We start from the raw sequence: 82,528 nt of genomic DNA on the forward strand, positions 1-82,528 counted from the left end.
TCGGCCCCCCCGGCCCCCCGGCCTCCGCCGCCCCCGGCGGATTCACCGGGCCCGCGGGGCACCGGGTGACCCGGGTCGGGGCGGTCGGGGTGCCGCCGCGACCGCCGCGCTCCGCACGCAGGCAACGACGTACCGATTCCGGATCGAGACCCTCGTTGCACGCCTGGTGCAGGAGGCGGGCGAAGAGGTAGTGGGGGTCGGCGCCCAAGGCCATGGCCAGCGCCTCCCGGGCCTCCAGTTCGTCACCGGCGGACCAGGCGACCCAGCCCGCCAGGGTGAGGGGCGGGGCGGCGTGCTCGCGGTACGCCCCGACGCAGCGCCGGGCCAGCGCCCGCCACAACCGGAGGGCGGGTCCCGCCTCGTCGCCCTCCATCCACTCGGCCGCGCGGTCACGAGTCGTGCGGTCCTGCAGCCCGAGGATCAGCCGCGCGGCCTCGTCGTACCGGACCAGTTCGTCGTCGCGGGCATCCGCCGCGAGCGTTCCGGTCACGGGCGGGGCGGCCGCCAGACGGCTCATGATCCGCGCGGCCAGTGCCAGCGTCTCCTCGGCCACGTCCGCACGGCTCGTCTCGTCGAGCATCCTCGGGACCAGCGCCAGGCCGGCCGCGTCCAGGGCGGCCTCCTGGTCGAGGGCGGCGGAGTTCTCCCAGGGCAGCAGCCTGGCACGCAGCTCGCTCAGCGATCCGCGGACCTGGATCCCGGCGTAAGTGGCGGCGGCGGCCAGCACGGACGTGCCCGGCAGGCCCATGGGGGTACCCTCGGCCGGACAGCAGGCCGCGTCCGGGCAGCAGTAGGACCAGAAACGGCCGTCGGAGATGCACAGCGCCTCGATCACCGGGACATCGAGGGCGCCGCACTCGACGCGCAGCTTCTGCACCAGCGGCCGCAGGCGTTCCATCACCTCCCGCCCCGACTGGCCCCGGTGCGGTTCCTGGCAGACGTAGGCGACCATCTGCTCGGGCCGGGCGCCCCTGCGCTCGCCGCCGGTGATCAGCCCGTGGACCAGCTGCCGGGCCGCGGACGGCCAGTCGTCCGGCTGCGCGGGAATGCCGAGCCGCGCCCTGCCGCCGAAGCGGCCGCGGCCGTCCCGGTCGTGCAGGGCGACCAGGACGATGCTGTCCTCGGGGCGGTGCCCGAGCAGGTAGGGCAGGGCATCCGCCAGTTCGGCCGGGGTGCGCAGGGTGACCTGGTGCTCGGCAGCGTGTCCGTCGTACGCGGTGCAGGCGACCTGGTCCGCCCGGTGCCGTCCGGTGACGCCTCCGTTGTCCGAGGGGCCCGTCGTTTCGCTGTGGTTCGTCATGCGTCGACGATCTCGCGGAACATAATGTTCCGCTTTGACCTGTGGATAACTACGACCAGGAACATGCCAGGCTGTCGGTCCTCGTACTCACCGGCCACCGCTCACCAGGGCCCATCCCGTGTCACAGGCCCCATCCCGTGACCGCCGCCCCGCGGACACCACCCGGCCCCGCCGCCCCGGCTCGGTGACCAAGCCCTCGTCTCCTCGGTCTCTCCCGCTCCCCCGGTTGTCAGTCCCGTCCTGTTGTATGGAAGGCATGGAGCACACGAGCAACGCGGACCTCCGGACCGCCGCCGACGCCGTCCTCGCCCGTCTCGTCAAAGACCCCTCGGGCAGCGCCCGGCTGCGCGAGGACCAGTGGAAGGCGATCGAGGCACTGGTCGCCGACCGGCGCCGGGCCCTGGTCGTGCAGCGCACGGGCTGGGGCAAGTCCGCGGTCTACTTCGTGGCGACGGCGCTGCTGCGCGCCCGGGGCGGCGGTCCGACCGTGATCGTCTCCCCGCTGCTCGCGCTGATGCGCAACCAGGTGGAGGCCGCGGCCCGCGCCGGCATCCACGCCCGGACCATCAACTCCTCCAACACCGAGGAGTGGGACACCGTCCAGAGCGAGATCGCCGCGGGCGAGGTCGACGTCCTCCTGGTGAGCCCGGAGCGCCTGAACAACCCGGACTTCCGCGACCAGGTGCTGCCCAAGCTGGCCGCCGCGACCGGTCTCCTCGTGGTGGACGAGGCGCACTGCATCTCCGACTGGGGCCACGACTTCCGCCCGGACTACCGGCGGCTGCGCACGATGCTCGCCGACCTCCCGCCCGGCGTACCCGTGCTCGCGACGACCGCCACCGCCAACGCGCGCGTGACGGCGGACGTCGCGGAGCAGCTCGGCACCGGGGGCGCCTCGGACGCCCTGGTGCTGCGCGGCCCGCTGGACCGGGAGAGCCTCAGCCTGGGCGTGCTGCGGCTGCCGGACGCCGCACACCGGCTGGCCTGGCTCGCCGACCACCTTCACGAGTTGCCGGGTTCCGGAATCGTGTACACGCTCACCGTGGCCGCCGCCGAGGAGGTGACGGCCTTTCTGCGGCAGCGCGGTCACACCGTCGCCTCCTACACCGGCAAGACGGAGAACGCCGACCGGCAGCAGGCCGAGGACGATCTGCTCGCCAACCGGGTCAAGGCCCTGGTCGCCACCTCCGCGCTCGGCATGGGTTTCGACAAGCCCGATCTGGGCTTCGTCGTGCACCTCGGCTCGCCCTCCTCCCCCATCGCCTACTACCAGCAGGTCGGGCGCGCCGGGCGCGGCGTCGAGCATGCCGAGGTGCTTCTCCTCCCCGGCCGGGAGGACGAGGCGATCTGGGAGTACTTCGCCTCCCTGGCCTTTCCGCCGGAAGAGCTGGTGCGCCGCACGCTGGACGTCCTCGCGCGCGCGGAGGGCCCCATGTCGCTGCCCGCCCTGGAACCTCTGGTGGAGCTGCGCCGCTCCCGTCTGGAGGCCATGCTCAAGGTGCTCGACGTGGACGGGGCGGTCAAGCGGGTCAAGGGCGGCTGGATCGCGACCGGTCAGCCGTGGACCTACGACACCGAGCGGTACGACTGGGTCGCGCGGCAGCGGAAGGCGGAGCAGCAGGCGATGCGCGAGTACGCGTCCACGACGGGCTGCCGCATGGAGTTCCTGCAACGCCAGCTCGACGACACGGCCGCCAGGCCCTGCGGTCGCTGCGACAACTGCGCGGGCCCCCGCTTCACCGCGGACACGTCCGCCGAGGCGCTCGACGCCGCGCGCGGTGATCTGGGCCGGGCCGGGGTCGAGGTGGAGCCCCGCCGGATGTGGCCGACCGGGCTCCCCGCGGTCGGCGTCGATCTCAAGGGACGTATTCCCGCCGGTGAGCAGGCCGCGCCGGGCCGGGCTCTGGGGCGGCTGTCGGACATCGGCTGGGGCAACCGGCTGCGGCCGATGCTGGCGCCCCACGCTCCGGACGGGCCCGTGCCCGACGACGTGGCGAAGGCTGTCGTGGAAGTCCTGGCCGACTGGGCGAAGGGGCCCGGCGGCTGGGCCTCGGGCGCGCCGGACGCCCCGCCGCGCCCCGTCGGCGTGGTGTCCATGGCCTCACGGGCCCGGCCGCAGCTGGTCGGCTCTCTGGGAGCCCACATCGCCGCGGTCGGCCGCCTGCCGCTGCTGGGCTGCGTCGAGTACACCGGGGAAGCGCCCCGCGTGTTCCGCAGCAACAGCGCCCAGCGTCTCAAGGCCCTCACGGGAGCACTGACCGTGCCGCCCGCTCTCGCCTCCGCGCTCGCCGATCTGCGGGGGCCGGTTCTCCTCGTGGACGACTACACCGAGACCGGCTGGACTCTCGCGGTGGCGGCACGGATGCTCCGTCGCGCCGGCGCGCCGGGGGTGCTGCCCCTGGTCCTGGCCGTTCAGGGGTGACCCCGTGACGGCCGCTGCAGGGACGCCCCTCGCGCCGACGGGCCGGGCTCGCACCGGGCGGCGCGGTCTGCCCGCCGAGGCGCGGCCGTACGGCAGTCCAGCGCCTCGGCACTCCCGGCGGTCCGCCGTTCCCGGGGCTCCCGGTGCCCGGCGGTTTCTCCCCCGGCGGATGTCGCCCTTCAGCACGCGCGTACCCGTCGGCCGCGGCCCGGCGGGCCGCCCGGCGTCCGGCACACACGTCCGGCGCACCCCCGTGGACGACCGGGAGGTACGCGGCCCCGCCCACCGAGGGGCATCGTGCCCCGAACACCCCATGCTTCACCCGGCGATGACCTGGGTAGGGATATAAGACCTGCATCGTCCGTTATCGGTCGGCGGTCCCAATTGCTCGTTGCCGCATCCAAGTTCGGCAGGAAGAATCGAAGTCCGCCCCCGCACGGCTCGTCCGTGATCCGGCAGAGCTTCGCTGCGGTGCGCGCTCCCCAGGAACCCGACCTCGCCCGCAGTACGGGCGCGTAGCCGAAGGGAGGAACGTGTCCTTCGGATTCGCTTCGACCTCGACGGCATCGTTGTCACCACCCGCCGCTTCCGCCAACCGCGTGCTGGAACCCGCGGAGTGGGCCGCTGCCGGAATCCCGCTGCTGCGCAACCCCCGGGAAGTCGTCGGCGGGCTGCACTCCCGGCATCACCCGAAGCCGGGCACCGCGATCGTGGCCGTGCTCGATCCGGACGAACGGCTGCGCGCGAGCGCCTCGTTCGCCGGCCGCCCGGCCCCGGCCGACGGATGGATGCTCCGCAACGTGCTGCTCTCCCAGCTCCGCCGGATCGTCCCGCACGACCTGCGGCGCCGCACGCCCGTGCGCACCGCCGTACTGCTGTACTGCCGCGAGGGCGACGCGCGGTGGACGGAGGAGGACGGCGCCTGGATGTGGGGGCTGCGCGACGCGTGCACGCTGCACGGGCTGCGCTGCGGGGCCTACATCACGCTCACCCGGGACGGCTGGCAGGTCCTCGGCGAGGGCCGTGGCGGCCGTCGCCCCAACGCGGCGTCCGCACCGGAGCCGTTCACCATGCCGGTGGCACCGCCCCCGCCTCCGCGCACCGGCGGCACCACCTCGGAGGTACTGCGCCGCGCCACGGCCCGCTGAGCCGTTCCGGCCCTCGTTCCCCGAGGGCACACCGCGCCGGACACCACAGGGGACACACCCGCACGACGGACCGGACTCCAGGGGCGGAACAGCCACACTGCACGGCTGCCGGAAACCCGGTGCCCCGGCCCGCCTCCGGAGAACTCCGGTCCGGAGCGCTCCGGCCGGCCGGCCGGACGAACGGAGACCATCCACCACACGGGAACCGGCCCGGCACACACCAGGCCGGCCCCTCCGGGTACACCCCGGGCATCACGCCGGTGTGCAGCCGGATGCGGCCGGTCGGCTCAGACGCCCGCGCCCAGCACCGAGTTGATCCGCTGCGGGTCACCGCAGACGATCAGCAGGGCTCCGGCCCGGGAATGGGCCAGGGACAGGGCGGTGGCGGCAGCGGCCTCGGAACCGCCGTTGACCGCGACCACGACCACGGGCCGCGCGGCGGCACGGTCCGCGACGGCGGCGTCGGCGTAGAAGACGTCGTCGCCCGCGTCGTGCTGCGCCCAGTAGGCGGTCTCGCCGAAGGACAGCTCGTGGGCGGCCCACGGATGTGGCTCACCGGTGGTGATCACCAGCACGTCACCGGGGGCGCGGCCGGAGTCCAGGAGCAGGTCCACGGCCTCCTCGGCCGCGTCGAGCGCGCCTTCGGCCGTGGCCGGGACCAGCTGGATCTGCGGAGTGGTGGAGGCGGCGGGCGCGGCCGGACCGGACGGTCCGGGCTTGGCGGCCACGTCGCGCGGCGTACGTTGGGCCGGCGGCGTGGGCCGGAGGGGCCCGGGACGACCGGGACGCGACGGAGCCGCGGGACGGGGGCCGGGAACGGGGCGGGGGGTCGGCGCGGTGCGGCCGCTGGCCGGAGTGGCGCGGGGACCCTGGGCACTCTCGTGAATCTGAGGCTCCTCGGGAATGAGAGGCATAAGCTGATGTTTATCAAACGCTGGTGCGGCTCGCGTCGGCGGGTGGCACATGCGTACGAGCGGAACCGTCAGAAATCGAAGCCGAGCTGGCCCTCGATTTCCGGAACGCTTCCCTCCGCCCAGCTGCGGGCCCTCTTGAGGTGCCGCCACTGGGGCAGCCCATCAAGATACGCCCACGACAACCGGTGGTACGGGGTGGGGCCCCGCTCCTCCAGTGCGGCCTTGTGCACGGGCGACGGATACCCGGCGTTGTCCGCGAAACCGAAGTCTGCATGGTCGGCACCCAGTTCGGCCATCATTTTGTCGCGCTGAACCTTGGCGATCACCGAGGCCGCCGCGACCGCCACACACGACCGGTCACCCTTGATGACCGTACGGACCTTCCAGGGTGCTCCGAGATAGTCGTGCTTGCCGTCGAGGATCACCGCGTCGGGACGGACAGGCAGGGCCTCCAGGGCCCGCACGGCCGCCAGGCGCAGCGCGGCCGTCATCCCCAGGTCGTCGATCTCCTCCGGGGAGGCGTGTCCCAGCGCATAGGACGTCACCCACTTCTGCAGTTCCTCGGCGAGCGCGGTGCGCCGCTTGACGGTGAGGAGCTTGGAGTCGGTGAGCCCTTCCGGGGGCCGGCGCAGTCCGGTGACCGCCGCGCAGACGGTGACGGGACCGGCCCACGCGCCGCGCCCCACCTCGTCGACACCGGCAATGACCTTCGCTCCGGTCGTGGCGCGCAGGGAGCGCTCGACGGTGTGAGTAGGTGGTTCGTACGGCATGGCGCCCCTAGGTTACGCCGCCCCGCACCCCGTTCGACACCCCGGCCCCCCAGCACCGCCACACCGCCGCGGCCCCGCCTCCAGGCGCCGCCGCGCCACAGCAGCAAAACCATCAGCCGGCCGATCACTTCTTCGGAAACACAGCCAGAATGTTCGCAGTCGCGAACTCCCGAGGGAGAGCATCACATCGAATCGGGGCAGGACATCCGCCTCGGAAGCCCTCAGGGCGGTCCCCCCTCCCTCGTCAGGCCGTTCCAGCCGGCCGTGCCCAGCCGGTCCGGGGACGCGGGGTGCGGCCTGGTCCCCCGCCTCGCACAGCCGATGCCACGACAACGCGCAACCGGTCACGGAGAGTTCCCGACGCGTACGCGGAGGTCCGTCCAGGGGTCAGGCCGGCCCCGGCACCCAGCCCGGCAGGACCTCCGTCCGTTCCACCCACGCGGCGGGCGGTGCCCCGGCCTTCCCGGAGGAGAGCACCCCGCCGACGATGGCGCAGGTGGTGTCCATGTCCCCGCCGACCCGGGCGGTCGTCCAGAAGGCCTGCTCGTAGTCGCCGAGGGCCCGCGCGGCCGACCACAGGGCGAAGGGGACCGTGTCGTGGGCGGTCGTACGCCGCCCGCAGCCCAGTACGGCCGCGACCGTGGCCGCGTCTCCGTAGTCGAGCATGTCACGGGCGCGCCTGAGCCCCGCGCCCACCGCGCTCTTCTTCGGCACCAGCGCGATCACGCCGTCCAGGAGCGCCTCGGGGCGGGGCGGAACGCCGGGCGCGGCGGCCAGGGCGGCGGCCGCGGCGACGGCCATCGCGCCGACCACGGCCTCGCGGTGCTGGTGGGTGGGGTAGGCGGAGATCTCCGCCTGGTGGGTCGCCTGCTCGGGATCGTCTGCGTACCAGGCACCCAGCGGCGCGATGCGCATCGCGGCGCCGTTGCCCCAGGAGCCCTGGCCGTTGAAGAGCGCCGCGGAGAGCTCCCGCCAGTCGCCGCCCTCCCGGACCAGCCGGAGCAGGCGGTCGACCGCGGGGCCGTACCCCCGGCCGGCGTCCTGGTGGGCGGCGAAGGAGTGGGCCAGCGCGTCCTGGTCGATGCGGTGGTGGGCGGCCAGCACGGCGACGACGGAGCAGGCCATCTCCGTGTCGTCCGTCCACGGCCAGGGGCCCGGCGGCAGCTCACGGCGCTGCAGCAGCGGATAGTTCACCGGCACGGAGAACCGGGAGCCGAGCGCGTCCCCCACCGACAGTCCGCGCAGGCTCGCCAGGGCGCGCTCCAGGCGCCCGTCGGAAGAGGAGTCAGCGGTCATCGCCCTGCCACTCTATCCGGTGATCCCGTACGGGTTCCGGATCTCGCCACCGCTCGAAGGGCCGGTCGAGGGTGTACTTGCCGTCCTCCCCGAGAACGAGCACCCGCATCTCGCCGTTCCCCGGGTTCACGAGCGACTCGAATTCCGCGACCGTCCAGTGGAACCAGCGCATGCAGAACAGCCGCATGGCCAGCCCGTGCGTCACCAGCAGGACGTTCGGCGGGTGGTCGGGGGCCTCGAAGCTGCGCCACAGGCTCTCCAGGAAGCCGCCCACCCGGTCGTACACGTCGGCACCGGACTCGCCCTGCGCGAAGCGGTAGAAGAAATGGCCGTAGGCGTCCCGGTAGGCCCTCTGCCGGCGCACGTTCTCGGGGTCCTGCCAGTTGCCCCAGTCCTGCTCGCGCAGCCGGGGCTCCTCACGGACCCGTACGCGCTCGGGGTCGAGGCGGAAGGCGCGCAGTGTCTCGTGCGTGCGGCGGTACGGGGAGACGTACACGCTGACCCGCTCGCGGCCGAACAGCTCGCGCAGCGTCCTGCCCGCCTCCTCGGCCTGCCGCCGGCCCCGTTCGGTCAGCGCCAGCGCGTGGTCGGGTTCGCGTTCGTACACGGAGTCGTCGACGTTGCCCGTCGACTCGCCGTGCCGGACGAGGACGATGCGCCGTGGTCGTGCCATGCCGAAACCCTAGAGCGGGCCGGGAGCGGACGGGCACCCGGACGGGCCCCGTACGACGCGGGTCACACGGTTGCCGGGCCGCGGCCCCCGGTGCGCACGTCCCGGAGGTCAGACCGTCCAGGAGGGCTCCAGTTCCACGATGTCCCCGGTCAGGGCGGCGATGTCGGCCTCCGTCTGGGCCCGCAGGGCGAGCCGCTCCACGCGTTCGGCGCGGTACTTGCCGTGCTCGGCGGCCGACCGCCACATCGACAGCACCAGGTACTCGTTGCCCGGCGCCTCGCCGAACAGGCCGCGGACCATGCCGGGCGAGCCGGCCATCGCCGGGTTCCAGACCTTCTCCTGCATCAGCACGAAGTGCTCGGCCCGCGCCTCGTGCACGCGGCACAGCGCCACCCGCAGCAGGTCGGCGTCGGAGAAGCGCGGCTCGAAGCCGGTCTTCACGTCGAACCGGTGGTCGAACAGCCTGACCTGGGCGTCCTTGAAGGTGCCCGACTGGGCCGCCGCCAGCCGGTCGTGGGAGCGCGCCATGAAGGAGTCGTAGAAGGCGCGGCTCTCCCAGAAGGTGAAGATGTGCGCCACACCGGGCCGCGCCCGGCTCCACCCTCCGCCCTGCCCCCGGAACCCCGGCTCCCCCAGAAGCCCCGCCCACTTCCGCTGCCCCCGCTCGAAGCCGCGGCGGTCCACCACGGTGCAGCGAATCCACTTGACCAGCACCGCGCCATGGTAAGGCCCCGGAGGGTGGCGCAGGTCACGCTCGGATGGACCATCCGCCCGTATACGCCGTGCGCGCGTGGCAGGATGGGCAATCGGCCGCGGCTGTCCGGCCGTTGGGGTGGACCGGCAGGGCGGCACCGGGGAAGGGGAAAGGTCTGTGAACGGCCTCAGCAAGGGCATCCGCAAGGTCGAAGTCGCACTGAGGTGGGACCCGTCTCCCGCGGGGCAGCCGCCCGCGGATCTGGACATCGTCGCCGCGACCTATCCGGCGGACGATCCGTACGGTGATCCCTCTTACGTGGTGCACTTCGACAGTCGCTCCCCCGACGGCACCATCTACCTCAACCGGGACAGCCAGGACGGCAAGGGCTTCGGTTTCGACGAGGTCATGACGCTGGAGCTGGACCGGCTCGACGCCCGCTACGCGCGCGTGGTGGCCGGTGTCGTCATCCAGCAGCGCCCCGGACGCCGTACGTTCGCCGACGTCACCAACCCCGGCCTCCGTATCCGTGAGGGCTACACCGATCTGGCCCAGGACGACTTCGGCGGCGTCCTCGGGGCGACGGCGGCGTCGGTCGCGGAGTTCGTGCGGGACGAGACCGGCGCGTGGGAGTTCCGCGCCGGCGTCCACGGCTTCGAGGGCGACCCCACGACGTTCACCGGCACCATGGGCGCCATGCGGCGGCCCTGACCGCCGTCAGGACATGCAGGACATGAGAACGGGCGAGGGGCGCCGGCCATGGACCGGCGCCCCTCGCTCACGGGGTTCTACGCGTCAGCTCAGCTGCAGCCGCTGGTCGAACCGCAGCCCTCGCAGATGTAGCAGGAACCGGCCCGCTGCATCTTCGTACCGCAGGAGAAGCAGAGCGGGGCGTCGGCCTGGATGCCCAGCTGCATCTCCACCAGCTCGGCGCTGGTGTGGGCCTGCTTCGGGGCGGGCTTGGCCACCTCGGACTCGGCCTTCGGCGTGGCGACGGCCTTCAGCTCCTGGGCGCGCGGCGCCGACTGGGCCAGGCCCTCGACGTCGACCTCGTCCTCCGCCGGCTCGTACGAACCGGTCTCCAGGTGACGCTGGCGCTCCTCGGCGGAGTGGATGCCGAGCGCGGAGCGCGTCTCGAAGGGCAGGAAGTCCAGCGCCAGACGGCGGAAGATGTAGTCGACGATCGACTGCGCCATCCGCACGTCCGGGTCGTCCGTCATACCGGCCGGCTCGAAGCGCATGTTGGTGAACTTCGAGACGTACGTCTCCAGCGGCACACCGTACTGGAGGCCGACGGAGACCGCGATGGAGAAGGCGTCCATCATGCCCGCGAGGGTCGAGCCCTGCTTGGACATCTTCAGGAAGACCTCGCCCAGGCCGTCGTCCGGGTAGGAGTTGGCCGTCATGTAACCCTCGGCGCCGCCGACGGTGAAGGACGTGGTGATGCCGGGACGTCCCTTCGGGAGGCGCTTGCGGACCGGGCGGTACTCGACGACCTTCTCGACCTTGGGCTCGGCCGCGGCGGGCTGCTCCTCGGTCTTCTTGTCGTCGTCCTTCTTCTTGGCCGACAGCGGCTGGCCGACCTTGCAGTTGTCGCGGTAGATGGCGAGCGCCTTGACGCCCAGCTTCCACGCCTCGAAGTAGATCTCCTCGACCTCCTCGACGGTCGCCGTCTCCGGCATGTTGACCGTCTTGGAGATGGCGCCGGAGATCCACGGCTGGATCGCGGCCATCATGCGGACGTGGCCCATCGGGGAGATGGCCCGCTCGCCCATGGCGCAGTCGAACACCTCGTAGTGCTCCTGCTTGAGACCGGGGGCGTCGATCACGTTGCCGTGCTCGGCGATGTGGGCGACGATCGCCTCGATCTGCTCCTCCTGGTAGCCCAGGCGGCGCAGGGCCTGCGGGACGGTGCCGTTGACGATCTGCATCGAGCCGCCGCCGACCAGCTTCTTGAACTTGACCAGCGCGAGGTCGGGCTCGACACCGGTGGTGTCGCAGGACATCGCCAGGCCGATGGTGCCGGTCGGGGCGAGGACGGACGCCTGGGAGTTACGGAAACCGTTCTTCTCACCCAGGTGCAGCACGTCCTGCCAGGCCTCGGTGGCGGCGGCCCACACCGGGGTGTCCAGGTCGTCCATGCGGACGGCCTTGCCGTTGGCGTCGGCGTGCTGCTTCATGACGCGCTTGTGGGCGTCGGCGTTGCGGGCGTAGCCGTCGTACGGGCCGACGACCGCGGCGAGCTCGGCGGAGCGGCGGTAGGCCGTGCCGGTCATCAGGGAGGTGATGGCGCCGGCGAGGGCGCGGCCGCCGTCGGAGTCGTAGGCGTGGCCGGTGGCCATCAGCAGGGCGCCGAGGTTGGCGTAGCCGATGCCGAGCTGGCGGAAGGCGCGGGTGTTCTCGCCGATCTTCTGGGTCGGGAAGTCCGCGAAGCAGATCGAGATGTCCATCGCGGTGATGACCAGCTCGACGACCTTCTGGAAGCGCTCGGTCTCGAAGGACTGGTTGCCCTTGCCGTCGTCCTTCAGGAACTTCATCAGGTTCAGCGAGGCCAGGTTGCAGGACGTGTTGTCCAGGTGCATGTACTCGCTGCACGGGTTCGACGCGGTGATCCGGCCGGACTCGGGGCAGGTGTGCCAGTTGTTGATGGTGTCGTCGTACTGGATGCCCGGGTCGGCGCAGGCCCAGGCAGCCTCCGCGATCTTGCGGAAGAGCTGCTTGGCGTCGACCTCCTCGATGACCTCGCCGGTCATGCGGGCACGCAGGCCGAACTTGCCGCCCTCCTCGACCGCCTTCATGAACTCGTCGTTCACGCGGACCGAGTTGTTGGCGTTCTGGTACTGGACGGACGTGATGTCGTCGCCGCCCAGGTCCATGTCGAAGCCCGCGTCGCGCAGGACGCGGATCTTCTCCTCTTCCTTGACCTTGGTCTCGATGAAGTCCTCGATGTCCGGGTGGTCCACGTCGAGGACGACCATCTTGGCGGCACGGCGGGTGGCGCCACCGGACTTGATCGTTCCGGCGGAGGCGTCGGCGCCCCGCATGAAGGAGACCGGGCCGGAGGCGTTGCCGCCGGAGGACAGCAGCTCCTTGGAAGAGCGGATCCGGGAGAGGTTCAGGCCGGCGCCGGAGCCGCCCTTGAAGATCATGCCCTCTTCCTTGTACCAGTCGAGGATCGACTCCATGGAGTCGTCGACGGACAGGATGAAGCAGGCGGAGACCTGCTGGGGCTGCTTGGTGCCGACGTTGAACCAGACCGGGCTGTTGAAGCTGAAGATCTGGTGCAGGAGGGCGTAGGCCAGCTCGTGCTCGAAGATCTCGGCGTCGGCGGGCGAGGCGAAGTACTTGTGGTCCTCACCGGCCTTCCGGTACGTCTTCACGATGCGGTCGATCAGCTGCTTGAGGCTGGTCTCGCGCTGCGGGGTGCCGACGGCGCCCCGGAAGTACTTGCTGGTGACGATGTTGACCGCGTTCACCGACCAGAAGTCGGGGAACTCCACGCCGCGCTGCTCGAAGTTGACCGAGCCGTCGCGCCAGTTGGTCATGACGACGTCACGGCGCTCCCAGGCCACCTCGTCGTAGGGGTGGACCCCAGGGGTGGTGTGGATGCGCTCGATACGCAGTCCCTTGCCCGCCTTGGGGCTCTTGGCGCGGGAACTCCGTGCCGGACCGCTCGCCGTCTCTGTCATGCCGCCTCCCATGTACGGGCGAAAACGCCCTGAAGTGCCCCGTTTGTTCCGTGGCACGGTGTTCTGTCTGGTGCCGCGGGCACCTCACTCCGCCCGCGACAGGTCTTTCGATTCGCCGCCGCCCGGCCGGGTCCGCCTCCTGCGAGCGGTCCCGGCCCGCCGGTCAGTCGGCGGCGCCTGCGGGCTCGGGGACCTGTCCGGTCTCCGCCGGCCCGCGGCCGTCTTCCTGGCTCCCCGCGCCGGCGCCCTTGCCGTCCCCGCCGGGGTGTTCCGCCTGTTCCCTGAGTTCCGCGATCGCGGCCTCGAAGTCCTCCAGCGAGTCGAACGCCCGGTAGACGGACGCGAACCGCAGGTAGGCGACGAGGTCCAGCTCCTTCAGCGGGCCGAGTATCGCCAGCCCCACGTCGTGGGTGGTCAGTTCGGCACTGCCGGTCGCCCGCACCGCCTCCTCGACCCGCTGGCCGAGCTGGGCGAGCGCGTCCTCGGTGACGGGCCGCCCCTGGCACGCCTTGCGCACGCCGTTGATGATCTTCGTACGGCTGAAGGGCTCGGTGACCCCGGACCGCTTGATCACCATGAGCGAGCACGTCTCCACGGTCGTGAAACGACGGGAGCAGTCAGGGCACTGACGGCGCCTGCGGATCGACGTGCCGTCGTCGGTCGTACGGCTGTCGACGACGCGGCTGTCGGGGTGCCTGCAGAAGGGGCAGTGCATGAACTCCAACCCTCCTCACAGCAGACTCAATAGCCCCAAAGGGCCTCACGGGCCCCTCGAAGCAGCCCCAAGCATAGGCGATCCCCGAGGGCCCGAAGACCAGGGGCACCACAACTTCTGGGCTGCTGCCGCAATCCAACCACTAGATGTGGGGATTGGCTCATACATGCACGTCATGCGCGCGTGTCGCATCCGCGCGCATCCGCACGGTCACGCACCGCCGTCGCTCCCGCCCTCGCGGACCCGTCCACTCCGCTCGCGTACGCGCGTGCGCGGACACGCGGACGCGCACATCGGCGCCGGCACCGCCGGGCGGCGGCCGGGCGCCGCCCGCGCATGCGAAGGCGACGTGGGCGTCGCGAGGAGGGGGCGTGGGACTCCCGCAGAGATGAAGACCGGCGCCTGCCGGGCGGGACGCCGAATGGCAGACTGAGGCGAGCGGCGAAGCGATCGCCCCGGCGGTGAAGCGTACAACAATGGGTCTTTTCGCCCGTCGGCCACCCGCGGCAGCCATACACCCGGAAACGCGATCACGTCACGCAATCCGCGGATTTTCACTCGAACGTGTGTTTGGCGCAACCTTTCGAAAGCAACTACCGTTGTGCAGCAGGGAGACCATCGAGAGGGGCCGCCGTGACCACCACCGCAGACAGCGCCACCATCACCGCCCAGGACCGCTCCCAGGGCCGCCTGGAGCCGGTGCACGCGATGAACGAAGCCACGCATCCCGAGGGGCACAAGCGCTCCCTGCCGGGCCGACCTCCAGGCATCCGGGCGGACAGTTCCGGACTCACCGACCGCCAGCGCCGGGTGATCGAAGTCATCCGGGACTCGGTGCAGCGGCGCGGTTACCCGCCGTCGATGCGGGAGATCGGTCAGGCCGTCGGCCTCTCCAGCACCTCCTCGGTCGCGCACCAGCTGATGGCCCTGGAACGCAAGGGCTTCCTGCGCCGCGACCCGCACCGCCCGCGCGCGTACGAGGTGCGGGGCTCCGACCAGGCCGCCACCGTGCAGCCCGCCGACACCGCGGGCAAGCCCGCCGCGTCGTACGTGCCGCTGGTCGGCCGCATCGCCGCCGGTGGCCCGATCCTCGCGGAGGAGTCCGTCGAGGACGTCTTCCCCCTGCCCCGGCAGCTGGTCGGCGACGGTGAGCTGTTCGTCCTGAAGGTGGTCGGTGACTCGATGATCGAGGCCGCCATCTGCGACGGCGACTGGGTCACGGTCCGCCGCCAGCCGGTCGCCGAGAACGGCGACATCGTGGCCGCGATGCTCGACGGCGAGGCCACCGTCAAGCGCTTCAAGCGCGAGGACGGGCACGTCTGGCTGCTGCCGCACAACTCCGCGTACGAGCCGATCCCCGGTGACGACGCGACGATCCTCGGCAAGGTGGTGGCCGTTCTGCGCCGCGTCTGAGCACCGCGGCGGGCAGGCCGCACCACGTCCGCCTCCCTGACCGGGCCCCGGAACCTCTGCGCCGGTTCCGGGGCCCTGTGCTGTCCGGACCCGAGGTCAGGGGCGCCCCGGGGCACGCCTACCGGAGCGTCCCTGACTCCGGGATGTCCTGGGGACTCCGGAGTGCCCCGGGCCCCGAGTCGTCCGGGATCGCGCGGCTTCCGGCCATCGGCCTTCGGCTCAGGAAGACTCGGCCTGCTGCGCCACCGCGTCGATCGCGGCCAGCGACTTGCGGACCTGGTTGCGGTCCGTGGTGTACCAGAAGTCGGGCAGTGACGCCTTCAGAAAACCTCCGTACCGGGCCGTCGCCAGCCGCGGATCCAGTACGGCGACCACGCCGCGGTCCCCCGACGCCCGGACGAGACGGCCGGCGCCCTGCGCCATGAGCAGCGCCGCGTGCGTGGCGGCGACCGCCATGAAGCCGTTGCCGCCGGCCTCCTCCACCGCCTTCTGCCGGGCGCTCATCAGCGGATCGTCCGGACGCGGGAACGGGATCTTGTCCATGACCACCAGCTGGCAGCTGGGGCCGGGGACGTCGACGCCCTGCCACAGGGAGAGCGTGCCGAAGAGGCAGGTCCTCGCATCGGCCGCGAAGTTCTTGATCAGTTCGCCGAGCGTCTCCTCGCCCTGGAGGAGGATCGGGAACTCGGGGATGCGGGAACGCAGTTCCTCCGCGGCCAGCTGGGCCGCCCGCATGGAGGAGAACAGGCCCAGTGTGCGGCCGCCGGCCGCCTGGATCAGCTCCGTCAGCTCGTCCAGCATGTCCGCCCGGTCACCGTCCCGCGCGGGCCGCGCCAGATGCTTGGCGACGTACAGGATGCCCTGCTTGCGGTAGTCGAAGGGCGAGCCGACGTCGACACCCTTCCACTGCGGGACGTCGTCGCCCTCGGTGCCCTCGGGAGCGAGGCCCAGCGAGGCGCCCACCCCGTTGAAGTCGCCGCCCAGCTTCAGGGTCGCGGAGGTCAGGACGACGGAACGGTCCGCGAACAGCTTCTCGCGCAGCAGGCCCGAGACGGACATGGGGGCGACGCGCAGGGAGGCGCCGAAGCGGTCGTGCCGCTCGTACCAGACGACGTCCCACTCGGAGCCGTTCACGATCCGCTCCGCCACGTCGTGCACGTTCTCCACGGAGGCCAGGGCCTGCTTGCGGACCGCGTCCTCGTCCTGGACGGACTTGTCCCGCGTCGCACCGATCGCGGAGATGACCGTACGGCAGGCGTCGCGCAGCGCCATCAGGGCGTAGCCGAGGTCCTCCGGGATCTCCTCCAGGCGGCCGGGCAGGGCCAGCTCCATCAGCCGCTCGAAGCCCTCGGCGGCGGTCTGGAGCTGGTCGGCGGCCTTCTCGTCGACGAGCTTGGCGGCGCGGCGCACGGCGCGGTTCACCTGGCCGGGGGTGAGCTCGCCGGTGGCGACTCCGGTGACGCGGGAGACCAGCTCGTGCGCCTCGTCGACGATCAGCACCTCGTGCTGCGGCAGGACCGGGGCGCCCTCGATGGCGTCGATCGCGAGCAGCGCGTGGTTGGTGACGACGACCTCGGCGAGCTTGGCGCGCTCGCGGGCCGTCTCGGCGAAGCACTCGGCGCCGTACGCGCACTTCGAGGCGCCCAGGCACTCCCGCGACGACACCGACACCTGCGACCAGGCCCGGTCCGAGACGCCCGGGGTGAGATCGTCGCGGTCACCGGTCTCCGTCTCGTCCGCCCAGTCGCGCAGCCGCAGCAGGTCCTGGCCGAGCTTGCTGGAGGGGGCGGCGGCCTCGAACTGGTCGAAGAGGCCCTCCTCCTCGTCCTGCGGGACGCCCTCGTGCAGGCGGTGCAGGCACAGGTAGTTCGACCGGCCCTTGAGCATGGCGAACTCCGGGCGGCGGCGCAGCAGCGGGTGCAGCGCCTCCACCGTGCGCGGCAGGTCCCGCTCCACCAGCTGGCGCTGGAGGGCGAGGGTGGCGGTCGCCACGACGACCCGGTCCCCGTGGGCCAGCGCGGGCACGAGGTAGCCCAGCGACTTTCCGGTGCCGGTGCCGGCCTGGACCAGCAGATGAGAGCCGTCGTCGATCGCCGCGGCGACGGCTTCGGCCATGGCCACCTGGCCGGGGCGCTCCGTGCCGCCGACGGCGGCGACGGCAGCGTGCAGGAGTTCGGGGAGAGAGGGCTTCGTCATAGCGCGACCACCCTACGGCCCGGGACTGACAAACGTGGGGCCGAGGCGGAGGTGGGGGGCGGGATCACGACGGGGACTCCTGTGGGCTTTGAGGACTCTGAGGGCTCCGGCGTGGCCTTGGGGAGCCTCCGGAGGCTTCCGAAGGTGCGGGTGGCCCTGCGGAAAGCCGATCGGTGAAAGAGGGAAGCGGTGTAGAGAGAAGCGGAAAGAGAGAAGCGGAAAGAGGAAACCGGAAAGAGGGAACCGGGACGGCGCGAGCGGTGTACCAGAAGTGATGGCACCGCGGCACAGCACTACAGCAGGTGGCGCAGATGACGGTCCCGGACCATGAGGGCGGCCCGCTTGGCCGGCAGGTCGACCTCGGTGGAGAACCGGAAACCGGCGTGGAGGAAAGCGGCGAGAGAGGGGGTGTTGCGCAGGTCGGGTTCCGCGACGACGCGCGCACAGGCGGGCCGACGGTCGAGGACGAGGTCGGCGACGGCCCTGAGCAGGAGGCTGCCGAGCCCTCGCCCGCGGTCGGCGGCGTCACCGATGAGGAGGTGGATCCCCGTGTCGTGAGGCCGGGCGGGATAGTGCCGGGCCAGCGGGTCGAGGTCGGCCCGGTAGATCTCCCAGTAACTCATCGGTGTGCCCTTCAGCACGCCTACGCAGGGGACGCTGCGCCCGTCGCCGTCCAGCTGGGCCCGCAGGTGGGCCTCGGTCACGTCCGGCACCCCGTCCAGCTGCCAGAACGCGGCGACGGCGGGGTCGTTCATCCAGCGGCTGATGAGCGGAAGGTCCCGTTCGATGCAGACGGGAACGAGGTGGAACACGCCCGCGGTCGTGACGGCCGGGCCCCAGGCGGCCACCCGGTCGAGCAGGTCGTCGCCGGTCGCCGGCCGTGTGGCGGTGGGGGCCTCGTCCCGCGCGCAGGACTCCAGGAAGGCGTCGGGCAGGCGCAGGTCCAGGGTGTCCTCGTTGTCCGTGCCCTGGCAGGGGCGCGTCTCGGTGCCGGGGTCCGTGGCCGGGGCGGTTCCGGCGTCGGCGCTCGCGTCGGTGGGAAGCACGGCGTCGCTCCTCTCGGGAGACGGGGTCGGGCCTGGTCCTCGGAAGAGTCGGAAGAGTCAGCGGTGAAGGGGGTTGGGGAGAGTGACGTAGACGGACTGGGTGTCGACCGGACCGACGAGCTCGTCGAGGCCGTGCACCCGGGTCAGCAGGTTGGCCTTGCAGCGCAGGACGGGTGAGTCCAGGAGCCGGGCGGGCAGCGTGCTGCGCAGCGGACGCGGCCCCGAGGCGGCGTCGGCGAGGAAACGGCGGAAGGCGGCGAGCAGCAGCCGTTCGTCGGCGAGGTGCTGGAAGCCGAAAGCGCCGATCAGCCCGAACACGTTGTTGAGGGCGAGGTAGTACGTGAAGCGTTCGTCGGCGACCTCGTCGGAGACGAACGTGTCGCTGCGGGCGCCGATGCCGGGCAGCCGGGCGTCGAGTTCCGCGCGCCGGGACTCGCGGAAGTAGTAGCCCTGGTTGTCGCGGTAGCGGCCGCCCGCGGGCCAGCCGTCGGCGTCCAGCAGGAGCAGCGTGTTCTGCTGGTGCGCCTCCAGCGCGATCCCCGCCTCGCCGTCCAGCCACAGCACGGGACGTACGGCCTGTTCGAGGTAGCGCAGGAACCACTCGGTGGCCACGGCCCCGCGCGGGCGGCCGGTCCGCCGGGAAAGACGCGTCACCACCTCGGCCAGCCGGGACCGCGGCGTGGTGTCGTGTGCCCGCCCGTCGTCCGCCGGGCCGCCCGCCCGGGGCAGGGGCCGGGGCGCGACCAGGGCGGCGACGCAGGACACGTCGTCCGCGGGACCGAAGGGGTTGTGCCGGATCACGACGTCGAGTCCCGGCACGGGCTCCCCGTCCCGGTCGTCGACCCCGATCCAGGCCGGGTCACGGACGATGTCGAACCCCGGATGCGCGGACCGCCACTGCGGGGACAGGCCGGAGCGCAGCAGGCGGTGCACTTCGACACCGCGGTGGAGTTCCTTGCGGAGGTTCTCACGGCGGGAGTTGGTGATGTGCACCCCCAGCGACAGCTTGAGCATGGCGGGGGAGCCGGTCCGGTGGACGGTCCGTACGGAGGAGGTGGGACACCAGGGGGCGCCCCGGACACCGAGGTCCCGGAGCAGCCCGGCGTCCAGCAGCGCCGCCGTCCGCGGCCGGTGGCGGATCTCGTGGAGCTGCCAGGGATGCAGGGGCAGGGCCGTGTACCCCTCGGGAAGCGCCGGGCCGGGACCGGCGAGGCGGGCGGTGAGCCGGGGCGCGCGGACCGGGCGGCCGCGCTCGGTCCAGGCGGAGTCGGAGGCGAGGACGGAAGGGGCGACAGCCAGCCAGTGCAAGGGAAAGGAGCCGCGCGTCTCGGGCGAGTACCGCCGTGCCTCGTCCTCGGAGAACCCTTCACGGCTCTTCGGCGCCGGGTGCAGCGGGTGCCCGAGGACGAGGGACTGTTCGGCGGCGAGGAAGCGGTCGGGCGGGCCGGCGGGGTTCTTCCGGCGGTCGCGGATGAAGACGGTGGTACGGCGGACCGAGTCGGCGACGCGCGCGACGAAGTCGGCCCCGCCCACACCGGTGGGGCCCTCACCGGTGGTCCCGGCGGCCTCCCTGGCCAGCAGGGCCGCGACCGTGACCGCGTCGGCGGGCGGGGCCGGGGCGGGAAGGTCGGCCAGACGCGGAAGGCCGAAGCGGTGCCAGCCCGTCGGCGACCAGTAGCGGACGGGGACGAGGAGCGCGGTGCCGCTGGCGGGCAGCGGGACGCGGAGGACGCCGTCACCGGGCGCGGGAAGGCCGGTTTCGCGCACCCAGCACCGCAGCAGGTTCTCGACGGCAGCCGCCTGGGCGGCTACGGACGGGTCCGGATGCTCCAGGAGATCTCCGAAGGCCACGCTCGGCCGCTCGGCGTCCGCCGCGCCGCCCTGCCGGGGAACCCGCTCGGCCTCGGGCGGGCCCGGTGGCCGTTCACCGGAGGAGCCGGCGCATGGAGAGCCTGCCTGCGGAGACGATCCTGCGTCCGGGCGGGCCGGTGGCTGAGGAAAGGGGTGGTCTACGGGTGCGGTGGTGTTCACGACGGTCCTCGGGGCGGGCTGTGGAGCGTGGCGGGAGAGCGTGGGGCGGACGCGGGTGGGCACGGCGCGGGTGCCGGCCGGGCAGGGCGCCGGGGGCGGCCCGTCCGGACGGGCGGACGCCCGTGTCGGCGCCCGGTCCCGTCCGGGGAGCGTGTTCCGCCGGACCGCCGGACGTCTCAGCTCCGGCGGCATGGCAGGTGCCCGGGTACGCGGCCGGGGTGGTGGCGGGCCACCGCCTCCACCGCGTCGGCCAGCCGGTCCAGGACCGCCACTGCCTGCTCCTCGGTGATCGTCAGTGGCGGGAGCAGCCGTACGACGCCGGGGTGCCGGGCGCCGAGGCCCACGATCAGGCCGCGCCGCAGGCACTCCCGCCGGAGGGCGGCCGCGAGTACGGCCGCGGCGGGGCGGGGGCGGCGCGCGCAGCCGTCCGGTACAGAGGCCGGCCTCCCCGTGGTGGTCGTGGCGGCCTTCGTGTCCGGGTCCGGGTCCGCGTCCGGGTCCGTCATCTCGATCCCGATCATCAGCCCTCGTCCCCGGACGTCGCCGACGCAGGGGAACCGTGCCACGAGCTCGCGGAGCCGGGCCAGCATCCGCGCCCCCAGGACGGCCGCGTGCTGGGCGAGCCGGTTCTCTCGGACGTGGGCGAGGGTGGCGGCGCCCGCGGCCATGGCGAGCTGGTTGCCGCGGAAGGCGTCGCGGTCGGTGCCGGGTGGCAGGACGTCCAGGTCGGCGCGGTGGACCACGACGGCCAGGGGCAGGCTGCCGCCGATGGCCTGGGAGAGGACCATCACGTCCGGGGTGATGCCGCTGTGCTCCACGGCCCAGAAGGCGCCGGTCCGCCCGACCCCGGTGTGGCTCTCGTCGGCGATCAGCGGGATGGACCGGTCGGCCGTGATCTGCCGCATGCGCCGTGCCCAGGCGTCGGGGTCGGGAACCACTCCGTCCTCCGCCTGCACGGGTTCCAGGATCACCCCGGCGGGCAGCGGCACGCCCGGCTCCCGGCCGTCGAGGACGGACTCGGCCCGCTCCGCCGCGCGCCCGGCCCCTCGCTCACCGCCGGTACCGAACGGGCAGCGGTGGTGTCGCGGGCACGGCAGGCACGTGACCGGCACGCCGCAGGCACCGCCGGGCGCGCCGGGCAGGCCGTCAGGCGCCTGGTGGCAGCCGGCGGTGAAGGCCACCACGCCGGTCCGCCCGGTCGCGGCGCGGACCAGTCCGGCGGCGGCCGTCAACGCCTCCGCGCCGGTGGGTCCGCAGAACCGCACACGCGCGTGGCCGGCGAGCCCGGGGGGCAGGGTGCGCAGGAGTTCGGTGACGAAGGCGTCCTTGACGGGGGTCGCCAGGTCGAGGACCTGCAGTGGGGCGCCGGAGTCGAGGGCGTCGCGGATCGCCCTCAGGACGACCGGATGGTTGTGGCCCAGCGCGAGGGCTCCGGCGCCGGACAGGCAGTCGAGATAGCGGCGGCCGTCCGCGCCCTCGACGGTGAGCCCCCGTGCGCGGACCGGCACGACGGGGAGGGCGCGGGCATAGGTGCGCGCCGTCGGCTCACACACCGGCCGACGCCTCACGCGCCCGTCGAACGCACCGCGCGTCCCGGCCCACGTGCCCGGCCCCGTGCCCGTTCCAAAGGGAGCCGCACCCCGGGCGCTCTTCGCGACGGCACCCACCGGCGGCCGCCCGGCACCGCCCTCACCGGGGCTCCGCCCGCCCCCGGCCTCCCCGGACCCGGACGTACGCCCCCCGCCGTCCCCGTCGGATACGAACCCCCCATACGCGGATTCCGCCACGGCTCCCTGTCCTCCCGCTGTCCACAGGCGCGTCGGCGCATCACGTCACCCTCGGCACCGGGGACCGCACCCGGGCATCCGGCCCCCCACCGCTTCCAACCCCGGGGAGTCCACCGGGTTACGGGCTGCTTCAAGATCCATTCCGTGACGGAACCGCCGCCGTACCGCCGGAACTCCCCCACGGCGACCGCATAGGGTGTGGTGCCGTTCCCGGGTGCCGTGGACGTCGGCGTGGCCCCGGCCCGTCCCGGCAGGTCCAACCTGGTGTGGACGGCGGGCCACTGCGTGCACGCGGGCAGGAAGGGCGGCTGGTACCGCAACATCGCCTTCGTGCCGTCGTACAACGACGCGGCCGTGCCGACCGAGGAGCTGCCGGACGCCACCGCGCAGGAGGTCACTTCCTACGGCGTCTGGTGGGGTGCTGGGCGCAGTCCTCGGACCGGTGGATCGAGCAGGGCGGCACGAGGGGCGGGGAGGGCGCCCCGTACGACTTCGCCGTCCTCCACGTGACCCCGGAGAAGAGATCGGGCGGCAAGTCGCTGGAGGAGACGGTCGGTTCGGCTCTGCCGGTGGACTTCGACGCGCCGGCCGTACCGCAGGTGGACAGGGTGACGGCGATCGGCTACCCGGAGGCGGCGCCGTACGACGGGCAGAAGATGTTCCGGTGCCAGGACAGGCCGGGCCGGCTGTCGGTCGACGCCTCGGATCCGGCGATGTACCGCATCGGCTGCACCATGACCGGCGGTTCGTCGGGCGGTGGCTGGGTGGCGACCGGGTCCGACGGCCGGCCCGCGCTGGTCTCCAACACCTCGATCGGACCGGTGACGGCGGGCTGGCCGGCCGGTCCGCGGCTGGGCGAGGAGGCCCGGAGCGTGTACGACGCGGTCAGCGAGAAGTTCGTCGGCCGGTGAGCCGGCGGCGCGGCGCGGGCGGGACGTACGGCGGCCGGTGACGCGCGCATGGCGGAGGGCCCGTCCCCGGTGAAAAAGGGGACGGGCCCTCGGACATTGCCGCGACCCCCGGTCGCGGGCGGTCACGAACCTCAGGCAGCCGGCGCCGGAACGTACGGCGTGAGTTCCGCCGCCAGTTCCTCGTGCACCCGCACCTTGAGCAGGGTGCCCTCCGGGGTGTGCTCCTCGGAGATCACCTCGCCCTCGTCGTGGGCGCGCGCCACCAGCTTGCCGTGCGTGTACGGCACCAGAGCCTCGATCTCGACCGACGGCCGCGGCAGCTCGTCGTCGATCAGCGCGAGCAGCTGGTCGATGTTCCGGCCGGTGCGGGCCGAGACGGCGATGGAGCGCTTCTCGATCCGCAGCAGCCGCTGGAGCACCAGCGGGTCGGCCAGGTCGGCCTTGTTGATCACGACGATCTCGGGTACGTCGGTGGCGCCGACGTCCCTGATCACCTCGCGCACGGCGGCCAGCTGCTCCTCCGGGTTGGGGTGCGAACCGTCCACCACGTGCAGGATCAGGTCGGAGTCGCCGACCTCCTCCATCGTGGAGCGGAACGCCTCGACCAGGTGGTGCGGCAGGTGCCGGACGAATCCGACGGTGTCGGCGAGCGTGTACAGCCGTCCGCTCGGGGTCTCGGCCCGGCGCACGGTCGGGTCGAGGGTCGCGAACAGGGCGTTCTCGACCAGCACACCCGCGCCGGTGAGGCGGTTGAGCAGCGAGGACTTGCCGGCGTTGGTGTAGCCCGCGATGGCGACGGACGGCACCTTGTGGCGCTTGCGCTCCTGGCGCTTGATCTCGCGGCCGGTCTTCATCTCCGCGATCTCCCGGCGCATCTTCGCCATCTTCTCGCGGATCCGGCGCCGGTCCGTCTCGATCTTGGTCTCACCGGGACCACGGGTGGCGAGGCCGCCGCCCTTGCCGCCGCCCATCTGCCGGGACAGCGACTGACCCCAGCCGCGGAGCCTGGGCAGCATGTACTGCATCTGCGCGAGCGCGACCTGCGCCTTGCCCTCTCGGGACTTGGCGTGCTGGGCGAAGATGTCCAGGATCAGGGCCGTACGGTCGATGACCTTGACCTTGACGACGTCCTCGAGGTGGATCAGCTGGCCCGGGCTGAGCTCACCGTCGCAGATGACGGTGTCCGCGCCCGTCTCCAGCACGATCTCCCGCAGCTCACCGGCCTTGCCGGAGCCGATGTAGGTGGCCGCGTCGGGCTTGTCGCGGCGCTGGATCACGCCGTCGAGCACGAGCGCGCCCGCGGTCTCCGCGAGGGCGGCGAGCTCCGCGAGGGAGTTCTCCGCGTCCTGCGCGGTCCCCGAGGTCCACACGCCGACGAGGACGACACGCTCCAGGCGAAGCTGGCGGTACTCGACCTCGGTGACGTCCTCGAGCTCGGTGGAGAGGCCCGCCACACGGCGCAGAGCCGCGCGCTCGGAGCGGTCGAACTGGTCGCCGTCCCACTCGGAGTCGATCTCGTGGCTCCAGGCGACGTCCTCTTCCATCAGGGCATCGGCCCGAAGACCCTCGGGGTAGGCGTGCGCGAGGCGCTTGGTGTCCTGGGAAGGGGAAGAAGAGGAGGTCATTGGATCCTTACGTAGCTGGGAAACCGTCTGCGGCGACGGAACGGGACCCGAGCGTCGGAGCGGGTCCGTCACCAGGAACAACGCACGAGTACCCCGGGGGATTCCCGTATCCCCCGCGCGGCCCGTGCCGTGCCGTCCTGAAGATGGTCGCACGGCACGGGGCGTCTCGTCACCGGCTTATCGACCTGCCGTTTCCGTCGCGGACTCCGGCTTACCGACCTGCTGTTTCCGTCGCGGGCGCCGGGTCGGCGGCCACCGGCTTCCAGTCCGGGTGACCGGGCATCGGCGGGGTCTTCTCGCCGTACAGCCAGGCGTGGAAGAAGCCGCTCAGGTCGCGCCCGGCGGTCTCGGAGGCGAACCGGACGAAGTCCGCGGTGGAGGCCGTGCCGTCCCGGTGGCGCGTCACCCAGGCCCGCTCCAGGCGCTCGAAGGCCGGGCGGCCGATCTCCTGGCGCAGCGCGTAGAGCACGAGTGCGGAGCCGTCGTAGACGCTGGGCCGGAAGATGCCCGTCTTCTGGCCGGGCTCGGGCACCTTGGGCGCGGCCGGCGGCCCGCCCGCGGCGCGCCAGCCGTCGGAGGCGCCGTAGGCTGCCTTCATCCGCTCCTGGAGCGACTTGCCCGCTTTCTCCTCCGCGTACAGGGCCTCGTACCAGGTGGCGTGTCCCTCGCTGAGCCACAGGTCGGACCAGGTGCGCGGGCTGACGCTGTTGCCGAACCACTGGTGGGCCAGCTCGTGCACCATGACCGACTCGACGTACCACCGGGGGTAGGCGGGTTCGGTGAAGAGCCCCGTGCCGAAGAGGGAGAGCGTCTGGGTCTCCAGTGCGAAGCCCAGGGGGGCGTCGGCCATGAGCAGCCCGTACGACTCGAAGGGGTAGCGTCCGATCTTGCTCTCCATCCAGGAGATCTGCGCCGGGGTCCTGGCCGCCCACGGTTCGAGCGCGGCGCGGTACCGCGTGGGCACGACGTCCCGTACGGGCAGCCCGTGCGGGCCGGTGCGGCGCAGCACCGTGGAGCGGCCGATGGAGACCTGGGCGAGCTCGGTGGCCATGGGGTGCCGGGTCCGGTACGTCCAGGTCGCCGATCCGCCCGTCCGCTGCACTCCGGCGGCCAGGCCGTTGGCGACGGCGGTGTGGCCGTCGGGCGCGGTGACGCGGATGGTGAACCGGGCCTTGTCGGAGGGGTGGTCGTTGCAGGGGAAGACCAGGTGGGCGGCGTCGGCCTGATTGGCCAGGGCGAGGCCGTCCGCGGTGCGCACCCAGCCGCCCTGCCGGTCCTTCGGGGAGGCGGGGACGCTGGTGTGGCGCACGGTGATCCGTGTCCGTCCGCCCTTGGCGAGGGGGGTCTTGGGCGTGATGACGAGGTCCTCACCGGCGCTGGTGAACGCCGCGGGTTTCCCGTCGACCTCGACCGAGCCGACCGTGCCGTGGGCGAAGTCGAGGTTGATCCGGTCCAGGTCGGCCGTGGTCCGGGTGTCGAGGGTGGTGACGGCCCGCAGCGGCTCGTCGTTCTTGCCGGAGTAGGTGAAGGACAGGTCGTACGACGTCACGTCGTACCCGGGGTTGCCCAAGTGGGGGAAGAGGCGGTCGCCGACGCCCAGCGGGACCGCGGGGGCGCTCGCGGCGACGAGGCAGACGGAGACGGAGGAGGCGAGCAGCGCCGTCGCCCGGAGCCGGCGGAATCCTCGCGCGTGCGGGCTTCGCGCGCCGGGGCGGGCGGTGGGGGTGTGAGGGGTGTGGGGCATGCCCCACGGCTATCAGCGGGGGCGCGCGGTACGACGGCGGCGCGCGCCCGGCGCACTCGAACGGGTAGGGGCGTGCCGTGCGCCCGGCGCACACCGGCAGAGGTGCCGCGCGGCGTGGCCTTCCCCTGTTCAGGCGCCCGGCGGCTGCGTCCGGCTCACGTCGAACACACCGGCCACCTTGCGCATCGCGCGCATCAGGGCGGGCAGGTGGGCGGCGTCCGGCAGCTGGACGGTGTACGTGTGGCGGACGCGCTGCCGGTCCGGGGGCTCCACGGTGGCGGAGACGATCTCGGCGCCCTCCAGGGCCATGGCTTCCGTCAGGTCCGCCAGGAGGTGCGGGCGGACGAACGATTCCGCGAGCAGGGTGACCCGGCACTCGGTGGTGTCGCCCCAGCGCACGCCGACCTCCGGGCGCCCCGCGCTCTTCATGCGCGCGACCGCGGCGCACCCCACGCGGTGCACGGTGACCACTCCCCCGCGGACGGCGAACCCGGTGACCTCGTCGGGCGGCACGGGCGTACAGCAGCCGGCCAGCCGGACCACGGCGCCCGGCCGGTCGACGAGGACGTCGGCACCGGGGCGGGCGGCGCTCGCGGCGGCGTGCGCGTCGGCGGAGGCGGGCCGTGGCAGGGCCCCGGCCCGTTCCGCTGCGGGCGCCGCCTCGGAGTCGCCGTGGTCCGGGTGGGCCGCCAGCCACCGCTGGATGGCGATGCGGGCGGCGGGCGTGTGCGCGTGCTCCAGCCAGGCGCGGGAGGGCTCGGAGGCCGGGTCCTGTCCCATGAGCAGCTGCACGGTGTCGCCGTCCCTGAGGACCGTGCTCAGTGTGGCCAGCCGCCCGTTGACGCGGGCGCCGATGCAGGCGTGCGCGTCCTCGCCGTACTGCGCGTACGCCGCGTCCACGCAGCTCGCGCCCTCGGGCAGGCTCAGCGCGCCGCCATCGGGCCGGAAGACGGTGATCTCGCGGTCCTGGGCGAGGTCCTCGCGCAGGGTGGACCAGAAGGTGTCGGGGTCGGGTGCGGCGCGCTGCCAGTCGAGGAGGCGGGAGAGCCAGCCGGGGCGGGTGGGGTCGGCGCGCTCGCCGTCGGCCGGGTCGTCGGAGGCGGGCGCGTCGGACGCCGGGGCGTAGGGGTTGCCGAGGGCGACGACCCCGGCCTCGGCGACCTTGTGCATCTGGTGGGTGCGGATGAGGACTTCGACGACCTGGCCGTCCTCGGCGGTGACCGCGGTGTGCAGCGACTGGTACAGGTTGAACTTGGGTACGGCGATGAAGTCCTTGAACTCCGAGACGACGGGCGTCATGCAGGTGTGGAGCTCGCCGAGGACGGCGTAGCAGTCGGCGTCCTCGTTCACCAGTACCAGCAGACGGCCGAAGTCGGCGCCGCGGAGCGGGCCGCGTGTGCGGGACACGCGGTGCACGGAGACGAAGTGGCGGGGCCGGATGAGGACGTCGGCCGGGATGTCGGCCTCGCGCAGGACGGCGCGGACGGCGTCGGCGGTCGTGGCGAGCGGGTCCTCGGCGCGGGCGGCGTTCTCGGCGATCAGCTCGCGCGTGTGCGCGTACTCGGCGGGATGCAGGACCGCGAAGACGAGGTCCTCCAGTTCGGTCTTGAGCGCCTGGACGCCGAGCCGTTCGGCGAGCGGGATGAGGACGTCCCGGGTCACCTTGGCGATGCGTTCCTGTTTCTCCCGGCGCATGACGCCGAGGGTGCGCATGTTGTGCAGCCGGTCGGCGAGTTTGATCGACATCACGCGGACGTCGTTGCCGGTGGCGACGAGCATCTTGCGGAAGGTCTCGGGCTCGGCGGCGGCACCGTAGTCGACCTTCTCCAGTTTGGTGACGCCGTCGACGAGGTAGCGGACCTCCTCGCCGAACTGCTCGCCGACCTGATCGAGTGTCACCTCCGTGTCCTCGACGGTGTCGTGGAGGAGGGAGGCGGTCAGGGTCGTGGTCTCCGCGCCGAGTTCGGCGAGGATGAGGGTCACGGCGAGCGGGTGGGTGATGTAGGGCTCGCCGCTCTTGCGCATCTGGCCGCGGTGCGAGGACTCGGCCAGCAGGTAGGCACGGCGCAGCGGTTCGAGGTCGGCGTCGGGGTGGTGGGCGCGGTGGGCCTCGGCGACATGGCCGATGGCGTCGGGCAGCCGGTCGCGGGCGGTGGGGCCGAGGAGCGCGGCGCGGCCGAGGCGGCGCAGGTCGAGCCGGGGGCGGGCCTTTCTGCGGGGCACGGTCGCGGCGCCGGTGACCGTGGGCATCACCGGGCCTGGGGTCGCAGGATTCGTGGCCTCCGCGTTCATGGGCACCTCCGGCTGCGTGAACCGGCGGACGGGGCGCCCCAGGGCGGACACGGCTCAGGGGACGGCATCGGTCCCCCGTCCGGGCCGGTGCTTGATGCTATCGAGCCCATCACGTGCGGCCGACCGCCTCTCGCCGAGCGTGAAACGGATCACCCATTCGAGCGATGCGCAGGGGGTTTACGTTTTCGTTCCGCGTACCCGGTACCGGGGTGCGGGCGCCGGGCACCCGGTCATCCCCTGCGGCGGACGGCTTCGTCCAGCCACTCGGGGTCGATCTCGCCCTCCGCGACGATCACCGCGGGGCCGGTCATCTCGATCTCGCCGTCGGGCCGCTCGGTGATCACGAGGGTGCCGCCGGGCACGTCGACGGTGTACGTCGCGGGGGTTCCGGTGACGGCGGGGTCGGCGCCGTCCCGGCGGGCGGTGGCGACGGCGACGGCGCACGCGCCGGTGCCGCAGGAGCGGGTCTCGCCGGAGCCGCGCTCGTGCACGCGCATCGCCACGTGGCCGGGGCCGCGGTCGACGACGAACTCCACGTTCACCCCGTCCGGGTAGGCGTCGGCCGGCGTGTACGGCGGCGGGGAGAGGAGATCGCCGGCGTGGGCGAGGTCGTCCACGAAGGCGACCGCGTGCGGGTTGCCCATGTTCACGTTCCGGGCGGGCCAGCTGCGCTCGCCCACGCTCACGGTCACGTCTCCCTCGGGCAGGACCGCCCGGCCCATGCCGACGGTGACGTCCCCGTCCTTGGCGATGTGCACGGTCTTCACGCCCCCGCGCGTGGCGACCGCGAGGTCGCCCTCGGCCGTGTGTCCGGCGCGCTGGAGGTAGCGGGCGAAGACGCGTACGCCGTTGCCGCACATCTCCGCGACGGAGCCGTCGCCGTTGCGGTAGTCCATGAACCATTCCGCCTCGGCCGCCAGGTGGGCGGCCTCGGGGTGCGCGGCGGACCGCACCACGTGCAGCAGCCCGTCACCGCCGATGCCCGCACGGCGGTCGCACAGGGCGGCGACGGCGGCCGGGGACAGGTCGACGGCGTTCTCCGGGTCGGGGACGATCACGAAGTCGTTCTCGGTGCCGTGACCCTTGAGGAAGGCGATCCGCGTGCTCATCCCTCGATCGTACGGGGTGGGGACGACAGCCCGGGCACGGCGTCGGCCTCGCGCGGACCGGACGCCGGGCGCGGTGCCGGACCGGGATGCGGTGCGCGGTGCCTGTCGGGGACGCCGGGCGCGGTGTCAGCCGCGGAGCCGGGCCACCCGCCACACGGCCAGGACGACGACGGCGGCGACCACCACGACGTACGCGAGGATCACCCGCCAGTCGGGGCGGCGTCCCGAGCCCCGCTGCGGCAGGCCGGGCCAGGCGTAGCCGACGCGGCGGGCGGCCATCATGCCCCAGCCGGCCGCGCAGGAGCAGATCAGCAGGCCCAGCATCGCGATCACGGCCCCGCTGTCGCCGAAGTCGAACGCCAGCGGGAAGGCGAACATCAGGGAGCCGAGCGCGCCCAGGCCCACGATGGGCGCGAGCTGCCAGATGCGCAGTTTGCGCTGGGGGCGCAGCTCGACCTCGACCTCTTCGCCGCCCGCGTACATCTCGTCGGGCTCGGGACCGTCGGCCGTGACGCCGCCCTGCGGTTCCTCGGGGCCGTCGGGGCTCAGCCGGGCCGCCCCGGCCTGCCCGGCCGTCCCGGTCTGCTCCGGTTCGCCGCGGTCGGCGGTGACGTGTTCGGTGCTTCGTGCGGTGTCGCGAGGGCCGGCCTCCATCGCCACGCGCCCTCCCAACTCGGACTCCACTTGGTCGATCGAAGCTTGATGATGGCACGGCGCCGGAGGCCGCGCTGACGGCCGGGGCCTCCCGATGCCATGACGTGATCAGGCTGTAACCGGTCGTTCGACCAACGACAGAGCGAGCCGCGGAAGTTCCGCGAGATCCTCCGCGGCCCCACTCAGCCAATGCACCCGCGGGTCCCGCCTGAACCACGAATCCTGACGGCGCGCGAAGCGTTTGGTGGCACGCACGGTCTCGGCCCGGGCCTCCTCCAGCGTGCACTCCCCGGCGAACGCCGCGAGGACCTGCTGGTAGCCGAGCGCGCGCGACGCCGTACGCCCCTCGCGCAGTCCCTGCGCCTCCAGTGCGCGCACCTCGTCGACGAGGCCCGCCGCCCACATCCGGTCGACCCGGCGCGCGATGCGGTCGTCCAGCTCGGGGCGGGGGACGTCGACGCCGATCTGCAGGGTGTCGTAGACGGAGTCGTGGCCGGGGAGGTTGGCGGTGAAGGGCTGCCCGGTGATCTCGATCACTTCCAGCGCCCGGACGATGCGGCGGCCGTTGCCGGGCAGGATCGCCCGCGCGGCCTCCGGGTCGACGGCGGCCAGGCGGGCGTGCAGCGCGCCCGGGCCGCGCAGCGCGAGCTCCTCCTCCAGCCGGGCCCTGACCTGCGGGTCGGTGCCCGGGAACTCCAGGTTGTCGACGGCCCCGCGGACGTAGAGGCCGGAGCCGCCGACCAGGATGGGCCAGCGTCCGGCGGCGAGCAGCGCGTCGATCCGCTCGCGGGCCAGGCGCTGGTACTCGGCGACGGAAGCCGTGACCGTCACGTCCCAGACGTCCAGCAGGTGGTGCGGGACGCCGCCGCGCTCCTCGGGCGTCAGCTTGGCGGTGCCGATGTCCATCCCTCGGTAGAGCTGCATGGAGTCGGCGTTGACGACCTCACCGCCGAGCCGTTGGGCCAGGAAGACACCCAGATCGGACTTTCCGGCCGCGGTGGGACCGACGACGGCGATGACGCGGGGGGCGGGGGATGCACTGCTCACCGCCCCAGTCTCCCAAACCTCTGAACTCCCTCTCGAACGAGTTACGTGACGGCGCGCTCTCGGGGTCGTTGCCTCGTTGCGAGGTTCCCGCCACCGGATCGCAAAGGCGGTGGCCCGGGGAGCGCAAACGGACGCACCGGGCAACGCGGGATTTCGCCCGCACGAGTAACGTATGGAGTTGATATGGGCGTTTTTGCACGGCTTCTTCGGAGGTCGAAGGCCACGGAGGAGGTGCCGGCCGCCGAGGCTCAGGCCGACGCGCCGGTCCCCGCGCAGCCGGAGGAGGCGGCGGAGAAGGCATCCGGCGACGCCGGGCCGGAACCGACGGCGCGGCCGGCGGGGACGGAGGCCGCCGGGGACGCCGGCTCCGAGGGCGTCGACATCCCCCAGCAGCAGTCCGCCGGGAAGGCCGCCGACAACGAGGCCGGCGAGGGCGCCCGCACGTAACCGCCCCGCCGGGGAAGGTGAGCCATGGGTCTGCTGGACAAGGCGAAGGGCAAGGTCGCGGACCTCGCGCAGCAGCACGGGGACCGGATCCAGCACGGTCTGGACAGGGCGGCCAAGGCCGTCGACGAGAAGACCAAGGGCAAGTACAGCGACCGGATCAGGACCGGTACGGGCAAGGCCAAGGGCGCCGTGGACCGCCTCGCGCACAAGGACGGCACCGCGGCGGGAACGGGCGGCGGCACGCCGGACACCACGCCGCCGGCCGGGCCACCGCCGGCTTCCTGACCGGCGTACCGGCGTCATCGGCGTACCGGCGTCATCGGCGGACGGCCGGGGGCACGACAGCCCCCGGCCGTCCGCCGTTCTGCGCGCTCGCGGGCCGGACGGCGCCGGGCCCTGCCACGACGCCCCGCCACGACCCCCGCTACGACCAGGCGGCCACGGCATACCCCACGCCGTAGGGCGCGTCCTCGTACAGGAGTGCGCCGCCGAGGGCCGTCCCCTCGGCGGCGCCCGCCAGGACCTGCCAGGGGGCCCGCCCGGACGCCTTCAGCTCCTGGGCGAGTCCCGTGTCCAGTGCGGCGAGGGCCGCCCCGTCCGCGGCCCCCAGCGCACGCGCGACCTCCGCGTCGAAGGGCGCCGCCCGCTCGTCGAGATACCCGGGCGCCTTGAGGGTGCGGCACGCGCTGGCGTCCCCCATCACCAGCAGCGCCACCCGCCCGGCCCGCGCCGCGACGTCCCGTCCGACGGCGAGGCACCGCTCGGCCGGGAGCGCGTCCCCGACCGTCAGCGCGTCGATCGGCGCGTCGGACCACCGGGTGCGCTCCAGCAGCCAGGCGGCCACGGCGAGCCCGTACGGCAGTCCGGTCCCGGCCGCCGCTTCCCCGCCGGACGCCGGGCGCTTGACCGGAGCCGCGCCGGATCCCAGCCGTACGTCCAGGTCCACGCCGAAGCCGCGGAACGTCCCCGGCGTGCCCTCGGGGTACGCCGTCACGTCGTCGTGCTCGCCGGGTGCGACGACCACGAGCCGGTCGGGCCGGGCGGCGGCCAGCACGCCCAGCGCGTCCGTGCACGCGGCGCGCGCGGGGTCCAGCTCGGGTGCGGCGCCCGCGGCGACCTCGGGCACGAGGAGGGGCGGGCAGGGGCAGACTGCGGCGGCGACAAGCATGATCGGCAGCGTAACGCCGTACGGCTGCCGGCGGGCACCGGGCACCCGCCGGGCCGACCGTCGGGCGCGGTCGGCGCGCCGCCCTCACTCCTCGATCAGCACGTCCGTCAGATCGATCACCGTCAGGACGAGCACCACCAGCTTGCCGTCGCTGATGACGTACTCGACGAACAGGTTCCGCGACAGGGCGATCTCGCGGGTCGACTCGTCGTCGCCGACCGGGTGCGAGAACTTGTGGCGCGGGTCGGCGAGCAGGATGGCGAGCCCTCGCTCCAGCACCTCGCGCCGGTCGGCGGGAAGGCTGTCCCTCACGCGTGCCGCGCGCTCGGTGAACTCCACGCTGTACGGCATGAGGCCCTCCTTCCCGCCGCGCCCGCCGGTCAGTCGCAGCCGCAGCCGCTCGCGGCGACCGGCAGCGGCTCGGGCGCGCCGATCTTCGGCAGGCCCAGCATGACGCCGGCCGGCCTGGCCTGCTCCGCCGCGTTCCGCTTCTCCCAGGCGTCGCCCGCGCGCGTGCGGCGCACGTCCAGCACCGGGCCCTCGGCGAGGAGGTGGTGCGGGGCCGCGTAGGTGACCTCCACGGTGACCACGTCGCCGGGGCGGACCTCCTGCTCGGGCTTGGCGAAGTGCACCAGCCGGTTGTCGGGGGCGCGGCCCGAGAGGCGGTGGGTGGTGCCGTCCTTGCGGCCCTCGCCCTCGGCGACCATCAGCTCCAGGGTGCGGCCGACCTGCTTCTTGTTCTCCTCCCAGGAGATCTCCTCCTGGAGGGCGACCAGCCGCTCGTAGCGCGCCTGGACGACCTCCTTGGGGATCTGGTCCTCCATCTCGGCGGCCGGGGTGCCGGGCCGCTTGGAGTACTGGAAGGTGAACGCCTGCGCGAAGCGGGCCTCGCGCACCACGTGCAGCGTCTGCTCGAAGTCCTCCTCGGTCTCGCCGGGGAAGCCCACGATGATGTCGGTGGTGATCGCGGCGTGCGGGATGGCCTCGCGGACCTTGCGGATGATGTTCAGGTACCGCTCCTGGCGGTAGGAGCGGCGCATCGCCTTCAGGACCGTGTCGGAGCCGGACTGGAGCGGCATGTGCAGCTGCGGCATCACGTTCGGCGTCTCGGCCATCGCGGCGATGACGTCGTCGGTGAAGTCGCGCGGATGCGGGGAGGTGAAGCGGACGCGCTCCAGGCCCTCGATCCTCCCGCAGGCGCGCAGCAGCTTGCTGAACGCCTCGCGGTCGCCGATGTCGGAGCCGTAGGCGTTGACGTTCTGCCCGAGGAGGGTGATCTCGGACACGCCCTCGGCGACCAGAGCCTCGATCTCGGCGAGGATGTCGCCGGGCCGGCGGTCCTTCTCCTTGCCGCGCAGGGCGGGGACGATGCAGAAGGTGCAGGTGTTGTTGCAGCCGACGGAGATGGAGACCCAGGCCGCGTACGCGCTCTCGCGCCGCGTCGGCAGCGTGGAGGGGAAGGCTTCGAGCGACTCGGCGATCTCGACCTGGGCCTCTTCCTGCACGCGGGCGCGCTCCAGCAGCACCGGCAGCTTGCCGATGTTGTGCGTGCCGAAGACGACGTCCACCCAGGGGGCCCGCTTGACGATGGTGTCGCGGTCCTTCTGCGCCAGGCAGCCGCCGACCGCGATCTGCATGCCGGGGCGCTTCGCCTTCTTCGGGGCGAGGTGACCGAGGTTGCCGTACAGCTTGTTGTCGGCGTTCTCACGGACCGCGCAGGTGTTGAAGACGACGACGTCCGCGTCGCCGTCGGAGCCCTCGGGGGCGCGGACGTACCCCGCGTCCTCCAGCAGCCCGGCCAATCGCTCGGAGTCGTGGACGTTCATCTGGCACCCGTAGGTGCGTACCTCGTATGTGCGTGTGCCGCCCACTGACTGGCTCCGGTCGATGCTGCTCATGGGGACAAGGGTAGGCGGTCGGCGGCAGTGGCTCGGCCGCCTGGGGACAACCGGGCTCAGGGCTCGATCAGGCCGGCGCGGATCGCGTAGCGGGTGAGTTCCAGGCGGTCGCGCATGCCGAGCTTCTGGAGGAGGTTCGCGCGGTGGCGTTCGACGGTCTTGGCGCTGATGAAGAGCAGCTCGCCGATCTCCTTGGAGGTGTGCCCCTCGGCCACGAGTTTGAGGATCTCCTCCTCGCGCTCGGTGATCGGCCGCGCGGGCAGGCCGTCCCCGCGGTGCAGGCGCTCCAGGTAGGAGCGGACGAGGGCGCGTTCGGCGCCCGGGTAGATGAACGGTTCGTCGCGGACCGCCGACCGGCACGCCTCGACCAGGTCGCGGTCGGCGACGGACTTCAGGACGTAGCCGCACGCCCCGGCCTTGAGCGCCTCGAAGAAGTACTGCTCGTTGTCGTACATCGTCAGGATGAGGATGCGCAGGCCGGGCAGGCGGCGGGAGAGTTCGCGGGCGGCCTGGAGGCCGGTCGTGCGGGGCATGGCCACGTCGAGGACGGCCAGGTCCACCTCGGTGGTGCGGGCCGCGGCGACCGCCTCGGCGCCGTCGCCGGCCTCGGCGACGACCGTCAGATCGGGTTCGCCGTCCAGGATGAGGCGCACGCCGCGGCGGACGAGGGTGTGGTCGTCGGCGAGCAGGACGCGTATCGGGGGCTGTGCGGACATCCTCGGGGGCTGCGTCGGGGGTTGTATCGGGGGCTGTGCGGGCATCCTCGGGGGCTGCGTCGGGGGTTGTATCGGGGGTTGTGCGGGCATCCTCGGGGGCTGCATCGGGGGCTGTGCGGGCATCAGTGGTCTCCGGGGGCGGCCGGTGCGTGCGGGGCCGGGGGCGCGGCGCCGCCGGGGGCGGCCGGCAGGGGCGGACGGGCGGCGTCCGGGGTGGGGGCCGGTACCCGCAGGCGGATGTCCGTTCCCCGCCCGGGGGCAGGTTCCACGCGGAGCTCGGCTCCGGTCAGCAGGGCGCGTTCGCGCATGCCGCGGATGCCGGCGCCCTCCGTGGCGTCGCCGAGGCCGGTGCCGTTGTCGCGGACGAGGAGTTCGACGCCGTCGGGCAGCGGGCGCAGGCGGAGCTCGGCGCGGTCGGCGCGGGAATGGCGGGCGGTGTTGGTCAGGCCCTCCTGGGCGACCCGGTAGATCACCAGTTCGGCCTCCGCGGTGAGCGGGGGCAGGTCGGCGGCGACCTGGTGACGCACGGTCAGCCCGTCGTGGCTGAACTCGGCCGCCAGCGAGCGCAGGGCACTGGCCAGTCCGAGTTCCTCCAGGACTCCGGGCCGCAGCCGGCGGGCGATACGGCGGATCTCGTCCAGGCCGGCCCGGGTGGCCTCCTGCGCCTGGGTGACGTCCTCGCGCAGCTCCCCGGGCACCCGGTCGGCGACCCGTTTGAGCTGGAGGAGGACGGCGGTGAGGGTCTGCCCGACCTCGTCGTGCAGCTCGCGGGCGATGCGGTGGCGTTCGCGTTCCTGTGCCTGCAGCGCGCGGGCGGCGCCGGCGGTCCGCTCCGCCTGGAGCCGGTCCAGCATGGTGTTGTACGTCGCGATCAGCTCCGCCGCCTCGGCCGGTCCGGCGACCGCCGGGCGGGCTCCGGGACGCAGCAGGTCCGCGGTGGCCATGGCCCGGCTCAGCCGTTGCAGCGGGACGAGCCCGATCCGCAGGACGGCCGCGTTGCCCGCCAGCAGCGCGGCGAGGCCCGCGAGCAGGATCAGCGCCTCGCCCGGCAGGACGGGGGTGGACACGGTGACCGGGCCCAGCAGCAGTGCCGTGGCGACGACCAGGCCCGTGGCGTTGAGCGAGAAGATCCGCCAGAACAGCGACACGGCCTTCTTCCCACTCCTCCCCGTCTTCGCGCACGGCTCCACCGGAACCAGACTCCCCGCCCCGGTCCGGCGGCGTATATCCGTCACGACACCCATATCGCCACCGTACGTGCGGATGGCAGCATGGCGGCGCCGCGAGCACGTCACGCAGGTGCGGCGTGTGCGGCGAGAACGGCAAGAGGACGAAGGGGAAGAAACGTGTCCGCTCCACGCCTGAGGGCGACGCCGCTGCCGGGGATCGGGATGCAGTACGACCTGATGACCCGGGAACACCGCCATCTGTCGGTGGTGGCCCACCGCGACGGCGCCCGCACGGTGAGCGTGTACCGGGCCGACGACCCCGACTCCTGCGCCCAGTCGCTGCGGCTGACGGGTGCGGAGGCGGGCGCGCTGATCGACGCGCTGAAGCCGTCCCACCACAGCGCCAGCCTGCTGTACACCACGGACCTGGGGCTGGTCGCCGAGCGGATCGAGGTGTCGGCGATCTCCCGCTGGAACGGACGGGTGCTGGGCGACACGCGGATGCGGACCCAGACGGGCGCGTCGGTCGTCGCGGTGCTGCGGCGGGCCGAGGCGATCCCCTCGCCGGCGCCGGACTTCCGGCTGGCGGGCGGGGACACGCTCATCGTCATCGGCACGCGCGAGGGCGTCGACGCCGCCGCGGCCATACTCGGGCGGGAGTGAGCGAGCCGGTGCACTCCGCGGTCCTGCTGATCGAGTTCGGTTCCATCATTCTCGGCCTCGGCCTTCTCGGGCGGTTCGCCGCCCGCTTCCGGCTCTCCCCCATACCGCTGTACCTGCTCGCCGGTCTGGCCTTCGGCGAGGGCGGGCTGCTGCCGCTGGGCGCGAGCGAGGAGTTCGTGGCCACCGGCGCCGAGATCGGCGTCATCCTGCTGCTGCTCATGCTGGGCCTGGAGTACACGGCCGGCGACCTGGTCACCAACCTGAAATCCCACTATCCGGCGGGGCTGGTCGACGGGGCGCTGAACGCCCTGCCGGGCGCGGCGATGGCGCTGCTGCTGGGCTGGGGCCCGGTCGCCGCGGTCGTCCTGGCCGGGGTGACGTGGATCTCGTCGTCCGGCGTGATCGCGAAGGTCCTCGGCGACCTGGGCCGGGTCGGCAACCGTGAGACGCCCGTGATCCTCAGCGTCCTGGTCCTGGAGGACCTGGCGATGGCGGTGTACCTGCCCATCGTCACGGCCCTGGTGGCCGGGGTCGGGCTGCTGGCCGGGAGCGTGACACTGGCGATCGCGCTGGCGGCGGCGGGGCTGGTGCTGTTCGTGGCGGTGCGCTACGGCCGGGTGATCTCCCGGTTCGTCTCCAGCGACGACCCGGAGAAGCTGCTGCTGGTGGTATTGGGCCTGACCATCCTGGTCGCGGGCGTGGCGCAACAGCTCCAGGTGTCGGCGGCGGTGGGGGCGTTCCTGGTGGGCATCGCCCTGTCCGGTGAGGTGGCGGAGGGCGCGCACACGCTGCTGAGCCCGCTGCGGGACCTGTTCGCCGCGGTCTTCTTCGTCTTCTTCGGGCTGCACACCGATCCGGCCAGCATCCCGCCGGTGCTGCTGCCGGCCCTGGCGCTGGCCGTCGTCACCGCCCTGACCAAGATCGCGACCGGGTACTGGGCGGCACGGCGGGCCGGCATCTCCGTCAAGGGCCGCTGGCGCGCGGGCGGCGCGCTGGTGGCGCGAGGCGAGTTCTCCATCGTCATCGCGGGGCTCGCGGTCTCGGCGGGCATCGAGCCGTCGCTGGGGCCGCTGGCCACGGCGTACGTCCTGATCCTGGTCGTCCTCGGTCCGCTCACCGCCCGCTACACCGAGCCCCTGGCCACCCGTCTGACCCGCCGCCGTACCGCCGCCCGCCGGGACACCGGCGCCGAGCTGCCCGCGCCACGGACGGCGGAAGCGGAGGCGAAAGCGGAAGCGGGGACGGAAGCACCGGTGGGCGACTGAGGCGACGGGAAGGCTCCCGGCCGCCCGCGCGGGACCGGGACCGGAACAGGGCGGGCGGGCAGGGGCAGGGCGAGCCGGGCGGAGGAGCCCCGGTCAGTCCCCCTGCGGCACCCACCCCTGCCGCCGCAGCACACCCGCCACGTCCGGGGCCCGGTAGTGCTCCCCCTTGAGGACCTTGCCGTCGGCCCGGCGGACGACCTGGCCGTCGGGCCCGAGCTTGGTCATGTTGGAGCGGTGGATCTCGGCGATGACCTCGTCGAGGTCGATGCCGTGCACGAGGGCGGTGCCGTACGCGACGTACACGACGTCGGCCAGCTCGTGCGCGAGCCGGTCGAGCGGGCCGCGCACCGAGACCTCGGCCACCTCCGCGGCCTCCTCGGCGAGCAGTTCCCCCCGCTGGGCCGCCAGCTCGGCCGGGACCTCGCCGGGCGTGCTGCGGACGTCCAGCCCGAAGGCGAGGTGGAAGGCGCGGACCAGGTCGGCGGGCGAGGAAGAGCTGCTCATGCGCCGACTCTAACGGCCGCCTGTGACAGCCCCGCCCGACGGCTCCCGGTGCCGGACCCGCTCCACGGCTCCCGACGACGGTCCCACTCCACGGCTCCCGACGGCGGTCCCACTCCACGGCTCCCGACGACGGACCCCGCCGCGGCCCCTTCCCGCTCCGCTGTGCGCCCCGCCCTGTTCAGCGGCGGTACCGGCTGGCAGGATCACGCCCATGTCCACGCTGTTGCGCCGTATCGGCAGGCGCCGGGCCCTGCGAGGGGCGGTCGCCGGCGCCGTCGCCCTCGGGCTGCTGCTGTGGTGGCTGCTGCCCCTCGGTGAGGAGCCGCCGCGCGGGACGATCACGTTCAGCACCGGCACACGCGCGGGGGTGTACCAGAAGTACGGCGAGCTGTTGCGCACCGAGTTCGGCAAGGACATGCCGGACCTGAAGGTGCGGCTGCTGACCAGCGCGGGCTCCCAGGAGAACGTCGAGCGCGTGGCGACGGGGAAGGCCGACTTCACGATCGCCGCGGCCGACGCGGTGGAGACGTACAAGATCGCCGGCCGGCCCGGTGCCGACGGGCTGCGCGGGGTGGCGCGCCTGTACGACGACTACGTACAGCTCGTCGTGCCCGTCGGCTCGGACATCCGCTCCGTCGCCGACCTGCGGGGCAAGCGGGTGGCCGTCGGGCTGCCGCACTCGGGCGTGCGGCTGATCGCCACCCGGTTGCTGCGGGCCGCGGGCATCGACCCCGAGAAGGACATCACGCCCCGGTCGGACGGCATCGACACCGGGCCCAGGCGGCTCGGGGACCAGGTCGACGCGTTCTTCTGGTCGGGCGGGCTGCCCACGGACGGGCTGCGGCAGATCGCCGAGAAGGCCGCGTTCCGGTTCGTCCCCATCGAGAAGGATCTCGTCGCCCGGCTGCACACGTACAGCGGCGCGACCCGCTACTACCGCGCGTCCACCATTCCGGAGTCCGCCTATCCCACGGTCCAGAACGCCGTCCCCGTGCCGACGATGGCCGTGCCCAACCTGCTGATCACCCGCGAGGACGTCGACCCGCGGCTCACCGAGTGGCTGACCCGGACCGTGATCGAGAGCCGGGACGGCATCGGCGCGCACGTCCACTCCGCCCAGCTGGTCGACCTGCGCACGGCGATCTACACCGACCCCCTCCCCCTGCACGAGGGCGCCCGGCGCTACTACCGGTCGGTCAAACCGTAGGCACCGGGGAACCACCGGCGACGTCGGCGATGCGATCGACCAGCCCCTGGTCAAACCGTAGGCACCGGGGAACCACCCGCGCGCCCGGTCAGGCCGTGAAGCTGGTCGGCCGTGGCGATGAGGTGCTGGAAGGCCACCCGCGCGCCTGGTCAGGCCGCGGGCGCCGACCTCGGCACCGTCACCGTCACCGTCAGCCCGTGCGGCTCGTGGTGGCCGTACGAGACGGAGCCGCCGCCCGCCTCCAGCAGGGCCCGGCAGATGGACAGGCCCAGGCCGGACCCCTTGATGTTCTGGTGCCGTCCGCTGCGCCAGAAGCGGTCGCCGACGCGGGTGAGCTCCTCGTCGGTCAGGCCGGGGCCGGTGTCGGTGACGGTGACGGTGGCGGTGGCGCCGTCGGAGGCGACGGCCACCCGCACCGTCCCGTCCCGCGGCGTGAACTTCACCGCGTTGTCGACCACCGCGTCCAGCGCGCTGGACAGCGCCACCGGGTCGGCCCACGCCGTGGTCGCCGGGCACCGCCCCACCAGCCGTACACCCTTGGCCTCGGCGGTGGGCGCCCAGGCCGCCACCCGTTCGGCGGCCAGGGCGCCGATGTCGGTGAGCCGGAGGTCCGGCTCGGCGTGCTCGGCCAGGGCCAGGCCGAGCAGGTCGTCCAGGACGCGGGCCAGGCGTTTTCCCTCGGCCTGGACGGAGGCGATCTCCTCGTTGCCCTCGGGCAGTTCCAGGGCGAGCAGCTCGATGCGCAGCAGCAGCGCCGCCAGGGGGTTGCGCAGCTGGTGCGAGGCGTCGGCGACGAAGGCGCGCTGCTGCTCCAGCACGTCCTCGACGTGGTCGGCCATCTCGTTGAACGACTTGGCCAGCCGCCTGAGTTCCGGCGGTCCCCCGGCGGGCGCCACCCGGGACTTCAGCCGCCCGGTGGCGATGTCGTGGGTGGTGGCGTCGAGGACCCGTACGGGTCTGAGGACCCAGCCGGTCAGCCGCAGCGCGGCGCCGACGGCCAGCAGCATCGCGGCGACCTCGCCCGCGCCGATGACCAGCCAGCCGTGCAGGATGCGCGAACGCATCGGACCGGTGGGCGAGTCGGTGACCACGACCGCGACGACGTCGCCGTCCAGGATGACCGGCGAGGCGACCACCAGCCGGCCGCGTTCCCAGGGCCACACCTGCTGCGGGTCGTGGCTGCGGCGGCTGAGCAGCGCCTCGTCGAAGGCGGAGCGCACCTCGCCCGTCTGCGGGAGGAACCAGGTCGTCGGCGCGTTGGCCATGGGGATGTGATTGCGGTAGAAGACGCCCGCCCGAATGCCGTAGACGTCGTGGTAGCTGGTGAGTTCGCGCTGCAGGGTCGCCAGGCGCTCGTCGGTGACCGAGGGGCCGGCCCCGTAGGGCGCGTCGGTGACGAACTGGGCCAGCGCGGCGAAGCGGGCCGTGTCGTCGATGCGGTCGACGACGACCTCCTGCTGTTGGGCCGCGGCCACGCTGCCGGCGAGCGGGATGCCGAGCGCCAGCAGCACGGCCGCCATCAGGACGATCAGCAGGGGAAGGAGACGTGCGCGCACCCGGCCTCGCTAGGAGCCCGGGGCGACGAGGCGGTAGCCGACGCCGCGTACGGTCTCGATGAGCGCCGGCATGCGCAGCTTGGCGCGCAGGGAGGCGACGTGCACCTCCAGGGTGCGGCCGGTCCCCTCCCAGCTGGTGCGCCAGACCTCGCTGATGATCTGCTCCCGGCGGAACACCACTCCGGGGCGCTGCGCCAGCAGGGCGAGCAGGTCGAACTCCTTGCGGGTGAGCTGGACGGCCGTACCGTCCACGCTGACCCGGCGGGTCGGCAGTTCGATCCGGACGGGGCCGAACGCGAGAGCGCTGCCGCCGCCCGGGGCGGCCTCCTCGTGGGCGGTGCGCCGGCTGACGGCGTGGATCCGGGCGAGCAGTTCCCCGGTGTCGTACGGCTTGACCACGTAGTCGTCGGCGCCGAGGTTCAGGCCGTGGATGCGGGAGCGGACGTCGGAGCGGGCGGTGACCATGATCACCGGCGTGCTGGTGCGTTTGCGGATCTTGCCGCAGACCTCGTAGCCGTCCTGGTCGGGCAGGCCCAGGTCGAGCAGGACGACACCGAAGCCGCTGCCCTCGGGGACGAGCGCCTGGAGGGCCTCCTCGCCGCTGCGCGCGTGGGTGACCTCGAAACCGTGCCGGGCCAGGACCGCGGACAGGGCCGCGGCGACATGGTTGTCGTCCTCGACGAGCAGCAGTTTCATCCCGGCCCCCTTCGGTTCACCAGCCGTACGCTCGGTACGTGTACGAAAACGCGTGCACGCGCGCGTGTGTCCTGTGCAGTCACGCCGATGGAGACCGACGGCGTCAAGGGTGTTCCGGTTGCGGACCGCCTGAAGTTACCCGGACGATATGCGCCCAGGTGACAAGTGCTACGACACGTGTCCGATTGCTATCGGATCGTGATGCTCAGATTCCCCTCAGATGTAATGACGCAGGTCGTACGGGGTCACTAGTGTCCTCCGGAAACCGAGGAGGACGGAGCCTTAGAGCGATGACCGAAGTATCGGTGGCCAAGGAAGACGTGGCCGCGACCGACGAGCTGGTCGTCCTGAAGAGCGTCAACAAGCACTTCGGCGCGTTGCACGTACTCCAGGACATCGATCTGACGATCGCCCGCGGCGAGGTCGTCGTGGTCATCGGGCCCTCCGGGTCCGGCAAGTCCACGCTGTGCCGCACCATCAACCGCCTGGAGACGATCGACTCCGGCACGATCTCGATCGACGGCAAGCCGCTGCCCCAGGAGGGCAAGGCACTGGCCCGGCTGCGGGCCGACGTCGGCATGGTCTTCCAGTCCTTCAACCTCTTCGCGCACAAGACCGTGCTGGAGAACGTGACCCTGGGTCAGATCAAGGTCCGCAAGGCCGACAAGAGGCAGGCCGAGGAGAAGGCCCGCGCCCTGCTCGACCGGGTCGGGGTGGCCGCCCAGGCGGACAAGTACCCCGCGCAGCTCTCCGGCGGCCAGCAGCAGCGCGTCGCCATCGCGCGGGCGCTGGCGATGGACCCGAAGGTCATGCTCTTCGACGAGCCGACCTCGGCCCTCGACCCGGAGATGATCAACGAGGTGCTGGAGGTCATGCAGCAGCTCGCCCGCGACGGCATGACCATGATCGTCGTCACCCACGAGATGGGCTTCGCCCGTTCGGCCGCCAATCGCGTGGTGTTCATGGCGGACGGCCGGATCGTCGAAGAGGCCGCGCCGGACCGGTTCTTCAGCAATCCGCGCAGCGACCGCGCCAAGGACTTCCTGTCGAAGATCCTGCACCACTGACGCCACCGTCGGCGCCTCCGGCGACCGCGTCACCCGCTTCCGGTGATCACGTCACCCGCTTCCGGTGATCTCGTCACCGGCCGCGTGCCGTGCCGGCCGCTCCCGGCAACCGCGTCACCGGGGTCCGGCGACCGCGTCACCCGTCCCCGACGGCCCGCATCCGGTCTCCGTCCGGTCACAGCTCTGATCACAGCCAAAGGATGTTCACCATGAAGCTCCGCAAGGTCACCGCCGCCTCGGCCACCGTCTTCGCCCTCGCCCTGACCGCCACCGCGTGCGGCGGCGACGGCGACGACAACGGCTCCTCCGGCGGCGGCGACAAGAAGATCACCGTCGGCATCAAGTTCGACCAGCCGGGCCTGGGCCAGAAGACCCCGCAGGGTTACGACGGCTTCGACGTGGACGTCGCCACGTACGTCGCCAAGAAGCTCGGCTACAGCGAGGACCAGATCGAGTGGCGCGAGTCGAAGAGCGCCGACCGCGAGACCATGCTCCAGCGCGGCGACGTCGACTTCATCGTCGCGACCTACTCGATCACCCCGCAGCGCCAGGAGAAGGTCGACTTCGCCGGCCCGTACCTGCTCGCCCACCAGGACGTGCTGATCCGCGCCGACGACGACTCGATCAAGTCGCCGGAGGACCTCAACAACAAGAAGCTGTGTTCGGTGGTCGGCTCCACCTCGGCGCAGAACGTCAAGGAGAAGCTGGCGCCCAAGGCCCAGCTCCAGACGTACCAGACGTACTCGGCCTGCCTGAACGGCCTCCAGAACGGCGCCATCGACGCGCTGACCACGGACGACTCCATCCTCGCCGGTTACGCCGCCCAGTCCCAGTTCAAGGGCAAGTTCAAGCTCGGCGGCTTCAAGATGACCAACGAGAACTACGGCATCGGCGTCAAGAAGGGCAGCGACCTCAAGGACAAGATCAACAAGGCCCTCGAGGACATGGTCGCCGACAAGTCCTGGGACAAGGCCGTCCAGGACAACTTCGGGCCGGCGAACTACAAGCACGAGCCCGCGCCGAAGATCGGCGACATCAAGAGCTGAGGCAGCGCCTGACAGGGTGCGCCGCCCTGCGCGAGGGGCGGCGCACCGGGGCGGGCATCCCTACACGCGGAAGCGCGGGAGATCGTGTTCGACTTTCTTGAAGGTTACGACCTGCTGGGAGCCTTCTGGACGACGGTGCAGCTGACTGTGCTCTCCGCCGTCGGCTCCCTGATCTGGGGCACCCTGCTGGCCGCCATGCGCGTCGGCCCGGTGCCGCTGATGCGCGGTTTCGGGACCGCCTACGTGAACATCGTGCGGAACATCCCGCTGACCGTGATCATCCTGTTCACGTCACTGGGCCTGAACCAGACCCTGGGCGTCAGCCTCGGCGCGGACGACTTCGAGACGATCAACTTCCGGCTCGCCGTGCTGGGTCTGATCCTCTACACCTCGGCCTTCGTCTGCGAGGCGCTGCGGTCCGGCATCAACACCGTGCCCGTCGGGCAGGCCGAGGCGGCCCGCGCCATCGGCCTCAGCTTCAGCCAGGTGCTCGGCCTGGTGGTGCTGCCGCAGGCGTTCCGCTCGTCCGTCGGCCCGCTGGCGAACGTCCTGATCGCCCTGACGAAGAACACCACGGTGGCCGCCGCCATCGGTGTGGCCGAGGCGGCCCTGCTGATGAAGGAGATGATCGAGAACGAGGCGGCCCTGCTGCTGATCGCCGCGATCTTCGCGTTCGGTTTCGTGTGTCTGACGCTGCCGACCGGCCTGATCCTGGGCTGGGTGGGCAAGAAGGTGGCGGTGAAGCGATGAGCTCCGTTCTCTACGACGCCCAGGGCCCGCGCGCCAAGCGGCGCAACGTCCTGTTCACGGTCGTCTTCCTGGTCGCCCTGGCGGCCCTGCTGTGGTGGGTGTACCGCTCCCTCGACGAGAAGCAGCAGCTCGACTGGGAGAAGTGGAAGCCGTTCCTCTCCGGCACCGAGGCCTGGTCCACGTACATCTGGCCGGGTCTGGTGAACACCCTGAAGGCCGCGGCGCTGTCCATGGTCATCGCGCTGCCGCTCGGCGCGGTCCTCGGCATCTCCCGTCTGTCGGACCACGCCTGGATCCGCGTGCCGGCCGCGATCGTGGTGGAGTTCTTCCGGGCCATCCCCGTGCTGGTCCTGATGATCTTCGGTCTCGCCCTCTTCGCCGAGTACACCGACGTCAGCACGGACGTCCGTCCGCTCTACGCGGTCATCACCGGCCTGGTCCTCTACAACGCCTCCGTCCTGGCGGAGATCGTCCGGGCGGGCATCCTGGCCCTGCCCAAGGGGCAGTCCGAGGCGGCCCTGGCGATCGGTATGCGCAAGGGTCAGGTGATGCGGGTCATCCTGCTGCCGCAGGCGGTCACCGCGATGCTCCCGGCCATCGTCAGCCAGCTCGTGGTGATCGTGAAGGACACCGCCCTGGGCGGCGCCGTCCTCACCTTCTCCGAACTGCTCTCCGCGGCCAGCACGATGAGCGCCTACTACGGCGCCAACACCATCGCCAGCTTCACGGTGGTGGCGGTGATCTTCATCGCGCTCAACTTCGCCCTCACGTCCTTCGCGAGCTGGCTGGAGCGGCGGCTGCGGCGGGCCAAGAAGTCGACCGGCGCGGTGCTCACGGCGGACGACAACCAGCCGAACGCCGGGGCGACCGCGGGTGGCGGCGTCTGACACCCGGTCACCTCACTTGACGCGACTGGGCGCACGGGGGGCAGTGGCATGATCGCCACTGCCCCCCGTCGCTTGACGCAAGCAGCGGCAATAGGTTGCATACGTTCTGTGACCGTGCACCCTGCTCCACCTCTGTGTTCACCTGCGTCCCTCACGTCACCACCACGGGCAGGGGGCGTCGCGCCGTGGACCCGGTGATCATCGCCGGAGCGGGGCCCGTCGGGCTCACGCTCGCCCTGGCGCTGGCGCGTCAGGAAGTGCCGTGCGTCGTCCTGGACGAGGGCCCGGGCAAGGACGAGCCGCGTCCCGCGCGCACCGCCGTCCTGCACGAGGACACCGCCGCCCTCCTGGAACGGCTCACCGGGCTGCCGCTCGCCGAGGCCGGGGCCCGCTGGGCCGGATGGCGGTCGATGCGGCGCAAGCAGGTGATGCGCGAGATCCGTTTCGGCGGCCCCGGCGATCCCGGCGACTTCGGCGACCACGACGGCACCGACGGCACCGATGGCTTCGGCGACGAGCCCGGGGGCGAACAGGACGGCGCCGCCGCCCCCGCTCCACTGCACATCGCCCAGCACGTGCTGACCGGTGCCCTGCGCGCCGCCCTCGCCCGCGAACCACTCGTCAAGATGGCCGTGGACAGCCGCCTGGACACCCTCGAGCAGGAGTCCTCCGGCGTCACGGCCCACGCCCGCGGCCCCAAGGGCACCTGGTGGCGCGGCAGTTACCTGGTCGGCTGCGACGGCCCCCGCTCCACCGTGCGCAAACTCCAGGACATCCGCTTCCCCGGCCGTACGGCGGTGGAACGGCACGCCGTGGCCGCGCTGCGCACGGAACTGCCGTGGCCGGGCGAGGCGTTGCTGCACCGGATGCCGCCGTGGCGCATGTCCGGCCCGTCGGCCGGGGAGGTCACCGCCCGCCCGCTGCCGGACGGGGTGTGGCGCCTGGACTGGCTGCTGCCGCCGGGCAAGGACCTGGTCACGCCGGAGCTGCTGGTCACCCGCATCCGCGAGACGCTGGCCGGCTGGAGCGGCGGGTCCACACCGGCGTACGACCTGCTCGACACCGGCGTCCACATCGTCCACCACCGGCTGGCCCGCCGCTGGCGCGTCGGCCGGGTCTTCCTCGCCGGGGACGCGGCCCATCTGCTGGGCGCGCTCGGCACGCAGGGCCTCGACGAGGGGCTGCGGGACGCCGGCAACCTCGCCTGGAAACTGGCCCTGGCCTGGCACCACGGCCCGCACGAGGCCCTCCTCGACAGCTACCAGGCGGAACGGCGCGCGGCCGTCGCCGCCCGGCTGCGCGCCGCCGACCAGGCACTGCCCCTGCTGCGCGGCGGCGGAGGGCTGCGCGCCCGCATGCCCGGCGCCGCCCGCGGGCACGACGCGCTGCTCACCGACGGCCACCTGGGGCGCGGCACCCTGGGCGCGCCCGCGACGTACGCCGATTCGCCGCTGGCACCTCCTCGCCTCGACGGAGAGGTGCCCGTGGACACACCGCCGGGTGCGCAGGTCACCGATGTGCGGGTCACGGCGGAGGACGGCACCTTCGTACGGCTGCGGGACCGGCTCGGCCGGGGGGCGCTGCTGGTGGTGCTGATCGCGCCGGGCACGGGTGTGTGGGAACGCAAGCACTGGGTGACCGCCGGCGTCATGCCCCGGCTGGCGGCGGCGGTGACCGCGCTGCCGTGCCGTGCCGAGCTGCTGGTCGCCGAGAGCTATCCCGGCGCCGCCGCCCACACGGTGCTGCTGGTACGGCCCGACGGCCACCTGGTCACGGCGCTGAGCGGGGTGCGCCCGGCCGACCTGTACACGGCGGCCGAGGCCGCGGTGGGCGGTGGCGCGGCGAAGGCCGCGGCCGGTGCGGGAGCCTCGGCCGGGACGGGCGCGTAGGCCGGTCCGCACCGGGCGGGTCGCGGCGGCGCGCGGAGCGGCGACGGCGGCTGCTCGCCGGGCTCGTCCCGGAAGGCACTCACCGTCGCCGTCCCTCCTTGCGGTGACGGTGAGTTGACCGTTCCTCACCGGCGTGGTGTACTCCGGATCATGACCGACACGTGTGTGCGCCTGTGGCGGAGGGTCCATATGGACCTCGTCCGCTATGCGGGCTGCGTGTGTCGCCCCTCCTGCTGAATTCGCCTCATCTCCTCTTCGCGCGCCGCTTGTGCGCATGCGCGCTTCTCCGGGCCTCCACTCCGTCGCCCGTCCGCGCCCGCACGCCTGCACGCCTGCACGCCGCCGCGCGCGTCTCCCGCGAACTCTCACCAGGACGGTAACCCGTGTCTGCGACCACTCCCGCATCCCCTGTCGTCTCCCCTCCCACGCAGGCCGATCTCCTCGGCTTCGCCCAGCGCGCCGCCGCCGATCCCGGGCTGATCGCCTCCCTCCCTCTCGACCCGCACGGCCGCACCTGGGTACGGCTCGACGGGCCCGGCGGCAGCGAGGCGTGGCTGATCGGCTGGCCGCCCGGCGCGGGCACCGGCTGGCACGACCACGCCGACTCCGCGGGCGCCTTCGTCACCGCCTCCGGCGAGCTCGTGGAGCACTCGCTCGCCGCCCGGCTGCCCACCGAGGGCTGGACGACGCTGGAGCTCACCGCCGGCATCGACCGGGAACGCCGGCTGGCGGCCGGACAAGGGCGGGCCTTCGGCCGGCACCACGTCCACGAGGTGCTCAACGACTCCCCCGACCGGCACGCCGTCTCCGTCCACGCCTACTACCCGCCGCTGCCCCGCATCCGCCGCTACAGCCGCACCGGTCCGGTGCTGCGCCTGGAGCAGGTCGAGCGCCCGGAGGACTGGCAGTGAGCGGCGGCACGACGGGCCGGGCGGCGGACGGGGCGAGCGCGCGGCCCACCGGGATCGACGCGCTGCTGGAGCGTGTGCGCCAAAGCTACGAACGGGTCGGGCCCCGAGAGGCGTACGAGGCGTCCCGGGCCGGTGCGGCACTGCTGGTCGACATCCGGTACGCGGCCCTGCGCGAGCGGGACGGCCTGCTCCCCGGAGCCGTCGTCGTCGAACGCAACGAACTGGAGTGGCGTCTCGATCCGCTGGGCAGCCACCGTCTCCCGCAGGCCACCCGTCACGACCTGCGCATCGTCGTCGTCTGCAACGAGGGATACGCCTCCAGCCTGGCGGCGGAGTCCCTGCACCGCCTGGGGCTGCGCCGGGCGACGGACCTGGCCGGAGGGTTCCAGGCGTGGCGGGCGGCGGGGTTGCCGGTGCTGGCGCCGTAGGGGGCAGGAGGGCGGAAGCACGGCCGGCCGACGGTCAGGGCCCGCACATGTCCCGGCGGAACCCTTGTCTCCGTGCATCTCGGTCTCAGTACACCTCGCCGTCGAGGAAGTCCGTGTCCTCGCCCTCCTCCTCCAGCGCCTGCCGCACGATCCTGAGGGCCATGCCCTCGGGGTAGCCCTTGCGGGCCAGCATGCCGGCGAGACGGCGGAGCCGTTTGTCACGGTCGAGGCCCCGGGTGGAGCGCAGTTTGCGGTCGACGAGTTCCCGCGCGGTGGCCTCCTCCTGCTCGGAGTCGAGCTGGGAGACGGCCTCGTCGATGAGGGTGGGATCGACGCCCTTGGTCCGCAGTTCCCGGGCCAGAGCCCGCCGGCCCAGGCCGCGGCCGTGGTGCCGGGACTCCACCCAGGCGTCCGCGAAGGCGCTGTCGTCGATCAGTCCGACCTCCTCGAACCGGGACAGCACCTCCTCCGCGGCGTCGTCCGGGATCTGCCGCTTGCGCAGGGCGTCGGCGAGCTGCTTCCGCGTGCGCGGGGTCCCGGTGAGCAGGCGCAGGCAGATCGCCCGTGCCTGCTCGACCGGGTCCCCCGGAGGTTCCCCCTTCCCGGCCCTCGACGAGGCAGGGTCACCTCCGTCCTGGGTGGGCGGCTCTCCGCGGCCTTGTCGGCGACGTCCTCGAGAGGCGCCGCCCGCGCCACGTGCCCGGCCGCCACCGCGACGCGCTCCTCCCCCACCGGGCGAACCGTCGCCGTACGCGGCGTCACCGTACGCGGTGTCGTCGTCCGGCCCCGCTTCGTCGCCGTACCAGCCGTCCGCGGACACGCGTGCGCCCGCCCGGAACGGGCCCCCTTCCGCCCCGTACGCGCGGTCGCCGGCCCCGGCGGCGGAGTCCCCGCCGTATCCGCCGCCGTCCGCCCCGGCGAAGCTCCCGTTCGCTCCCCCCTGCTCACGCGTGGCGGCGTCCTGGGAGATGTACTCGGCCCAGTCGGTCCGTCGTGTCACAGGTCAGCTCTTGGCCGCCGCGGCCTTGGGCTTGGTGGCCTTGGCGGTCGTCGGCGCGGGCACCGTCGCGGCGTCGGCCGGGGCGGTGGACACCGCCGCGTCCGCGCCCGGTTCGGCGGCCGGCTCCTCGGGTCGCACGCCGACGCCCAGCTTCTCCTTGATCTTCTTCTCGATCTCGTTGGCCAGGTCGGGGTTGTCCTTGAGGAAGTTGCGCGCGTTCTCCTTGCCCTGGCCGAGCTGGTCGCCCTCGTACGTGTACCAGGCGCCGGCCTTGCGGACGAAGCCGTGCTCCACGCCCATGTCGATCAGGCCGCCCTCGCGGCTGATGCCCTGGCCGTAGAGGATGTCGAACTCGGCCTGCTTGAAGGGCGGCGCGACCTTGTTCTTGACGACCTTGCAGCGGGTGCGGTTGCCGACCGCCTCCGTGCCGTCCTTCAGCGTCTCGATGCGGCGGATGTCGATGCGCACCGAGGCGTAGAACTTCAGCGCCCGGCCACCGGTCGTGGTCTCCGGGGAGCCGAACATCACACCGATCTTCTCGCGGAGCTGGTTGATGAAAATCGCGGTGGTCTTGGACTGGTTGAGCGCGCTGGTGATCTTCCGCAGGGCCTGGCTCATCAGGCGGGCCTGCAGACCGACGTGGCTGTCGCCCATCTCGCCCTCGATCTCCGCGCGCGGGACGAGCGCGGCGACGGAGTCGATGACGATGAGGTCGAGGGCGCCGGAGCGGACCAGCATGTCCACGATCTCCAGGGCCTGCTCGCCGTTGTCGGGCTGGGAGAGGATGAGGTTGTCGATGTCGACGCCGAGCTTCTTGGCGTACTCGGGGTCGAGGGCGTGCTCCGCGTCCACGAAGGCGACCTGGCCGCCGGCCTTCTGCGCGTTGGCCACGGCGTGCAGGGTCAGCGTGGTCTTACCGGAGGACTCCGGTCCGTAGATCTCCACCACACGGCCGCGGGGCAGACCGCCCACGCCGAGGGCCACGTCGAGCGCGGTCGACCCGGTCGGGATGACCTCGATGGGCTCCTTCGACCGCTCGCCCATGCGCATGACCGCGCCCTTGCCGAATTGCCGTTCAATCTGCGCGAGGGCGGCGTCCAGAGCCTTCTCGCGGTCGGTTCCTGCCATGGGTTCCACCCGGTTTGCTTGAGTCGATCGCTTCACGTCAAAGACGCTAACGCCTGCCACTGACAATGCGCCTCGACGCGAGCCGGGCCTGTGGATAACCCGGGTGCTTACCAGTCCAAAATCGGACGAAACACCCTCTCTCGAACCCGGCCACGACCTCTATAAGAATGGATGTTCGATTTTTGTGTCAAGCGCCTCACACGGCGCTCCAGGACCCGCGGCCACGCCCCGGCAACGGCCGGCCGCCGAGCCGCCACGCCGTCACCGCCCCCCCTGTCCGGGCAGGGGGAAGGGGGGAGGCCGACGCCTCAGGAGGAACCCTTCCCGGAGCCGCCGCCGCCCTTCCTCGACCTCACCGCTCCCGCCCCCGTGCCCACAGCTCCCGCACGCGCGTCAGCGGTCCCGGACCCGATCCGCGGTCCCGGCGCCCGTGGACACGAGGATCGTCGGTGACCTCGTACCGCTTCACGTACGCCCCGAGGAACGCCTGCAGGGTGGCGACCGCCGGAATGGCTATCAGTGCGCCGACGGCACCGAGGAGAGCCGTGCCCACGATGACCGAGCCGAAGGCGACCGCGGGATGGATGTCGACGGTCTTCGACGTCAGCTTGGGCTGCAGCACATAGTTCTCGAACTGCTGGTAGACCACGACGAAGGTCAGCACCCACAGCGCGTACCAGGGGTCGACCGTGAAGGCGATCAGCATGGGCAGGGCACCCGCGAGGTAGGTGCCGATGGTGGGGATGAACTGCGACACCAGCCCCACCCACACCGCCAGCACGGGCGCGTAGGGCACTTCCAGGACCTGCAGCAGGACGTAGTGCGCGATGCCGGAGATCAGCGCCATCAGACCGCGCGAGTACAGGTAACCGCCGGTCTTGTCCACCGCGATCTCCCACGCGCGCAGCACCTCGGCCTGCCGGGCGGGTGGCAGGACGGAGCACAGCGCACGCCGCAGCCGGGGGCCGTCCGCGGCGAAGTAGAACGAGAACAGCGTGATCGTCAGCAGCTGGAAGAGCCCGCCGAGGACCTGAGCGGACACGTCCAGAACACCGGTGGCGCTGTCCTGCACGTAGTTGCGCAGCCAGTCGGAGCGGAGCAGGCCCTCCTGGATGTCCACCCGTCTCAGCTCCGTGTGGAAGTGGGTGTTGATCCAGTTGATGACGGAGTCGAGATACTCCGGGAAGTCCTCGACCATCCTGACGATCTGGCCCGCGAGCATGGACCCGAGCAGGGTGACGAAGCCCGCGGCGGCGACCATCACGGCGAGGAAGACCAGACCGGTGGCCGCCCCCCGGCGCATCCCGCGCGCGGCCATCCAGCTCACCGCGGGCTCGATGGCCAGGGCCAGGAAGAAGGAGATGAGGATGTTGATCAGCAGACTGGTGAGCTGGTGGAAGGCCCAGCTGCCGAGCTGGAACACGGCATAGAGCGCGAGAGCCAGCACCATGGCGCGCGGCAGCCACCGCGGCATGCGAGCGTCCGGCCCGGTGGTGCTCCGGGCGGGCGGCGTCGGGCCGGGCGGAGGTGCGCTCTCGTCAGTGGGTGCCACGGACCAAGTCTCGCTCACGCCACCGACAGCCGATCGCCCTTCCGCGATCTTTGTAACCGATCAGCGCTTCTCCTGTGGCACGTTCATGACGGTGCACACCACACGCCACACGTCCTTGGCGTCCCAGCCGGCGTCCAGGGCCTGCCGCACCGTACGCCCGCCGAGCTCCGTCATCACGTGGTCGCGCGCGAAGGTGTCGGCGTAGCCGGGACCGAAGTGGTCCGCCATCCGCTGCCAGAAGACCGTCAACCGCATACCCCCAGTATCCCGCCCCTGGGAGTGGGTCTGAGCCCGGTCCGCCTGCCGGAACCGCTTTCCCCCTTACGGTCTGACCCATGGCCGAAACCGGAGCTTCCCCTCTGTCCCCGCTCGCTCGCGCCGAACGTTTCGTCTGGCTCACCGCGCGCGTACTGGAGCAGCGCCTCTTCGCCTTCCACTTCCGAGGTGGCGACGCCGGCCCGGTGGAGACGGCGCTGGACGCCTACCGCAACGAGGACGGCGGATACGGCCACGCACTGGAGCCCGACCTGCGCGGCCCGGTCAGCCAGCCGCTGCACACCGCGCACGCCCTGCGCGTCCTGGACGCCCTGGGGCGATGCGGCGGACAGCGCGTGGACCGCACCTGCCGCTACCTGACCGCCGTTTCCACCCCGGACGGAGCGCTTCCGGCCATCCATCCCAGCCAACGCGGCTATCCGACCGCCCCCTTCGTCCCCCTCGTGGACGATCCGCCCAGCGATCTCCTGGCCACCGGCCCGGTGGTCGGCGTGCTGCACCGCAACGCGGTGTGGCATGCCTGGCTCTTCCGCGCCACCGACTTCTGCTGGCAGAGGATCGAGTCACTGCGGACGAGCCACCCCTACGAGGTGGAGGCGGCCGTGGCCTTCCTGGACTCCGTCCCCGACCGCCCCCGCGCGCAGGCCGCCGCCGACCGTCTGGGCCGCCTGGTCCGCGAACAGCGTCTCGCCGCCCTCGACCCGGACCGGCTCGACCGGTACCCCGTCTCCCCCGGCTACGCCCCCGGCGAGCACCACTTCCCTCACGACTACGCGAAGACTCCGCGCTCCCTGGCCCGCGCGTGGTTCACGGACGACGAGATGAGACGCTCCCTGGACTTCCTCGCGGCCGCCCAGCAGGAGGACGGCGGCTGGCCGATCCGCTGGCGGCAGTGGGCCCCGGCCCCGGCCTTGGAAGCACGCCCCCTGGTGACGCTGGAGGCCCTGCGCACCCTCACGGCATACGGCCGTCCACTCGACTGACCTCACCTGTCACGCTCCGGCCCCACAGGCGCCCGCGGCGGGAAGGGACGTGCCGGGGGTGTCCGCCCGCAGCGGTCGGCGCGTCAATACGAGCACCTCTCCAGGCGGCCGATTCCGCGCCGCTCCGAGGACGGACACCCCGGCGCGGCCCGACCCACCCACCGCACCCGGCGCTACGCGCACCCCCACCGCACCCGCACACGCGCCGCAGGCACCACGGCGCACCCCACCGCACCCGCACACGCGCCGCAGGCACCCCACCCAGCCGACTCAGCCACACCACAGGCGCCCCCGCCCAGCCGGCTCAGCACCCCGCAGGCCCCGCCCCACCGCCGGAGGCCCCGCAGGCACGGCCACCCCGCCAAGCCGCCCTCCCCCACCCTCACCAGCACGACATCCGCCCAGCTCAGCCCGATTGTCAGTCCCCCGGTGCACGATGGACGCATGGTCAGCTCCGCACACCGGGCCCTGGACGGCTTCTCCCCCGCGACCCGCGGCTGGTTCACGGGCGCGTTCTCCGCACCCACCGCCGCCCAGGCCGGCGCGTGGCAGGCCATCCGGGAGGGCTCGGACGTGCTGGTGGTCGCCCCCACCGGCTCCGGAAAGACCCTCGCCGCCTTCCTCGCCGCCCTGGACCAGCTGGCCTCCACGCCTCCGCCCGCCGACCCGAAGAAGCGCTGCCGCGTCCTGTACATCTCCCCCCTGAAGGCCCTCGCCGTCGACGTCGAGCGCAACCTCCGCAGCCCTCTCACCGGCATCCGTCAGGAATCCGTCCGCCTGGGCCTGCCCGAGCCCGAGGTCAAGGTCGGCATCCGTTCCGGCGACACCCCGGCCGCCGAGCGCCGCGCGCTGTCCACCCGCCCCCCGGACATCCTGATCACCACTCCGGAGTCCCTGTTCCTGATGCTGACGTCGGCCACGCGCGACGCGCTGACCGGCATCGAGACGGTCATCCTCGACGAGGTGCACGCGGTGGCCGGCACCAAGCGCGGCGCCCACCTCGCGCTCTCCCTGGAGCGCCTCGACGAGCTGCTCCCCCGCCCGGCCCGCCGCATCGGCCTGTCGGCGACCGTCCGTCCGGTCGACGAGGTCGCCCGTTTCCTCTCCCCGCGCCGCAAGGTGGAGATCGTCCAGCCGGAGTCGGGCAAGGAGTTCGACCTCTCCGTCGTCGTCCCGGTCGAGGACTTGGGCGAGCTGAGCGGCTCCCCGGCCGCCGACGCCGCCGAGGGCGCGGAACGCCCCTCGATCTGGCCCCATGTGGAGGAGCGGATCGCGGACCTGGTCCAGGCCCACCGTTCCACGATCGTCTTCGCGAACTCCCGCCGCCTCGCGGAGCGCCTCTGCAACCGGCTCAACGAGATCGCCTACGAACGCGCGACCGGCGAACCCCTCGACGAGCACCACGCCCCCGCCGCGCTGATGGGCGGCTCCGGAGCCGCCCAGGGCGCGCCCGCGGTCATCGCCCGCGCCCACCACGGCTCGGTCTCCAAGGAGCAGCGCGCCCTCGTCGAGGAGGACCTCAAAGCGGGCCGCCTGCCCGCCGTGGTCGCCACCTCCAGCCTGGAGCTCGGCATCGACATGGGCGCGGTCGACCTCGTCGTCCAGGTGGAGTCCCCGCCCTCGGTCGCCTCCGGCCTGCAGCGCGTCGGCCGCGCCGGTCACCAGGTCGGCGCCGTCTCCACGGGCGTGGTCTTCCCGAAGTACCGCGGCGATCTCGTCCAGGCGGCCGTGGTCACCGAGCGGATGCGCTCCGGTGCCATCGAGTCCCTGAAGATCCCCGCCAACCCCCTGGACGTCCTGGCGCAGCAGCTGGTCGCGATGGCGTCGATGGACACCTGGCAGGTCGACGACCTGCTCGCCACCGTCCGCCGCGCCGCCCCCTTCGCCTCGCTGCCCGAGTCGGCGTTCACCGCCGTCCTGGACATGCTCGCGGGCCGCTACCCGTCCGACGCCTTCGCCGAGCTGCGCCCGCGCGTGGTGTGGGACCGCGTCGCCGGCACGGTCACCGGCCGCCCGGGAGCGCAGCGCCTGGCGGTCACCTCCGGGGGCACGATCCCCGACCGGGGACTCTTCGGGGTCTTCCTCGCGGGGGCCGACCCGAAGAAGGGCGGCGGCCGGGTCGGCGAGCTCGACGAAGAGATGGTGTACGAGTCTCGCGTGGGGGACGTGTTCACGCTGGGCACCACCTCCTGGCGCATCGAGGACATCACCCGCGACCGGGTCCTGGTCTCCCCCGCTCCGGGCGTCCCGGGCCGGCTGCCGTTCTGGAAGGGCGACCAGCTGGGCCGCCCGCTGGAGCTGGGCCGTGCGCTGGGCGCGTTCCTGCGCGAGGTCGGCTCCCTGCCGAAGGAGGACGCCCGCCTGCGCCTCCTCGCGGCGGGCCTGGACGCCTGGGCGGCCGGCAACGTGCTGTCCTACCTCGACGAGCAGCGCGAGGCGTGCGGCCACGTCCCGGACGACCGGACGATCGTCGTGGAACGGTTCCGCGACGAGCTCGGCGACTGGCGGGTGGTCGTGCACTCCCCGTTCGGTGCCCAGGTCCACGCCCCCTGGGCCCTTGCCCTCGGCGCCCGGCTGTCCGAGCGGTACGGGATGGACGCGCAGGTCATGCACGCCGACGACGGCATCGTGCTGCGGCTGCCGGACGCCGATCTGATGGGTCTGGACCTGCTCGATCAGGACCTGCCGGCCCAGGAGCCGGCGAGGGCCGGCACGGAGTACGACGCGGACCAGGCGCCCGTGGGCGCGGCCGACGTCGTCTTCGACAAGGGCGAGGTCGACCGGATCGTCACCGACCAGGTGGGCGGCTCGGCCCTGTTCGCCGCCCGTTTCCGGGAGTGCGCCGCCCGCGCGCTGCTGCTGCCGCGCCGCAACCCCGGCAAGCGCACCCCGCTGTGGCAGCAGCGTCAGCGCGCCGCCCAGCTGCTGGAGGTGGCGAGCGAGTACGGATCGTTCCCGATCGTCCTGGAGGCGGTCCGCGAGTGCCTCCAGGACGTCTTCGACGTCCCCGGCCTGGTCGAGCTGATGGGTGACCTGGAGTCCCGCAAGGTGCGCCTGGTCGAGGTCACCACGCCGGAGCCGTCCCCCTTCGCCCGTTCCCTCCTCTTCGGTTACGTCGCCCAGTTCCTCTACGAGGGCGACTCCCCGCTCGCCGAGCGGCGCGCCGCCGCCCTCTCCCTCGACTCGCGGCTGCTGGCCGAGCTGCTCGGCCAGGCGGAGCTGCGCGAGCTGCTCGACGCGGACGTGCTGACGGAGCTGGAGCGCGAGCTGCAGTGGCTCACCGAGGACCGCCGTGTGAAGGACGTGGAGGGCGTGGCGGACGTGCTGCGGGTGCTCGGCCCGCTGACGGACGCCGAGCTGGCCGAGCGGGGCGCCGCACCGGGGTGGGCCGAGGAGCTGGCCGCCGCCCGCCGCGCGATCCGGGTCCGTATCGCCGGCGCGGAACACTGGGCGGCGGTCGAGGACGCGGGCCGGATGCGGGACGCGCTGGGCACGGCGCTTCCGGTCGGTGTCCCGGAAGCCTTCACCGAGCCGGTCAAGGACCCGCTCGGCGACCTGCTCGCCCGCTACGCCCGCACCCACGGCCCGTTCACCTCGGCCACGGCGGCGTCCCGCTTCGGCCTGGGCGTGGCCGTCACGGAAGGCGCCCTGCACCGGCTCGCGGCGACGGGCAGGATCGTCCAGGGCGAGTTCCACCCGGCCGGCATCGGCCAGGAGTGGTGCGACGCGGCCGTACTGCGCCGGCTGCGCCGCCGTTCCCTGGCCGCGCTGCGGCACGAGCTGGAGCCGGTGCCACCGGCCGCGCTCGCCCAGTTCCTGCCCCAGTGGCAGCACATCGGCAAGGGTCACGCGCTGCGCGGCATCGACGGTCTGGTGCGCGCAATCGAGCAGTTGCAGGGGGCCGCCGTGCCCGCTTCCGCTCTGGAGAAGCTGGTCCTTCCCTCCCGGGTGGCGCACTACACCCCCGCGATGCTCGACGAGCTGACCGCCGCCGGTGAGGTGGTGTGGGCCGGAGCCGGCTCGCTTCCCGGAAAGGACGGCTGGGTCTCCCTCTACCTGGCGGACGCGGCCCCGCTGCTCCTGCCGCCCCCGCACCCGCTGGAGCTCACCGCGCTCCACCAGTCGGTGCTCGACACCCTCTCCGGCGGCTACGGCCTGTTCTTCCGCCAGATCGCCGACCAGGTCCGCGCCACCACCCACCCCGACGTCACCGACCCCCAGCTCGCCGATGCCCTGTGGGACCTGGCCTGGTCGGGGCGGCTGACGAACGACACGCTCGCGCCCCTGCGCTCCCTGCTGGGCTCGGGCCGCACCGCGGGCTCCACGGCCCACCGTGCCCGGCGCACGGTGCCGCGGGGGCGCTATGGCTCCCTGACGGCCGCGGCCCGCCCAGCCTCCCGCAGCGGCCCGCCGACCGTCGCCGGCCGCTGGTCGCTCCTCCCCGCCCGGGAGGCCGACGCCACGGTGCGCGCCCATGCCCTGGCCCGCACGCTCCTGGACCGGCACGGCGTGGTGACCCGGGGCGCCGTCGCGGCCGAGGGTGTGGAGGGCGGCTTCTCGGCGGCGTACCGCGTCCTGTCGGTGTTCGAGGAGAGCGGTCAGGCGCGGCGCGGCTATGTGGTCGAGGGGCTCGGCGCCGCGCAGTTCGCCATGGACGGAGCCGTGGACCGCCTGCGTGCCGTGGCCAACGCCCGGGACCGCGGCGACACCCTGCCGGGCCCCGGCTTCACCGACGGCGCCCCGGGGAGCTACGGCCTGCCCGCCGGCTCCCCCGCCGAAGACTTCGGCGCCTTCGACGCCCCCCTCACCGACTCCCCGTACCCCCTCGACCGGCTCACCCCCGGCGACTACGTCTCCCCCCGCGACTACGACGCACCGGGTGCGGGCGGCCCCCGCGGTGGCGCTCCCCGGCACGCCATGGGCGCCCCGTGGGGCGCCCACGCACACGATCGCCCCGGCCACCGGCCCGGCGGCCGGCCCGCCCCCGCCTCCCGGGCGGTCGTCCTGGCCGCCGCCGACCCGGCCAACGCCTACGGCGCCGCACTCGCCTGGCCCGAGCCCCCGGCCGGCGCGGGGCACAAGCCCGGCCGCAAGGCGGGTTCCCTGGTCGTGCTCGTCGACGGCGAGCTGACGCTGTACATGGAACGCGGCGGCAAGACGCTGCTGGCGTGGCCCTCGGCCCCGGACGAGCACGCCGTTGACGACCTCCGCCTGCACGCGGCCGCACAGGCGCTCGCCGCGGCCGCCCGCGAGGGATCCCTCGGCACGGTCACGGTGGAGCGCGTCAACGGTGCCGCCGCGCTGACCTCCCCGTTCGGCGCCCTCCTGGAAGCGGCGGGTTTCATCGCCACGCCGCGCGGCCTGCGCCTGCGGGCCTGACCATGGCCAGAGCGACGTAGCGCTTGCGCGCCTGCCGCGCGGCCTGCGTCTGCGGGCCCGACGGCGCGGTCCTCACACCGGCCGGCGCGGCCCGCCGTCGCGCTCTTCCGCCGTGTCACCCTGGATCCATGCCCGAAGGAGACACGGTCTGGCAGACCGCGCGACGGCTGCACGACGCCCTCGCGGGCAAGGTGCTGACCCACAGCGATCTCCGGGTGCCCCGCTACGCCACCGTCGACCTCACCGGCCGCGAACTCCTGGCCGTCGTCCCGCGCGGCAAGCACCTGCTCATGCGTATCGAGGGCGGTCTGACGCTGCACTCCCATCTCCGGATGGACGGCGCATGGAGGGTGTTCGCCCCCGGCCGGCGCTGGAGCGGCGGCCCCGCCCACCAGATCCGCGCGGTGCTCGGCAGCGCCGACCGCACGGCCGTCGGCTACCGCCTCCCCGTCCTGGAACTCCTGCGCACCGCCGACGAGCACCGCGCCGTCGGCCACCTCGGCCCGGACCTGCTGGGCGCGGACTGGGACCCGGAGCGGGCGCTGGCGAACCTGCTCGCCGACCCGGCACGCCCGATCGGCGAGGCCCTGCTCGACCAGCGCAACCTCGCCGGCATCGGCAACATCTACAAGTGCGAGCTCTGCTTCCTGCTCGGCGTCACGCCCTGGCTGCCGGTGGGCGAGCTGCCCACCGAACACGCCGCGATGCTCCCGGAGCTCGCCAGGAAACTCCTGGAAGCCAACCGTGACCGCCCGGCCCGCCGCACAACCGGCCGAAGCGGCCGGGACCCGAGCGGCCAGGACCTGTTCGTGTACGGCCGCGCACCCCGCCCCTGCCTGCGCTGCCGCTCCTGCGTCCGCGTCGCCGGCCAGGGCGACGGCTCCCGCGAACGTCCCACGTACTGGTGTCCCGGCTGCCAGTGGGGTCCCGCCCCGGCGCCACGGGGCCGGGACGGGGCCGGCTGACCGGGGTCAGGCGGTGAGCAGGGCGTCGATCTGGCCGACCGCCTGCTGCATCCCCTCGACCATCCCCATGTCGGCCAGCCGTTCCATGTCCTCGCGGGAGTCGAAGACCGAGCGCAGCTCCATCCGCGTCCCCCCGTCGTGTGCGGTGAGCCGCACGTGCGCCGTGGTGGTCGGCAGGTCCGTGCTCGGCGTTCCGTCCTGGTCGGCGAAGCCGTCGACGAACTCCAGAGAGGTCGGCGGGGTGACGGACGTGATCCGCCACCAGCCGCGGTACTTCTCGCCCTCGGGACCGGTCATGAAGTAGCTGACCTCGCCGCCCGCGGTCAGGTCGTGCTCCTCCACGGTCGCCGGGTAGCTCGGCGGACCCCACCAGCGCTCCAGCTGCCGCGGATCGGCCCACAGCTGCCACACCCGTTCGACCGGGGCGGCGAAGTCGGCGACCAGGGTGAGGGTCAGGTTGTCGAGGTCCTTGTCCACACGGGTGACACTCATCGTTTCTGTCCTTCCGTCGGGTTGTCCCCCTCGGGGCCGGGTTCCGGGGTGAGCAGCCGGGACATCCGTTCCACCCGTCCGCGCCACGCCGTCTCCAGTTCGTCGAGGGCCTGCCGCGCCCGGTCCACTGCCTCGGGCTCGGTGCGCACGAGCTGCTCCCGTCCGCGGCGCTGCTTGGTGACCAGGCCGGCCCGCTCCAGTACCGCCACGTGCTTCTGCACCGCGGCGAAACTCATCGGGTACCCCTCGGCCAGCCGTGACACGGACAGCTCCCCCTGCACGCAGCGGCGGAGGATGTCGCGCCGCGTGGCATCGGCCAGAGCGTGGAACAGGCGGTCCACGGCATCGTCCGCGACTCCATCTACAACCATTTGGTTGTACGTTAGCTCGCCGCGCGTCCGGTTGCAAAGAGACGGCACCGCTGTGCGGGAAACACCCGGCGCACAGAGGCGGCACACGACGCGAGAAATACGAGAAATACGAGGGACATGAGGGACGCGAGGAAGAAGAACACGACAGGCCACCGGAGAGACAGAAGAACACGGCAGGCGCTACGCCGGACCGGGACCACCGTCCGGCCGTCCCCGCGGCCCCTCCCGCCCGGCCCCACCCGCCCTCCAGGCCCGCCGCCACCGCCCCGCACCCACGGCGCCCGCCGCCCGCTCCTTCGGCGCGCAGTGCACCGGCAGCACACTCAGCCCCCACCCGCCGGCGGCGACCGCCCCCTCCACCACCCCGGCACCGGGCGCCACCGCGAGCCTCAGCACGGCCCACCACCACAGCGCGCCCAGCCCGAGTGCGACCCCCCGGCGCACGGTCCGCCCTGCCACGGCCACCACCTCCAGCCCCGCCGCCGCCCGGCCACACCACCTCCAGCCCCGCCGCCCGGCCACACCACCTCCGGCCGCACCACCTCCAGCCCCCCACCGTCCGGCCGCACCACCTCCGACCCCACCACCTCCGGCCCGGCGCCGACCGCCCGCTTCCCGGCCGGGGGCGGCGTCAACCGTTCTCGGCCTGGAACATCCAGTGGTGCTTCTCCAGATCCGCCGTGATCCGGATGAAGATGTCCTGGCTCACCGGATCCGGCTCGCCGGTGGCGGCGATCCGCTCCCGCATCCGCACGATCACCGCGCCCAGCGCGTCCACGAGGGTCCGCACCGCGGTCCCGTCGTCGACCCACCCCTCCGGTGTCACCCCGATGCCACTGCCGACGGCGACCGTCGCGGCGCGGCCGTCCGGCGGCACGCCGAGCGCCGCGGCGCGTTCCGCCACCGTGTCGGAGTGCGTGCGCGCGGTGCCGACCACCTCGTCGAGCTGAAGGTGCACGGACCGGAAGCGCGGCCCGACCACGTTCCAGTGGATCTGCTTCGCCACCAGCCCCAGGTCCACCAAGTCCACGAGGGCACCCTGCAGGGCCTCGGAGACGGTCTTCAGATTCGCGTCGGACAACGGGCTCTTCACGACGTACATCGGCACCTCCGCAGGCTCACCCCCCGCCACGTCCCTCCACGATGACCGCAGCACCGCGCCCCGGCAAACGCACCGGGATCAGTCACTCACCCACCGTCACCAGACAGGTCCGCCCATGCGAAAACCCCGGCCGGACCCCTCCGGTTCTCCCGGAGCGGCCCCGGCCGGGGCCTCGTACTTCTTCTCGGCCTGCTTGGCCCGCACCGGCGTCACATCGCGCACAGCGGACATGACGCGGGCCCGTGCCCGCCCTCAGGCGGCGACGACGTCCACCGCCTCGGCGGGCGCCTTGATGGTCACCCGCTCCGGTGGCACACCGGTCACCGACACGGAGCCCAGCATGGGACGAACCGGCGTGGGCACGGTATCGCTGGGGGTGGCAGCAGCAGACTGGGCCAGCTCGGCGAGGGCGAGCTCGTCGCTCACTTCCCGCATGAGCTCGGACATCCGTACGTCCAGCGCGTCGCAGATGGCGGCGAGCAGCTCGGAGGAAGCCTCCTTCTGCCCCCGCTCCACCTCGGAGAGATAGCCGAGCGAGACTCGGGCGGACGAGGAGACTTCGCGCAGAGTACGGCCCTGGCGCTGGCGCTGCCGACGCAGCACGTCACCCAGCAGGCGACGGAGCAGAATCATCGGTGGCTCCCTCCTCGGACCGCGTAGCCGCATCCTTCACGCCCCACCGTACCGCCTCGCGCCGCGGCCGTGCGGGGAGCGATGTCGTGTTCACTCAGGGCTGCAAACATCAAAACCCCCCGTTCCGTTCCGTATCCTGTGCCCGCTCATTCCCGGTCTGTTCGCCCGCGAGCTCCTTCAAAAGGAGTCCGAGCACGCTCCGTACACTCTCCATACGAATTTCCGCGCGGTCGCCGTTCAACCGCAGCGCCTCCACTTTTCCGCCCGGGGCGGAATCCCCAGCGGTTCCCCAGGGCCCGTCCACGGCCACGAACACCGTTCCGACGGGTTGTCCGTCCTGCGGGTCGGGACCGGCGACGCCCGTCGTCGCAATCCCCCAGTCGGCGCCGAGCGCCTTGCGCACACCGGCCGCCATCTGGGCCGCGACCTGCGCGTCCACCGCGCCTCGCGCGTCCAGCAGGGCCGCGTCCACGCCCAGCAACCGGTGCTTCAGCCCGGTCGCGTAGGCGGTGACCGACCCCAGGAAGACCCGGGACGCCCCGGGGACGGAGGTGATCTGCGCGGCGACGAGACCACCGGTCAGCGACTCGGCGACCGCGAGGGTCGCCCCCTTCACCGTGAGGAGTCGCACCACGTCGGCGGCCGGGGAACTCAAGCTTCCGTCTCCTTCAACGCCGCCCGGCGCTCGGCGATTCCCCGCCTGCGCAGCACGATGGCCTGCCTGATGTAGTCCAGTCCGGTCGCCACGGTCAGGACGACCGCCGCCGCCATCACCCAGAACCGCAGGGTCGCCAGGGGCCCCGTCAGCGCCAGCACGTACATCCCGACCGCCACGCCCTGGGTGAGCGTCTTCAGCTTGCCGCCGCGGCTGGCGGGGATGACGCCGTAGCGGATGACGAGGAAGCGCAGCAGGGTGATGCCGAGCTCCCGGCCGAGGATGACGGCGGTGACCCACCACGGCAGGTCGCCCAGCGCCGAGAGACAGATCAGCGCCGCCCCCATGATCGCCTTGTCGGCGATGGGATCGGCGATCTTCCCGAAGTCCGTGACCAGGTTGTACGTACGGGCCAGATGTCCGTCGAAGAGGTCGGTGATCATGGCGATGGCGAAGGCGGCCCAGGCCAGCGAGCGCCACGCCGGGTCGTACCCGCCGTCGGCGAGCATCAGCGCGACGAACCCCGGTACGAGGATCAGCCGGAGCATCGTCAGCAGGTTGGCGACGTTCCAGACGCTGGCCTGGTCGACGGCGGCAGCGGCCAGCTTCCCGCCGCGCGCCGGCTTCGCACCGCCCGGCGACTGCGCCTGCGCGGACGCGGCACCCTCACCGGGAACCCCGCCGTGAGCGGCCGTGCTCCCCGTCTCGTCCCCGGCACCGGAAGCACCACCGCTACCGCCACCCGGCACACCACCGGCCCCGGGCGCACCCTCGCCACCCGCCCCGGACACACCCGGCCCGGCGTCCCCGCCGTCAGCGGGAACACCGGCACCGGCCGCACGCCCTCCGGCCCTGCGCGCATCGGCCCCCCGCGCCACGGCGCCGCCCGGGACCGCACGCCCCGCCGTCACCGGCCCCGCCTGAGCGGCACCCGGCACCGCCCGCGCGCCGGCCCTCCGCGCACCGGAGGCGCCTCCTGCCGCGGACGCCGGGATTCCGGTCATCTGCCCGCCTCCTCACTCCACGCGAGCGAGCCCCGCAGCGGCTCGGCCACAAGGTCGACACCTTCCGTACCGACCACCTTCGCGTCGACCATAAGACCGGCGGTCAAACCTTCGCCGCTCGTGAGGAGTACCTGGCCGTCCGTCTCGGGCGCCTGGTGCGCCGCGCGCCCGTACACGCCCTCCTCGTCGTCCACGGACTCCACGAGCACCCGCACGGTCTCGCCCACGCGCTCCTCGGCCCGCTGCGAGACGAGCTCCTCGGCGAGGCGGGAGACCCGGGCCAGCCGCTCGGCGACGACCTCCTCGTCGAGCTTGTTCTCGTACGTCGCCGCCTCCGTGCCCTCCTCGTCGGAGTAGCCGAAGACGCCGATGGCGTCCAGCCGCGCGTGGTTCAGGAACCGCTCCAGCTCGGCGAGGTCGGCCTCGGACTCGCCGGGGAAGCCCACGATGAAGTTGGAGCGCACGCCGGCCTCGGGGGCCTTGCTCCGGATGGTGTCGAGCAGTTCCAGGAAGCGGTCGGTGTCGCCGAAGCGGCGCATCGCGCGCAGCACGCCGGGCGCGGAGTGCTGGAAGGACAGGTCGAAGTAGGGGGCGACCTTCGGCGTCGAGGTCAGGACGTCGATCAGCCCCGGGCGCATCTCGGCCGGCTGGAGGTAGCTGACGCGCACCCGCTCGATGCCGTCGACCTCGGCCAGCTCCGGCAGCAGCGCCTCCAGCAGGCGGATGTCGCCGAGGTCCTTGCCGTAGGAGGTGTTGTTCTCGGAGACCAGCATGATCTCCTTCACCCCCTGCTCGGCCAGCCACCGCGTCTCGTTCAGCACGTCGCTGGGGCGGCGCGAGATGAAGGAGCCGCGGAAGGAGGGGATGGCGCAGAACGAGCAGCGCCGGTCGCAGCCGGAGGCCAGCTTCACCGAGGCGACGGGGGAGCCGTCCAGGCGGCGGCGCAGCGGCGCGCGGGGGCCGGAGGCCGGGGCGAGGCCGTCGGGGAGGTCCTCGGGCGCGCCGTGGCCGGGCAGCGCCACCTCCTCCGAGACGGCCTGCCGCTCGACGGGGCTGATCGGCAGCAGCTTGCGCCGGTCGCGGGGGGTGTGCGCGGCGTGGATCCCGCCGTTCAGGATGGTCTGGAGGCGGTCGGAGATGTCGGTGTAGTCGTCGAAGCCGAGCACGCCGTCGGCCTCGGGAAGGGCCTCGGCGAGCTCCTTGCCGTACCGCTCGGCCATGCAGCCCACGGCCACCACGGCCTGCGTTCTGCCGTGGCCCTTGAGATCGTTGGCTTCCAGGAGGGCGTCGACGGAGTCCTTCTTGGCGGCTTCCACGAAGCCGCACGTGTTCACCACGGCGACGTCCGCGTCCGCGGCGTCCTCCACGAGCTGCCAGCCGTCCGCCTCCAAACGGCCTGCGAGCTCCTCGGAGTCCACCTCGTTACGGGCGCAGCCAAGGGTGACCAGTGCGACGGTACGGCGTTCAGGCATGGGCTCAAGAGTACTTCGTCCCGCTGACGGCCCACGTCGACGGGGTTGGCCGATCTTGGCCAACCCCGTACCCACTCGACCCTTCGAGCCGCTTATCCGACCTCGGGGTCACCCTTGGTGTACGTCAGCCGCTCCACGGCGCCCGGCCGGAAATCGTCCTGGATCTCCTTGCCGTTGACGTGCAGCCGGATGGCGCCGGCGTCCCCGAGGACGAGGTCGATCTTCGAGTTGTCCTGGAAGGTCTTGGTGTCGCCCTGTTCGAGCAGGCCGTCGAAGAGCAGCCGCCCGTTGTGGTCCTTGGCGGAGATCCAGCTGCGGCCGTCGGGGGCGCTCACCTGCACCGTCACCTTGTCCCGGGGCGCGGCGGCGATGGCGCTGTCGGTCGGGTCCGGCTTGGGGTCGGCGGGCTTCTTCGTCGCCCTGGCGCTGGGCGAGGCGGACGTGCCGGTCGTGGGCGTGGCCCCCTCGGCGACCTGCGCCTTGCCGCCGTCGTCGCCGCCCTTGACCATCGTGAACCCGACGAAGCCGATCACGACGACGATCGCGGCGACCATGGCCGCCGTCCAGTTCGGCCCGCGCCGCTCGGGACGGATGCGTTCCGCTTCGAACAGCGGCGCGGCCGGGGTCGGCGCCGGCCGCCCGCCGCGTTCGGCGTCGTACCGGGCGATCAGCGGTTCCGGATCGAGGTGTACGGCCTTGGCCAGGGTCCGGATGTGGCCGCGGGCGTAGACGTCGCCGCCGCAGGGCGCGAAGTCGTCCGCCTCGATGGCGTGCACGATGGCGATACGGACCCGGGTGGCGGTGCTGATGTCGTCGACGGTCAGCCCGGCGGCGATACGCGCCTGCTGCAGGGCACGGCCGATGGAGGGGCGGGCTTCCTCGGAAACGTCTGCGAACGGACGCTCGTCTTCAGGGGAGTTGCCGATGGACACGGGGGCGCCTTTCGAGCGTATAGCCGCCTGTGCTGGACGTTCAGTCTAGGGGTGGTGCAAACGGGTGGGGCAACCGGGCGCCAGGACTTTGTACGCCATCGGAACGGCCCGGCACCCCGACGGTGGTCCACTGTTTGCCACTTTCCTCAACTTGACGTACACCGCGGGGAAACGGTTGCCCGATGATCCGCTACGGATGAGTCACGATCGCACACCCGTGCGCCCCGCCCGGCCCCGCGAGCGGGACGGCCGTCGTCCTCTCCGGTCCCCCTACCCTTCGGACTCCCCCCGGAGCAGGGCGAGCACGCCGTCCAGTTCGTCGGGTTTCACCAGGACGTCCCGTGCCTTGGACCCTTCGCTCGGCCCGACGATGTTGCGTGACTCCATCAGGTCCATCAGGCGCCCCGCCTTGGCGAAGCCGACGCGCAGCTTGCGCTGGAGCATGGACGTCGACCCGAACTGCGTGGAGACCACCAGTTCGGCCGCCTGGCACAGCAGGTCGAGGTCGTCGCCGATGTCCTCGTCGATCTCCTTCTTCTGCTTGCCGCCGACGACGACGTCCTCCCGGAAGACGGGCGTCATCTGCTCCTTGCAGTGCCGGACGACGGCCGCGACCTCCTCCTCGGTCACGAACGCGCCCTGCATGCGCGTGGGCTTGTTCGCGCCCATCGGCAGGAACAGCCCGTCGCCCTTGCCGATCAGCTTCTCGGCGCCGGGCTGGTCGAGGATGACCCGCGAGTCCGCCAGTGAGGAGGTGGCGAAGGCGAGCCGGGAGGGCACGTTGGCCTTGATCAGACCGGTGACGACGTCCACGGACGGCCGCTGCGTGGCGAGCACCAGGTGGATGCCGGCCGCGCGCGCGAGCTGCGTGATCCGCACGATGGCGTCCTCGACGTCGCGCGGCGCGACCATCATCAGGTCGGCCAGCTCGTCCACGATCACCAGCAGGTACGGATACGGCTGGAGCTCCCGCTCGCTGCCCTCCGGCGGCTTGACCTTCCCCTCGCGCACCGCGCGGTTGAAGTCGTCGATGTGCCGGTAGCCGTACGCCGCCAGGTCGTCGTAGCGCAGGTCCATCTCGCGGACGACCCACTGCAGCGCCTCGGCGGCCCGCTTGGGGTTGGTGATGATCGGCGTGATCAGGTGCGGGATGCCCTCGTACGCCGTCAGCTCCACGCGCTTGGGGTCGACCAGGATCATCCGGACGTCCTCGGGGGTCGCCCGCATCATGACCGAGGTGATCAGGCAGTTGATGCAGGACGACTTGCCGGAGCCGGTGGCGCCCGCGACCAGCATGTGCGGCATCTTCGCCAGCGAGTGCATGACGTAGCCGCCCTCGACGTCCTTGCCGAAGGCCACCAGCATCGGGTCGTCGTCCTCGGCGGACTCCGCCAGGCGCAGCACGTCCCCGAGGTTGACCATCTCCCGGTCGGTGTTGGGGATCTCGATGCCCACCGCCGACTTGCCGGGGATCGGCGAGATGATCCGCACGTCCGGGCTGGCGACGGCATAGGCGATGTTCTTCGTCAGCGCGGTGATCCGCTCGACCTTCACGGCGGGCCCGAGCTCGACCTCGTAGCGGGTGACCGTCGGCCCGCGCGTGAAGCCGGTGACGCGGGCGTCCACCTTGAACTCGGTGAAGACGGTGGTCAGCGCCTCCACGACCGCGTCGTTGGCGGCGCTGCGCGCCTTGCCGGGGCCCCCGCGCCGGAGGAGGTCCAGGGATGGCAGCGCGTAGGTGATGTCACCGGACAGCTGGAGCTGCTCGGCGCGCGGCGGCAGGTCGCGGGGCTCGGCGGGCGGGGTCTTGGTGAGGTCGGGGACCGCGCCCTTCGGCCGCTCCGGCCCGGGCTGCGGATGTTCCTGCTCCGGTCCGGGCCGCGGGTGTTCCCGCTCGGGCCGCGCGGCGGGTACGGGCGCCGGGGCCGGCACGGCCTGCTCGCGGTCCCCCACGCGCACGCCCTGGGTGAGGTCGGCGACCACCGGCGACGGCGGCATCCCGTGCAGCACCGCCCCGTCGAGGTCGGCGGCGGCTGCCGCGGCGATGTCCACGGCGTCCAGCGGCCGGTTCACGCCGGGCTGCGGCACGGCGGACCGCCGGGGGCGGCCGCGGCGCCGGGCCGGCGCCTCCTGCTCGGCGGCCTCGGCGTCGTACGCCGCCGGGGCCGGGCCGCGCCTGCGCGGTTTCGGCGGCAGCGCCTCACGCCACTGCTCCTCGTAGCGCTCGTCGTCCTCGGTGAACTCCTCGGCCGCGAGGTCGCGGACGAGGCCGAGGCGCACGCCGAGCAGCCGCAGCCGCTGCGGGACGGCGTTGACCGGGGTCGCCGTCACGACCAGCAGCCCGAAGACCGTCAGCAGCACGAGCAGCGGCACGGCCAGGACGTCGGTCATGGTGTACGACAGCGGGGTCGCCGCCGCCCAGCCGATGAGTCCGCCGGCGTCCCGTATGGCCTGCATGCCGGCGCTGCGGGCGGGCGAGCCGCAGGCGATGTGGACCTGGCCGAGCACGCCGATGACGAGCGCGGACAGGCCGATCACGATGCGGCCGTTGGCCTCGGGCTTCTCCGGGTGCCGGATGAAGCGCACGGCGATGACGGCGACCAGGATCGGCACGAGCAGGTCGAGCCGGCCGAACGCGCCGGTCACCAGGATCTCGACGAGATCGCCGACGGGGCCCTTCAGGTCGGCCCAGGTGCCCGCGGCGACGATCAGCGCGATGGCGAGCAGCAGCAGCGCGACGCCGTCCTTGCGGTGTGCCGGGTCGAGGTTCTTCGCGCCCTGCCCTATGCCGCGGAACACGGCGCCGACGGCGTGCGCGAGGCCCAGCCAGAGGGCGCGCGCGAGGCGGTACACACCGCTGGTGGGGCTGGGCGCCGGCGCGGGTGCGGGCTTCTTCGCCGCGGCCTTCCTGGCGGGTGCCTTCCGCGCGGGCGCCTTCTTCGCGGCGGGGGCCTTTTTCGCGGCGGCCTTCTTCGCCGGAGCCTTCGCGGGAGCGGCCGGCTTCTTCGCGGGCTGCTTCTTGGCTGCGGAAGGACGTGAGGCCATGGGTGTGAGGTTACCGGGGGAGGCGAGAGCGGACACGTGTGCCTCCGGCTTCACCCGTTCGTGTCGCCGTCGCGGCGGCGTGGGACTGACGTGCCGGGACGGGCGGGGAACACGCGCAGCTCACAGAGGGTCTGACGTGACCTCACGGCGTCACACCGGTACACGGTGCCCCAGGGCGTCCACCGCCCGGTACGGCACCGTCGGCGCCGTACCCGCGGTCCGCCCGGCCGCCGCGGCGTCAGGCCACCGGGATGTCAGTTCACCGCGGGCTGGCCGCCGGAGGTCCCCGGCTCCAGCGCGTCCAGGGCGCGCCGCAGTCCCGTGAGCTTGCGCTCCAGGTGGGCCGCCGTGGCCACCGCCGCCGCGTCCGTCGATTCGTCGCCCAGCTGCTTGGAGAGCGCCTCGGCCTGCTCCTCGACGGCCGCCAGCCGCGCCGACAGCTCCGCCAGCAGCCCGGCCGACTCCTTGGCCTCACCGTCCGCGGCCTTGCCGCCGCCCTCCAACTGCAGCCGCAGCAGCGCCGCCTGCTCCCGCAGCTGGCAGTTCTTCATGTACAGCTCGACGAAGACGGAGACCTTCGCGCGCAGCACCCACGGGTCGAACGGCTTGGAGATGTAGTCCACCGCGCCCGCCGCGTACCCGCGGAAGGTGTGGTGCGGGCCGTGGTTGATCGCGGTGAGGAAGATGATCGGGATGTCCCGGGTCCGCTCCCGCCGCTTGATGTGCGCGGCGGTCTCGAAACCGTCCATTCCCGGCATCTGGACATCCAGCAGAATGACCGCGAAATCGTCCGTGAGCAGTGCTTTGAGCGCTTCCTCCCCGGACGATGCCCGCACCAGCGTCTGATCGAGCGCCGAGAGGATCGCCTCCAGCGCCAGCAGATTCTCCGGCCGGTCATCGACCAGAGGAGGATCTTGGCCTTCTGCACCATGGCCCGCCCTCCTCGCCCCGGCGTGGGGCCTCCCCGGTCCACAGGACTTGGGGAGGCACCGGCGGGCGCCGCCCCAGAGGACGACTCCCTTGCGTCGCCCGTCCTTGTGCCGGTCATCGTAGCCGCACCCCGCTTGTCGCCACACCCTGTCACCGCGATGTCACTGTGCACGTAGCAGAAACGCGGCGGGAGACCAGAAGGTTCCCCGGATCCCGCACTTCTACACGGCTTCGCACACACCGGGTCGGCACCCGCGCGCGAAACCCCAAGATTCCCGCCGTGCACACACACCACGTCCGCACGCCGTCCCGAGGCGCCCCTCACTCCCCCCGCATCCACTGCTCCATCACCGACAGCAGGTGATCGGGGTCGACCGGCTTGGTCACGTAGTCGGAGGCACCCGACTCGATCGCCTTCTCGCGGTCGCCCTTCATCGCCTTGGCGGTCAGCGCGATGATCGGCAGCCCGGCGAACTGGGGCATCCGGCGGATCGCCGTGGTCGTCGCGTACCCATCCATCTCGGGCATCATGATGTCCATCAGGACGACCGCGACGTCCTCGTGCTGCTCCAGCACCTCGATGCCCTCCCGGCCGTTCTCGGCGTACAGCACGGACAGGCCGTGCTGCTCCAGGACGCTGGTGAGCGCGAACACGTTCCGGATGTCGTCGTCGACGATCAGCACCTTCTCGCCGCCGAACCGGATGGCCCGGTGCGGCCGCGGCGCCGCGTCCTGCTCCGCGCCCGGCCACTGCTCCGGCTGCGCGGGGCGCTGCGCCGGCTCCGGCAGCCCCCTGCGGCGGCGCCGGAACAGCATGCCGTCGTGGTGCGTCTCCTCGTACGGCTTGGCCTCGGCCGGCGTCTCGGTCCGCGCGTCCGCTGCCTCGGGCAGCTCGAAGGACCCGCCCGGGGAAGCCGCCGCTCCGCCCGCCTCCAGGGCCGGCGGGGCCGGCTGGTAGCCGTGCGGGGGCAGCTCGCTCGGGTGCAGTGGCAGGTACAGCGTGAACGTCGAGCCGCGGCCCGGCTCGCTCTGTGCGTGGATCTCGCCGCCGAGCAGCTGGGCGATCTCCCGCGAGATGGACAGGCCCAGGCCCGTACCGCCGTACTTGCGGCTGGTGGTGCCGTCGGCCTGCTTGAACGCCTCGAAGATCACCCGCATCTTGCTGGCCGCGATCCCGATGCCGGTGTCGGTCACCGAGAACGCGATCAGCGGCGCCTCCGGGCCGGTCAGCGAGCCGGCCTCCAGCAGCTGCTCCCGGATGGCCTGCGGGACGTCGTCACGGGCCGGCCGGATGACGAGCTCCACCGACCCGGAGTCGGTGAACTTCACCGCGTTGGACAGCAGGTTGCGCAGCACCTGCAGCAGCCGCTGCTCGTCGGTGTGCAGGGTGGCGGGCAGCTCCGGGGAGACCCGCACCGACAGGTCCAGGCCCTTCTCCGCGGTCAGCGGGCGGAAGGTGGCCTCCACGTAATCGACGAGCTGGACGAGGGCGATACGCGTCGGGGACACGTCCATCTTGCCCGCCTCGACCTTCGACAGGTCGAGGATGTCGTTGATGAGCTGCAGCAGGTCGGAGCCCGCGCCGTGGATGGTCTCGGCGAACTCGACCTGCTTCGGGGACAGGTTCCCCTCCGCGTTGTCCGCCAGCAACTTGGCCAGGATCAGCAGGGAGTTGAGCGGCGTGCGCAACTCGTGCGACATGTTGGCGAGGAACTCGCTCTTGTAGCGCATGGAGACCGCGAGCTGCTCGGCACGCTCCTCCAGGACCTGCCGCGCCTCCTCGATCTCGGTGTTCTTCACCTCGATGTCGCGGTTCTGCCGCGCCAGCAGCTCCGCCTTCTCCTCCAGTTCGGCGTTGGACGCCTGCAGCGCCTTCTGCCGCTGCTCCAACTCCGCCGACCGCTCGCGCAGTTGCTCGGTCAGCTCCTGCGACTGCTTCAGCAGCTGCTCGGTCTTGGTGTTGACCGAGATGGTGTTGACGCTGGTCGCGATCATCTCGGCGATCTGGTTGAGGAAGTCCTTCTGGATCTGCGTGAACGGCGTGAAGGACGCCAGCTCGATGACGCCGAGCACCTTCCCCTCGAAGACCACCGGCAACACGATCACCTGCGCGGGCGGCGCCTCGCCGAGCCCGGAGGAGATCTTCAGGTAGCCGCTCGGCGCGTTCTCCACGAGGATGGTGCGCTTCTCGTGGGCGGCCGTGCCGACCAGTCCCTCACCCGGCCGGAACGACGTCGGCATGGAACCCATCGAGTAGCCGTACGACCCGAGCATCCGCAGCTCGTACTGGTCGTCGTGGGCCACGCCGACCTCCTGGTTGTCGGCGAGCGGCATCGCGAGGAAGAACGCGCCGTGCTGTGCGGACACCACCGGCGTGAGCTCGCTCATGATCAGCGAAGCCACGTCCTCCAGGTCCCGGCGGCCCTGCATCAGCGCCGAGATACGGGCCAGGTTGCCCTTGAGCCAGTCCTGCTCCTTGTTGGCGATCGTGGTGTCGCGCAGATTGGCGATCATCTTGTTGATGTAGTCCTGAAGCTCCTGGATCTCGCCCGCGGCATCCACGTCGATCTTCAGGTTCAGGTCGCCGCGGGTCACCGCGGTCGCCACGCGCGCGATGGCGCGCACCTGCCGGGTCAGGTTCCCGGCCATCTCGTTCACGGACTCCGTCAGGTCCCGCCAGGTGCCGTCGACGTCCCGCACCCGCGCCTGGCCGCCGAGCTGGCCCTCGGTGCCCACCTCACGGGCCACGCGCGTGACCTCCTCGGCGAAGGACGACAGCTGGTCGACCATCGTGTTGATGGTCGTCTTCAGCTCCAGGATCTCCCCGCGCGCGTCGATGTCGATCTTCTTGGTCAGGTCGCCCTTGGCGATCGCGGTCGTGACCATCGCGATGTTGCGCACCTGACCGGTCAGGTTGGACGCCATCTGGTTCACCGACTCGGTGAGGTCCTTCCACGTACCGGCCACACCGGGCACGTGCGCCTGACCGCCGAGGATGCCGTCCGTGCCCACCTCGCGAGCCACCTTGGTGACCTGGTCGGCGAACGAACTCAGCGTCTTGACCATCGTGTTGAACGTGTCCGCGAGCTGCGCGACCTCGCCGCGCGCCTCGATCGTCACCGTCCGCGTCAGATCGCCGTTGGCGACGGCCGCGGCCACCTGGGAGATGTTCCGCACCTGGACGGTGAGGTTCTTCGCCATCAGGTTGACGTTGTCGCTGAGGTCCTTCCAGATGCCCGTGACACCGGGCACGTGCGCCTGGCCGCCCAGGATGCCCTCGGTGCCCACCTCGCGGGCCACCCGGGTCACCTGCTCCGCGAACGACGACAGCTGGTCGACCATCGTGTTGACGGTGGTGACCAGCTCCAGGATCTCGCCCTTGGCGTCGACGGTGATCTTCTTCGACAGATCGCCCTTGGCGACCGCGGTCGTCACCTCGGCGATGTTGCGCACCTGCAGGGTCAGGTTGTTCGCCATGCCGTTGACGGACTGGGTGAGGTCCTTCCAGGTGCCGGAGACGCCCTGCACCTCGGCCTGGCCGCCCAGGATGCCCTCCGTACCCACCTCACGGGCCACCCGCGTGACCTCCTGGGCGAAGGAGGACAGCTGGTCGACCATCGTGTTCAGGGTGTTCTTCAGCTCCAGGATCTCCCCGCGCGCGTCCACGGTGATCTTCTGGGAGAGGTCGCCCCGGGCCACCGCGGTCGCCACCTGCGCGATGTTGCGCACCTGCGCGGTGAGGTTCCCGGCCATGCCGTTCACCGAGTCGGTCAGGTCACGCCACACCCCGGCGACGCCCGGCACCTGCGCCTGACCACCCAGCCGGCCCTCCGTACCCACCTCACGGGCCACCCGCGTGACCTGCTCGGCGAACGCGGAGAGCTGGTCCACCATCGTGTTGATGGTGTTCTTCAGCTCCAGGATCTCCCCGCGCGCGTCGACGTCGATCTTCTGGGAGAGGTCACCGCGCGCCACGGCCGTCGTCACCTGCGCGATCTGCCGCACCTGGGAGGTCAGGTTCCCCGCCATGAAGTTGACGGAGTCCGTCAGCTCCTTCCACGTACCCGACACCCCGTCGACGCGCGCCTGACCGCCGAGCCGGCCCTCCGTGCCCACGTCCCGCGCCATCCGCGTCACCTGGTCGGCGAAGCTGGAGAGCTGGTCCACCATCGTGTTGACGGTGTTCTTCAGCTGGAGCATCTCGCCGGACACGTCCACGGTGACCTTCTGCGACAGGTCACCGTTGGCCACCGCCGTCGTCACCTGGGCGATGTTGCGCACCTGCCCGGTGAGGTTGCGGAACGCCGTGTTCACCGAGTCCGTCAGGTCCTTCCAGGTCCCCGCCGCCCCCGGCACCTGCGCCTGGCCGCCCAGCTCGCCCTCGACACCGACCTCCCGCGCCACCCGCGTGACCTCGGCACCGAACGCGGAGAGCTGGTCCACCATCGTGTTGACGGTGTTCTTCAGCTCCAGCATCTCGCCCGCGACGTCGACCGTGACCTTCTGCGACAGGTCGCCGTTGGCCACCGCCGTCGTCACGGCGGCGATGTCCCGCACCTGAGTGGTCAGGTTCCGGAAGACCGTGTTGACCGAGTCCGTCAGGTCCTTCCAGATGCCGGCCGCGCCCGGCACGTTCGCCTGGCCGCCCAGCCGCCCCTCGGCACCGACCTCGTTGGCCACCCGCGTGACCTCGTCCGCGAAGATCCGCAGCGTCTCGGTCATCTGGTTGATGGTCTCGGCGAGCTGCGCCACCTCACCGCGCGCCGGCACGGTCACCTTCCGCGACAGGTCACCGTTGGCGACCGCGGTCGTCACCTCCGCGATCCCGCGCACCTGCGCGGTCAGGTTCCCCGCCATGGTGTTGACGGAGTCGGTCAGCTCCTTCCACACCCCGGCGACCCCCGGCACCCGGGCCTGCCCGCCCAGCGCGCCCTCGGTGCCCACCTCGCGCGCGACCCGCGTCACCTCGGAGGAGAACGCGGAGAGCTGGTCCACCATCGTGTTGACGGTGTTCTTCAGCTCCAGCATCTCCCCGGCCACGTGAACCGTGACCTTCCGGGACAGATCCCCCTTGGCGACCGCGGTCGTCACCAGCGCGATGTCCCGCACCTGGGCCGTCAGCCGGTGCGCCATCGTGTTGACCGAGTCCGTGAGGTCCTTCCACGAACCGGACATCCCGCGCACCCGGGCCTGCCCGCCCAGCTTGCCCTGCGTGCCCACCTCACTGGCCACCCGCGTGACCTCGTCGGTGAACGTCGACAACTGGTCGACCAGGTTGTTCACGGTCCGCGCGACCTTCAGGAACTCCCCGCGCAGCGGATGCCCCGACACCCCCTCCGCCGCCTGCGTCCGCAGCTCCATCCGCGGCGACAGATCACCCTCCGCCACCGCCGACAGCACCCGGCTCACCTCGGAGACCGGCCACACCAGATCGTCGACGAGCGCGTTCGAGTGGTCGATGGCGGCCGCCCACGACCCCTCGCAGGCGCCGGTCTCCAGCCGCTCCGTGAGTTTTCCCTCACGCCCCACCATGCGCCGCACCCGCGCGAGCTCACCGGTCAGATGCAGATTGCGGTCGGCGACCTCGTTGAACACGGCCGCGATCTCCGACATCACGCCGTCGCCGGTCACCGTGAGCCGCTTGCGGAAGTTCCCGTCCCGCATCGACACCAGAGCCGCGAGCAGCCGGTTCAGGGAGGCCGTGTCCACCACGGTGGTCCCGTTGCGCGGTGTGCGCCGGTTGCTCAGGGACGGTCCGCCTTTCGCACGCGCCTTCGTGCCCCGCGCCGCTGCGCCAGACTCCACTGTGTCCCTCCCGCAGGGGTCGACCATTACTGCTGTGCCCTGGTACAACCGCTCGGCGTACCGGTTACTACTGCGTACATCCCGTACTGCTGTGCATCCCTGCCCAGTCCTCCGGGCCGTCTCCCAGGGCTGCTGCCCGCGGACGCGCGGGCCACTCGGTCCGCCCGGACCTCCACAGGAAGCCTGCCCAGTGTTTCACCCCGGCCGAACCAGGCCATAACAGTTCGGCAGCTTCGCACATCGTCCGCACACCCTCCGGGCGGAAACACTGCGGACCGGCATCCGCATGGACGGCGAAGGTAAGTAACCTTGCATGCGGCTGTCCAGCCGCACCGGTCCGTCCGGCCTGGGCGGTGGCACGAGAACGAGCGGGCATCGGAGGGGCGGCCGCAGATGACCACCGGAGTGATCCCCGGGGCACAGCCCCCGGACCCCCAGCCGACGGGCATGCCGCAGCAGCGGCAGGAACCGGCCGGCGGCGAAGCCCTGCACGTCGAGGAAGCGTCGAGGAGTTCCGTGATCACCGCGCGCGCGGCCGCCAGCTTCGAGCCCGTCGGACGATCGGTCGCCGGCGCCCGCTCCTTCGTCCGCGACACCCTCCAGGGCTGGGGCTTCGCCGACATCGTCGACGACGCCGTCGTTCTCACCAGCGAACTGGTCACCAACGCCGTGGTGCACGCCGGCACCTCCGCCGACGTCCTGTGCCTGCGCACCGGCGAAGGCGTGCGGATCGAGGTGGCCGACCGCTACCCCGAGCGCGAGGTGCCCCTCCAGGAGGCGGCCGTCAGCATGGGCAGCCCCGACCGCGAGGGCGGACGCGGCCTCCAGCTGTGCGCGGCCCTCGCCGACCGCTGGGGCGTGGAGTACACGCCGACGCACAAGAACGTCTGGTTCCAACTCGCCCCGCCCGAGCGGCAGGTCGGCACCCGTTCCGCGGGCCCCTGCCTCCCGGCCGACCTCCTCCCCCTCGCCGACGGCCGGATCCGCGTCGCCGTCGTCCAGATCGACCGCGCCGGCGCCATCACCTCCTGGAACGAGGACGCCGAGGAGCTCTTCGGCTACGCGGCCGAACAGGTCACCGGCAAGCCCCTCGCCGACCTCGCTGCCTGGCCGCACACCCCGGGCACCAGCACCGGCATCGCCGAGGCCCTCCAGCTCTCCCGCTGGGAGGGCACCTACGGCATCCGCGGCGCCAACGGCCGCGTGACCCCGGTGTACGCCTCCCACCTCCGCGTCCGCGACACCGGCGGCGAACCCTCCACGGTCTGCCTCCTCGTCCGGGACCACGAACGCGCCGTTCTGCAGACCCCGTTGCGCGCCCCCGTCACCGACACGAACGCCTCCTCGGACGGCCCGAGCACCGACCCGTTCGAGGTGTTCATCGGCTCGCCCGCACCGGACGACCTGGACGGCCTCCTCCAGCGCACGGTGGAACGCGCCCGCGACATGCTCGACGGCGACGCCGCCTTCCTCCTGCTGGCCACCGACGACGAGACGGAACTGGAGGTCCGCGCCTCCACCGGCCTGCCCTCCGCCCGCCAGCGCTTCGCCCGCGTCCCCGTCGAGGCAGGACCCGGCCGCTACGGCTCGGCCCGCATGCCCGCCGTCCACGACGACCTGGCGGCCGTCCCCGGCGCCGTACCGCTGCTCAACGGCACGGGCATGCGCTCGGTCGTCACGGTCCCGCTCAAGGTCGAGGGCCGCCTCACCGGTTCCCTCGGCGTCGCCGCCGAGGCCCCCGGCCGCTACTCCAACGAAGAGGCCCTGCGCCTCCAGTTCGCCGCCGACCGCATCGCGCTCGCCGTCGAGTCGGCCCGCCTGGGCGAACTGGAACGCCTGCGCCGCGGCTCCCTCAGCTTCCTCGTCGAGGCCTCCGACCTCCTCGCCGGCACCCTCGACCGCGACCAGACCCTGGCCCTGATGGCCCAGATGACCGTCCCGACCCTGGCCACCTGGTGCGCCGTCTACACCATCGCCGACCAGGCCTCCGAGCCCTACCTCTCCTACGTCCTGCACGAGGACGAGGACCTCATCGACGGCATCAAGTCCCTGCTGTCCAAGGTCCCCCCGCCCGACCCGGTGCCCACCCCGGGCGCCCGCGTCTGGACCGCCCCCGGCGAGGTGGCCCACCAGGCGGCACTGCGCACCTCCATGCGTAGCCTCGGCCTCAGCTCGGGCCCGCCCCACCAGGTCACGCCCGGCATCGGCCCCACCCTCGCCACCGCCGCCGCGGTCGGCGGCGAGACGGTCGTCCTCCCCCTGGTCGCCCGCAACCGCGTCATCGGCATGCTCACCCTCGGCAAGCCGACCGACGAGCACTTCCGCCAGGAGATCCTCGAACTGGCCGAGGACCTCTCCCGCCGCGCCGCCCTGGCCCTGGACAACGCCCGCCTGTACTCGGAGCGCACGGCCATCAGCCAGGCCCTCCAGCGCAGCCTCCTGCCGCCCGGGCTCCCTCAGATCGACGGCGTCGAGGTCGAGGTCATCTACCGCGCGGCCGGCGAGGGCAACGAGGTCGGCGGCGACTTCTACGACCTCTTCCCCATCCGCGACGGCGCCTACGGCTTCGCCATCGGCGACGTCTGCGGTACGGGCCCGAACGCGGCGGCCGTCACGGGCCTGGCCCGCCACGCCCTGCGCCTCCTCGCCCGCGAGGGCCTCAGCGGCCCGGCGGTCCTGGAGCGCCTGAACTCCGCGATCCTCGACGAGGGCGCCCGCAGCCGCTTCCTGACCCTCCTGTACGGCGAACTGCGCCCGCAGGAGGACGGCGGTGCGGAACTGAAGGTGGTGTGCGCCGGCCACCCCCTCCCGCTGCGCCTGCGCCAGGACGGCACGGTCGAACCTGCCGCCGAACCCCAGCCGCTCCTCGGCGTCATCGAAGACCTGGAACTGTACGAGCAGACGGTCACCCTCGCCCCGGGCGACGTCCTGCTCTGCGTCACGGACGGCGTCACCGAACGCCGCGAGGGCAGCCGCATGCTGGGCGACGACGGCCTCGCCGACGTCCTCACCACCTGCACGGGCCTGACGGCGGGCGCGGTGGCGGCCCGCATCATGCGCGCGGTGGAACGCTTCGCTTCGGACGCCCCGTCGGACGACATGGCCATCCTCGCGATGCGCGTGCCGGAGCCCCACCAGGATTAGTCCGCGTCAGCGACGCCCGGCGCCACCGGGCCCGAGAGGGGAACTCTGCCGACGACCCGTGCCTCCCGCGCGGAAAACGGCCGGGAAACAGCGGGCCGAAGGATCACCGGCCCACGGGCGGGCGGCCGACTCTGGATATCGCCACGCTCCCGCCGGAGACCATCACCCCAGGTCAGACAGAAGTGCCCGGAGGGAAGCTCGTGGGGCGTGGGCCAAGTCCCCTGGAAAGGAGCGGCCGTTTCCAGGCAGGCACCCAGTTCCTCGAACAGCTCGGTCAGGCTCGACGCCCACACGACCGCGTCACAGCCCGAGCCGATGCCCATCTCGTAGACGTGTCCGTAGGCGGGACCGGGATGGTGGTCCACGAAGACGATCCCCCCGTCGATCGACTGCGCGAACGGCACCCATCGGTGGGCGTGGCCGTAGGGATCGGCCTCGCCCCCTCCGATGCCGGCGATCATCTCTGCTTCGGCCACGAGCCACTGGTGCTGTGAGGCGATGCGGTCCGTCGAGCTGAGCCGGTAACCCACCGGCAGGAAGGCTCCCGCGTCATGGTTGGTCGCCTCCGGGTACTCCATGACGCCGTCGTGGTGCTCCAGAAGGGCTCTCAGCTGCGGATGGAGGGGAAACCCGAGCTGTTCCTCCAGCGAGGCGATCTCCTCGGCGGTGGCGGGCGGACGCAGGGCAGCGTGATCGATGGGCGAGTGCGCAAACAACCAGGCTTCGCAGCGGCCCCACGCGGCGTCGAACGCTGCACGGTCTCGAACGGTCATGCCATGACCCTAGAGCCAGGCACTGACACCCCACGGATCACCACCGGGCCGACCCCTCGTCAGCACACGCAAAAGGCCCCGCCCATAGGGCGGGGCCTTTCTGTTCGGAGCCCCCAAACGGAATCGAACCGTTGACCTTCTCCTTACCATGGAGACGCTCTGCCGACTGAGCTATAGGGGCCTGTCGCCTTTTCGAGGTTTCCCTCGCGGCAACGAAATAGATCATACCCTGAACAGGGCCGTGCTCCCAAACCCGACCGCCCGGCTCTGTCCTGCCGTTCAGAAAGCTGGCTCCAACAGCCCACCCAGCGCGTTGCACGCGGCCACGATCCGCTGCATGTCCCGCTTCGTCAACGAGGCGTCCACCGGCAGCGCAAGTGTCTCGCCGGCGGCCCGCTCGGTCTCGGGCAGCGACACGCACCGCCAGAACTCGGGCAACCTGTGCACAGGCGTCTTCACCGGCACCCGGCATTCAACTCCCTTGGCCCGTACGGCCCGAGCGAACGCGTCCCGGTCCGGCCGCCCGTTCCCCGGCACCCGCACCACGTACTGCTGATAGGTGTGCCCGTCTCCTCCCTCAGGAGTGCGGACCCCACGCAGCCTGGCGTCGAGATAGCCCGCTCGCTGCCTGCGCTGCGCCACCTCATCGCGCGGCGCCTGGTTCTCTCCGTGCTGCAGCACCAACAGCCCATGCCGCTGCCCGATCTCGTACAGCCGCGCCATATCGGCCTGCCGCCCGAACCGATGTACGGCGACGATGGCCGTCGTCCGCGGCCCCACGACCGCTTCGACAGCGGCCGGCCCCACACAGTAGGTCACCGGATCTATGTCCGCGAACACCGGCAGCGCGCCGGCCCGGGCAACGGCTTGGGCTACTTCCACGTTCCCGAAGGCCGGCACGATGACCTCATCACCGACTCCGACACCGGCCGCCTTGAGCATTGCAGCAGTACCCATGGCGATGATGCTCGTTGCGCAACGTGAACTCCCGGTGACACGCAACAAAAAAGGGTTGGACCCGGAACTTACGTTCCGGGTCCAACCCTTTTGAATAATTGTTCGGCGGCGTCCTACTCTCCCACAGGGTCCCCCCTGCAGTACCATCGGCGCTGTAGAGCTTAGCTTCCGGGTTCGGAATGTAACC

At 72.5% G+C, this 82,528-nt stretch carries 63 protein-coding genes, 1 tRNA gene, 1 rRNA gene and 3 pseudogenes; 22 read left to right on the forward strand and 46 right to left on the reverse strand.

Annotated features, from left to right (window positions below; all coding sequences use genetic code 11):
• On the reverse strand, positions 1 to 1,300 hold a 1,300-nt coding region (locus ABZ340_RS23245; protein ID WP_358783728.1), incomplete at its 3' end, for a DUF4192 domain-containing protein.
• 256 nt (positions 1,301 to 1,556) lie between these two features.
• Between ABZ340_RS23245 and ABZ340_RS23250 the strand changes: the two genes are divergently transcribed.
• On the forward strand, positions 1,557 to 3,722 hold the full coding sequence (locus ABZ340_RS23250; RefSeq protein ID WP_358783729.1) for a RecQ family ATP-dependent DNA helicase: 2,166 nt from the start codon (positions 1,557 to 1,559) through the stop codon (positions 3,720 to 3,722).
• A gap of 533 nt (positions 3,723 to 4,255) precedes the next feature.
• The gene (locus ABZ340_RS23255; RefSeq protein WP_358783730.1) at positions 4,256 to 4,870 is read left to right on the forward strand and encodes a hypothetical protein; all 615 of its coding nucleotides are present in this window, start codon (positions 4,256 to 4,258) and stop codon (positions 4,868 to 4,870) included.
• Positions 4,871 to 5,157: 287 nt separating this feature from the next.
• Here the strand turns inward: ABZ340_RS23255 and ABZ340_RS23260 are convergent, their stop codons facing one another.
• The 5 genes and pseudogenes from ABZ340_RS23260 to ABZ340_RS23280 all read right to left on the reverse strand — a co-directional run bounded on the left by ABZ340_RS23260 (position 5,158) and on the right by ABZ340_RS23280 (position 9,237).
• Positions 5,158 to 5,784, reverse strand: a complete 627-nt coding sequence (locus ABZ340_RS23260) for a hypothetical protein (RefSeq protein ID WP_358783731.1) — start codon at positions 5,782 to 5,784, stop codon at positions 5,158 to 5,160.
• A gap of 68 nt (positions 5,785 to 5,852) precedes the next feature.
• On the reverse strand, positions 5,853 to 6,554 hold the full coding sequence (locus tag ABZ340_RS23265) for a ribonuclease HII (protein WP_358783732.1): 702 nt from the start codon (positions 6,552 to 6,554) through the stop codon (positions 5,853 to 5,855).
• Between the two features lie 387 nt (positions 6,555 to 6,941).
• Entirely contained in the window at positions 6,942 to 7,850 is a 909-nt protein-coding gene (locus tag ABZ340_RS23270; RefSeq protein WP_358783733.1) for an ADP-ribosylglycohydrolase family protein, read from the reverse strand.
• Positions 7,851 to 7,862: 12 nt separating this feature from the next.
• Positions 7,863 to 8,523, reverse strand: a pseudogene (locus tag ABZ340_RS23275) (histidine phosphatase family protein).
• Between the two features lie 108 nt (positions 8,524 to 8,631).
• Positions 8,632 to 9,237 carry a YdbC family protein gene (locus ABZ340_RS23280; protein WP_358783734.1) on the reverse strand — a complete coding sequence of 202 codons (606 nt, stop codon included), beginning with the start codon at positions 9,235 to 9,237 and terminating at the stop codon, positions 8,632 to 8,634.
• Between the two features lie 157 nt (positions 9,238 to 9,394).
• Between ABZ340_RS23280 and ABZ340_RS23285 the strand changes: the two genes are divergently transcribed.
• Positions 9,395 to 9,928 (forward strand): TerD family protein, encoded by a 534-nt coding sequence (locus ABZ340_RS23285; protein WP_358783735.1) that lies wholly within the window; start codon positions 9,395 to 9,397, stop codon positions 9,926 to 9,928.
• Positions 9,929 to 10,017: 89 nt separating this feature from the next.
• On the opposite strand, the gene ABZ340_RS23290 is transcribed toward ABZ340_RS23285, so the two are convergent.
• Positions 10,018 to 12,906, reverse strand: coding sequence for a vitamin B12-dependent ribonucleotide reductase (locus ABZ340_RS23290; RefSeq protein WP_358783736.1), 2,889 nt, complete (start codon positions 12,904 to 12,906; stop codon positions 10,018 to 10,020).
• 163 nt (positions 12,907 to 13,069) lie between these two features.
• Positions 13,070 to 13,621, reverse strand: a complete 552-nt coding sequence (gene nrdR / locus ABZ340_RS23295; RefSeq protein WP_358783737.1) for a transcriptional regulator NrdR — start codon at positions 13,619 to 13,621, stop codon at positions 13,070 to 13,072.
• A 633-nt stretch (positions 13,622 to 14,254) separates the two neighbouring features.
• Here nrdR and lexA point away from each other — a divergent pair.
• On the forward strand, positions 14,255 to 15,034 hold the full coding sequence (gene lexA, locus ABZ340_RS23300; protein ID WP_358783738.1) for a transcriptional repressor LexA: 780 nt from the start codon (positions 14,255 to 14,257) through the stop codon (positions 15,032 to 15,034).
• A 219-nt stretch (positions 15,035 to 15,253) separates the two neighbouring features.
• On the opposite strand, the gene ABZ340_RS23305 is transcribed toward lexA, so the two are convergent.
• From ABZ340_RS23305 to ABZ340_RS23320, 4 genes are all read right to left on the reverse strand, one after another.
• Complete coding sequence (locus tag ABZ340_RS23305; RefSeq protein ID WP_358783739.1) at positions 15,254 to 17,230, reverse strand: ATP-dependent DNA helicase; 1,977 nt, start codon at positions 17,228 to 17,230, stop codon at positions 15,254 to 15,256.
• A gap of 293 nt (positions 17,231 to 17,523) precedes the next feature.
• Positions 17,524 to 18,276 carry a GNAT family N-acetyltransferase gene (locus ABZ340_RS23310; protein ID WP_358783740.1) on the reverse strand — a complete coding sequence of 251 codons (753 nt, stop codon included), beginning with the start codon at positions 18,274 to 18,276 and terminating at the stop codon, positions 17,524 to 17,526.
• Positions 18,277 to 18,333: 57 nt separating this feature from the next.
• Positions 18,334 to 20,127, reverse strand: coding sequence for an IucA/IucC family protein (locus ABZ340_RS23315; RefSeq protein ID WP_358783741.1), 1,794 nt, complete (start codon positions 20,125 to 20,127; stop codon positions 18,334 to 18,336).
• A gap of 356 nt (positions 20,128 to 20,483) precedes the next feature.
• Positions 20,484 to 21,875 carry an aminotransferase class III-fold pyridoxal phosphate-dependent enzyme gene (locus ABZ340_RS23320; RefSeq protein WP_358783742.1) on the reverse strand — a complete coding sequence of 464 codons (1,392 nt, stop codon included), beginning with the start codon at positions 21,873 to 21,875 and terminating at the stop codon, positions 20,484 to 20,486.
• Between the two features lie 456 nt (positions 21,876 to 22,331).
• Between ABZ340_RS23320 and ABZ340_RS23325 the strand changes: the two are divergent.
• Positions 22,332 to 23,005: pseudogene (locus ABZ340_RS23325) on the forward strand (hypothetical protein); the annotation flags it as partial.
• A 131-nt stretch (positions 23,006 to 23,136) separates the two neighbouring features.
• Here the strand turns inward: ABZ340_RS23325 and hflX are convergent.
• The 6 genes from hflX to miaA form a co-directional block, all read right to left on the reverse strand.
• Entirely contained in the window at positions 23,137 to 24,630 is a 1,494-nt protein-coding gene (gene hflX / locus ABZ340_RS23330; protein WP_358783743.1) for a GTPase HflX, read from the reverse strand.
• Positions 24,631 to 24,841: 211 nt separating this feature from the next.
• A complete protein-coding gene (locus ABZ340_RS23335; RefSeq protein ID WP_358783744.1) occupies positions 24,842 to 26,374 on the reverse strand; it encodes a M1 family metallopeptidase in 1,533 nt (510 codons plus the stop codon).
• A gap of 129 nt (positions 26,375 to 26,503) precedes the next feature.
• Positions 26,504 to 28,666 carry an HD domain-containing protein gene (locus ABZ340_RS23340; RefSeq protein ID WP_358783745.1) on the reverse strand — a complete coding sequence of 721 codons (2,163 nt, stop codon included), beginning with the start codon at positions 28,664 to 28,666 and terminating at the stop codon, positions 26,504 to 26,506.
• A gap of 230 nt (positions 28,667 to 28,896) precedes the next feature.
• A complete protein-coding gene (dapF, locus tag ABZ340_RS23345; protein WP_358783746.1) occupies positions 28,897 to 29,775 on the reverse strand; it encodes a diaminopimelate epimerase in 879 nt (292 codons plus the stop codon).
• A 126-nt stretch (positions 29,776 to 29,901) separates the two neighbouring features.
• On the reverse strand, positions 29,902 to 30,429 hold the full coding sequence (locus ABZ340_RS23350; protein ID WP_358783786.1) for a hypothetical protein: 528 nt from the start codon (positions 30,427 to 30,429) through the stop codon (positions 29,902 to 29,904).
• A gap of 108 nt (positions 30,430 to 30,537) precedes the next feature.
• Positions 30,538 to 31,476, reverse strand: coding sequence for a tRNA (adenosine(37)-N6)-dimethylallyltransferase MiaA (gene miaA / locus ABZ340_RS23355; RefSeq protein ID WP_358783747.1), 939 nt, complete (start codon positions 31,474 to 31,476; stop codon positions 30,538 to 30,540).
• Between the two features lie 183 nt (positions 31,477 to 31,659).
• Here miaA and ABZ340_RS23360 point away from each other — a divergent pair, with 183 nt between their 5' ends.
• Complete coding sequence (locus ABZ340_RS23360; protein ID WP_358783748.1) at positions 31,660 to 31,923, forward strand: hypothetical protein; 264 nt, start codon at positions 31,660 to 31,662, stop codon at positions 31,921 to 31,923.
• Positions 31,924 to 31,947: 24 nt separating this feature from the next.
• Positions 31,948 to 32,208, forward strand: coding sequence for an antitoxin (locus tag ABZ340_RS23365; protein ID WP_358783749.1), 261 nt, complete (start codon positions 31,948 to 31,950; stop codon positions 32,206 to 32,208).
• Positions 32,209 to 32,347: 139 nt separating this feature from the next.
• Here ABZ340_RS23365 and ABZ340_RS23370 read toward each other — a convergent pair whose 3' ends face one another.
• The 5 genes from ABZ340_RS23370 to ABZ340_RS23390 form a co-directional block, all read right to left on the reverse strand.
• Positions 32,348 to 33,091: a class III extradiol dioxygenase subunit B-like domain-containing protein gene (locus ABZ340_RS23370; protein ID WP_358783750.1), complete on the reverse strand. Its 744-nt coding sequence runs from the start codon at positions 33,089 to 33,091 to the stop codon at positions 32,348 to 32,350.
• An 84-nt stretch (positions 33,092 to 33,175) separates the two neighbouring features.
• On the reverse strand, positions 33,176 to 33,442 hold the full coding sequence (locus ABZ340_RS23375; RefSeq protein ID WP_358783751.1) for a hypothetical protein: 267 nt from the start codon (positions 33,440 to 33,442) through the stop codon (positions 33,176 to 33,178).
• A 29-nt stretch (positions 33,443 to 33,471) separates the two neighbouring features.
• Positions 33,472 to 34,989, reverse strand: coding sequence for a tRNA (N6-isopentenyl adenosine(37)-C2)-methylthiotransferase MiaB (gene miaB / locus ABZ340_RS23380; RefSeq protein WP_358783752.1), 1,518 nt, complete (start codon positions 34,987 to 34,989; stop codon positions 33,472 to 33,474).
• A 56-nt stretch (positions 34,990 to 35,045) separates the two neighbouring features.
• Entirely contained in the window at positions 35,046 to 35,705 is a 660-nt protein-coding gene (locus ABZ340_RS23385) for a response regulator transcription factor (RefSeq protein WP_358783753.1), read from the reverse strand.
• A 122-nt stretch (positions 35,706 to 35,827) separates the two neighbouring features.
• The gene (locus ABZ340_RS23390; RefSeq protein ID WP_358783754.1) at positions 35,828 to 36,853 is read right to left on the reverse strand and encodes a HAMP domain-containing sensor histidine kinase; all 1,026 of its coding nucleotides are present in this window, start codon (positions 36,851 to 36,853) and stop codon (positions 35,828 to 35,830) included.
• A 198-nt stretch (positions 36,854 to 37,051) separates the two neighbouring features.
• Here ABZ340_RS23390 and ABZ340_RS23395 point away from each other — a divergent pair, with 198 nt between their 5' ends.
• Together ABZ340_RS23395 and ABZ340_RS23400 are read left to right on the forward strand one after the other, a co-directional pair.
• Positions 37,052 to 37,537 (forward strand): TrkA C-terminal domain-containing protein, encoded by a 486-nt coding sequence (locus tag ABZ340_RS23395; RefSeq protein WP_358783755.1) that lies wholly within the window; start codon positions 37,052 to 37,054, stop codon positions 37,535 to 37,537.
• A gap of 8 nt (positions 37,538 to 37,545) precedes the next feature.
• A complete protein-coding gene (locus ABZ340_RS23400; RefSeq protein WP_358783787.1) occupies positions 37,546 to 38,802 on the forward strand; it encodes a cation:proton antiporter in 1,257 nt (418 codons plus the stop codon).
• A 93-nt stretch (positions 38,803 to 38,895) separates the two neighbouring features.
• Here ABZ340_RS23400 and ABZ340_RS23405 read toward each other — a convergent pair whose 3' ends face one another.
• Positions 38,896 to 39,306 (reverse strand): MazG nucleotide pyrophosphohydrolase domain-containing protein, encoded by a 411-nt coding sequence (locus ABZ340_RS23405; protein ID WP_358783756.1) that lies wholly within the window; start codon positions 39,304 to 39,306, stop codon positions 38,896 to 38,898.
• A gap of 211 nt (positions 39,307 to 39,517) precedes the next feature.
• Here ABZ340_RS23405 and ABZ340_RS23410 point away from each other — a divergent pair, with 211 nt between their 5' ends.
• The gene (locus ABZ340_RS23410) at positions 39,518 to 40,513 is read left to right on the forward strand and encodes a TAXI family TRAP transporter solute-binding subunit (RefSeq protein WP_358783757.1); all 996 of its coding nucleotides are present in this window, start codon (positions 39,518 to 39,520) and stop codon (positions 40,511 to 40,513) included.
• 149 nt (positions 40,514 to 40,662) lie between these two features.
• Here the strand turns inward: ABZ340_RS23410 and ABZ340_RS23415 are convergent, their stop codons facing one another.
• Both ABZ340_RS23415 and ABZ340_RS23420 read right to left on the reverse strand, forming a co-directional pair.
• Positions 40,663 to 42,069 (reverse strand): HAMP domain-containing sensor histidine kinase, encoded by a 1,407-nt coding sequence (locus ABZ340_RS23415; RefSeq protein WP_358783758.1) that lies wholly within the window; start codon positions 42,067 to 42,069, stop codon positions 40,663 to 40,665.
• A gap of 9 nt (positions 42,070 to 42,078) precedes the next feature.
• Positions 42,079 to 42,765: a response regulator transcription factor gene (locus ABZ340_RS23420; protein ID WP_358783759.1), complete on the reverse strand. Its 687-nt coding sequence runs from the start codon at positions 42,763 to 42,765 to the stop codon at positions 42,079 to 42,081.
• 290 nt (positions 42,766 to 43,055) lie between these two features.
• Here ABZ340_RS23420 and ABZ340_RS23425 point away from each other — a divergent pair, with 290 nt between their 5' ends.
• The 8 genes from ABZ340_RS23425 (at position 43,056) to ABZ340_RS23460 (ending at position 49,743) form a co-directional block, all read left to right on the forward strand.
• The gene (locus ABZ340_RS23425) at positions 43,056 to 43,832 is read left to right on the forward strand and encodes an amino acid ABC transporter ATP-binding protein (protein ID WP_358783760.1); all 777 of its coding nucleotides are present in this window, start codon (positions 43,056 to 43,058) and stop codon (positions 43,830 to 43,832) included.
• A gap of 209 nt (positions 43,833 to 44,041) precedes the next feature.
• Positions 44,042 to 44,878: a glutamate ABC transporter substrate-binding protein gene (locus tag ABZ340_RS23430; protein ID WP_358783761.1), complete on the forward strand. Its 837-nt coding sequence runs from the start codon at positions 44,042 to 44,044 to the stop codon at positions 44,876 to 44,878.
• A gap of 84 nt (positions 44,879 to 44,962) precedes the next feature.
• Entirely contained in the window at positions 44,963 to 45,628 is a 666-nt protein-coding gene (locus ABZ340_RS23435) for an amino acid ABC transporter permease (RefSeq protein ID WP_358783762.1), read from the forward strand.
• Positions 45,625 to 46,515, forward strand: a complete 891-nt coding sequence (locus tag ABZ340_RS23440; RefSeq protein WP_358783763.1) for an amino acid ABC transporter permease — start codon at positions 45,625 to 45,627, stop codon at positions 46,513 to 46,515. The genes ABZ340_RS23435 and ABZ340_RS23440 overlap by 4 nt, the downstream gene beginning before the upstream one ends.
• A 185-nt stretch (positions 46,516 to 46,700) precedes the next feature.
• A complete protein-coding gene (locus tag ABZ340_RS23445; protein ID WP_358783764.1) occupies positions 46,701 to 48,404 on the forward strand; it encodes an FAD-dependent monooxygenase in 1,704 nt (567 codons plus the stop codon).
• A 150-nt stretch (positions 48,405 to 48,554) separates the two neighbouring features.
• Positions 48,555 to 48,641, forward strand: coding sequence for a putative leader peptide (locus tag ABZ340_RS23450; protein WP_313960178.1), 87 nt, complete (start codon positions 48,555 to 48,557; stop codon positions 48,639 to 48,641).
• 146 nt (positions 48,642 to 48,787) lie between these two features.
• On the forward strand, positions 48,788 to 49,315 hold the full coding sequence (locus tag ABZ340_RS23455) for a cysteine dioxygenase (protein ID WP_358783765.1): 528 nt from the start codon (positions 48,788 to 48,790) through the stop codon (positions 49,313 to 49,315).
• On the forward strand, positions 49,312 to 49,743 hold the full coding sequence (locus ABZ340_RS23460) for a rhodanese-like domain-containing protein (RefSeq protein ID WP_358783766.1): 432 nt from the start codon (positions 49,312 to 49,314) through the stop codon (positions 49,741 to 49,743). The genes ABZ340_RS23455 and ABZ340_RS23460 overlap by 4 nt, the downstream gene beginning before the upstream one ends.
• An 85-nt stretch (positions 49,744 to 49,828) precedes the next feature.
• Here ABZ340_RS23460 and recX read toward each other — a convergent pair whose 3' ends face one another.
• The 4 genes from recX to ABZ340_RS23480 form a co-directional block, all read right to left on the reverse strand.
• Positions 49,829 to 50,743, reverse strand: coding sequence for a recombination regulator RecX (recX, locus tag ABZ340_RS23465; protein ID WP_358783767.1), 915 nt, complete (start codon positions 50,741 to 50,743; stop codon positions 49,829 to 49,831).
• 3 nt (positions 50,744 to 50,746) lie between these two features.
• Entirely contained in the window at positions 50,747 to 51,871 is a 1,125-nt protein-coding gene (gene recA, locus ABZ340_RS23470) for a recombinase RecA (protein WP_358783768.1), read from the reverse strand.
• Between the two features lie 352 nt (positions 51,872 to 52,223).
• Entirely contained in the window at positions 52,224 to 53,345 is a 1,122-nt protein-coding gene (locus ABZ340_RS23475) for an AI-2E family transporter (protein WP_358783788.1), read from the reverse strand.
• A gap of 138 nt (positions 53,346 to 53,483) precedes the next feature.
• Positions 53,484 to 53,678 carry a DUF3046 domain-containing protein gene (locus ABZ340_RS23480; RefSeq protein WP_358783769.1) on the reverse strand — a complete coding sequence of 65 codons (195 nt, stop codon included), beginning with the start codon at positions 53,676 to 53,678 and terminating at the stop codon, positions 53,484 to 53,486.
• An 80-nt stretch (positions 53,679 to 53,758) separates the two neighbouring features.
• Between ABZ340_RS23480 and ABZ340_RS23485 the strand changes: the two genes are divergently transcribed.
• The 3 genes from ABZ340_RS23485 to ABZ340_RS23495 all read left to right on the forward strand — a co-directional run bounded on the left by ABZ340_RS23485 (position 53,759) and on the right by ABZ340_RS23495 (position 61,026).
• The gene (locus ABZ340_RS23485; RefSeq protein ID WP_358783770.1) at positions 53,759 to 54,682 is read left to right on the forward strand and encodes a hypothetical protein; all 924 of its coding nucleotides are present in this window, start codon (positions 53,759 to 53,761) and stop codon (positions 54,680 to 54,682) included.
• 444 nt (positions 54,683 to 55,126) lie between these two features.
• The gene (locus ABZ340_RS23490) at positions 55,127 to 60,061 is read left to right on the forward strand and encodes an ATP-dependent helicase (RefSeq protein ID WP_358783771.1); all 4,935 of its coding nucleotides are present in this window, start codon (positions 55,127 to 55,129) and stop codon (positions 60,059 to 60,061) included.
• Between the two features lie 128 nt (positions 60,062 to 60,189).
• The gene (locus ABZ340_RS23495; RefSeq protein WP_358783772.1) at positions 60,190 to 61,026 is read left to right on the forward strand and encodes a DNA-formamidopyrimidine glycosylase family protein; all 837 of its coding nucleotides are present in this window, start codon (positions 60,190 to 60,192) and stop codon (positions 61,024 to 61,026) included.
• 6 nt (positions 61,027 to 61,032) lie between these two features.
• Here ABZ340_RS23495 and ABZ340_RS23500 read toward each other — a convergent pair whose 3' ends face one another.
• From ABZ340_RS23500 to ABZ340_RS23555, 12 genes and pseudogenes are all read right to left on the reverse strand, one after another.
• Complete coding sequence (locus ABZ340_RS23500) at positions 61,033 to 61,518, reverse strand: SRPBCC domain-containing protein (protein WP_358783773.1); 486 nt, start codon at positions 61,516 to 61,518, stop codon at positions 61,033 to 61,035.
• Entirely contained in the window at positions 61,515 to 61,889 is a 375-nt protein-coding gene (locus ABZ340_RS23505) for a metalloregulator ArsR/SmtB family transcription factor (protein WP_358783774.1), read from the reverse strand. Before ABZ340_RS23505 ends, ABZ340_RS23500 begins: the two co-directional genes overlap by 4 nt.
• A 180-nt stretch (positions 61,890 to 62,069) precedes the next feature.
• The gene (locus tag ABZ340_RS23510; RefSeq protein ID WP_358783775.1) at positions 62,070 to 62,348 is read right to left on the reverse strand and encodes a hypothetical protein; all 279 of its coding nucleotides are present in this window, start codon (positions 62,346 to 62,348) and stop codon (positions 62,070 to 62,072) included.
• Between the two features lie 172 nt (positions 62,349 to 62,520).
• Positions 62,521 to 62,991, reverse strand: a complete 471-nt coding sequence (locus tag ABZ340_RS23515) for a DNA starvation/stationary phase protection protein (RefSeq protein ID WP_358783776.1) — start codon at positions 62,989 to 62,991, stop codon at positions 62,521 to 62,523.
• A gap of 252 nt (positions 62,992 to 63,243) precedes the next feature.
• A complete protein-coding gene (locus ABZ340_RS23520) occupies positions 63,244 to 63,624 on the reverse strand; it encodes a helix-turn-helix transcriptional regulator (RefSeq protein ID WP_358783777.1) in 381 nt (126 codons plus the stop codon).
• A gap of 109 nt (positions 63,625 to 63,733) precedes the next feature.
• Complete coding sequence (locus tag ABZ340_RS23525; protein WP_358783778.1) at positions 63,734 to 64,279, reverse strand: CinA family protein; 546 nt, start codon at positions 64,277 to 64,279, stop codon at positions 63,734 to 63,736.
• Positions 64,276 to 65,070, reverse strand: coding sequence for a CDP-diacylglycerol--glycerol-3-phosphate 3-phosphatidyltransferase (pgsA, locus tag ABZ340_RS23530; RefSeq protein ID WP_358783779.1), 795 nt, complete (start codon positions 65,068 to 65,070; stop codon positions 64,276 to 64,278). Before pgsA ends, ABZ340_RS23525 begins: the two co-directional genes overlap by 4 nt.
• A gap of 209 nt (positions 65,071 to 65,279) precedes the next feature.
• Positions 65,280 to 66,755, reverse strand: a complete 1,476-nt coding sequence (gene rimO / locus ABZ340_RS23535; RefSeq protein ID WP_358783780.1) for a 30S ribosomal protein S12 methylthiotransferase RimO — start codon at positions 66,753 to 66,755, stop codon at positions 65,280 to 65,282.
• Positions 66,756 to 66,847: 92 nt separating this feature from the next.
• On the reverse strand, positions 66,848 to 67,687 hold the full coding sequence (locus ABZ340_RS23540) for a RodZ domain-containing protein (protein WP_358783781.1): 840 nt from the start codon (positions 67,685 to 67,687) through the stop codon (positions 66,848 to 66,850).
• A 270-nt stretch (positions 67,688 to 67,957) separates the two neighbouring features.
• Positions 67,958 to 70,732: a DNA translocase FtsK gene (locus ABZ340_RS23545; protein WP_358783782.1), complete on the reverse strand. Its 2,775-nt coding sequence runs from the start codon at positions 70,730 to 70,732 to the stop codon at positions 67,958 to 67,960.
• Between the two features lie 254 nt (positions 70,733 to 70,986).
• Positions 70,987 to 71,663: pseudogene (locus tag ABZ340_RS23550) on the reverse strand (response regulator).
• Between the two features lie 320 nt (positions 71,664 to 71,983).
• Positions 71,984 to 77,467 carry a HAMP domain-containing protein gene (locus ABZ340_RS23555; RefSeq protein ID WP_358783783.1) on the reverse strand — a complete coding sequence of 1,828 codons (5,484 nt, stop codon included), beginning with the start codon at positions 77,465 to 77,467 and terminating at the stop codon, positions 71,984 to 71,986.
• Between the two features lie 393 nt (positions 77,468 to 77,860).
• Here ABZ340_RS23555 and ABZ340_RS23560 point away from each other — a divergent pair, with 393 nt between their 5' ends.
• Positions 77,861 to 80,611 (forward strand): SpoIIE family protein phosphatase, encoded by a 2,751-nt coding sequence (locus ABZ340_RS23560; RefSeq protein WP_358783784.1) that lies wholly within the window; start codon positions 77,861 to 77,863, stop codon positions 80,609 to 80,611.
• On the opposite strand, the gene ABZ340_RS23565 is transcribed toward ABZ340_RS23560, so the two are convergent.
• From ABZ340_RS23565 to rrf, 4 genes are all read right to left on the reverse strand, one after another.
• Positions 80,608 to 81,384: an SMI1/KNR4 family protein gene (locus ABZ340_RS23565; RefSeq protein ID WP_358783785.1), complete on the reverse strand. Its 777-nt coding sequence runs from the start codon at positions 81,382 to 81,384 to the stop codon at positions 80,608 to 80,610. The genes ABZ340_RS23560 and ABZ340_RS23565 overlap by 4 nt on opposite strands.
• A gap of 108 nt (positions 81,385 to 81,492) precedes the next feature.
• A tRNA-Thr gene (locus tag ABZ340_RS23570) sits at positions 81,493 to 81,565 on the reverse strand.
• A gap of 98 nt (positions 81,566 to 81,663) precedes the next feature.
• Positions 81,664 to 82,326, reverse strand: a complete 663-nt coding sequence (locus tag ABZ340_RS23575) for a DegT/DnrJ/EryC1/StrS family aminotransferase (RefSeq protein ID WP_358783789.1) — start codon at positions 82,324 to 82,326, stop codon at positions 81,664 to 81,666.
• Positions 82,327 to 82,441: 115 nt separating this feature from the next.
• Positions 82,442 to 82,528: ribosomal RNA gene (gene rrf / locus ABZ340_RS23580) — 5S ribosomal RNA — on the reverse strand; the annotation flags it as partial.

The sequence above is a fragment of the Streptomyces sp. NPDC006134 genome, from assembly GCF_040628835.1.
In the GTDB taxonomy this organism is placed as follows: Bacteria; Actinomycetota; Actinomycetes; order Streptomycetales; family Streptomycetaceae; genus Streptomyces.

Bases quoted from the DNA above. Each gene is read 5' to 3' on its own strand.
- ABZ340_RS23250 (WP_358783729.1), top strand. From the start codon at position 1,557: ATGGAGCACACGAGCAACGCGGACCTCCGGACCGCCGCCGACGCCGTC.
- ABZ340_RS23260 (WP_358783731.1), bottom strand. From the start codon at position 5,784: ATGCCTCTCATTCCCGAGGAGCCTCAGATTCACGAGAGTGCCCAGGGT.
- ABZ340_RS23265 (WP_358783732.1), bottom strand. From the start codon at position 6,554: ATGCCGTACGAACCACCTACTCACACCGTCGAGCGCTCCCTGCGCGCC.
- ABZ340_RS23270 (WP_358783733.1), bottom strand. From the start codon at position 7,850: ATGACCGCTGACTCCTCTTCCGACGGGCGCCTGGAGCGCGCCCTGGCG.
- ABZ340_RS23290 (WP_358783736.1), bottom strand. From the start codon at position 12,906: ATGACAGAGACGGCGAGCGGTCCGGCACGGAGTTCCCGCGCCAAGAGC.
- nrdR (WP_358783737.1), bottom strand. From the start codon at position 13,621: ATGCACTGCCCCTTCTGCAGGCACCCCGACAGCCGCGTCGTCGACAGC.
- ABZ340_RS23305 (WP_358783739.1), bottom strand. From the start codon at position 17,230: ATGACGAAGCCCTCTCTCCCCGAACTCCTGCACGCTGCCGTCGCCGCC.
- hflX (WP_358783743.1), bottom strand. From the start codon at position 24,630: ATGACCTCCTCTTCTTCCCCTTCCCAGGACACCAAGCGCCTCGCGCAC.
- ABZ340_RS23335 (WP_358783744.1), bottom strand. From the start codon at position 26,374: ATGCCCCACACCCCTCACACCCCCACCGCCCGCCCCGGCGCGCGAAGC.
- ABZ340_RS23340 (WP_358783745.1), bottom strand. From the start codon at position 28,666: ATGAACGCGGAGGCCACGAATCCTGCGACCCCAGGCCCGGTGATGCCC.
- dapF (WP_358783746.1), bottom strand. From the start codon at position 29,775: ATGAGCACGCGGATCGCCTTCCTCAAGGGTCACGGCACCGAGAACGAC.
- ABZ340_RS23350 (WP_358783786.1), bottom strand. From the start codon at position 30,429: ATGGAGGCCGGCCCTCGCGACACCGCACGAAGCACCGAACACGTCACC.
- ABZ340_RS23360 (WP_358783748.1), top strand. From the start codon at position 31,660: ATGGGCGTTTTTGCACGGCTTCTTCGGAGGTCGAAGGCCACGGAGGAG.
- ABZ340_RS23365 (WP_358783749.1), top strand. From the start codon at position 31,948: ATGGGTCTGCTGGACAAGGCGAAGGGCAAGGTCGCGGACCTCGCGCAG.
- ABZ340_RS23370 (WP_358783750.1), bottom strand. From the start codon at position 33,091: ATGCTTGTCGCCGCCGCAGTCTGCCCCTGCCCGCCCCTCCTCGTGCCC.
- ABZ340_RS23375 (WP_358783751.1), bottom strand. From the start codon at position 33,442: ATGCCGTACAGCGTGGAGTTCACCGAGCGCGCGGCACGCGTGAGGGAC.
- miaB (WP_358783752.1), bottom strand. From the start codon at position 34,989: ATGAGCAGCATCGACCGGAGCCAGTCAGTGGGCGGCACACGCACATAC.
- ABZ340_RS23385 (WP_358783753.1), bottom strand. From the start codon at position 35,705: ATGTCCGCACAGCCCCCGATACGCGTCCTGCTCGCCGACGACCACACC.
- ABZ340_RS23405 (WP_358783756.1), bottom strand. From the start codon at position 39,306: ATGAGCAGCTCTTCCTCGCCCGCCGACCTGGTCCGCGCCTTCCACCTC.
- ABZ340_RS23410 (WP_358783757.1), top strand. From the start codon at position 39,518: ATGTCCACGCTGTTGCGCCGTATCGGCAGGCGCCGGGCCCTGCGAGGG.
- ABZ340_RS23420 (WP_358783759.1), bottom strand. From the start codon at position 42,765: ATGAAACTGCTGCTCGTCGAGGACGACAACCATGTCGCCGCGGCCCTG.
- ABZ340_RS23425 (WP_358783760.1), top strand. From the start codon at position 43,056: ATGACCGAAGTATCGGTGGCCAAGGAAGACGTGGCCGCGACCGACGAG.
- ABZ340_RS23430 (WP_358783761.1), top strand. From the start codon at position 44,042: ATGAAGCTCCGCAAGGTCACCGCCGCCTCGGCCACCGTCTTCGCCCTC.
- ABZ340_RS23440 (WP_358783763.1), top strand. From the start codon at position 45,625: ATGAGCTCCGTTCTCTACGACGCCCAGGGCCCGCGCGCCAAGCGGCGC.
- ABZ340_RS23450 (WP_313960178.1), top strand. From the start codon at position 48,555: ATGACCGACACGTGTGTGCGCCTGTGGCGGAGGGTCCATATGGACCTC.
- recA (WP_358783768.1), bottom strand. From the start codon at position 51,871: ATGGCAGGAACCGACCGCGAGAAGGCTCTGGACGCCGCCCTCGCGCAG.
- ABZ340_RS23475 (WP_358783788.1), bottom strand. From the start codon at position 53,345: ATGCCGCGGTGGCTGCCGCGCGCCATGGTGCTGGCTCTCGCGCTCTAT.
- ABZ340_RS23480 (WP_358783769.1), bottom strand. From the start codon at position 53,678: ATGCGGTTGACGGTCTTCTGGCAGCGGATGGCGGACCACTTCGGTCCC.
- ABZ340_RS23485 (WP_358783770.1), top strand. From the start codon at position 53,759: ATGGCCGAAACCGGAGCTTCCCCTCTGTCCCCGCTCGCTCGCGCCGAA.
- ABZ340_RS23490 (WP_358783771.1), top strand. From the start codon at position 55,127: ATGGTCAGCTCCGCACACCGGGCCCTGGACGGCTTCTCCCCCGCGACC.
- ABZ340_RS23495 (WP_358783772.1), top strand. From the start codon at position 60,190: ATGCCCGAAGGAGACACGGTCTGGCAGACCGCGCGACGGCTGCACGAC.
- ABZ340_RS23500 (WP_358783773.1), bottom strand. From the start codon at position 61,518: ATGAGTGTCACCCGTGTGGACAAGGACCTCGACAACCTGACCCTCACC.
- ABZ340_RS23505 (WP_358783774.1), bottom strand. From the start codon at position 61,889: ATGGTTGTAGATGGAGTCGCGGACGATGCCGTGGACCGCCTGTTCCAC.
- ABZ340_RS23515 (WP_358783776.1), bottom strand. From the start codon at position 62,991: ATGTACGTCGTGAAGAGCCCGTTGTCCGACGCGAATCTGAAGACCGTC.
- ABZ340_RS23520 (WP_358783777.1), bottom strand. From the start codon at position 63,624: ATGATTCTGCTCCGTCGCCTGCTGGGTGACGTGCTGCGTCGGCAGCGC.
- rimO (WP_358783780.1), bottom strand. From the start codon at position 66,755: ATGCCTGAACGCCGTACCGTCGCACTGGTCACCCTTGGCTGCGCCCGT.
- ABZ340_RS23545 (WP_358783782.1), bottom strand. From the start codon at position 70,732: ATGGCCTCACGTCCTTCCGCAGCCAAGAAGCAGCCCGCGAAGAAGCCG.
- ABZ340_RS23560 (WP_358783784.1), top strand. From the start codon at position 77,861: ATGACCACCGGAGTGATCCCCGGGGCACAGCCCCCGGACCCCCAGCCG.
- ABZ340_RS23565 (WP_358783785.1), bottom strand. From the start codon at position 81,384: ATGACCGTTCGAGACCGTGCAGCGTTCGACGCCGCGTGGGGCCGCTGC.
- ABZ340_RS23575 (WP_358783789.1), bottom strand. From the start codon at position 82,326: ATGCTCAAGGCGGCCGGTGTCGGAGTCGGTGATGAGGTCATCGTGCCG.